Genomic DNA, 115,343 nt, shown 5'->3' with positions numbered 1-115,343 from the left:
CAGAGGTGCACGGCCGCAAGTATTGCCGCAGGGACTGACATCCGCACAGGCATTGACTGGATCTTGTTCGGATCATCGTGTCCGGATCACGGCGTCCGGATCACCCCGCCCCCCGACCCCCCGCCCGGGTCAGGCGAAGATCGCACACCACCCCTGCCCTTGAATACGCGATTCAGTGCGGTTCGGTTCCCTCCCGGGCCCACGAACTCCGCGCCGCCGAACTCAGCCGCTCCGGACCCCCGCGTCACTCTCGTAGTGCCCCCGCACGCGCGCGTGCACTCCGGTGGGCGCCCCCACCTGGTCGAGGCCGAGCAGCGCCGCGCCGAGCACGGGCCGGGCGGCGACCACCCGGGCCACCGCCTTGGGCGCCCGGCCGGCCAGCAACTCCCGGATGCGGTCGTCCAGTTGCGGATGGCGGGCGGCGAGGACGCTGCCGCCGAGCAGTACCGGGGCCTCCTCGTCGAGCAGGCCGAGGCGGTCGAGGGCCACGGTCGACATGGCGACGACCTCGTCGGCCATGCGGTCCACGAGCGAGCGTGCCACCGCGTCGCCCGCGGCCGCCGTGGCGAAGAGCACCGGCGTCAGCTCGTGCCGCCGGACGGGAGCGATGGCGCCCAGGTGCAGGGCCTCGATCAGCGCGTACATGGAGGGCAGGCCGAAGTGCGCGGGCAGTGCCTCGCGCAGCGCGGTCACCTCTCCGCGGCCGTCCTCGGCCCGCGCCGCGTGCCACAGCGCCTCCTCGGCCAGGCCGCCCCCGCCGCCCCAGTCGCCGGAGATCCGGCCGATGGCGGGGAAGCGGGCGGTGCGTCCGTCGGGCAGCATGCCCACGCAGTTGATGCCCGCGCCGCACACCACGGCCACGCCCCGCGGCTCGGCGTCCTCCAGGAGGCCGGCCCGCAGGATGGCGAAGGTGTCGTTGCGTACGTCGACCGAAGCACCCCACGCGCGTTTGCGCAGGGCCTGGGCCAACTCCCGTTCCTCGACCGGCAGATCGGCGTTGGCGAGGCAGGCGGACACATGCCCCACCGAGGCGGTGCCCGCCTCGGCCAGGGCCCGCGTCACCGCCTCTTCCAGGACGTCCACCGCGGCCTCCACGCCGACCTGGGGCGGCTGGAACCCGCCGCCGCGTGCCGCGCCGACGACGGTGCCGTCGGCCGCGATCACCGCGACGTCGGTCTTGCTGTTGCCCGCGTCGATCGCGAGCACGCTCGTGCTCACGCCCACGCCAGGTGCTCCCGGTTGTGCGCGACGAGGCGGTCGGTGAGCTGCTCCGCGTACGCGTACTGGCCGACCAGGGGGTGGGCGAGCAGCGCCTTGAAGACGCGGTCGCGACCGCCGTGCAGCGCGGCCCGGAGCGCCAAGTCCTCGTACGCGGTGACGTTGGCGATGAGCCCGGCGTACAGCGGGTCGAGCTTCGGCACCGCGAGGGGCTTGGCGCCCGTGCCGTCGACCGTGGCCTGCACCTCGATGACGGCGTCGTCCGGCAGGAACGGCAGTGTGCCGTTGTTGACGGTGTTCACCACCTGGTACGGGCTGCCCCCGTTGCCGAGCAGCGAGGCCGCCAGGTCCACGGCCGCCTCCGAGTAGAAGGCGCCGCCGCGCTTGGCGAGCAGCTCCGGCTTCTCGTCGAGCGTCGGATCGCCGTACATCTTCAGCAACTCGCGCTCCATCTCGGCCACTTCGGCGGCACGCGACGGCTTGGTCCGCAGCTCCTCCACCACGGCGTCGTGCTGGTAGAAGTAGCGCAGGTAGTACGAGGGCACGACGCCGAGCCGGTCGACGATCTCACGCGGCATGCGCAGGTCGGCCGCGACCGCGTCACCGTGCTCGGCGAGCAGCTTGGGGAGGATGTTTTCGCCGTCCGGGCCCCCGAGACGTACGCCCGTCTCCCACGTCAGGTGATTGAGCCCCACGTGATCGAGGTGCACCTCGCCCGGCGCGACGTCGAGCAGTTTCGCGAACTTCCGCTGGAAGCCGATCGCCACGTTGCACAGGCCGACCGCCTTGTGCCCGGCCTGGAGCAGCGCCCGCGTGACGATGCCGACCGGGTTGGTGAAGTCGATGATCCAGGCGTTCGGGTTCGTGCGCCGTACGCGCTCGGCGATGTCGAGGACGACGGGGACCGTGCGCAGGGCCTTCGCGAGGCCGCCCGCGCCGGTGGTCTCCTGGCCGACGCAGCCGCACTCCAGGGGCCACGTCTCGTCCTGGTTGCGGGCGGCCTGTCCGCCGACGCGCAACTGGAGCAGGACCGCGTCCGCGTCCGCGACGCCCGCGTCCACGTCGGACGTGGTGACGATGCGGCCGGGGTGCCCCTGCTTGGCGAAGATGCGGCGGGCGAGCCCGCCGACGAGTTCGAGACGGTCGGCGGCGGGGTCGACGAGGACGAGTTCCTCGATCGGCAGGGTGTCCCTCAACCGCGCGAATCCGTCGATGAGTTCGGGTGTGTAGGTCGACCCTCCGCCGACCACTGCGAGCTTCATATCGGTTCTCAGCCCTTTACTCCGGTGAGGGTGACGCCTTCGACGAAGGCCTTTTGTGCGAAGAAGAAAACGAGGATGACGGGCGCCATGACGAGCAGCGTCGCCGCCATCGTCATGTTCCAGTTGACGGCGTGGGCGCTCTTGAAGGATTCGAGTCCGTAACTCAGTGTCCAGGCACCGGGGTTCTGGGCCGCGTAGATCTGCGGTCCGAAGTAGTCGTTCCAGCAGTAGAAGAACTGGAAGAGCGCGATGGCGGAGATGCCGGGCTTGGCCATCGGCACGACGATCTTGATCATGGTGCGGAACTCGCCGCAGCCGTCGACCTTCGCCGACTCGATGTACTCCTTGGGGATCGTCAGGAGGAACTGCCGCAGCAGGAAGATCGAGTACGCGTCGCCGAACGCCATCGGGATGATCAGCGGCCACAGCGTGCCCGACAGGTGGAACTGCTGCGCCCACACCAGGTACATCGGGATCACGATGACCTGCGGCGGCAGCATCATCGTCGAGATGACCAGGAGCATCGCGGTGCGTCGGCCACGGAAGCGGAACTTGGCGAGCGCGTACGCGACGGGGATCGCCGAGCAGACGGTGAACAGGGTGCCCAGGCCCGCGTACAGGAGCGAGTTGCGCCACCAGTCCATGAAGCCCGGCGTCTCGAACACCGCCTTGTAGTTCTCCCAGTGCCAGGAGTCGGGCCACAGGTCGCCGCTCATGGCCTGCGAGTCGCTCATCACGGACGTCAGGAAGACGAAGACGAACGGCAGGACGAAGAGCAGCGCGACGGCTATCGCCACGCTGTGTACGGCGATCCAGTGCAGGATCCGCTTGCGGCGGGCGCGGGCGGCGGCGGGCCCCCGGAGCGGGGCGGTGCGTTCGGGCGCGGAAGTGGGCGCGCCGAGAGTCGTGGTAGTCATCGGAATCCTCAGTCCTCCGCCGCGAGCAGTCCGGAGCGCTTGCGCATCAGGAGCAGCGTGACGGCCATGGCGATGGCGAAGAGCACGAGCGAGAGCACGCACGCGGCACCGGTGTTGAAGTTCTGGAAGCCCATCGAGTAGACGAGCTGGGGGACCGTGAGGGTCGAGTGGTCCGGGTAGCCGGGCTGGATCACCGAGCCGGGGCCGATGTTGACGCCGGACGCGACCTTCCCCGCGACCAGGGCCTGCGTGTAGTACTGCATGGTCTGCACGACGCCCGTGACCACCGCGAACATCACGATCGGCGTGATCGCGGGCCAGGTCACGTAGCGGAACTTGGCCCACGCCCCCGCGCCGTCCAGGTCCGCGGCCTCGTACTGCTCCTTGGGCACATCGAGCAGCGACGCCATGAAGATCACCATCAGGTCGCCGATGCCCCACAGGGAGAGCAGCACGAGCGAGGGCTTGGCGGTGTCCGGGTCGTTGAACCAGTTGGGCCCGGAGATCCCGATCGAGCCGAGGATCTCGTTCACCGGGCCCGTGCCCGGGTTGAGCAGGAAGACGAAGGCGACGGTGGCGGCCACCGGCGGGGCGAGGTACGGGATGTAGAACGCGGTACGGAAGAAGCCGGCGCCCGTCTTGATCTTCGTGATGAGCAGCCCGAGCGAGAGCCCGAAGACCACCCGCACGGCCACCATGACCACGACCAGCCAGAGGGTGTTCCACAGGGCGGGGCCGAACAGCGGCATCTGCTCGAACACGTACTTCCAGTTCCGCAGGCCCACGAAGGTGGGCTCCTTGATCTGGTTGTAGTGCATGAACGAGAAGTAGACGGTGGCGATCAGCGGGTACGCGAAGAAGACGCTGAAGCCGACCAGCCAGGGGGAGAGGAATCCGAGCGTGCGCAGTCTGCGGCGCGCGGGGTTGGAGAGGGTCATTGCCATGCGGGGGTCCTCAGCTCTTCAGCTCTTCGGCTTTCAGCTCTTCGACTGGAGGGTGTCGGCGTCGATCTGCTCGTCGAGCTTCTTCAGGCGCCCGCGCAGATCACCCACGTGACCGGCCTCGACGGCGTACGCGAAGTCCTGCAGCGAGACGACATAGGCGCCGCCGTTGACGGAGGGCGGCAGGGCCTTGCTGTGCTTGTTCTGCAGGATGTCGAAGAAGGTCCGGAAGGTCGGATCGGCGTCCAGGTCGGGCGACTTGAGCGCCGCGAAGGTGGAGGGCACGTTGTGGATGGCGTTCGCGAAGTTCACGACCTGCTTGGTGTCGGCGGTCAGGAACCGCACCAGCTCCCACGCGGCGTTCTGGTGCTTGCTGCTGTGCGCGATCCCGGCGACGGTGCCGGTGATGAAGCCGCGCCCGTAGGTGTCGGCCTGGTCGTCGGGCACGGGCAGCGGGGCCACGCCCCAGTCGAACTTCGCCTTCGCCTCGTCCAGCATCAGGCCGCGCCACTCGCCGTCCAGGTGCATGGCGACCTTGCCGGTCAGGAAGGCGTTCTGGCTGGACATCTCGTCGCCGAAGGTCAGCCGGAACCGTTCCAGGTCATGGAAACCGCCCTGTGCGGCGGCGAGTTGACGTGCGGTCTTGAAGAACTTGTACGTGGAGGGGTCATCGGCGAGGCGTGAATCGCCCTCGGCGTCGAAGTACTTCGGGCCCCACTGCGCGAAGAGCCGGTCCGGACTGTTCTGGTAGAAGCGGAAGTTGGGCATGTACCCGACCTGCTTGTACGAGTTCTTGCCGCTGCGGATGGTGAGCTTCTTGGAGACTTCCGCGAACTCGGACATCGTGCGGGGCGGGTGCTCGATGCCCGCCTTCTTGTAGGCGTCCTTGTTGTAATACATCCCGAAGGCGTCGGCGAGGAGGGGAAGGGCGCACTGGTTGCCGCGGTAACGCGTGTAGTCCAGCAGGGTCTTGGGGAAGACCTTGTGCTTGTCGAGGCCGGTCTTCTTCATGAACGGATCGAGGTCCGCCCACATCCCGGAGTCGCAGTACTGGCCCACGTTGTTGGTGGTGAAGGACGACACCACGTCCGGGGCCTTGTCGCCGCCCGCCCGCAGGGCCTGGTTGACGGTCGCGTCGGAGACGTTCCCGGTGGCCTTCACCTTGATGTTCGGGTGCAGCTTCTCGAAGCGGTCGATGCTGTCGTCGACGGCCTTGACCTCGCCGGGCGTCGACCAGCCGTGCCAGAACTTCAGGGTGACCGGCTCGTTCGGGTCGTCGTTCGCGCTGCCGACGCTCGGGTTGGCGCAGCCGGAGAGCAAGAGGCCGGCTGCGGCGAGCGCCGCGGACGCGCAGGTGGGCATGCGCCATCGCGGCATGGCGGACTTCCTTTACGGGGGAGGGGAGTTGAGGGGGTCGAGGGGCCGGGGGCCGGGGGGAGGGGGCTGGTCCGGCCGTGCCGACGGCTCAGGCCGTGTCGAAGACCTGGTCGCGGGCCTGGGTGAGGGCCGAGCGGAGGGCGCCGGTGAGGATCGGGTCGCCGTCGAGTTCGCTGATGCGGATCTGCGGGCGAGGCAGTGCGAGGCCCGTCAGCTCCTCCTCGACCCTGACGCGCAGCTTGTCGCCGCCCGCCTGGGCCACCGAGCCGGAGAGCACGACGAGTTCGGGGTCGACGACGGCGACGACCGCGGCGATGCCGGTGGCGAGGCGGCGTGCGACCTCGGCGACGATCGTGTCGTCGCCGAGTGCCTGGGCCAACGTGGCGCCGCTGCCCGCGAGTTCACGGACCACGGGCGCGGACACCAGGCTCTGGAAGCCGCCGCCCCCGTCCGGGCCGCGCGTCGCCTCGGGGCCGCCGTGCGCCAACGGGGCGCCGGGCAGCGGCATGTACCCGATCTCACCGGCACCGCCGGTCGCGCCGCGCAGCAGGGTGCCGCCGAGCACGATGGCGGCGCCGACGCCGTCGTCGAGCCAGGTGAGCACGTAGTTGTCGTTGTCCTGGGCGGCGCCCTCGTACTGCTCGGCGACGGCGGCCAGGTTCACGTCGTTCTCGATGTCGACGGGGGTGCCGAGGACGGCGGCGAGGTCGTCGCGCAGCGTCCGCGAGTGCCAGCCCGGCAGGTGCGGGGCGTACCGCAGCTCACCCGTCCGGGGGTCGATGGCGCCGGGGGTGCCGATCACCGCCGCCCGCAGGTCGTCGTGGCCGAGGCCCGCCTGACGCAGCGCCCCGTCGACGGCCTCCGCCACCAGTTGTGCGGTGCGGTGCCGGACGTCCTCGGCCACGGCGTCCGCCTCGACGCGGGCCTGCCCGAGGACGGCACCGGTGATGTCGGCGACGAGCGCCGTGATCCCGGTGGGGTCGGCGGACAGCGCGGCGACATGTCCGGCGCCGGGGTCGATCTCGTACAGCAGGGCGTTGGGCCCCGGCCGGCCGCTGAGGCTGCCGGTGGTGTGCACCAGGCCGGCGGCCTCCAGGCGGCCGAGCAGCTGCGAGGTGGTGGGCTTGGAGAGCCCGGTCAGCTCGCCGATGCGGGTGCGGGTGAGCGGACCGTGCGCGACGAGCAGGTCGAGCACTGCCCTGTCGTTCATGGCGCGCAGGACGCTGGGCGTGCCCGGGGTCCCTGGAGTTCCCGGGGTTCCCAGGGGCCCCGGAGTGCTGCCTGCTGCCATGAAGACACCGCCCGTCCAGCAACTGTTAGGAAACTTTCCAATTCGTGAGGACCGTACGGCTGGCGTGAATGAGGCGTCAATAGACGACGCCCCCGCGGCAACCAAGTCGTTACCTGCGGGGGTTTGGTGTTGCACGGGGTGCAGTTGCCCTGCGGGTCGAAGCTGCCGCTTGGATACGTGAGTGGGGGGCGCCCGGAACCATCCGGCGCCCCCCACTCACCTACGGACCACTACTTCGCCAGGTTCGGCGGCGGCGCTATCGGGGAGGCCGCGATGGACTGCGGGGACGTCGCGGAGGCGTACGCCGATGGGGCCGCTACGCCTGCCGACGGGTCGGCGGCTGCCTCTTCCGTCGCCTGGAGCGGGAGGCCGCCCACGATGCGGATGCCCGCCTCGTCGAACGCCCGCTTGATGCGCCAGCGCAGCTCCCGCTCCACGCCCAGGGCGTTGCCCGGCATCGTCTTGGCCGATACCCGTACGACCATCTGGTCGAGGAGCACGCTGTCCAGGCCGAGGACCTCGACCGGGCCCCAGAGGCGCTCGTTCCACGGCTCGTCCTTCGCCATGGTCTCGCCGACCTCGAGCAGCTTCGCCTGGACCTTCTCCAGGTCCTCGTCCGGGCGGACCGTCACGTCGACGCCCGCCGTGGACCAGCCCTGGCTGAGGTTGCCGATGCGCTTGACCTCGCCGTTGCGGACGTACCAGATCTCGCCGTTGTCGCCGCGCAGCTTCGTCACGCGCAGGCCGACCTCGATCACCTCGCCCGACGCCACGCCCGCGTCGATCGAGTCGCCCACGCCGTACTGGTCCTCGAGGATCATGAAGACGCCGGAGAGGAAGTCCGTGACCAGGTTGCGGGCGCCGAAGCCGATCGCCACGCCTGCCACACCCGCCGAGGCGAGCAGTGGAGCGAGGTTGATCTGGAACGTGCCCAGGATCATCAGCGCGGCCGTGCCCAGGATCAGGAACGACGCCACCGAGCGCAGCACCGAACCGATGGCCTGCGAGCGCTGACGGCGGCGCTCCACGTTCACCAGGAGGCCGCCGAGCGCCGTTCCGTTCGCGGACTGGGCCGTGCGGTTCATGCGTTCTATGAGCTTGGTGATCGAGCGTCGGACGACCACGCGCAGGACGACGGCCACGGCGACGATCAGCAGGATGCGGAGCCCGATGCCCAGCCATGCCGACCAGTTCTGCTCGACCCAGCTCGCGGCGTTCGTCGCGTGCTCCTGGGCGTCTTCCAGGGTCGGGGGCTTCGGCGTCGACTTGTCGTCCGGGTCCGTTCCGGCTGCTGACAGGACGGACAGGAACACGGCAGGTACCTCCAGGCATAGCGGCCTGCCCAGGAGATGCACCGGGCAGAGTCACCACACTAACGGGGCATTGTGTGTGGATCGTTGTGATGTTCGAGGGAGAGACAGTGCTCACTTGGGGAAGATGAGGGTGTCGCGCATGTGTGGTCGAAAACACTCCGAGCCCGTTACCGGCACATGGTGGCGCTTGGACCAGGCATGAGGGGAGACTGGCTACAGATCGTCCCGGCGCGAGCCACGCGCCGCCGGCGTACAAGGAGGCATCCGTGCCGCACGTCCTGGTCCTCAATGCGTCGTACGAGCCTCTAGGCGTCGTACCGCTCCGCCGCGCGCTCGTCCTCGTACTGGAGAACAAGGCTCTCTGCCTCGAGGAATCCGGCGCCTTCATGCACAGCGCAACGCGCACTGTCCCCGCACCCAGCGTGGTCCGCCTCAAGCGGTTCGTCCGGGTCCCTTACAGGGGGCCCGTTCCTCTGACCAGGCGGGCGCTCTTCGCCCGCGACGGCGGTCGGTGCATGTACTGCGGTGGCGTCGCAACCAGCGTCGACCACGTCATTCCGAAGAGCCGTGGCGGCCCGCACGCCTGGGAGAACGTGGTGGCGTCATGCCGCCGCTGCAACCACGTCAAGGCGGACCGTCATCTCCTGGAGCTGGGGTGGCGCCTGCGTCACAAGCCCGCGCCGCCCTCGGGGCTCGCGTGGCGCATCATCGGGACCGGGCATAGGGATCCGCGCTGGCTGCCGTACTTGCAGCCGTTCGGCGCGGACGACGCGATGGCCCGGATCGATGGCATTTCTGCCTAGGAATCGATCCGGGCTCTGTTGTACGTACGGCCGTATGTGGCCGTGACTGCCGTCACTCGTCGGCGGTCGCGGCCACCGCGTACGCCTCCACGGACCAGAGCGAGTAGCCGAAGCGGGTGGCTCGCTCGTCGCCCTGCACGCGGATGTAACGAGTGTCACGGGCGTCCATGCGGACCGCCTCGCGCCCGCCCTTGCCGTCCTTCACCGTCGCCGCCGTGCGCCAGGTCCTGCCGTCGGCGGACGTCTGGACGCGGTAACCCGCCGCGTACGCGTCCTGCCAGCGCAGGACGACCTGGCCGAGCCTGACCGGCTCCTTCAGCTCCATCTGCCACCAGGCGCCGTCCTCGACCGGCGACGACCAGCGGGTGCCGGGGTCGCCGTCATTGGCGCCGGAGGCCGGGAAGTCCTTCGTCTCGTCGCCCGACGACGATGCCTTCGCGCCGCGTGCCAGGTCGGGTCCGTCGGTGCGCGGGTAGGCGCGGACCTCGACCTTCCTGGTCTGACCGTCGAAAGTGACAGGGATCTCGTACGTCCCCGCGCGCGTGCCCGCGGGGACGGTGACGTCCACGGGGACGTCCACCTGCGTGCCGCGCGGCAGCGTGGACTTCTCCGGGGTGCGTACCTCGATGCCCTTGGGCGCCTTCGCCGTGACCTTGCCGCGTACGTCGCCGGGGCGCAGGGACAGCAGCTTCGCCGTGACGCGCTGCGGGCCGCCGCCGATCTCCACGTCGGCCTCCGTGCGGGCCAGGGAGAAGCGGGCGGAGGGGGTGTCGGCGTACCAGGGCACCACGTGGCGGACCGTGCCCTCGGTGACCGTGACGCGGACGGCGTCGGCGCGAGGGGCGGTGTCCTTGGGGTCGGTGTCCTTGGGGTCGGTGTCCTTCGGCTTGGCGGGCTTGGCGGGCTCGGCCTCGGTGAAGCCCGTCTCGGACAGGGCGCCGATGCGACGCCAGCCCTCGCCCGGGACGTGGGCCTCGATGCTGCCCTTGGTGCCGGGGTCGGTCAGCGCCGTCACCGCCGTGAGGGGGCGGGCGCGGGGGACGCGGACCGTGGCGCGGTCCGACGCCTCCTCGCTGTCGAGCCCCGCCCACGTCCCGTACGCCTTCTGCGCCCGGGTGAGGAAGGGCGTCAGGACGCCCTTGCCGACGGTCACCCGTGCCGCCTTCAGGTCCTTCTGGAGCCCGGCCAGGGTGCGCGAGGCGCGCCAGGCTGCCGCTCCGTCCCCGGTGGACTGCGCGCGCAGCATGTCGACCGACGTCTCGCCGGCTTCCCCGTAGCGCGCCAACTGCTCGACCCAGGGCCGCACTTCCGTGCTGAGCTCGGTGTCGGCGAGCCGCCCCGGCGCCTCCTTCATGACGGTGAAGGCGTCCCGCAGGGCCTGTCCGGACTTCTCGATACGGGCGGTGTCCGTCGTCATGCGGGCCCGCCAGAAGTCGTCCATGAGCGGGCGCAGATACGCCGATTCGTCGGCGCCGAGCACGGACGAGGCGTCATTGCCCGCCAGGGCCCGCAGGGCGCCCCGCGCCGGCGCGTCGCCGCCCGAGAGGTCGTCGATGGCGGCGAGCCAGGACTCGTGCGGGCGGTAGGCGCGGGGGTTCCAGGCGTAGTCGGCGGCCGTGAAGAGGGGGATGCGGGACGCCGACGGCTGCTCCATCGCGTTGCCGAGCAGCGCCGCCGAGCCGGTGGCCACGGCGGGCTCACGGCCGGTGTAGGGGCCGAGGAAAATGCGGTCCTGCGCGAAGTCGTTGACGGGGTAGTTGTCCATCGTCACGAGCGGATGCGCGCCGAACGCCTTGCGGACGCCCGCGAGTTCACGCCCGGTGATGGTCTTGGGGACCACGCCGACGCCGGTCCACGCCACCTCGACACCGCTGTCGAGGAGATCCGCGATGGCGTCGCGGTACTCGGTGGAGCCGTCCTGGAAGTACTCCGTGGGCATCAGCGAGAGCGGCTGCGCGCCGGGGTGGCGCTCGGCCAGGTGCGCGGAGACGGCGTTGGCGACGCGGGCCTGCGCCTTCGCGGCGGCATCGGGCCCCGAGCCGAAGGCTTCGGCGTCCGCGTCGCAGTGCCACTCGCTGTAGCTGACGTCCTGGAACTGCAGCTGGAACGCGCGTACGCCCAGGGCCCACATCGCGTCGATCTTGCGGTTCAGGGCCTTGACGTCCTTGTCGGACGACATGCACATGGCCTGGCCGGGGGCGACGGCCCAGGCGAGCGTCACGTGGTTCCGCTCGGCACGCTCGGCCAGGGCGCGGAAGTCGGCGCGCTGACCGGCGGGGTAGGGCTCGCGCCAGCGCGCCTGGCGGTAGAGGTCGTCGCCGGGGGCGTAGAGGTAGCGGTTCTGCTTCGTACGGCCCATGAAGTCCAGCTGGTCAAGCCGCTGTTCGCGGGTCCACGGGGTGCCGTAGAAGCCCTCGGTCATGCCGCGGACCGCGGTGCCGGGCCAGTCGCGGATCTGGACCCCGGGGACGCTGCCGCGCGCGTTGCCGGTGTTCTCGGCGACCAGCTGGCGCAGGGTCTGTACGCCGTGGAAGAGGCCGTCCTTGCCCACGCCCGCGAGAGCGATGGTGTCCCGGCCGCCGATCCGGCCCACCGCCAGGCGGTAGCCGCCGGAGGGCAGGTCGCCCCTGGCACGCGCACCGAGGGTGCGCAGGGCCTGGTCGGCACCTGCGCCCTCGGCTCGGACGAGGAGGTTCCCGCCGCCCGCGGGCAGCTGTTCGCCCTCCTTCACCTCGGTGATCCTGCGGGCGCCCGCGTCGCGAAGCAGGGCGTGCAGGGCGTCCACGGCGTACGGGTCCGGGTCCTTGCCGGTGGCCAGGACGACCTCGTCGGTGACGGTGACCGTGGTCCCCGCCGAGGTCATCGACTGGGGGCGGGGCCAGACCGGGGGGAGGGTGCCGTCGCTCTCCCGGTCGTCGTCCGGGGACGTGGCGGGGGTGCCGGGCTTTCCTGGGAGACCGGGGGCGGCGACGGCGCCGGGGGCGCCGGTGAGGGCGCCTGCGATGACGGCGACGGCGATGGCCACCGCGCCCTTCCTGCGCCGCAGTTGCACGGCACTCTCCTCGTTGTCCCTCGTCCTGGTGATCACGATTGGTGCGTCAGTTGTCTCAGGGTGTCACTGAGCCCACCACTCGCGTGGCGGGGGTGTCAACGGGCGTGGGTGTTGTGGGGGTTTTCTTCCCTGTGACATTGGGCGGGGCTTGGAATGACCGCCCCGGATCGGGGCAGGGACGGAAGCGGGGAGAAGGAAGATCTTGCGTCCGGACCCCCACTCAGGGAAACGAATGTGAGTGCGCGCACGTTCATACAACGGATATGTCTGCGATCCCGCGCACTGGGTAGGCCTGCCGAAGACCTGCCCCCTGACAATGGAGCCTTACGTGCCCGCTTCCGCGAACCTCCTCCTCTCCGCTCTCTCCAAACAGGTGTCCGGTCCCGACTCGGGACTCGACGGATCCTGCTCCTGCGGCTGCCTCGAGCCGCCCCTGACCAGCGAGCCCCCGCTGGCCGACGCCGCGCCCCTGACCAGCGAGCCTCCGCTCGCCGACGCCGCTCCGCTGACCAGCGAGCCCACCTCCACCGGCACCGCGTCGGGCCTGGCCTACATGGGGGTCTAGATGGCCCCACCCGGAGCGACCGGAGCCACCACCGGCCCCACCGGCCCCACCGGACTTTCCCGCCTTGCCGCCCTGCACGGCGTGGCGACCTCTTACTCCCCGTCCCCGGACCGCACGGTTCCGGCCACCGACGCCGCGGTCGTCGCGGCCCTGGCCGCCCTCGACGTGGACGCGAGCACCCCCGAGGCGGTGCGGCGCGCCCTCACGGCCCGCGAGACGGAGCTGGCCACCCGGCTGCTGCCGCCGACGCTGGTGGCGTGGCAGGGAGGCGCCCGCGCTGCCCCGCCCTGGGCCGGACTGCCGCCGGGCACGAGGGTGTGCGTGGAGACGGAGTGCGGGGAGCGGCTGGAGTGGGAGATCCCGGAGGCGGACGCGTCGGCCCCGGATCGACCTGGCGCGGATTTCGCTGACGCGGGTTCCCTGGACGCGGGCCCCTCGGATATCGCACCGCCGGGGGATCGACTGGGCGGGCGGGAGACGTCGCCGCTGGGCGGGCCGAAGACATCTCCGCGAAGCGGCGAAAGAGCCGAGCCGCGGGGAGCGCCGGCCCTGCCCCTGGGCGTCCACAGACTCAGGGCCAAGACCCCGGACGACGCAACAGCCACCGTCCACCTCATCGTCGCCCCGCACCGCCTGCCGCCCCCGCGCGAGAACGCGTACGGAGTGCTCGTCCAGCTCTACTCCCTCCTCTCGAGCCGCTCCTGGGGCATGGGCGACCTCGGGGACCTCGCCGAGCTCGCCGCCTGGTCCGGGCGGGCCCTGGGCGCGGGATTCGTGCAGGTCAACCCCTTGCACGCGGCGGTGCCGAAGCCTTCGGACGGGGCATCCGACCCTTCCCCGTACCGCCCTTCCTCGCGCCGCTTCCCCGACCCCGTCCACCTCCGGGTCGAGGACGTCCCCGAGTACGCCCACCTGGACGGCGAGGCCCGCGACCTGGCCGCGCATCTCACCCGCCGGGCCGCCACGCTGCGCGAATCCGTCCTCCAGCAGGGCCAGTTGATCGACCGTGACGCGGTCTGGACGCTCAAGCTCAAGGCCCTGGAGCTGATCCGCGAGGTCCCCCTCGGCCCCGGACGGCGCGCCGCCTACAACGACTTCCTCGCCGAGCACGGCGAAGCCCTGGAGGACCACGCCACTTGGTACGCCATCGCCGAGCGGTACGGATCCGACTGGCATGCCTGGCCGGAGCCCCTGCGCGACCCCGCGTCGCCCCAGACCGCCCGCGCGCGCGGCGAGTTGATGGACCGCGTGGACTTCCACTGCCGTCTCGCCTGGCTCACCGACGCCCAGCTCGGCGCCGCACAGCGCTCCGCGCGTGACGCGGGCATGGGGATCGGCCTCGTGCACGACCTCGCGGTCGGTGTGCATCCGGGCGGGGCCGACGCCTGGGCGCAGCAGCGGCACTTCGCCGCGGGCATGTCGGCGGGCGCCCCGCCGGACGCGTTCAACGCGCGAGGCCAGGACTGGGGCCTGCCGCCCTGGCGCCCCGACCGCCTCGCCGAGTCCGGGTACGCCCCCTACCGCGCCCTCCTGCGCGGACTGCTCCGGCACGCGGGCGCGATCCGCATCGACCACGTGATGGGGCTCTTCCGGCTCTGGTGGGTACCGGAGGGCCGCGCGCCCACCGAGGGAACGTATGTCCAGTACGACGCCGAGGCGATGCTCGCCGTCCTCACCCTGGAGGCGCACCGCGCGGGCGCCCTCGTCATCGGCGAGGACCTCGGCACCGTGGAGCCCGGCGTCCGCGAGACCCTGCAGGAGCACGGCGTGCTGGGCACCTCCGTGCTCTGGTTCGAGCGGGACTGGGCAGGCACGGGGCGGCCGCTGCCGCCCGAGCGGTGGCGCGCGGACTGCCTGGCCACCGCCACCACCCACGACCTGCCGTCCACCGCGGCCCGCATCACCGGCGAGCACGTCCAACTCCGCGACCGCCTCGGCCTGCTGACCCGCCCCGCGGCCGTCGAGCAGGCGGAGGCGACGGCCGACGTGTCGGAGTGGCTCGCGCTGCTCTCCCGCCTCGGGATGCTGCCGGGCGGCGGCGGACACGAGCAGGAGGAGATCCGCGCCGTCCACCGCTTCCTGCTCGCCACCCCGGCCCGCATGGTCGGCGTATGGCTGCCTGACGCGGTCGGCGACCGACGCCCGCAGAACCTCCCCGGCACCTGGGACCAGTACCCCAACTGGCGGCTGCCGATCGCCGACGCCGAAGGCCGCCCCGTCACCTTGGAGGAACTGGCCGCGTCACCGCGCGTACACGCGTTCATGGACGTGTTCCGCTCGCGCGAACGACCCCGTACGGCACCCCCGGGCGCGCGGCCCGTTTAGCAGTTCGCTACGTTGGCACCGTGGACAAGAAGAACGCCCTGCGCGCCGGCGCCCTGGCTTCCGGTACGACGCTGATGATGCTGCTCATGTCGTCCCCCGCGCTCGCGCTCACGCGCGACGACGGCGACGACCCGGGTCCAGGCCTGAGCGTGGTCGAGACGCTCGGCCTCTATGTCGTGGCGCCCATCGTGCTGTTCCTGGTGATCGCGGGCCTCGTCATGGTCGGTGACAAGCCCCGCAAGCAGGAGAAGCAGGTCTGACGCCACTTCGCTTCCAGAGTTCTCCGTAGGGGCTCTTCGTCGACGTACGCATGTGTACGCCGACGAAGAGCCCCTACGTATGTCCGGCCATGTGCGTCAGGACGTGCGTCACGGTGTACGTCACGGCCGCTCGGCCGTGAGATACCGCTGGACCGTCGGCCCGACCCAGTCCGTGAGCTCCTCGCGGGAGAGCGCGACCGCCGGCGGGAACTTCAGTACGTAGCGGGTCAGCGCCATGCCGAGGATCTGGGACGCGCAGAGCCCTGCCCGCGCCGGGGCGTCGGCGGGGTCGGGGCAGACGCGGCGCGCGACCGGCAGCAGCTGGTCCCTGAAGATGCCCTGCATGCGCTCGGCGCCCGCCGTGTTCGTGATGCCGACGCGGAGCATCGCGGTCAGTACTCCGTCGGTCTCCCAGACGTCGAGGAAGTGGTTCACCAGGACGCGCCCGACGTCCTCGCGCGGCGTCGCGCCGATGTCCGGCAGACGCAGGTCGATGGAGACGGCCGCGGCGAACAGGCCCTCCTTGTTGCCGTAGTAGCGCATCACCATCGACGGGTCGATCCGCGCTTCCTTGGCGATGGCGCGGATCGTGGCCTTCTCGTAGCCGTCGGCGGCGAATCGTGCGCGGGCGGCGGTGAGGATCGTGGCGCGGGTCGCGTCGGAGCGGCGGGGCGGGGCGGCGGCTGGATCAGGTGCGCTTGCGGTCATGCCAACAAGCGTAGGCCAACATGTGTTGACAGTCCACGGCGGCGGCTCTACGTTTGCCAACAAGCGTTGACCAACAGCTGTTGGCACAAGGAGGCCGCCATGAACGGAACCCGGAGCACGACCGGTACGACTGGTACGACCGGCGCGAACGGCACCGATGGCCCCGCAGTGATCGTCGTCGGCTCCGGCCCCACCGGGCTGCTGCTCGCCGGTGACCTGGCCGCCGCCGGCGTCCCCGTCGCCCTGCTCGAGAAGCGCCCGCACGGGATCAGCAACCTCTCGCGCGCCCTGGTGCTGCACGCCCGCACCCTCGAACAGCTCGACGCGCGCGGCCTCGCCGACGAACTGGAGGCCATGGGCAAGCCCCTCGACCGCCTGCGTCTCTTCGCCCACCTCGAAGTGCCCCTCGACAAGCTGCCCTCGCGCTACAACCACCTCCTGGTCCTGCCGCAGTACGAGGTGGAGCGGGTCCTGGAGCGGCGCGCGATCGCGGCCGGTGTCGACTTCCGGTACGAGAGCGAGGTCACCGGACTCACTCAGGACGCGGACGGCGTGACCGTCCAAGTCCGGGGCCCCGGCGGGGGGTCGAGCACGCTGCGGGCCGCGTACGCCGTCGGCGCCGACGGGCTGCACAGCCCCGTCCGCAAGGCCATCGGCCTGCCCTTCCCCGGGAAGTCCGCCATCCGCTCGCTGGTCCTCGCCGACGTGAAGCTCGCGGAGAAGCCCGATTCGGTCCTCACCGTGAACGCGGCCGGTGACGCCTTCGCCTTCATCGCGCCGTTCGCCGACGGCTATTACCGCGTCATCGGCTGGAACCGCGCCCGCAACGTCCCCGACAGCCATCCGCTCGACCTCGAAGAGGTCAAGGAGATCACCCGGCTCGCGCTCGGCCGCGACTACGGCATGCACGACGCCCGTTGGATGTCCCGCTTCCACAGCGACGAGCGCCAGGCGCCCGCGTACCGGGTCGGCCGGGTCTTCCTCGCCGGGGACGCCGCGCACGTCCACACCCCGGCGGGCGCGCAGGGGATGAACACCGGCCTCCAGGATGCCGTGAACCTGAGCTGGAAGCTGGTGGCGGCGGTCAACGGCCGTGCTGCGGAAGGCCTGTTGGACACCTACCAGTCCGAGCGGCACCCCATCGGCAAGGCGGTCCTGCGCAGCAGCGGCGGGATCGTGCGGCTCGCCATGGTCAAGCGCCCGTGGTCGCGCGCGGCCCGCGCCGTCCTCGCGTCCTTCATCGGGGCCGTGACCCCGATCCGCGACAAGGCGATCGGCCGGATCACCGGCATCGGCTACACCTACCCCGCCCCGAAGGGCGCCCACCGCATGGCCGGACACCGCGCTCCGGACGTCGGGCTCAAGGAGGGGCGGCTCTACGAGGCCCTGCGCGAGGGCAAGTTCGTGCTGATCGCCCCGCAGGGCGTGGAGTACGGCGACGCGGGGAGTGCTGTGGTGGCGCACTGGGCGAGCGACCGGCGTACGACCGTCCTCGTCCGGCCCGACGGGTACGTGGCGTGGGCGGCAGAGGGCGAGGCGGGCGCGGGGGCAGATGCAGTGGCGGACGCGGGGGCGGTGCGGGCGGCGCTCGCGCAGTTTATTCAGTAGAACTTAAAGTAAGGCTCGAAAAGATTCGATGGACCTGATGGGTGTGGGAGTGCGACGGTAGTCCCGCAACCAACCAAGAGATCGATCAGCCAGAGATCCCCGCCGGGTGGTGCCCACCCTGGCGGGGCTCGTGTTTTCCCGGGCCCATCGGGAGAGAGACAAGGGATATCAGTGACTGTCCTGGACCGGACGACCCCCCTCCACACCGCGACGACCGCGACCGCGACCGCGACGACCGCGACGACTGCGGCGACGGCGGCCGGCAGGGAGCTGCGGGTCGCGGGCCCCATCGGCGTCGGCCTCGCCCTCGCGGCGCTCGCCACGGTCGTCTGGTCGGGCAGCTTCGTCACCTCGCGCGCCCTGGCCGACAGCGTGCCGCCCATCCAGCACGCGTTCTGGCGGTGGATCATCGCGATCGCGGCGGTGGCGCCGTTCGCGGCACGCCAGACCTGGCGGCAGCGGGCCCTGCTCCGCAAGCACTTCGGCTTCGTGCTGCTCGCATCGCTCCTCGGCGTCACGATCTACAACACCCTGGTCAACCAGGCGGGTGTGACCACCACCGCGGGCAACATGGGCATGATCATGGCGGCGTCGCCGGTCCTGATGGCGGTGTACGAACGCCTCGGCGGCGCGAAGCTCGGGGCGCGGCGCGTGGCGGGCATGCTGATCGCCTGCGCGGGCGTCCTGGTCCTCGTCTCCGGCGGATCGCTCTCCATGGACTTCGCGGTCGGTGACCTGTGGGTCATCGCCGGGGCGGTCGCCTTCGGCTCGTACAGCGCACTGCTCAAGCGCAAGCCGGCGGAGATCGGCGGACTGCCGTTCCTCTTCGCGACGTTCACGCTCGGCGCGCTGATGCTGCTGCCGGTGTTCGTGGCCAGCTACCTGCTCCAGGGCGGCTTCGAGCCCACGGTAGGCACGGTCTCCCCGCTCCTGTACGTCGGCGTCGTGTCGTCCGCGATCGCCTTCTTCGCCTGGAACAAGGCGATCTCGATCATCGGCGCCGCCCGCGCCGGAGTCATCTACTACCTCCAGCCGGTGTGTGTCGCCCTGCTCTCCTTCGCGGTGCTCGGCGAGGCGATGGGATGGCTGCAGGTGTTGTGCATGGGGCTGATCCTGGGCGGGGTCGTGCTCGGCGCGGCGCGCGCGAAGTAGGGGGCGCGTCCGGTGGGATCGCCTCTCCTGACCAGTCGGTACGTTGACTCCATGAGCGAGTGGGACATCAAGAAACTGCAGATCCTGCGTACGTTGAGCGACCGGGGCACGGTGACCGCGACGGCGCAGGCGCTGCGGATGACGCCGTCGGCGGTGTCGCAGCAGCTGTCCAACCTCGCCAAGCAGCTGGGGGTGCCGCTCCTTGAGGCGCACGGCCGGCGGGTGCGCCTGACGGACGCGGCGCATCTCGTCCTGCGGCACGCGGAGGCGGTCTTCGCCCAACTGGAGCAGGCGGACGCGGAGTTGGCGGCGTACGCGCAGGGTGAGGCGGGGGAGGTGCGGGTCGGGGCCTTCTCCACGGCGGTGCCCGCGCTCGTGGTCCCTGCGGTGCGGGAGCTGCGGGCGGCGGCGCCGGGGATCTCGGTGCGGGTACGTGAGGTGGAGGCGGCTCAGGCGTACGAGCTGCTGGCCGGGGGCGAGGTGGACGTGGCGCTCTCCCTGGCGGTGACGGCTCCCGCGTCACCGGACGCGGACACCCGCTTCACCCGGGAGTCGCTCCTGGCGGACCCACTGGACGTGGCACTGCCGGGGGAGCACCCGCTGGCGGCGGTGGAGGGGCTGCGGCTGGCTGATCTGGCCGGGGAGCCCTGGATCTTCGGGGGCAGCGGTATCTGGTCGGAGATCACGCGGGCGGCGTGCGAGGGGGCGGGCTTCACACCGGAGCAGGCACATTCCGCCTCCGGCTGGACGGCGATCCTGGCGATGGTGGAGGCGGGGATGGGGGTCGCCCTGGTCCCGCGGATGGCGGCGGTTCGCCGTGACGGGGTGGTGATGCGGGCCCTGTCCGCCGACCGCCCTCGCCGCCACGTGGTGGCGGCGGTTCGCCGGGGGGCGGCGGGGGGAGCGGGGGTCAGCAGGGTCTTGTCGGCACTCCGGGACGTGGTCCCTGCGCGGGGGGCGGAGGCGGGGTAGGGGGCGGCCCTTCCGCCGCGCCGGCTCTCCGTCCGAGCACCGCAACCACCTCCCTGCGCGGATCTTTCCCACCCGCCGGCTCGATTGCCCCGCGGTAGCCGGGTTTTGTCCGCGGACCGTGGCCACCCTTCCCGCGCTTCGCGCGGCTGTTTCCCCGCCCACCCGCCCGATTGCCCCGCGGTAGCCGGGTCTTTGTCCGCGGACCGTGGCCACCTTTCCCGCGCTTCGCGCGGATGCTCCCCACCCGTCCACCCGCCCACCCGGTGGCTACGGGGCAAACGGGTGGGCGGGCGGGATAGATCCGCGCGAAGCGCGGGAAGGACGGATACAGCCGGTAGACGAAGTGTCGGCCACCACAAAAGGGCGCGGGCAGCGGCCCGTCCCCGCCGGGAGGATCCGCGCGAAGCGCGGCAAGGTCCAACGACCCGGCGGCTGCGGGGTGCTCGGGTGGGTGGGCGGGGGACATCCGCCGCGGAGCGGCGGCCTTGTCGCCCCAGGCGCAGCGGCGGGCCCGTCGACCTACGCGGGGGCGGCGGACCCGTCGACCTAGGCGGGGCGGAGGCAACACGTGCCCCCGCCCGGTAGGGCTACGCGTCCGCTGCCTGGGCCCGCAGAGCCCTTTCCACCCCCGCTCGGGACTCCGTGATCAGGCGGCGCAGGGCCGCTGACGGGGATGCCGAGGCGAGCCACGCGTCCGTTGCGTCCAGGGTGGACCGAGAGACCTGGAGCGACGGGTACAGGCCCACGGCGATCTGCTGCGCCATCTCGTGCGAGCGCGAGTCCCACGCGTCCTTGACCGCCGCGAAGAACTTCTCCGTGTACGGCGCGAGGAGTTCACGCTGGTCCGTCTGGACGAAGCCGCCGATCACGGACTCCTGGATCGCGTTCGGGAGCTTGTCGGACTCGACGACCGAGGCCCAGGCCTCCGCCTTCGCCTCCGGCGTGGGCCGCGCCGCCCGCGCCGCGGCGGCGTGCCGCTCGCCCGCCGCCGTCTTGTCGCGGTCGAGCTCCGCCGCGATCCCGGCCTCGTCGAGCCGCCCCGTCGCCGCGAGCCGGTGCACGAACGCCCAGCGCAGCTCCGTGTCCACCGCGAGTCCGGGCACCGACTGCTTGCCCGACACCAGCTCCTCGAGCAGAGTCAGCTGCTCCTCCGTACGCGCCGTCGCCGCGAACGCCCGCGCCCACGCCAGCTGGTGGTCGCCGCCCGGCTCCGCCGAGCGCAGGTGCGAGAGCGTCGCCTCGGTCCAGCGGGCGAGCGCCTCCTCGCGCCCCGAAGGCGCCGCGTACAGGTCGAGCGCCAGCTTCACCTGGCGGTGCAGGGACTGGACGACCCCGATGTCCGACTCCTTGCCGATGCCGGACAGGACGAGGGACAGATACTCCCGCGTCGGCAGCTCCGCGTCCCGCGTCATGTCCCACGCCGACGCCCACGACAGCGCCCGCGGCAGCGACGCCTCGAAGTCCCCGATGTGCTCCGTCACGAAGGCGAGGGACTCCGCGTCCAGGCGGACCTTCGCGTACGAGAGGTCGTCGTCGTTCAGGAGGATCACCGTGGGCCGCATCCGACCCACCAGTGCGTCCACCGCCGTCAGTTCGCCGTCCACGTCCAGTTCCACGCGGTCCGTGCGCAGCAGCTTGCCGGACTCGTCGTCCAAGTCGTACAGGCCGATCGCGATCCGGTGCGGGCGGAGGGTCGGCTCACCCTTCGCGCCCGCGGGCAGCGCCGGAGCCTCCTGCTTCACCGCGAACGACGTGATCCGGCCGGATGTGTCCACGTCCACCACCGGACGCAGGACATTGATACCGGCGGTCTCCAGCCACTTCTTCGACCACGTCTTCAGGTCGCGCCCGCTGGTCTCCTCCAGTGCGCCGAGCAGGTCGGACAGGCGCGTGTTGCCGAACGCGTGCGCCTTGAAGTACGCCTGCACGCCCCGGAAGAACTCGTCCATGCCGACGTAGGCGACCAGCTGCTTCAGGACGCTCGCGCCCTTGGCGTACGTGATGCCGTCGAAGTTGACCAGGACGTCGTCGAGGTCACGGATGTCCGCCATGATCGGGTGCGTGGACGGCAGCTGGTCCTGGCGGTACGCCCACGTCTTCATGGAGTTGGCGAACGTCGTCCACGAGTGCGGCCAGCGCGAGTTCTCCGCGTACGCCTGGCAGGCGATGGACGTGTACGTGGCGAACGACTCGTTCAGCCAGAGGTCGTTCCACCACTCCATCGTCACCAGGTCGCCGAACCACATGTGGGCAAGCTCGTGGAGGATGGTCTCCGCGCGCGTCTCGTACGCCGCGTCCGTCACCTTCGAACGGAACACGTACTGGTCGCGGATGGTCACCGCGCCCGCGTTCTCCATCGCGCCCGCGTTGAACTCCGGCACGAAGAGCTGGTCGTACTTGGCGAACGGGTACGCGTAGTCGAACTTCTCCTGGAACCACTCGAAGCCCTGCCGCGTGACCTCGAAGATCGCGTCCGAGTCGAGGAACTCGGCCAGCGATGGTCGGCAGTAGATGCCGAGCGGAACCGACTGGCCGCCAGGACCCTCGTACGAACTGTGGACCGAGTGATACCGACCGACGATGAGCGCCGTGATGTACGTCGACATGCGCGGCGTCGGCTCGAAGACCCAGACGTCACCGCTCGGCTCGGGAGTCGGCGAATTGGAGATCACCGTCCAGCCCGTCGGCGCCTTGACGGTGAACTGGAACGTCGCCTTGAGATCGGGCTGCTCGAACGACGCGAAGACGCGACGCGCGTCCGGGACCTCGAACTGCGTGTAGAGGTAGGCCTGTTCGTCGACGGGGTCGACGAAACGGTGCAGGCCCTCACCCGTGTTGGTGTAGTCGCAGTCGGCGACCACCTTCAGCTCGTTCGGCCCCGCCTCCAAGTGCTTCAGCGCGATGCGCGAGTCACGGAAGACGGCGGCGACGTCCAGCGAGTGGCCGTTCAGGACGACCTCGTGGACCGCAGGGGCGACCAGGTCGATGAACGTCTCGGCGTTCGCCTCCGCGGAGTCGAAGCGCACGGTGGTCACCGAGCGGTACGTGCCGCCCTCTTGCGCGCCGGAGAGGTCGAGATCGATCTCGTACGAGTCAACGGTGAGCAGCTTCGCCCGCTGCTGCGCCTCTTCGCGGGTCAGATTGGTGCCGGGCACGCGGTCATCTCCTCAGGTACGTCAGGTACGACTTGTGGCGTTTCCGGCCATCCTTCCACGTGGCTCCGCGCATGTGACGGGGCATTGTCCGACGGCCGCCGTGCGGCATTGTTCGCGGGCTGCCGTGCCGCTAACATCCGCGCGTCGACTCACGCCCCGGGGGTAGCGTTCATGGGACTCCGACGGTCATCGCGATTACCACGATTACGCGGCACGGGGTGCGCCCCGTGATCGACGTACTCGTCGCGGGAGCCGGGATCGGCGGGCTCACCACCGCGCTCAGCCTGCACGCGGCGGGCATCGGCGTGCGCGTCATCGACGCGGTGGACGCGCTGCGGCCCGTCGGGGTCGGCATCAATCTCCTCCCGCATGCCGTACGGGAGTTGACGGAGCTCGGCCTCGGCGCCGAGCTCGCCGCCACGGCCGTGCCCACCGCCGAGACGGTCCACTTCGACCGGCACGGCAACCACATCTGGGGCGAGCCGCTCGGTCTCGCCCGCGGCCACCACTGGCCGCAGTACTCCCTGCACCGGGGCGCGCTGCAGCTGATCCTCCTCGACGCGGTCCGTGACCGCCTCGGTGACAACGCTGTCCAGACCGGTACGGCCTTCGTGCGGTACGCCGAGTCGGAGGGCTCGGGGGCGCTGCGGGTGACCCTGCGGGACATGGGACGCGGGCGGGAGTTCGCGGTGCCGGTGCGGGCCCTGGTCGGTGCCGACGGCCTGTACTCGGCGGTCCGGGCCAGGCTGCACCCCGGCGAGGGACCGCCGCTGTGGAACGGCATCCGGATGTGGCGTGGCGTCACCGAGTGGGACCCGGTGCTCGGCGGCCGGACGATGGCGATCGCGGGCAGCAACGCGACCGCGAAGCTCGTCGTCTACCCGATCTCGCGGGAGGCGGAGGCGCGGGGGCGCGCGCTGCTCAACTGGGTCGCGGAGGTGCGCTTCCCGAGGCACCACCACGGGGCGCCGGGCCCGGTGGACTGGAACCGCTCGGGCCGCCTCTCCGATGTCCTGCCGTACTTCTCCGGATGGCGGATCGGGGACCTGGACGTCCCGGCGCTGCTCGCCGCGACGGGTTCGACGGGCCGGATCCTGGAGTACCCGATGGTGGACCGTGACCCCCTGCCGTGGTGGGGCCGCGGCCCCGTGACGCTCCTGGGCGACGCGGCGCACCCGATGTACCCGGTCGGGTCGAGCGGGGGCTCGGAGGCGGTCCTTGACGCGCGGGTGCTCGCGCAGTGCGTGGCCCTTGCCGGGGCGGACCGGGTGAGTGGACTGCGGGCCTACGAGGCGCAGAGGTGGGGCCCCGCCAACGCCGTGGCCCTGGCCAACCGGGCCATGCCGGTGGATGAGGTGCTGAGGGCTGTCGCTGAGCGGGCGCCGGAGGGGTTCGTGCGGGTGGAGGATGTCTTGACGGAGGAGGAGCTGGGGGGTTTGGGGGAGGGGTATCGGCGTATGCGGGGTTGTTGGTAGGCGGGTCTGTCCCCGACCCCGCCCCTACCCGGTGCATCGATGTGCGGCCCCGCCGCGGGCCGCTCAGCGCGGGGCCTTGGGGGGGGCTTTGGTCGCCGTCATCACCGGCTCTGCCGAGTTCGTCCTCAAACGGCGGGCGGGCTGGAAATCCAGCCCGCCACGGAAGGCTACGGAAGGCTTACGGGCGCGGTGCCCTGTCGGACGTCGTCGAGTCCGGTCGGGAAAGCACACGCACCGCCCGCGCGAACGCCCGCACCCGCTCCGTCTCCGCGTCCCGCCGCCACACCACCCCGAGCACCGAGTCCGGCACCCCCTCCACCGGCACGAACACCACGTCACGTCGCCCGTGGTACTCCGCTGTGGGACGGCACAGCAGCATCGCCCCGCGCTCGGCCGCGACCAGCGTCAGGCCCTCCTGGAGGGTGCGCACCTCCGGTGCCGACACGGAAGAGGGGGCCTGGGCCGTACGCCAGTACGCGGGTGCCGGCGCCGTCGCCGAGATCAGCGGCATCCCCGCCAACTCCTCCGCCCGCAGCGACCCTCGGCCCGCGAAAGGGTGACGTACCGACACCGCGACCGTCTGCTGCTGGCGGGAGAAGAGCGGGCCGAGCACCAGGTCCGGCTCCTCCACGGGCAGCAGCACGATCGCCGTGTCCACGTCCCCGTGCCGCACCGCCCCGAAGGGGTCCGCGAACGGCACCTCCACGATCTCCGTCACGCACCCCGGATGCCGCTCCTGGAAGTCGGCGATCGCCCCCATCAGCCGCGCGTCCGCCGTCCCCTGGAAACCGATCCGCAGCCGCCCCGTGACACCCCGCGCCGACTCCCGCGCCGCGTCCACCGTGGCGCTCAACGCCTCGTACGCCGGGCGCAGTTCGGACAAGAAGCGCTCGCCCGCCGGAGTCAGTCGTACCCGCCGGCTCGAACGCTCCACGAGCCGTGTCCCGATCCGCCGCTCCAGGTCGCGAAGGAGCTGGCTGACGCGGCTCTGCGAGACGTAGAGCCGCTCGCCCGCGCGGCCGAAGTGCAGCTCGTCGGCGAGCGCGATGAAGCACTCGAGCTCCCGTATCTCAAGCCCGCCCACCACGAACCGCCCCGCCTCTCATCCATGAGCCTCGCTCATTCAAGGATGAGATCTTCGCCGTTGTTCCCGGCAGGGCGTCCGACGAAGGCTTGATCCCATGAAATCCACCCATGCCGCCGTCATCGAACCGACCCGGCAGCAGAGCCGCTTGCCCCTGTCCGTCCTCGCCGTCGCCGCCACCACCTTCTCCGTCGTCACCACGGAGATGCTGCCGGTCGGCCTCCTCACCTCCCTCTCCTCCGGGCTCGGCGTGTCCGACGGGACCGCGGGCCTGACCGTCACGCTGCCCGGGGTGGTCGCGGCGCTCGCCGCCCTCCTGCTTCCCGTCGCCGTGCGGCGGGCCGACCGGCGGACGGTGCTGTGTGCGCTGATGGCCCTGCTAGCCGCCGCCAACCTCCTCTCCGCGCTCGCACCCGCCTTCGGCGTGCTGCTCGCCGCGCGGGTCCTCGTGGGGGTCTGCATCGGGGGCGTGTGGGCGATCGCGGCCGGGCTCGGCGTGCGGCTCGTGCGCGAGGAGTCGGCGGGGCGGGCCACCACGGTCATCTTCAGCGGGATCGCGGTGGCGTCCGTTCTCGGCGTCCCCGCCGGTACGTTCCTCGGCGAACTGGCGGGCTGGCGCTGGGCGTTCGCGGTGATGGGAGCGTTCGCGCTCGCGGTCGCCGGACTGCTCGCCGCGGTGCTCGTGCCGCTGCCCGCGTCGGCGGCGGTACGCCTCGGCACGTTCCCCGGGCTCCTGCGGAACGCGCGGCTGCGGGCGGGACTCCTGGTGGTGCTCCTCCTGGTGACCGGGCACTTCGCCGCGTACACCTACGTACGCCCCGTCCTGGAGCGGGTGCCCGACCTAGGCGCCGGGCTGATCAGCGGCCTTCTCCTCGTGTACGGGATCGCGGGCATCGTCGGCAACTTCGCGGGCGGCACGCTCGCGGCCCGCGACCCGCGCAGGGCGCTGCTCGCGATCTCCGCCGGTCTCGCCGCCGCGGTCCTGCTCCTCGGTCCCGCGGGCGGCTCCCTCCTCGCGTCCGTGGCGCTCCTCGTCGCGTGGGGCCTGGCCTACGGCGGGGTCTCCGTCTCCACCCAGCAGGGGGTCCTCGCCGCCGCGCCCCGCGCCCGTGAGGCCGCGTCGGCGCTCTTCGCCGCGGTGTTCAACGCGGCGATCGCCCTGGGCGCGCTGACCGGCGGCCTGGTCGCGGACGGCGTCGGGACGACGGCCGTGCTGTGGCTCGGGGGCGGCCTCGCGGCACTGGCGCTGCTCGTGGTGCTCGGCGCGGGGTACGCGAAGGGGGCGGGCACCGAGTAGAAATCGGTGCCCGCCCCCATCGGCGTAGGCGTACGCAGGGCGAGGGAGGACCTCAGCCCTTGAGCTCGGCCGCCACCAGCTCCGCGATCTGCACCGCGTTCAGCGCGGCACCCTTGCGGAGGTTGTCGTCGGAGATGAAGAAGGCCAGGCCGTTCTCCACCGTCTCGTCGCCCCGGATACGGCCCACGAAGGCGTCGTCCTTGCCCGCGGCGACCAGCGGGGTCGGGACGTCCGTGAGGACGACGCCCTCGGCCGACGCGAGGATCTCGGTGGCGCGCTCGGCGCTCAGCGGACGCTCGAAGCGGGCGTTGACCTGGAGGGAGTGGCCGGTGAAGACCGGCACGCGGACGCAGGTGCCGGAGACCTTGAGGGCCGGGATCTCCAGGATCTTGCGCGATTCGTTGCGGAGCTTCTGCTCCTCGTCGGTCTCGTTCAGGCCGTCGTCCACGATGGAGCCCGCCAGCGGCAGGACGTTGTACGCGATCGGTGCGACGTACTTGTTCGGGGCCGGGAACTCCGTGGCCGAACCGTCGTGCGTGAGCTTCGGGGCTTCCTCGCCGACCTTCTTGACCTGCTCGAACAGCTCGTCGACACCGGCGAGGCCCGAGCCGGACACGGCCTGGTAGGTCGCCACGACGAGCGCGGTGAGCCCGGCCTCCTTGTGCAGCGGCTTCAGGACCGGCATGGCGGCCATCGTCGTGCAGTTCGGGTTGGCGATGATGCCCTTGGGCCGGTCCGCGATCGCGTGCGGGTTGACCTCGGAGACGACGAGGGGGACCTCGGGGTCCATCCGCCAGGCGGAGGAGTTGTCGATCACGACGGGGCCCTGCGACGCGACCTTCTCGGCCAGCGCCTTCGAGGTGGCGCCGCCCGCCGAGAACAGGACGATGTCGAGGCCGCTGTAGTCGGCCGTGGAGGCGTCCTCGACCGTGACACCGTCGAGGACCGAGCCGGCCGAGCGGGCCGATGCGAACAGGCGCAGCTCGTCCACCGGGAAGTTCCGCTCGACGAGGATCTTGCGCATGACCGTGCCGACCTGACCGGTGGCTCCGACGATTCCGACCTTCACAGGTACATCCTCCGTATGTGCATGGGCACAGGCTTTGGCCTGCGCCGGTTCCATGATGCGTCTGTCCACGGGCGCCTTGTCCAATCCATTGTCCGAAGTTCGGGATGTCACATTCCCGGCGAGAAACCCTTCGACATTCCGACCGTCTGGCCGAACGTTTTGGGCCGTCCCCGCGTCCTAGGGGAAACGCGGGGACGGGAGGGGTGTCTTGCTGCGCGGAAGATCGCGACGGGACAGGCGAGAGAGGGCGGATCCGCTCGACGCGGCTCAGGAGGACCGGGTGCGGGCGGTGCTCGCGCTCGGCGGGGTGCCGCACGCCGACCTGCCCGACGGTGTCCAGCAGGTCAGGCTCAAGCTCCTGGAGCGGGCGGCGGACGGGCGCGAGGCGCCACGTGACGTGTCGGCGTGGGCGGCGGTCGTCGCCTCCAACCTCGCCATGGACTGGCACCGGGCACGACGCAGGCAGGAGCGCCTCGGGGAGCGGCTCGCCGTGCTGTGGCGGGAGGCGACCGACGAGGACGGGGCGGAGTCACGGGCCCTGTCGATGGCCGTGACCCAGGGCCTCGACGCGCTGCCCGACACTCAGCGGCAGGTCGTCGTCCTACGCTTCTACGCCGATCTTCCGGTCCGGGCGATAGCCGATGAACTGGGCATTCCGGAGGGCACGGTCAAGAGCAGGCTGCATACGGCGGTACGGGTGCTGCGGACGCGGCTGCACGAGGGCGAGGTGGTGTGACGGTGGCCAAGGACGAGTTCGAGTTCGACCCCGACCGTGACGCGCTGATGCTCGCCCTCACGGGGGAGCCGCTGCCCGAGGGCTCCACCGGGCGGGATCCGGCGCTGGTGGCGGAGCACGCCGCGGCTGTGGCGGATGTCGCACTGCTGCGGGAGCACATCGGGGTGGTGGGCCGCGCGCTTGCGGCTCCTGCTCCTGCTCTTGCTCCGGAGCGGGAGCGGGAGCCGGAGCGGGAGCCGGAGCCGCCGCAGGCGGCCGTCGCCGTACGCCCGGCCGGTGTCCGGCGGCGGCGCGTGACGATGGCGCTGGGGGTGGCCGCGGCCACCGCGGCGGCCTCGCTGGTGGGCGGGCTGGCCTGGCTCGCGCTGGAGAGCGGGGGCGCGATCACCGAGAGGAGCTCCGACTCCGACGCGGCGAAGGGCGAGGCGCCGGACGCGGGCGACGAGAAGGCCGGGGGTGCGGCAGACCAGTCGTACGAGGGGTACGTGGCGTGTGCGCGGCTCATCGTGGAGGGCACGGTCAGGCGGGTCGAACCGATCCCCGGCGCCGCGCAGGACCGGATCGTCCTGGACGTCTCCCGCTACTACAAGCCGAGCCGGGGCGAGAAGCAGATCACGTTCGTGATGAACGTGGACGTGGACCCGCGGCTCCGCCCCGGCGACCGGACCCTGATCGGCATCGCGAAGGGCGAGGCGACGCCGGACATCTGGTCCACGGGCGCGAAGGACATCGCCAAGGACCGGGCGTGGATCGAGCGGGCGTTGCCGCGGGCGGAGGGGATGCGGTGCTGAACGCGCGAATGATGTACTGGATGTAAGGGTCTCAGTGCACCTATGGTTGCTACATGACGACCCAAGTGCCCGCGGCCGAACCTGACTTCACCCCACTGGACGACGTCTTCGTCAGGAAGCACCTGGGCGTGCCGGACATCGACGTCGAGGACTGGACCCTGGTGGTGGAAGGCCTCGTCGAGCGTCCGCTGCGCCTGGACATGGACGCGGTCCTCGCGCTCGGGACGGAGCGGCTGCCCGCCGTCCACGAATGCTTCGGCAGTCCGTTCGCGCCGGACGTGCCGACGCGGGCGGTGGCGCAGGTGGAGTGGGCGGGGGTGCCGCTCGCCGCGCTCCTGGACCGGGCGGCGCCGGGGGCGGCTGCGCGGCACGTGTGGTTCGAGGGCGCGGACACGGGGTCCTTCCAGGGGCGGGACGGCCTCACGTACGTCAAGGACCTCCCCCTGTCGGTGGCCCGCAGGGATGTCTTCCTCGCGCACGGGATGAATGGCGAGCCGCTCCGCCCCCAGCACGGGTTTCCGTTGCGGGCCGTGGTGCCGCGGATGTTCGGCACGAATTCGGTGAAGTGGCTGACGCGGATCGTCCTGGCGGACCGCCGGGTGGAGGGCATGTTCGCCACGGAGCTCTACAACCGGGTCCTGCCGGGGGAGTCGTCGCCGAGTCCCGTACGGGAGGTTGATGTCAGCAGCAAGCTGTTCGTGCCGGGGGAGGGGGCGGAACTCCCTGCTGGGCGTGTCGAGTTGTCTGGGCGCGCATGGAGTACGACGGAGATCGTGGGCGTCGATATCTCGGTCGACGGGGGTGCGTGGGAGGCGGCCGCTGTGGCTCCGCCGGGCCCCGGCCCGACGTGGCAACGCTTTGCCGTTACTCGGGAGTTGGCTCCTGGGGCGCACCGAATCCGTTGCCGGGCCACTGATCGGTCCGGGCGCGTGCAGCCGCTCGCGGGGGCGCGTAATGCGGTGCACGAGGTGGGGGTCGAGGTCGGGGAGTGAATTTCCCCGACCCCGCCCCCTCCCGATGGCCTCAAACGCCGGCCGGGCTGGAACCATCCAGCCCGGCCGGAACGCTTTGGCAAGGAAAAGGGGGGACCTCTAGGAGGTGACCTTCTCGATGATCACACTGCCGGTACCGGCAACCGTGCCCCGCCCGTTCAGGAGAGACACCTCACCGAACAGCTGACGTCCCTCCGCCGCAGCCGCGTCAGCCGCGACCTCGGCGGAGACGTCCGCGGAAGCCCCGTTCGCCAGCTTCACCGGCGCCGACTCGTCCACCTTCACCGAGCCGAGCGCGGCCGAGAAGAAGACGTCCCGGTAGTCGTACGCCGTGGTGCCGGCCGGGATCGAGTAGCCCGCCACCTCGATCTCGTACGTACCCGCCGCGGGCTTCTTGAGGCTGACCGACTCCTCCGAGTCGCCGTCCGCCGAAGAGCCCACGACCGCCCCGTCCTTCGAGACCGACAGGTCGAGGTCCGCGGCGGCGTCAGCCGTCGAGCCGATGGCGACGTCGAGCCGCTCCGCGCCCTCGGGCACGACCACGGTCGTCGTCTGCGTCTCGCCCTGCTTGATCGAGGGCTTCGCCGCCTTCGCCGAGCCGAGCGGGCCGCCCTTCAACTTGCCGTCCACCGCGGCGAAGTTGTTCGTCACCTTCCAGGAGACGGGAGCCGGAGTACCGACCTTCGCCTCGGGGATCGTCTGCACGGCGGGGTCGAAGGCGACGCCCAGCGCGGAGACGTCCAGCTTGTAGGGGTTGTCCAGGAGCGGGGACGTCCTGCGCGACTCGACCTCGATCTCCCACACGCCCGGCTGCGGCTCGGGGTACGAACGCAGGTCGGGGCGGCAGGTGTTGGCCGGGTTGTCGTAGTTCGCGTAGCAGGTGAGCGACGACGTCGAGTCGACCGGCACGCCGTACGGGTGCACCGCGATGAACCGCGTCTGGCTCTTGCCCTTCAGGCCGCCCAGCGCCACCTCAAGGGACTTGGCGCCCTTGGGGACCGTCACGAAGTACGACTTGGTGCTGTTGCGCTGCACCGAACCGTCCGCCGAGCGCGTGAACGCGGGCTTCGCCAGCGGCGACGAGACGACGACCGTCGACATGATCTGCTGGTCGATGCCCTCGCTGCGCTCGTCGTCGACCGTCAGGATCGCGCTGTGCAGACCGGCCGACTCGGCCTTCGCCTGCACCTTCACCGTGACCGGCTGGTTCAGCGGCAGCGTCACCGCGCCCTTGCCCAGCAGCCTGAAGGTGCCCTCGTGGTTGTTGACCATGTCCAGCTCGTGGCGGATGCCGCGGTCCGGGCCCGAGGTGCGGGTGATCGTCACGTCGTACGTCCGCTTCTGGCCGGTCTTCAGGCCGCCCTCACGGTCGTAGATGCCGGTGCCGGGCTTCTTCAGCTCCTGCTCCAGGGCGGTGTCGACCGGGGCCTTCACCGTGTACGTGTGCGCCTTCGCGTCGTCCTCGATGGCGTTCCAGGCGTCGACCACGTTGATCAGGCCGGTGCCCTGCGCGTACGCCTGCTCGCCGCGGATGCGGTCCGCGGTGGAGGTGAGGGCGGTGCGCAGCTTCGCCGGGGTGAGGTCGACCTTCTCCCGCTTCGCGGCGGAGAGCAGCAGCGCCGACGCGCCCGCGGCCTGCGGGGACGCCATCGACGTACCCTGCAACATCGAGTATCCGGCCGGCAGTCGGTAGCCCGCCTCGGCGACCGGGGAGCCCGGCAGCCAGGTCTGCGTGGTGTTGATGGCCGAGCCCGGCGCGGAGATGATCGGCGCGAAGCCGCCGTCCTCACGCGGGCCGCGCGAGGAGAAGGGCATCATCGCGTACTTCTTCTCCACGGCGGAGCCGTAGTTGGCGGCCCAGGTCTCCTTGGAGATGGAGGCGCCGACGGAGATGACCTTGTCGGCCAGGCTGGGGTCGCCGATGGTGTTCGCGCCGGGGCCCGAGTTGCCCGCGGAGATCACCAGCTGGACGCCGTACTCGTCGATGAGGCGCTTGTAGAGCTCGGCGCGCGCGTTGTTGCCGTCGTTCAGGGCCGGGAGGCCGCCGATCGACATGTTCACGATGTCGACACCGCGCTTCGTCACGAGGTCGATCATGCCCTCGGTGAGCGCGACGTTCGTGCAGCCGCCGCTCCAGGTGCAGGCGCGGGACGAGACCAGCTTGGCGCCGGGCGCGGCGCCGTTCATCTTGCCGCCGAACAGGCCGTTGGCCGCGGTGATGCCCGCGACGTGCGTGCCGTGCTCGGACTCGATGACGCCGATGTTGACGAAGTCGGCCTTCTTGCCGACCCAGTCGCCGCCGTACGGGTCGGTCGGCACGTCCTTGCGGATCTCGACGACGAAGGGGACGCGCTCGACGACGTCGGTCGCCGGGTCGTCCTTGCCGAAGTAGGCGACCTGGTGGCCGTCCTTGTACGGCTTCATCGTCTCGTCGTCGGTGAAGTCGTTGTTGTCGTTCAGGTCGACGCGGACCGTCCCGGCGGCCGGGTCGTAGAGCACGCCCCAGCTGTCGGTGGTGTCGCCGTCGCGGTTCATGTCGCCCTTGGCGTCGCCGCCGGTGGTGGCCGACTCGCGGAAGCGGTTGACCTGGAAGGAGCCCGCGGGGGCCTTCCACGTCTCGCTGTCCCAGGTGAAGACGGGGCCGGTGACGGGGTTGGTCATCCGCCGCCAGGTGCCGTCCGCGTCCACGATCGGGTCGGTCGCCGTCACCCAGTCGGTGATCTTGCGCTCGCCCGTGGTGGTCTTCCGGAGCGCGGGGTGGCCCAGGTCGACGCCGGAGTCGAGGATGCCGATGGTGGTGCCGCGGCCGTCCGCCTTCGGGTGCTTCTTCACGAAGTCGACGGCACCCGTCTCGAAGGACGGGTTGTACGGGTTCTTCGCCGGGGTGTTCTTGCCGGGACCGGCGTACGTGTCCTCGGCGCCCTCGGCCGCCTTCTTCGCGCCCTTGGCCCGGTCGGCTGCGGGCGTCGGGTCGTCGAGCTCGATCTCGTGCCGCAGGTCGATGCCGTGCACCGACGACAGCTTCCCGGCGGACTCGATGGCGGCATCGGCCTTCGCCGTGGGCACGGTGGCGCGTACGTAGCCGAGTTTGTCGTACGTCAGGCCGACCGAACCGCCCTTGACGGCGTCGAGCTGGTCGGCGACCTGCTCGGTGGCGCCGGGTGCGGTGGCGACCATCATCGTGACGGTCTTCTCGCCGTCCGCCTTCGCGTCCGCGAGGAGATCGGCGTCGGCCGAACCGAGCTTCTTCTCGGCGGACTTGGCGGGCTCGGGGGCGGTCTGGCCCCCAGCGGCCCCGGGGTCCCCATCGGCCGCGAAGGCCATGGGTATGGGCCCGGCGGCGGAGAGCGCGGCGGTCAGACCGACGGCTATCGCGAGACGGGTCGTGCGTCTAGCACTGGATCTGTGCATCAGCATCCCTGTACGTAAAGGTCGAAAAGGTCCGGAATCCGGAACCGGATGACCGCTCAGCCTTACGCAAGTGACCGCTGTTTGGGGAGAGTTGTCCGGAGACGATCGGGGTGTGGCGTAATCCCGCCATGCGTCAGCCGAGACATCGGCGACATAGCGGATGGTTCGGGTGAGGGTGGGAGGGGAGCGCCCTGGCCGGGAGTCCGGGCCGGGAGTTCTGGCCGGGAGTTCTGGCCGGGAGTCCGGGCCGGGAGTTCTGGCCGGGAGTTCTGGCCCCTATGTCTCGTATGTCTCGCGCGCCCGCGCGTAGTGCCGCGAGGCCTTGGCCCGATTCCCGCACGCAGCCATGGAGCACCAACGCCGGGTGCCGTTCCGTGAGGTGTCGAAGAAGTGCAGGACGCACGCCTCGTGCGCACAGGGGCGGATCCGGTCCGGCGCGGTGGCGAGGAGCGTCAGATAGTCCCGCGCCGCAAGCCACGCCGCACCCCACGTCACGTCCTTGAATTCGGGCTGCTCGCCCGGCCCTTGGGCGGTCAGGGTGGCGCGGATGCGTCCGTGCCCGAGGATCGTGTCGACGCGGGCGATGGCGGCGGGGTCGCCGGGGCTGTCCACGGCGGAGGCGAGCGCGTCGCGCGCCCGCAGGGTGTGGTTCAGCGTCGCTCGGTCCGCCTCGAAGCGGTCGTCGAGCCCATGGGTGGCCAGCCAGATGGCGAGCCCGTCGACATCTGTCAGCAGATCCTGGGGTGCGCCGTCCACCATCCACCGGGTGTTGAGCAGATCGAGGGAGAGCGGCTCGCCGACGAGCGGGCGGGGGTCGCGGGGTGCGGCGGGCATGGGGGCTCCCTTCGAGGCTAACCAGTAAAGGTTACGTGACTGGTTGACGCTCGCTGATTCTAACCCTTAAAGTTGCAATGAAAGGTTAGCTCGCTTGAGGTCAAGCGGGCGACCGCTGACGTGCTGACAAGGGGAGAGCCATGACCGTGACCCGCACACTCCGCAGGGGCCACATCGGCCTGAACGTCACCGACATCGAGCGCTCGCTCGCCTTCTACCGCGACGTCATCGGCTACGGCGTGATCAGCGAGGGCAAGGAAGAGGGCCGCAGGTTCGCCTTCCTGGGGGAGGGGGAGGACGGAACCCCCGCGCTCACGCTCTGGCAGCAGGCGGACGCGGCGTACGCGGCCTCGAACGCGGGCCTGCACCACCTGGCGTTCGAGGTGGACACCATCGAGGAGGTCCGCGCGTACGAGAGCGCTCTGCGGGCGTACGGGGTGGAGTTCGCCTACGAGGGAGTCGTCCCGCACGGCGAGGGCGCGGCGTCCGGGGGAATCTTCTTCCACGACCCGGACGGAACACGCCTGGAGATCTATGCGGGGTCTGGCGTGGGCGCCTCGGACGGTGCTCCGGTGGCGGCTGCGCCCACCTGCGGCTTCTTCTGACCCCTTGAACCGCCGTTCCGCGGCGGAATTTCCCCACCCACTCACCCGTCCATCCGGCGGCGTCCATCCGGCAGCGTCCATCCGGCAGGGAGCGACATGACCATCCCGCACACCCCGTACCACCACGGCTCCCGCGCCGTTCAGGACCTCGTCGGTGTGCGGGAGCCGGCCGACCACGTGGGGCGGTCCATCGGTGACGGCATCCGCCCCGTCGCCGCCGCCTTCCTCGAACTACAGCCCATGCTGGTGATCGGCGGCGCGGACCAGGCGGGCGCCGTCTGGGCCTCGCTGCTCACCGGTGAACCCGGGTTCGTACGGGCCACGGGGCCGCGCCAGGCATCGATCGCGGGCGGCCCGCACCGGGCCGACCCCCTCGCGCAGGCCCTCACCCAGGAGGGCACCCCCGTGGGCACCATCGCCCTCGACCCCCGCACCCGGCGCCGCATGCGCCTGAACGGACGGGCCCGCCCGACCCCCCGCGGCCTGGCGATCGAGGCCGACCAGGTCTTCTCGAACTGCCCCAAGTACCTCCAGAAGCGCGAACTGTCGCTGGACGCCGCACCGGGCCGCCCGGCCGCACCCCGCCACGGAGTGAAACTCACCGGCGACCAGCGCGCGTTCATCGCCGACGCGGACACCTTCTTCCTCGCCACCGTCCACGCGGAGGGCGCCGACGCCAGCCACCGAGGCGGCAATCCCGGCTTCGTCCAGGTCCACTCCCCCTACGAACTCACCTGGCGCGACTACCCCGGCAACTCCATGTTCCTGTCCCTCGGCAACCTCGCCACCGACGCCCGCGCCGGGCTCCTCTTCCTCGACTGGACGACCGGCACCACGCTCCAGCTCACCGGCACGGCCCGCACCGAATACGGCGACGACGGCTCCCGCACGGTCCGCTTCACCCTCACCGAGGCGGTCCAGACCCTCGGCGCGAGCCCCTGGAGCTGGACCGCTCCGGAGTACTCCCCTGCCAATCCGGCCGAGGAGGACTAGCGTCGCACTGTCAACTTCTCGGCCGTGAACGACCGAGCTTGTGCGGCTCTGGTCATTCACGCTTCGTCGCGCGCACGCCGTGATGTGGCCGTCCCGCTGAGGAAGATCGCAAGAGGCCGGTACTGTCGTTTCCTTGGACATGCGCGTTCCAACTCGGTGATCGTATGTCGGTTCGAGGCCTCACTGATCGGCATCCGGCTCTAACGTTTGAACGTGAACCGGGAGCTTCGGGTGGCGGCCTACGCCGTATGCGTGCAGGACGGGCAGCTGTTGCTCGCCCGCTGGGTGGCGGGCGACGGCAGTAAGCGCTGGACGCTGCCCGGCGGCGGGATGGACCACGGGGAGGATCCGTACGACACGGTGATCCGCGAGGCCGACGAGGAGACCGGGTATCTCATCGAGCCCGTCGGGCTGCTCGGCATCGACTCCCTCCGTCGCCGCTATCCCCGCAAGCTCGGCGCCGTCGCCGACTTTCACGGCCTGCGGATCGTCTACGAGGCGCGGGTCACCGGCGGCTCGCTGCGGCACGAGCGGGACGGCTCCACCGATCTCGCGGCCTGGCACGCGCTGGGCGCCGTCCCCGATCTCGAACGTGTCGGGCTCGTCGACATCGGGATCGACCTGTGGCGGACCCGGCCCGACGACGGACACCTCGCGGCGCCCTCCTGAGCCCCTGTGGGGCCTTCCCTTCCCCGGAAGATGAACGTGGAGTGACCGCCTCCTCTCCGGCCGGAGAGAGGTGCATGACCGCGCAGGGTGCCCGATGATCCACGTACGGTGATCGGCGTTGCCCGTTGCGGTCTCGTTAACGTGCAGGTCACCCCGGATGTCAACGATCCAGTACGAGCGGGAATTTCGCCCACTGCGGCGCTGCCCGCGACCACTGCCGACGCGTTCGCAATCGGGGAGACCGCGCCATGTCGCGCATACGCTCTGTCGCCACCGCCGCCCAGTCCACCGCCCACACCGCCCTGTCCGCCGTGGACCGCCGGGCCTTCCTCGCGACCACCGGAGCGGTCTCCCTCTCCGCGGGCATCGGCTACGCCCTGCGCCCCGGCACCAGCCACGCCGCCCCCAGCGGGCCCGCCCCCGTCGCGCTCTCCCGGCAGGCACCCGCCGCGCCCCTGATGCCCTACCGGGGCGGCACCACGCTGCGTACGGTCGCCGCACCGCGCGGCACGTCCGGCTACCGGCGGCTCGGGGACGGGCCCGCCTGGGACCGGGTGGTCCGCGGCGATCTGGCCGATGCCAAGAGCGGCCGCGAGGGGCGGCGCACCCCGCTCGCCGCGTTCGTCCAGTTCACCGACCTGCACCTGGTCGACGTGCAGCATCCGCTGCGGTACGAGTACCTGCGCGCCCAGACCGCGAGCGCCTGGCGCCCGCAGGAGGCCCTCTCGGTGGCCGGCGCGGTCGCGCTCGTCGAGCGGGTCAACGGACTGCGCGGTGCGCCCGCCACCGGTTCGCCGCTGCACTGTGTAGTGACGACCGGCGACAACACGGACAACAACTCCCGCTCCGAGCTCGACTGGTTCCTCAAGACCATGAGCGGCGGGCGCATCAACCCCAACACCGGAGACCCGCGCCGCTACGAAGGCGTGCAGGACAGCGGCCTGAAGCTGTACTGGCACCCGGACGACGACCTCCGCGACTCCGACAAGGCCCTCGGCTTCCCACGGGTCGACGGCTTCCTGGAGGCGGCCCTGCGCGAGGTCAACAGCCCCGGGCTCGGGCTCCCTTGGTTCTCGACCGTCGGCAATCACGACGCGCTGCCCGGCGGCTGCTGGGGGCCCGGAGACTCGTACTTCTCCGAATTCGCCGTCGGTGGACGGAAGTTGATGTCCCTGGACGAGTCGCGCGGTGCCGCCCTGTGGAAGGCCGTGAAGAAGGGGCGCGACCCCAAGGGCGCGCAGTTCAAGGAACTCCTGAAGAGCGAGGCGCGGCGGATGCGTTCGGTCACCCCGGACGAGAGCCGCGCGCCCTTCACCCCCGCCGAGTACGTCGAGGCGCACCTCGACCCGGCGTACAAGGGGCACGGGCCCGCAGGTCACGGCTACACGCAGGAGAACCTCGACGCGGGCACCCAGTACTACTCCTTCCGCATCAGCGACGACGTGCTCGGCATCAGCCTGGACTCGACGGACCCCGGCGGCCACTACGAAGGCTCGCTCGGCACGGCCCAAATGGTTTGGCTGGAGCGGGAGTTGAAAGCGATCGAGGAGAAGGACGGCGGCGGGTCGCATGTCATCGTCTTCAGTCACCACACCAGCAGGACCATGCGGAATCTGCGCCAGGACCCGGACCGCCCGCGCGAGGGCAGGCACGGGGGCGACGAGATCGTCGCTCTCCTGGGCCGTCACCCTTCGGTCCTGGCCTGGGTCAACGGTCACAGCCACAAGAACAGGATCACCCCGCATCAGACCCCGCGCGGCTCCTTCTGGGAGGTCTCCACGGCCTCGCACATCGACTTCCCGCAGCTGGCCCGCGTGGTGGAGCTGAGTGACAACCACGACGGCACGATCTCCCTGTTCACCACCCTCATCGAGTCGTCGGCCCCGCACCGTACGGACTACGCCGATCTCTCGCAGACGGGCCTCGCCGCGCTCTACCGCGAACTGTCCTTCAACGCCCCTGGCGCCAAGCCGGCCCTCGGCGGCGAGCCGGGCGACCGGAACACTGAGCTGATCCTCAAGAAGGGCTGAATACCGCTCAACCCGCGCAGGCCGGTCAACCCCCGTGCCGGGCCCGCGAGTCCCCCGAGTCGACCATGTTCGATGGCGGAGGGACAGGGGATGTCGATGCGTACGGGGATCACGGGGGTGGCGGCAGCGACGGCCGTGGCGGTGGCGGCGGGTGCGTTCGCGTCGCCCGCGCTCGCGTCGTCGCCGGGGCACGGGGACCGGCACCGGGCGACGCAGAGGGCGATGGAGGCCGCCATGCACTCGCGCTCGGCTTGAACGCCCCGGACGACGACGCGCCCGCGATCGTCGACGCGGAGTTCTGCGGGAAGTGACGTGGACCGGTGCGGGGCCCACCGCCGTGCGGGCCCCGTCCCGGTTCCGCTACCTGGGCAGTACGACCACATACGCCGCCGGATCGCGGTCGGCCGACGCCATCAGGGCGGTCCGTACGACGGCCGCCTGCTGTTCGAGCGAATCGCGCAGCTTCTTGGGCGTCAGATGCACGACGGTGATGCCGAGCCGCTCCAAGTGCTCGCGCTTGCGGGCGTATTCGGACCACAGCGCGTCGTCCTCCTGTCGCAGGCCCTGCCGGGGCGCCCGGGTGTCGAGCTCGACGGCGACGGCCAGGTCGGGCCAGTAGGCGTCGACGCCCCCGAGGTGCGGGCCGCCGGGCAATCGAAGGTCCACGTTCCACAGCGGATCGGGCAGGTCGTGCTCGGCGACCATCTGGTAGATCCGGTCCTCGGCGATGGCCCGCCCCTCCGCGAGCAGCGAGTCGACGGCGTCCACCACATGCGGGCGGGTGAGCAGCCGCGCCTGGTTCAACTCCCGGACGATGGCTGCCGGTTCGCAGTGCCCGCCGCGCACCGCCTCGGTCAGCAGCCTGCGCACCGCGCCCGCCTCGGTGAGCCCCGCCACGGCGTCGGCGAGCGCGCGCGGCACCGGGACCACCGGAACTCCGGTGATCTGTACGGCGGTCGGCAGTGCCTGGGCCCGCACGAGCCGGATGAACCCGGTGGAGCGCAGCCGCCGGGTGCGCGGAACGAGGACGTCGATACGGTCCAGGGAGAGCAGTGGGGGAGCCGACGAGAAGCGGTGCAGGGCGAGCGCCGCGAGTCCCGTGATCAGGGCGTCGGCGTAAGGGGCGTGGGACTCGCCCGCGCGGGGCTGTGCGGGCACGGTCTTCGCGGCCTTGGCCGGTGGCCGCCCCGCGAACAACAGGGCGCCGTGCAGGCGCTCTTCGCTGGTCGGCGGCCCCGGGTGCAGCAGGAAGACTCCCGGCAGCAGTTGCTGCCAGGGTCCTTCGGGCCGGCAGTGTGCGGAGACGTCGGCGGCGGAGATGCCGTGGGCGCGCAGCTGGGCGGTGCTCATGACGCGGCGCTGGACGTCGGCGAGGTGGCGGAGGGGGCGGGGGGAGAGCGGGGTGTTGTGGTTCATGACCGGGCCATTCCCGCTCCCGCTCCGCCCCCTAACCGCTGTTACAGGCTCGTCGACATAACCGGACAACCCCGCACTAAAGTGCAGACGTTCGACTGCCGAAAAGGTCCGGTTGGGCGCGGTACGTTCCGGCAGTCGATGCCTTCGGGCCGTGGACCTACGAGGCAGCGGCGTCGCAAGCCTGCGCCCGCAGCGACCGCGCGAGGTCGTCCCGGCCCTCAAGTACCAGTCGCCGCAGGGCAGGAGCCGCGTCCGGGTGCGAGGCGAGCCATAGGTCCGCCGCGTCCAGGGTGCCCTGATCGTCCTGGAGGTGGGGGAAGAGACCCTTCACCACGTCCATCCCGATCTGGATGGACCGCTCGGCCCACACCCGCTCGATCGCGGCGAAGAACTTGGGCGCGTACGGAGCGATCAGCTCCCGCTGCGACGACTGCGCGAACCCTGAAATGGTCGCCCCCACCAACGCGTTGGACAGGGAGTCGGACTCCACCACTGCGGCCCACGCCTGCGCCTTGACCGCTTCGGAGGGCCGCGCGGCCAGGCACCGCACCTGGTGCCGCTTACCCGAAGCCGTGTCGTCCCGGGCCAGTTCGGCGGCGAGCATCTGCTCGTCGGCCGCGCCGTGCGCGGCCAGCGGTCCGAGGAAGGACCAGCGCAGCTCCTGGTCGACGTCCAGGCCGTCGACCTTCGCCGTGCCCTCCACCAGGGTCCGCAGCAGCTGCAGATCGGCCTCGGACGAGGCCACCGCGGCGAAGAACCGCGCCCACGTCAGCTGGTTCTGGCTGCCGGGGTCCGCGATCCGCAGCTCCCGCAGCGCGCCCTCGGCGAGCGCCCGCCCGCCCTCGTCGCGCCACTCGGGGGCCGCGTAGAAGGTGAGGGCGGAGTTCGCCCAGGTGTGCAGCGTCTGCAGCACCCCGATGTCGCTCTCGCGCCCCGCGAACCGCAGCACGAGGTCGATGAAGTCCCGCGCGGGCATGAGCGCGTCCCGGGTGAGGCTCCACAGCGCGGACCAGCACAGGGCGCGGGCGAGCGGATCGGTGATGTCGCCCAGGTGCGCCCGCAGCGTGTCCAGGGAGGTCTCGTCGAAGCGGATCTTGCAGTAAGTCAGGTCGTCGTCGTTGACCAGGACCAGCTCCGGAGCCGCCTCGCCGGCCAGCTCGGACACGATCGTGCGCGGCCCTTCGACGTCCACCTCCGCGCGTGCGTACCGCGTCAGCTCGCCCTCGGGCGTGCGGCGGTACAGGCCCACCGCCACGCGGTGCGGCCGCAGTTCGGGATGGGACTCGGCGGCTTCCTGGACCACGGAGAGTTCGGTGATCCGGCCCTCCGCGTTCAGGATGACCTGGGGCGTGAGCGAGTTGACGCCGGCAGTCTGCAGCCATGACCGGGACCAGGACGCCATGTCGCGCCCGGAGGTCTCCTCCAGGACCGAGAGCAGGTCACCGAGGCGTGTGTTCCCGTACGCGTGCCGCTTGAAGTAGCGCCGAGCGCCTTCGAGGAACGCGTCCCGCCCCGCGTAGGCGACGAGCTGCTTGAGGACCGAGGCGCCCTTCGCGTACGTGATCCCGTCGAAGTTGAGCTTGGCGTCCTCCAGGTCGCGGATGTCGGCCGTGACCGGGTGCGTGGAGGGCAGTTGGTCGGCGCGGTAGGCCCACGCCTTGCGGTTGTTGGCGAAGGTGATCCAGCCGTTGGTGAAGCGCGTCGCCTCGACCATCGAGAAGGCGCCCATGAAGTCGGCGAAGGACTCCTTGAGCCACAGGTCGTCCCACCAGCGCATCGTGACGAGGTCGCCGAACCACATGTGCGCCATCTCGTGCAGGATGACGTTGGCCCGGCGCTCGTACGACGCCTGGGTCACCTTGCCGCGGAAGATGTACTCCTCGCGGAAGGTCACACAGCCGGGGTTCTCCATCGCGCCCAGGTTGTACTCCGGGACGAACGCCTGGTCGTACTTCCCGAAGGGGTAGGGATAGTCGAAGTTGTCGTGGAAGAAGTCGAGGCCCTGCTTGGTGACCAGGAAGACGTCGTCCGCGTCGAAGTGCTTGGCGAGGCCCTTCCTGCACAGGGCGCCGAGCGGGATCTCCAGGGTCGTGCCGTCGTCGAAGGTGCGGCTGTAGGAGTCCTCCACGTAGTGATACGGGCCCGCGACGACAACCGTGATGTACGTCGCGATCGGCTTCGTCTCGGCGAATTTCCATACGCCGTCGACCAGTTCACCCGCGCCGTTCGACCACGTGGTCCATCCCTCCGGCGCCTGCACCTCGAAGCGGAAGGGTGCCTTCAGGTCGGGCTGCTCGAAATTGGCGAAGACGCGCCGGGAGTCCGCGGGCTCGTACTGCGTGTAGAGATAGACCTCGCCGTCCTCCGGGTCGACGAAGCGGTGCATGCCCTCGCCGGTGCGGCTGTAGGCGCACTGGGCGTCCACCACCAGTTCGTTCTCCGCGGCCAGGTCCTCCAGCGTGATCCGGGTGCCGTCGAACACCTCGGAGGGGTCCAGGTCCTTGCCGTTCAGGGAGAGTGCCGTGACGCTCGGGGCGATCAGGTCGGCGAAGCTCGCGGCGCCCGGTTCGGCGGAGCGGAAGCGGATGGTGGTGACGGAGCGGAACGTGCGCGGCTCCTGGTCGCTCTCGCCGATCGCGGAGCGCAGGTCGAGAAAGACCTCGTACCCGTCGACGGACAACAGCGCGGCCCTCTCCTGGGCCTCGTCGCGGGAAAGATTCTCACCGGGCACGGGCGGTACTCCCTTGTACTCGCAGACGGAAGTCGTGGATCGCACGACCTGTACGAATGTCTACGATCCTCGCATGCGCCCTCAGCGCGCGGTATCCGGGAATGCCCGGGTAGATCACTGACGTTCCCCTGGCCAAGCGCGCACATATTCCCTAGGGAGAGACATGTCCGAGAACGGCAAGACCCCGGTTGACTTCTGGTTCGACCCGCTGTGCCCGTGGGCCTGGATGACCTCGCGCTGGATGCTCGAGGTGGAGAAGGTCCGCGACGTAGAGGTCCGCTGGCATGTCATGAGCCTCGCCGTGCTGAACGAGGACCGGCTCGACGAGCTGCCCGAGGAGTACCGCGACATGCTGGAGACGAAGGCGTGGGGCCCGGTCCGCGTGGTCATCGCCGCCCAGCAGAAGCACGGCGACGAGTACACCGGCCGCCTTTACACCGCACTCGGCACCCGCTTCCACAACCAGGGCGAGGGCCCGACCCGCGAGGCGGTCGCCGCCGCGCTCAAGGACGTCGGGCTGCCCGAGGACCTCGCGGAGTACGCGGACTCGGACGAGTACGACACCCAGCTGCGCGCCTCCCACCAGGAGGGCATCGACAAGGTCGGCCAGGACGTGGGCACCCCCGTCATCGCCGTCCCCGGCGCGGACGGCGAGCAGGTCGCCTTCTTCGGCCCCGTCGTGACGCCGGCCCCGAAGGGCGAGGCGGCGGCGAAGCTGTGGGACGGCACGCTCCTGGTGGCGTCCACGCCGGGCTTCTACGAGATCAAGCGGACGCGGACGCAGGGCCCGATCTTCGACTAGAGGAACGGACGTCACCGTCCCCCGGAACCCGGCATACCGAAAGGCCCCCGTGAGTCATGTCCTCACGGGGGCCTTTCGTCTATCCGCCTGCCTCGGCGAAGGTTGAGAAGACGATCACGAGGCAGGACGTTTCACGGGGCCAGCGCCTCACGGGGCGAGCAGCAGGCTGTTCACGCGCTGCTTGGCCGCGTCGTAACGCTTGGCCACGTCCTGCCAGTTGACGACGGCCCACATGGCGTCGATGAAGTCGACCTTCTGGTTCTTGTACTGCAGGTAGAAGGCGTGCTCCCAGGCGTCGAAGACCAGGATCGGCGTCGAGCCCTGGCCGACGTTGCCCTGGTGGTCGTAGACCTGCTCGACGATGAGGCGGTTGCTCAGCGGCTCATAGGCGAGCACGCCCCAGCCCGAACCCTGCGTGGTCGCCGAGGCCTTGGTCAGCTGGGCCTTGAACTTGGCGAAGGAGCCGAAGGACTCGGTGATCGCGTCCGCGAGGTCGCCGACACCGTCCGCGGCCAGCGGCTCACCGCCGCCACCGTCCTTCGGGCTGTTCATGTTGTGCCAGTAGATGCTGTGCAGGATGTGCCCGGAGAGGTGGAAGGCCAGGTTCTTCTCCAGGCCGTTGATGGCGCCCCACGTCTCCTTGTCGCGCGCCTCCTCCAACTGCTCAAGGGTGTCGTTCGCGCCCTTCACGTACGCCGCGTGGTGCTTGTCGTGGTGCAGCTCGACGATCTGGGGGTTGATGACCGGCTCGAGCGCCGCGTAGTCGTACGGAAGTTCAGGAAGCGTGTAAATGGCCATGTCCGAGCCCTCCGACTGCTGCTCTGCTGTAGTGCAACGCTTATTGCAACCTATATGCAAGTGCAGGCTAGCAGCAGGAGTAGCGCGGAGTTGATCAGCCCTTCGTCCTAGGACCGCGGGCCCGCACAGCACGACGGCCCGTCCACGAGAAGTGGACGGGCCGTCGTGCTGTGCGTGTTCGGTCAGACGGAGCTGTCGGTGGAGCCGGGGCTCCAGGCCGCCGTACCCGTTCCCGCCGACCCCTTCCCCGCCGTCTTCTGCCGCACGAACCCGATCACGGCCAGGATCAGCGTCAGCGTGCCCGTCGCCAGGAGCTGCTTGCGCGTGTCCGGCTGTTCCGTCATCAGGTAGAAGATGTACGCCATCGCGGCGAGGGCGACCCAGGTCAGGAACGGGTAGGCCCACATCTTCACGACCAGCTTCTCGGGCTCATCGCGCTCCGTCCTGCGCCGCAGGATCAGCTGCGAGGCGGCGATGAAGATCCAGACGACCAGGATCATCGCGCCGATCATGTTCAGGAGCCAGGGGAAGACGTCGTCGGGGCGCCAGTAGCTGAGCAGGACGCAGACGAAGCCGAAGACCGAGGAGGCGAGGACCGCGAGGCGCGGGACGCCGCTGTAGACACGGCCGAGCACCTTGGGACCCTGGCCGCGCGCGATCAGCGAGTACGACATGCGCGAGGCGCCGTAGATGTTGGCGTTCATCGCGGAGAGCAGGGCGATCAGGACGATGACGTTCATGATCTGGCCTGCGCCGGGGATGCCCAGGTGGTCGAGGGTGGCGACGTACGGGCCCTTCGCCACGACCTCCTTGTTGTCCCACGGCAGCAGCGTGACGACGACGAGCATCGAGCCGACGTAGAAGAGGGCGATGCGCCACATCGCCGTGCGTACGGCCTTGGCGACGCTCTTGACCGGGTTCTCGGACTCCGCGGCCGCGATCGTGACGGTCTCCAGACCGCCGTACGCGAACACGGACGCGAGGAGGCCGATGATCAGGCCGTCCGTGCCGTTCGGCATGAACCCGCCCTCACCGGTGAGGTTGGCCGTGCCGGGGGCCGGGGCGTCCGAGCCGGGGAGCAGGCCGAGGATGGCCAGGACGCCGATGCCCAGGAAGAGCGCGATCGCGCCGACCTTGAGCGCGGCGAACCAGAACTCGAACTCGCCGAAGTTCTTCACGGCCGTCAGGTTGGCCCCGCAGAACACCAGCATGAAGAGCGCGACCCAGGCCCACTCGGGGCTGTCGGGGAACCAGCCCACCATGATCTTCGCGGCGCCGATGCCTTCGAGGCCGACGGCGACGCAGAGCAGGAACCAGAAGCCCCAGCCCGCGGTGAAGCCCGCCCAGGGGCCGATCGCCCGCTCGGCGTGGACCGAGAAGGAGCCGGACGCCGGGTTCGCCGCCGACATCTCCCCGAGCATGCGCATCACGAGCATGACGAGCGCGCCGGATATCGCGTAGGCGAGGACGATCGAGGGACCGGCCGCGGCGATGCCCGCTCCGGAGCCCACGAAGAGGCCGGCACCGATGACGCCGCCGAGGGCGATCATCGAGAGGTGCCGCTGCTTGAGTCCGTGGACGAGCGGCGAATCAACCGCGGGGGCGGCGTCGGGTGACGCGTCCTTGGGGGTGTCCTGGGGAGTGGACAACCGAGACATGGGCGTGCCCTGTTCAGTAGCTGAGACGGGGGAGCGAGCGGCCCACAGTCTGAAGTCCGGCACCGCTGACAGGGAACACCTGACCGCTATACGGACACCACGCTCACACTTTGTGAAGGCGTGGGCACGAGTTGTTCACGCCTGTTTCATGTGCGCCGCGCGCCACTCCCGCAGCCCCGCGACCGCCAGGACGAGCCCTGTCGCACCCGCCGACCACAGCAGCTGCGGCCGGGCCCCGTCATCGGTCAGCATCAGTCCGAGCACGGCCGCCATCGCCGCGAGCGCCGCCCACGTCAGATACGGGAACGCCCACATCCGCAGCACGAGCCGCTCCGGCGCATCGCGCTCGATGCGCCGCCGCAGCCGCAGCTGCGAGACCGCGATCAGCGCCCACACGAAGAGCAGCACCGCACCGACGGAGTTGAGCATGTAGAGGAAGACCGAGTCGGGCCACTTCAGATTCAGTACGACGGACACGAACCCGAAGGCCACCGACGCCAGGACCGCCCGGCGCGGGACCCCGCCGCCCGACACCTTCAGGAGGGCCTTGGGGGCCTCGCCGCGCTCGGCCAGCGAGAAGACCATCCGGGACGAGCCGTAGAGGTTGGCGTTCAGCGCCGAGAGCAGCGCCACGAACACCACGATGTTCATGATCGTGCCCGCGGACGGCACCCCGATCGAGTCCAGGACCGTCACATACGGGCTGACGCCGGCCTTCTCCGCCGTCCACGGCAGCACGGTCACGATGACCAGCATCGAGCCGACGTAGAAGAAGAGGATGCGGTAGACGGCGCTGCGCACGGCGCGGGCGACCGAGCGCACCGGGTCGTCGGACTCGGCCGCCGCGATCGTCACGACCTCCAGGCCCCCGAAGGCGAAGACGACGGCGAGCACGCCGGAGATGACGCCCTCCCAGCCGTTGGGCAGGAAACCGCCGTGCCCGGAGAGGTTGGTGAGGCCCACGGGATCTGTGTCCGGCAGGACCCCGAAGATCGCGAGCAGCCCGAGCACCAGGAACGCGACGATCGCGAAGACCTTCAGGGCGGCGAACCAGAACTCGAACTCGCCGAAGTTCTTCACGGCGGCGAGGTTGGCCGCCGTGAACACCATCATGAAGATCAGCACCCAGGCCCACTGCGGTACGCCCGGTGCCCAGCCATGGGCGATCTGCGCGGCACCGGTCGCCTCCACGGCGAGCACGACGACGAGCAGGAACCAGTAGAGCCACCCGACGCTGAACCCCGCCCAGCGGCCGAGGGCGCGCTCGGCGTGCACGGAGAAGGACCCGGACGCGGGCATCGCGGCCGACATCTCGCCGAGCATCCGCATCACGCACATCGCCAGCGCACCGGCGATGAGGTACGAGACGACGATGCCGGGCCCGGCCACGGCGATCCCGGCCCCGGACCCGACGAAGAGTCCGGCCCCGATGACACCACCGAGCCCGAGCATGGTGAGATGCCGCTGCTTGAGGCCCCCGCCGAGCGGCTCGGGTTCCAGATCTGTTGCCGCCGTCGTGGCCGGGGGTGCGTCGTGCATGCGTGCTCAGGGCTGCTCTCGGGATCACAGAAACTTGGCGGGAACCTACAGTCTCCCCGGGCGGTATCCCCGTACGCAAAACGGGCCCCTGACACCGCCCACCTCAGTGACGAGCATCACGCCCCCGCAGGGGTATCCGCCGCACGTTGTGCAGAACCCACCACCGGGCCACCCGGCACCTTGTCGCCCACCGCCGGTGATCCGCGCCCACGCCTGAGATAGCGTCGCGGGGTCCCATCTGCCCGTCCCAGAACCCGCGGAGTCCCGATGAGCATCGCCGCCGTCTCTTCCCGTCCCGGCCAGGTCCTCGCGGACCTGATTCCCGCGTCCCGCGCGAAGGACGCGGTCTTCGTCCTCGGCGGCGCCGCCCTCACCGGGATCGCGGCCCAGATCGCCGTGCCCGTCCCGGGATCGCCCGTACCGGTGACGGGGCAGACCTTCGCCGCCCTCCTCGTCGGCACCACCCTCGGCGCCCGCCGCGGTTTCCTCTCCCTCGCCGTGTACGCCCTCGTCGGCATGGCCGGCATGCCGTGGTTCGCGGAGGCCGGCTCCGGCGTCGCCGCGCCGTCCCTCGGCTACGTCCTCGGCATGCTCCTCGCCGCCACCGTGGTCGGCGCACTCGCCCGCCGAGGCGGCGACCGCTCCGTCCTGCGCACCGCGGGCACGATGGTGCTCGGCTCCGCGATCATCTACGCGGTCGGTGTCCCGTACCTGGCCGCCGCGACCGGCATGTCGCTGACCCAGGCCGTCGCCGCCGGGCTCACGCCCTTCCTGATCGGCGACGCCCTGAAGGCCGCGCTCGCGATGGGCGCGCTGCCCACCGCGTGGAAGCTGCTCGACCGCTAGCTCAACCGGCGTTCCCCACGCCGTAGTTCCGCCTGAAGAGGTTCGCCGGGTCGTACATGGCCTTCAGCCCGGCGAGCCTCTTCTGCGTACCGGGGTCGTACAGACCGGCGCCCCGATCCCCGGCGGCGAAGGCGAAGTTGAGCAGCCGCCCCACCGTCCCGGGTGCGAAGAGCCCGAACGCCCGGTCCTGCACGGCCCGTACCGCGTCGAGGCCGGACTCGTCCAGCGGCGAGAGCACCCGCACCAGCCACCCCGCGTCCCGGTAGGGCACCGCGTTCCCCGCGGGCTTCGCGAGCGCCCCGCCCAGCTGGTTGATCTGGACGACGTGCATCGAATCGGCGGCCGGACCGGTCAGCGCGAACAGCTCGCAGGCCGCCGCGACGTCCAGCTCACGCACCACCACGCTGTCCCCGTAGTAGGAGTGCGCGAACTCCGGGTCGCTGTGAATCGTGTGGCTCTCGGTGTACGGCATCTCCCGCAGCGAGTCCGACTCGACGGGCCCGATCTCCCGCAGCGGCGCCACCAGACGCTCGCCCGCCGCCTCGGAGCCCGTGTAGGCGACCCGGACCGTCACCAGGTACCGGCCCCGCAGATGGGGCGGCATCTGTGGAATGTCCGGATAGACGAGCGCCGCCACCGACGACGTCAGCTCGTCGGGCACCGTCCGCGTCCACGCCTCGTACGCGCGCAGCACTTCCGCCGGATCGACTCGCCTCCCGTCGAACTCGATCGCCCCGCCGTACACCCGCTCCACCGCCACCAGGCCGATCTCCAGGGCCGTCACCACCCCCAGGTTCGCGCCCCCGCCGAGCAGCCCCCAGAAGAGCTCGGGCTCGGAATCCGCCGTGACGTGCCGCAGCCTGCCGTCCGCCGTGACGACGTCCAGCCACCGGACGTGGTCGGCCGCGTACCCGAACTCCCGGGCCAGGAGGCCGAGGCCGCCGCCCAGCGTGTACGAGACGGCGCCCACGCCCGGCGCGGAACCGTTCAGCGGGGCGAGCCCGTGCGCCGCCGCTGCCTCCACGACCTGGCCCCAGCGGACGCCCGCGCCCACGGTGACCGTGCGCGCCTCCACGTCGATCCGTACGGAGTCCATCCGCCGGGTGCTGATCAGTACGCCGTCCTCCGATGCCCCCGGAAGCCCGTGCCCGGTGGCCTGCGCTCCGATGGGCAGCCTCGCCTGCGCGGCGTACGACACGGCGGCGACGACGTCATCGGCACTCTCGGCCCCGAACACGATCGCGGGCCGCTGCGTGAAACCGGTCTGGTAGCCGGCGATCTCCTCGTCGTACCCGTCGTCGCCGGGCCGGAACACGAGTCGCTGAGCGGTGAAATCCACGGTGATCCTCCAAGAAGTGCCGGTTGACGCGGCAGAGCTTCCCCGGAAAACCTGACATCCACCGTCAAGTTTTCCCGGCGGGCGAAGGCGCTCTCGGGAATCCACCCGAACTGTGCTGTCATGAAAGGAGGTTGGGGGTGAACGCCCATGCCGGAGCCGCGCGTGGTCGCGGGCCGCTACCGCCTGCTCGACGTCATCGGGCAGGGCGGCATGGGCCGCGTGTGGCGCGCGGCCGACGTACTCCTGGACCGCCGTGTCGCGGTGAAGGAGATGCGGATCGACGGACCCTTCGGGGGTCCCGACACGGAGGACGGCCGCGTCCGCAGAGAACGCGCACTGCGCGAGGCGCGGGCCAGCGCGCGGATCGATCACCCCGGTGTCGTCCGCGTCTACGACGTCGCCGAGGAGGACGGCCGCCTCTGGATCGTCATGGAACTGATCGAGGCCCGCTCTCTCGCCCGGTACCTCGACGACGAGGGCCCGCTGGACGAGCACGGGGCGGCGCGCGTCGGCCTCGCCCTGGTGGCGGCGCTGCGGCGGGTGCACGCGGCGGGCGTCCTGCACCGTGACATCAAGCCGGGGAACGTCCTGCTCGGCCCGTCAGGACCTGCCGACCGGGTGGTCCTCACCGACTTCGGGATCGCCGCGCTCCAGGACACGGGCCGTCTCACGCAGGCGGGGCAGCTGGTGGGCTCTCCGGAGTACATGGCGCCGGAGCGGGTCTCCGGGGCGGAGCAGGGCCCGCCGTCCGACCTCTGGTCCCTGGGGGCGACGCTCTGCACGGCGCTGCGCGGCAGCTCGCCGTTCGCGCGCGAATCGGCGCTGAACACGCTGGTCGCCGTCCTGCACGAGGCACCTGAACTGCCGCCGGAACCGAGCGGGTTACGTCCCGTGCTCGCGGCGCTCCTGACCAAGGAGCCGGAGCGGCGGCCGGGTCTCGACGAGACGGAGGCGGCCCTGCGGGCGGTGCTCGCGACTCCACGGAGGCCGCGGGAGTCACCCGGAGATCAGGCCGGAGCCACCGACTGGCGGTCCCGCGTCCTGACCGCCCTGGTCCTGCTTGTCGCGGCCGCCGTGGCGGCCGTCATGTTCTTCACCGCGCGCGATCCGGGTGGCGGGGAGCCACCCGGACCTGGCACGCGTCCGCCGACGGTGGCGGGTACGTCGACCACGCCACCGTCGGACGGTACCGGCTAGGCGTCGACGCGGGCGTCGACCGGGTCGGCGTCGGGGTCGGCGTCAGGGTCGGTGCCGGCGTCACCGGTCTCGACGCGGGGCCGCACCTTCTCCCGTATGAGGGAGAACGCCACCACGAACGCCGCGGCGAGCAGCGAGAGCAGCACCTGCTTGCGCCCGGCCTCGTCGGTCAGCATGTAGACGAGCACGAACGAGATCATCGCGATCGTGACCCACGTCAGGTACGGGAAGAGCCACATCTTCACGACCAGCTTCTCCGGCTGCTCGCGCAGGATGATGCCGCGCATCCGCAGCTGCGTGAACGCGATCATCAGCCAGACGAAGAGGGCCACCGCGCCCGACGAGTTCAGCAGGAAGTCGAAGACGGTGTCCTTCCACTGGTAGTTGAACCAGACGGCGACGAAGCCGAAGACGACGGAACCGAGGATCGCGGTCTGCGGCACACCGCGCGCGTTGGTGCGCGCGAAGGACTTCGGCGCGTCACCGCGCTGGCCGAGCGAGAAGGCCATGCGGGAAGCGGTGTAGAGCCCGGAGTTGAGACAGGAGAGGACGGCGGTCAGGACGATGACGTTCATGACCTGACCGGCGTGCGGAATGCCGATCGAGTTCAGCGCGGCGACGTACGAACCGTCCTTGACGATCGACTTGTCGTTCCACGGCAGCAGCGTGATGACGACGAAGATCGAGCCCAGGTAGAAGACACCGATGCGCCAGATGACGCTGTTCGTCGCCTTGGTGACGGCGCGCTGCGGGTCCTCGGACTCGCCTGCGGCGAGCGTGACGATCTCGGACCCCATGAACGAGAAGACGACCATGAGCACACCCGTGAGGATGGCGCCCGCACCCTGGGGCATGAATCCGCCCGCGTCGGTGAGGTGCGCGAATCCGGCGCCGGGGTTGTCCGAGCCGGGCAGCACACCGAAGACGGCGAGCAGACCGATGACCACGAAGCCGCCGATGGCGACGACCTTGATCCCGGCGAACCAGAACTCGAACTCACCGTAGGAGCCGACCGAGACGAGGTTCGTCAGGGTGAGCACCACCATCACGATGAGCGCCCAGCCCCACTGCGGGACGGAGGGTATCCACCCGTTGAGGATGACGGCACCGGCGGTGGCCTCGACCGCGAGCACCACGACCCAGAAGAACCAGTAGAGCCAGCCGATGGAGAATCCGGCCCAGCGGCCGAGGGCCTGGTCCGCGTAGGTGGAGAAGGAGCCCGAGGTGGGCCGTGCGGCGGCCATCTCGCCGAGCATCCGCATCACGAGAACGACCATCGTGCCGACGAGGGCGTACGAGACGAGGATGGCGGGACCGGCGGCTGCGATTCCGGAGCTGGAGCCGACGAAGAGTCCCGCTCCGATGACGCCTCCGATGGCGATCATGGAGAGATGGCGGTTCTTCAGCCCGGCCTTGAGGCCGTCACCGGTGTCTCCAGACTGCGGATCCCCAGGTTCGTTGGGGTTGCGGTCTGCCTTCGCAAGGGAGGGTTGCGAGGTCATGGACGAATCCTTAAGTTCTCGGGTCACGAGCCCCCGCATTCAAACTCAGGGGTGTACGTGACGGAAGTCCTGACTCCGGATCGTGATATTCCGGCCCGATGGCCCAGACCTGGGTGACCAAGGTCCTGGCCCCGGTCGCGGCTACCCGCCCCGTGACGTGCCACACTCAGTCGCATGCGCGTGTACCTCGGCTCGGATCATGCCGGCTACGAATTGAAGAACCACCTGGTCGAGTGGCTCAAGAGCCACGGCCACGAGCCCGTCGACTGCGGGCCCCACATCTATGACGCCCAGGACGACTACCCCCCCTTCTGCCTCCGCGCCGCGGAGGGCACGGCAGGGGACCCGGGGTCGCTCGGCATCGTGATCGGGGGCTCCGGCAACGGAGAGCAGATCGCCGCGAACAAGGTGAAGGGGGTGCGGGCCGCCCTCGCCTGGAGCGAGCAGACGGCCGCGCTCGGGCGTGAGCACAACGACGCGAACGTGGTGTCGATCGGCGGCCGGATGCACACGCGGGAAGAGGCGACGAAGTTCGTCGAGATCTTCCTGACGACGCCGTACTCGGGCGAGGAGCGCCACACCCGCCGCATCGACATGCTGTCGCGCTACGAGGAGACGGGCGAGCTGCCCGCGATCCCGGCGCACCACCCGCAGCAGTAGCGAGGCCCCGGGGCTCCGCCCCGGACCCCGCTCCTCGAACGCCGGAGGGGCTGATCTTCAGGCCCTCCGGCGTTCGAGGACGAACTCGGCGGAGCCGGTGATCGACGGCCACTCCGACCGACCCGCACCCCCCTGGGAGGACCCGTGCCGGAGGGGCACACCATTCACCGCCTGGCGGAGGACCACCGCGCCCGCTTCGAGGGCCGAGGCCCCCTCCGCGTCACCAGCCCCCAGGGCAAGTTCTCCGACAGCGCGGCCCTCCTGAACGGCCAGGAGATGGACACCGCCGAGGCCCACGGCAAGCACCTCTTCCTAGGCTTCGCCGAAACCGGCTGGGTCCACATCCATCTCGGCCTCTTCGGCAAGGTCACCTTCGGCGGCACGGCCACCGCGAACCCGCCCACGGACACCGTCCGCCTCCGCCTGGCCACCACGGACGCGTACGTGGACCTGCGGGGCCCCACGACCTGCGCCCTCATCACCGACGGGGAGAAGCAGGCGATACACGGGCGGCTCGGCCCGGACCCCCTGCGCCCGCAGGACGACCCTGCCCCCGCCTACGCCCGCGTGTCCCGCAGCCGCACCACCATCGCCGCGCTCCTCATGGACCAGAAGGTCATCGCGGGCGTCGGCAACGTCTACCGCGCCGAGGTCCTCTTCCGGCACGGCATCGACCCGTACACACCGGGCAAGGACATCCGCCCCGCCCAGTGGAAGGCGATCTGGGACGACCTGGTCGTCCTGATGCGCGAGGGCGTGCGCCTCAACCGCATCGACACCGTCAGGCCCGAGCACACGCCGGAGGCGATGGGCCGCCCGCCGCGCGTGGACGATCACGGCGGCGAGGTGTACGTGTACCGCAGGGCCACGATGCCCTGCCTCATCTGTGGCGGCGAGATCCGCACCGCCGATCTCGCCGCCCGCAATCTCTTCTGGTGCCCCAAGTGCCAGCGGCCCCGCCGCTCCCGCCGAAAGGTCGGTTGAAAATGTTCGGCAGCATCGGCGTACTGGCCGCCACCGTGCTCACGCTGCTCGCTCTGGTGGTCTATCTCCTGCCGTCCCTCATCGCCTTCAACCGGGGTGCCGAACGCCGTTGGCTGGTCCTCGTCATCAACCTCGTCTTCGGCGCCTCGGTCATCGGCTGGCTGATCGCCCTGTATCTGGCCACCCGCAAGGCCAAGTCGGCGCTGCCGGGACCGTCCGAAGCCCCCGCCTAGAACCCGTGCGGCAGCCACGGCGCGACATCCGACCCGAAGGCAAGCGCCGCCTCGGCCAGCGCGCCCGGACGCAGCTCGCCCACCCGGCCCGCGGCCGCCAGTGACGTCAGGGACACGCCGCCGAGGTAGGCCGAGCCCAAGTCCCGTACGGACAGGGTGAGATCGGCGTCGTCGTCGGTGCGCTCGCAGGTCGCGCCCTTCAGGTCTCCCTTGAGCCGCCAACGGCCCGCGTTCCAGGGGCAGAAGGCGTCGTCGACGTCCAACACCAGGTTCACCGGCGCCCGGTACGTACGCGCTTCGAGTGCCGCGCCCACGTCCACCAGACGCACATGGAGCGCGTCCTTCACCTGGAGCCGGCAGCGCCGCACGTCCGAGACGAGCTGGAGCACCGCGTCGTCCGTCGGGCGGCTGTGCGCGTCGATCGTCGACGTCAGGTCGATGCCGAAGAGGAACTGCCACAGCGCCGCGTTCGCCGCCGGGTCGGCGGCCTCCAGGTCGCGCAGCTTGACCGTGCCCTTGGGGCCCGCCGCGTCCCAGTCGGGCTTCACGTGGAAGTGCGTGTACCCGACGAGATCCCCGTCGCGCTCGGCGACCACGCACTGCAGCGGTGACGCGCCGTGCCGCTCGCTCTCCGGGTCGAGCAGGCCGAGCCGCTCCCAGCCGGGCTGCCTGGCCAGCATTCCCGGACGCTCGCTCACCCGTCGTGCGTACAGCGCCTCACACGCCTCGTGGACGGCGGCCGGCCTCGCGTACCGAAGGCGTACGTCATCCGTACCGGCCGGCACCGACAGGCGCACGCGTGTGGTGTCGATCTCGGCCTTCAGCTGATGCGTCGCCGCGCCGTACCCGAACCGTCCGTAGATGGCGGGCTCGGAGGCCGTGAGCACGGCCAGGGGCTCGCCCTTCGCACGGACGTCGTCGAGCTGGCGCCGCATCATCGACGTCAGGATCCCGCGCCGCCGGTGCGTCGCCGCGACGCTGACCATCGTCACACCGGCCGCGTCCACCAAGGAGCCGCCCGGCACACAGAGGCGGAAGCTGAACGCTCCCGTCGTGCCGACGCACGTCTCGCCCTCCCAAGTGCCGAAGAAGCGGTCGTACTCGGTCAGCGCGTTCCAGAGCTCGTGCTCCTCCCGCGCCTCGGCGACGCCACCGAAGGCGAGCTCGAGCGTGCCGTAGTACTCGTCCCAGTCTTCCTGGCGCAACTCCCGCAATTCCGTCGTCATATGCCATGCCTACCAGGATGAAGCGGGTGGAGCGACAGGATTTACGCGTGCTGACAGCATGCCCCTGACGGGGGACAACGGGCACCTCCCGTGCGAAGTGCCAGGGCCGGTGGATAGGGTCCGGGAGCAATGGCAGGCAGGCGAGCGGAAGCCGAGACGTTCACAGCCCGGATGAAGAAGCGGATCCACCGGGCTCGCATAGGGCTGCGCAAATCCGGGGTCGACTACTTCAGAGGCGACGGCTCGGACTGGATCGCGCTCGCGGGGCTGCTCGTCACCATCCCGGTGATCACCTTCTGCACCATCGTCAACAACGTCTGGTGCTCGCCCTCCGCGCTCGTCCTGCCCATCGTGGCCGGCGGCCTGCTGCTCCGCCCCTCCAGCCTGCTCGGCCTGTACGCGACGGCCGCCGCCGCGCTCATCGTGGAGTCCGTCCAGCTCGGCCCGTACACGGAAGGGCCCTCACGGGTCACGCCCGGAGTGGTGCTGGTGGTCGCGGCCTGCGGATTCTTCGGGCTGGTCATCGCGCAGTTCCGCAGCCGGGTCGGCGTGCCGTGGCGTGGCGGCGGAACGATGCTGTTCGACCTGCGCGAACGTATCCGCGTACAGAGCAAGTTGCCGAAGCTGCCCCGCGGCTGGCACCGCGAGATGGCCCTGCGGCCCGCGGGCGGCCAGTCCTTCTCCGGCGACTTCGTGGTCGCGGCCCGCACGAACGGCGGCCGCACCCTGGAGGTCGTCCTCACGGACGTCTCCGGCAAGGGGATGGACGCGGGCTCCCGCGCCCTGCTCCTCTCGGGTGCCTTCGGCGGTCTGCTCGGCTCGCTTCCGCCACACGCGTTCCTGACCGCCGCCAACGGCTACCTCCTGCGCCAGGACTGGGACGAGGGCTTCGCGACCTCCACCCACCTGGTCCTCGACCTGGAGACCGGCGACTACGAACTCTTCACGGCGGGCCACCCGCCGGGCCTCCAACTCAGCGCGGGCAACGGCCGCTGGGAGGAGAAGGCCGCGGAGGGCCCTCTCCTGGGGGTCTACGACGGGGCGCAGTTCGACCCGGTGAAGGGCTCCCTGCAGGCCGGCGACGTCCTGATGCTGTTCACCGACGGCATCGTCGAGACGTCCGACCGCGACATCAGCGAAGGCATCGACCGCCTCACCGGGGAAGCCGACCGCTATGTGGCGGGCGGCTTCCACGGTGCGGCGTGGCATTTGATCGAGGCGGTCGCGAAGGACGTCAACGACGACCGCGCGCTGCTCCTGATCTGCCGGGAGCCGTCAGCGGGCGCCTGACAGCTCCGGCTCCGGCTCGGACGCCTGTTGACGCCCGCCCGGCAGGATCCGGGCCAGCCAATGGGACCGTCCCGCGGCCAGCGGGCCGAGCACCGCGAGCAGCAGCACGTACCCCGCGATGAAGGGGGAGAGCCGCTCGTCGAGTCCGGCGGTGGCCGCCATCGTCGCCAGGATCAGGGCGAACTCGCCGCGGGCGAGCAGCGTGGTGGAGATGTTCGCCGCGGGTCCCGCGCCGAATCCGTAGATACGCGCCGCACCGAGCCCGGCCAGGACGTTCATGAGGAGCGTCACGGCCACGGCGGCGAGCACCGGCCACAGGACCACGGGCAGGTCGCCCGGGTCGATCGAGAGCCCGAAGGCGAAGAAGAAGATCGCCCCGAACGCGTCCCGCAAGGGGTGCACGAGCTTGCGGATGCGCTCGCCGGACGTCGTACTGCCCAGCATCAGACCGACCATGAACGCGCCGATCGCGTCCGCGACCCCGAACCACTCCGAGACCCCGGCCACGAAGACCGCGGCTCCGAGGAAGGAGATGACGAGCAGTTCGTCGTCACGGGTGTCCATGAGCCGCCCGACGACCTTCGTGCCGAAGCGCGCCACGAGGGCGAGCAGCAGCAGGAAGCCGAAGGCCTTGCCACCGTCCATGACCGCCGCGGCGAGGCTGTCGGCACCGGAAAGGACGGGCTGCAGCGCCGCCAGATACAGCGCCAGGAAGATGTCCTCGACGACGATGATGCCGAGGATCGGCTTCGTCTCCGGATTGCCGAGCCGTCCGGTGTCGACGAGCACCTTGGTGACGATCGCCGACGAGGAGATGCCGAGCACCCCGGCGAGGACCAGCGCTTCGGAGGTACCCCAGCCGAGGGCGAATCCGAAGCCCAGGCCCGCGCCGACGTTCAGCGCGAGATACGTCCCTCCGGCGAGGGCCATCTTGCGGCCACCCGTCTTGAGGTCGTCCATGTGGAACTCGAGGCCCAGGTAGAAGAGCAGCAGGACCAGGCCGAGCGCCGAGAGCATCTCCAGGTCGTGGGGGTCGGAGAGCAGGACCACGCCGGGAGTGTGCGGGCCGAGAAGGATCCCGGCCAGGATGAAGAGCGGGATGGTGGGGAGCCCGATGCGGCCGCCCACGCGGGCGAGAAATGCGGCGGCGAGAAAGGCGCCGCCCATGGCTATCAGGGTGTCTGCGTGTCCGATGGGCCCGTTCCTCCTGGTAGTCGGCGACGCACCCACCGCACACGAATGGCAAAGGGAGCGTCAAGAACGCGTCAATAGTTAGCTTACCAAACGATTTACCAGGCAACTCTGTAGGGCGTACATCCGCCCGCTGCGGGGGCTATCCCCACCCCCGATTCGCCGGAGGACCTCATGGTCCACACAGCCCCCGAATCCGTACGTTCGAGGCGTCACCTACGGAAGGCGGAGAGGGCCATGGGGCTGCGTCGCAAGAAGGAAGCAATCGGAGGACCGGTGCCCCCGATGCACGGCGAGGCACCCCGCGGCGCCGACTGGGCCGTCGAACTGCACGGCGTACGCCGCAAGTACGGCAAGGGCTCAGGCGCCGTGCACGCGCTCAGCGGCATCGACCTCGCCCTGGAGCGCGGCAGCTTCACCGCCGTCATGGGTCCCTCGGGCTCCGGCAAGTCCACCTTCCTGCAGTGCGCGGCCGGGCTCGACCGGCCCAGCCAGGGCACGGTGCGCCTGGGTGGCACGGAGATCACGTCCATGAGCGAGAACAAGCTGACCGCGCTGCGCCGCACCCGCCTCGGCTTCGTCTTCCAGGCCTTCAACCTGCTGCCGTCGCTGACCGTCGAGCAGAACGTCGTCCTGCCCATGCGCCTCGCGGGACGCCGCCCCGACCGCCGCAGGGCCGCCGACCTCCTCGCCCGCGTCGGCCTCGGCGCCGACAAGCACAAGCGCCGCCCCGGCGAGCTCTCCGGAGGTCAGCAGCAGCGCGTGGCGATCGCCCGCGCCCTGGTCACGAACCCGGACGTGATCTTCGCGGATGAGCCGACCGGCGCCCTGGACACCACCACGGCCGCCGAGATCCTCACCCTGCTCCGGTCGGCCGTCGACGGCATGGGCGCCACGGTGGTGATGGTCACCCACGACCCGGCCGCGGCGGCCTACGCGGACCGGGTCCTGTTCCTCGCCGACGGCGCGATCGTGGACCGCCTCGAACGTGCGTCGGCCGGGCAGATCGCGGCGCGGATGACGGCGCTGACGGCACCGGCGTACGCGACGACGGCGGCGTATCACAGCGGCTCCGCACCGTCACCTCGTCAACTCCGCCGAACCCAGGAGCAGTTCATGCCGAACGGCCTCGCCCGCGCCGCCATCCGCTTCAAACCCGCCGCCTTCGCGGGTACGTTCGTCGCGCTGATGATGGCCGCGCTGATCGTGTCCGCCTGCGGCATCCTCCTGGAGTCGGGGGCGCGTGCGTCGGTGCCGCCCGCCCGATACGCCGGAGCCCCCGTGGTGGCGGCCGCCGACCAGCGGGCCCGCTTCGTCACGGGCAGCGGAGAGAGCCGGTCCGAGTCGAACACACCGCTGCCCGACCGGGCCCGGATCGACGACTCCGTTGTCACGAAGGCGAGTTCGGTGCCGGGCGCGCGCACCGCCGTCCCGGACGTCACCTTCCCGGTGCAGTCCGGCGGCAGGAGCGTCACCGCGCACGGCTGGGGCTCCACGGTCTTCACCGGCGAGAAGCTGACCGCGGGCAGGGCCCCGCGCCCCGGCGAGGTCGTCCTGGCCGCGCCCGGCGCGTCCGTGGGCGAGCGCACCACACTCACCACGCCGGACGGCGAGCGCACCTTCCGCGTCTCGGGCACCGCCAAGGCCCGACAGGGCGAGCCCACCGCCTGGTTCACCGACTCCGACGCCGTACGCCTCTCCGGCCGCCCCCACCGCATCGACGCCGTCGCCGTCCTGCCCAAGGACGGAGTGACGGCCGACGCCCTCAAGTCCCAGGTGGCGCACGCCATCGGCGGCAAGGCGGACGTCCACACCGGCGACGACCGCAGCGAGGCCGAGGGCTCCGAGCTGGCCTACGCACAGGAGATGCTCACCGGGCTCGGCGGCTCCTTCGGAGGCATCGCCACCCTGGTCGCCATGTTCACCGCGGCAGGCACCGTGGCGCTCTCCGTCGGCCAGCGGGCCCGGGAGTACGCGCTCCTGCGCGCCATCGGTACGACTCCCCGCCAGATCCGCCGCACCATCGCCACGGAGGCCCTGCTCGTCGCACCCCTCGCGGGAGCGGTCGGCGTACTGCCCGGAATCGCCCTGGCGAGCTGGTGGTTCGGCCAGCTGAAGGACAGGGGCGCGGTTCCGCAGGCACTCGACCTCTCGATCTCGTTCATCCCGCTCGTCGCGGCCGTCGGCATCGCCGTGGTCACCGCACTGGTCTCCGGCTACCTGGCGGCCCGTCGCCCCTCCCGCATCAGGCCGGGCCAGGCCCTGGCCGAGTCCTCGGTGGAACGCCTGCGCCCCGGCTGGATCCGTACGCCGCTGGGGATCGCGGCGGCCGTCGGCGGCTGCGTCCTGGCCGGGGTCGCCTCCTCCCTGACGGGCGACGACGCGGCCAACGTGGCGCTCGGCATCGTCATGCTGTTCATGCTCGCCGTGGCCCTGCTCGGCCCGCTGGTGGCCCGCGGCTGCGCGGCCCTCTTCGGACTCCCACTGCGCGGCGCGGGTGCCTCCGCCTCGCTGGCCGCGGCCAACTCCCGTACGAACGCCCGCCGTCTGGCCTCGGCGATCACGCCCATCGTCCTCGCGATGGCGTTCTCTTCGACCCTCGTCTTCATGCATACCAGCGAGGACCGGGTGGCGGCCGACCAGCAGCGGGAGGGCATCACGGCGGACCACATCGTGACGGCGTCGGGGGCGGGCGCGACCCCGGCCGGGGTCACGAAGGCCGCGGAGGCCCCTGGAGTCACCTCGGCCGTGGGCCTCATCAAGACCTCCGTCCTGGTGCCGGTGGGCTCGGGCGGCGACCGCTGGCTGGAATCGGCGTCGACGCAGGGCGTCACCGGCTCCTCCCGTGACCTGGCCAAGGTCCAGAACCTGGGCGTCAGGACGGGCACGATGGCCTCGCTCGGCAAGGGCGAGATCGCCGTCGACGCGAAGCTCGCGGACTCCGCGAACGTGAAGACGGGCGAGCGCCTGGCGCTGCGCATGCCGGACGGTACGAAGGCCTCGCCGAGGGTGGTGGCCACGTACGGCCGAGGCATGGGCCTCTCCCAAGTCACCGTCCCCGCTTCGGACTTGATCCCCCACGTGACGTCGCCCTTCGCCTCGGAGGTCTGGACGAAGGGTGAGAGTGCTGAGGCCCTCACTGCCCTCGGCGCTCTCCAGGACCGCGACAGCTACGCCACCGCGCAGTCCACGGACCGGGCGGTCAACGCCTGGGCGAACGGGGTGATGGCGGCCGTACTGGGCGGTTTCGCGGCGATCGCCGCGGTCAACACCCTCGTGATGACGGTCCTTGACCGCCGCCGCGAACTCGGCACGCTGCGCCTGATCGGTTCCACCCGGCGCCAGGTGATGCGGATGGTGCGCTGGGAGGCACTCCTGGTCGCGAGCGCGGGCATCGCGATCGGCTCGGCCATCGCACTGGCGACGCTGATCCCCATGATGAACGGCCTGACGGGGGAGCCCCCGTACATCCCACCGCTGCTGTACGGGTCCTTCGTGGCGGCGACGTTGGCCTTGGGCCTGGCGGCTACGGCGCTGCCGGCGAGGGCGGCGTTGAAGGCAAGGTCCTAGAACGGGGAAAATCTCCGCATGAATCCCAGCCCTTTGCTGTCCCTCCCCGAGGTAGAAGCCCTCGCCCGCCGGGCCCACGCCACCCAGAAGGACAAAGCGGGCCGCCCCTACACAGAGCACCTGCAAGCCGTGGCAGAGGGAACCGCGGCCCGAGGCGGCTCGCCGGAACAGATCGCCGCGGCCTGGCTCCACGACGCCATCGAGGACAACGCCCTCACCGAGGAATGGCTGCGGGACGCGCCCCTCACAGCACGTACGAAGGACATCGTGCGAGCCCTCACCAAGAGGGCGGGTGAACCCCCCGAGGCCTACGCCACCCGGATCCTCGAAACCCCCGGCGCCCGCCTGGTCAAGGAGGCGGACCTGGCCCACAACGCGAATCCGGCCCGCCTAGCAGAGCTAGACGGGCCGACCCGCGATCGCCTCACGGAGAAATACGCGAACATGCGCGCCCTGCTGGGTGTCCGTTCGCAGGGCTAGGCAGAGGACTTGGCCCGCTCCCGGGCCAACGCGGCAGCGTCCCGCTTGAACGCCCACTCCATCTTCGGCTCCATGGCGAAGCGGAACATCCGCTGCACCGGAGGCGTACAGAGGAGCGTCACCACCGCCGCGGCCACGAGCGACACGATCACCTGACCGACAGGCGTGTGCATCCACTCGTAGTCGTCGAACCAGCCCCAGAAGCGCGAGCCCTTGGCGAGGAAGCCGTGCAGCAGGTAGCCGTACAGCGTGCCCGCGCCGAGCACCGTGAACCACATCTTCCGGCGCGGAACCCACGCGAAGAAGCAGGCGGTCAGGATGGCGGAGCAGCCGAACAGCGCCAGCGTCATGACGACACCGGCCCACCACGGCGCACCCAACTCCTGCGCGCTGTCCCGACGGTAGAACCATGCCGAGGTCATCCGCGGCCCGGCCCAGTACGCGAGCAGCAGCGCGCTCGCGAAGATCGGGATGGAGAGCAGTCGTACCTCGCGGCGCCGCACCAGCTGGAAGTACTCGGGCTTCATGAACAGGCCGAGCACGAAGAAGGGCAGGAACTGCAGCACGCGCTGCAGATCGAGATCGTCACCGATGTCCGGCGAGATCGTGGCGAGCACCGCGATGGCGAGCGCGAGCGGAATCGGCCAGCGGACCAGCTTCCACAGCGGGGTCGTCAGACGCCAGACGAAGAGCGCGACCAGGAACCAGGTGAGGTACCAGGGGTCGAGCAGACTGATCGGCTGCGTCGGATCGTCGTCCGCGTAGCGCTTGAAGAAGGTGTACGCGACTTCGAAGATGACGTACGGCACGGCGATGCCGGTCACCAGGCGCTTGAGGCGGTCGGACCGCATGTCGAAGCTGCGTGAGAAGTAGCCGGAGATGAGGATGAACGCCGGCATGTGGAACGTGTAGACGGTCATGTACAGCGCCTCTGCGGCGCGGCTGCCGTCCGTCAACGGCTCCCAGGCGTGCGCCATCGCGACCAGGACGATCGCCAGGTACTTGGCGTTGTCGAAGAAGGAGTCGCGCTGCTTGGCGGGTTGACCCGTGGAGACGGGTTTGCCCGAGGAGCCTGCGTGGTCCGTGGAGCCTGAGTGGCCCGGGGAGCCGGGTCGAGCGGTGGCGCCGGCCGGGGCGTGGGGAACGGTCGCGGCCATGGTGGACTGGGGGGCGCGGGGGCCTGGTACTCCGTCCGCCGGCACATGTGCCGGGGGGAGCGGCGCCCGGTGGCGGCCGTGCGGGTGAACCGAGTTCGTCACAGGCCCTCCCACCAAGAGCTCGGTGAGACGATCCGGGACCGCACTGCGCTTGCGGGGATGGTGGCAGCGTGGAACATCTGAGGCACCCTAGCGTCGCTTGCGCGTATTCGTAAAACCCTCAACTCGGCTGTCGTGTCAATCACAGACCGTTCTGGGCTATTGCGGTCCGAGTGCGCGGGAATCATCGGAGTCGACATGGAGATTCACCTCCTCTCACCCTCGATTCACCGGACGGATCGCGGGGTTGTCTGTCCAGTACGTCACAACTCATCCCCCTTAAACGCCGCATAACGCCCGCAGGCGACTCTGGTGGAATGTCCGATTGATCGGCCCTTTGTGAAGTCGGGGTGTGTGCGGTGGTGTGCGCCCGGCAACAATTCGAATTTCCGGCGAACGAGTTGTGTGGCGATGGAAACGATCAAGCCGAATTAGGGGTCGTGCGCGGCCTTCGAATTGCCGTACGGGCGTGCGGCGTTCAGACGCCCCAAGGGCGCACCCGCGCGCGAGGCCCGCGCCGACCACCCGCGGCCTTGGCCGACGATGTGTCACCGGCCGCATACAGGGGGCGTGTTGGTGGCACGATGGTCCTGGCGGGGGTGTGCGGGGTCGTACCCCCCGGGCCGGGGAGAGACCGACCTAGGGTGTGATCAGTGTGGCCATTTCGCTGTCAGTGGTGTTGCTGTTGGCGATCATCCTTGTGGTGCTGATCCGCGGGGGATCGATCAAAGCGGGGCCCGCGGTCGTCGCGGTGCTCTTCGGGTTCTTCCTCGCCTCAACCGGAATGGCCCCCTCCATAAACCGCTTCCTCAACGAAGTGGCGGAGACCATCAACTCGATCAGCTTCTGACGCCGTCCGGGCGGCGTAGGTGAGTCGCGGAACGCGAAAGGCCTCCGGCCCGGTTCCGAGGAACCGGGCCGGAGGCCTACAGAGCGGGTGACGGGAATCGAACCCGCGTAGCTAGTTTGGAAGACTAGGGCTCTACCATTGAGCTACACCCGCACAGCTCGCGCCGCCAGGCCATCGAAGGCATCGAGGACACTGCTGGTCAGCGACCGCGGCACGGCAAGCATCGTAGCGGGTCGGACGCCCGGTCCGCACACCCCGTACGTACTCGCGATTAAGCGGGCGCCGCACTGCCTGCGGGCATGTACCCTACGTGTCGCACCGACGGGGTGTGGCGCAGCTTGGTAGCGCGTCCGCTTTGGGAGCGGAAGGCCGTGGGTTCAAATCCCGCCACCCCGACCAGCAGGATCTCTTCCAGGATCTCCCTCACAAGATCGCATTGTGGGTCGGCTCCCGCTTGCCGTTACTATGCAAGCTGTGTGCCCGTGTGTCTCTGAGCCGGGCAAAATCCCAAGAAGTCAGCCCCAAGGAGACCGAACCGTGAAGAGCGCCGTGGAGACCCTGAACCCGACCCGGGTTCGGCTCACTGTTGAGGTGCCCTTCGAGGAGCTCAAGGACAGCCTCGACGCGGCCTACAAGAAGATCAACCAGCAGGTCACGGTGAAGGGCTTCCGCAAGGGCAAGATCCCGGCCCGAGTCATCGACCAGCGGTTCGGCCGCGGCGCCGTCCTCGAAGAGGCCGTCAACGACGCGCTCCCGAAGTTCTACACCGAGGCCGTGAACGAGGCCGAGCTCAACGTCCTGGGCCAGCCCGAGGTGGACATCACCGAGCTGAAGGACAACGAGACCCTCAACTTCACCGCTGAGGTCGACATCCGTCCCGCGATCGAGATCCCGGACTACTCCGGCATCGAGGTCGAGGTCGACGCGGTCGAGGTCAGCGACGAGGACATCGAGAAGGCCGTCGAGGAGCTCCGTGAGCGCTTCGCGTCCACCTCGCCGGTCGAGCGTGCCGCCGAGGACGGCGACGTCGTGACGATCGACCTGGAGGCCAAGGTCGAGGGCGAGGTCCTGGAGGACGGCGTCGCGTCCGGCGTCTCCTACACGATCGGCTCCGGCGAGCTCCTCGAGGGCATCGACGAGGCCGTCAAGGGCCTGGAGGCCGGTGGCGAGGCCACCTTCACCTCCGAGCTCAAGGGCGGCTCCGCCGCGGGCAAGGAGTCCGAGGTGACCGTCAAGGTCACCCAGGTCGCCGCCCGTGAACTGCCCGCCCTGGACGACGACTTCGCGCAGCTCGCGTCGGAGTTCGACACCCTGGACGAGGTCAAGGCGGACAGCCGCAAGCGCCTCGAGAACATGAAGCAGTACGACCAGGCGACCCAGGCCCAGGAGCGCGTCCTGGAGAAGCTGCTCGAGCTGGTCGAGGTCCCCGTCCCCGAGAAGCTCCTCGCGGACGAGATCGAGACCCGCAAGCACAACCTGGTGAACCACCAGCTCGGCCAGATGGGCCTCGACCTCGCGAAGTACCTGGAGATCCAGGGCCAGACCGAGGAAGAGTTCGACGCCCAGACCAAGGAGCAGGCCGAGAAGGGCATCAAGACGCAGTTCGTCCTGGACGAGCTCGTCAACAAGGAGAAGCTGAACGTGAACCAGGAGGAGCTCACCGAGCACCTCATGCGTCGCGCGCAGTCCTCCGGCATGAGCCCCGACCAGTTCGCCCAGGCGGTCGTCGAAGGCGGCCAGGTCCCGATGCTGGTCGGCGAGGTCGCCCGCGGCAAGGCCCTCGCGGTCGTCGTGGAGGCCGCGACGGTCAAGGACACGAACGGCGAGGTCGTGGACCTCGACGACGAGGACGAGACCGCCGAGACGGTCGAAGCCACGGAGTCGGCTGAGACCGCCGAGGAGAAGACCGAGGCCTGAGCAGCCTCGCTTCACTGAACGCACGCCGGGCCCCGGGGACGCATGTCCCCGGGGCCCGGCGCTTTAGGGGCGCGGGGAACTGCGCGAGCAACCACGTGCGAGCCGCACCCGCCGTCGGGCGGCACGCGGCAGACGCTCCTGCGACTGCGTGGGGGCGGGCCGCGCAGTTCCCCGCGCCCCTGACGGGGCGCCCCTCACCCGGCGGTGTGCTACCTGCGCTCACAGCGAACAGCGGCCTCTGCGGGATTCCCCGGACGGGGCTGAGCGTTAGGGTCCATGAATACGAGGGCAGGGGAGTCCCCGAAGCCGCCCCGGAGCGGTGAGCACACGGGGTCCCTAGCCTCAGAAGAAGACGTGAGACGGCCCGGCGCCGTCGTAAGACGAGCAGGTGGATACGTGACGAATCTGATGCCCTCCGCCGCCGGCGACCCCTCCATCGGTGGTGGCCTCGGCGACCAGGTCTACAACCGGCTGCTCAACGAGCGGATCATCTTCCTCGGCCAGGCCGTGGACGACGACATCGCCAACAAGATCACCGCGCAGCTGCTGCTTCTCGCCGCAGAGCCGGACAAGGACATCTTCCTTTACATCAACAGCCCTGGTGGATCCATCACGGCCGGCATGGCGATCTACGACACCATGCAGTACATCCAGAACGACGTGGTGACGATCGCGATGGGCATGGCGGCCTCGATGGGCCAGTTCCTGCTCAGCGCCGGTACGCCCGGCAAGCGCTTCGCGCTGCCGAACGCCGAGATCCTGATCCACCAGCCCTCCGCCGGACTCGCGGGCTCCGCGTCGGACATCAAGATCCACGCCGAGCGTCTCCTTCTCACGAAGAAGAAGATGGCCGATCTCACCGCGTTCCACACGGGCCAGACCGTCGAGCAGGTCACCCGCGACTCGGACCGCGACCGCTGGTTCGACCCGCAGGAGGCCAAGGAGTACGGCCTCATCGACGACATCATGCCCAACGCGGCCAGCATGCCGGGTGGCGGCGGTACCGGAGCCTGAGCCCACCGCTCAGCCCTTCCGAAGCCGACCCAGCCCACGCTCCTCAGGAGACCTACAGAGATGAAGAACTTCCCCGGCAGCGGCCTCTATGAGCCCACCCAGGCCGAGTACACCGGCCCGACCGCCGAATCCCGCTACGTGATCCCGCGCTTCGTCGAGCGCACCTCGCAGGGCGTGCGCGAGTACGACCCGTACGCGAAGCTCTTCGAGGAGCGCGTGATCTTCCTCGGCGTGCAGATCGACGACGCGTCCGCCAACGACGTCATGGCGCAGCTCCTGTGCCTGGAGTCGATGGACCCGGACCGTGACATCTCGATCTACATCAACAGCCCCGGCGGCTCCTTCACGGCGCTCACGGCCATCTACGACACGATGCAGTTCGTGAAGCCCGACGTGTCGACGGTCTGCATGGGCCAGGCCGCCTCCGCCGCCGCCGTGCTCCTCGCGGCGGGTACGCCGGGCAAGCGCATGGCGCTCCCGAACGCACGCGTCCTGATCCACCAGCCCTACAGCGAGACGGGCCGTGGTCAGGTCTCCGACCTGGAGATCGCCGCGAACGAGATCCTCCGGATGCGCGCGCAGCTGGAGGAGATGCTGGCCAAGCACTCCACGACGCCGATCGAGAAGATCCGCGACGACATCGAGCGCGACAAGATCCTCACTGCCGAGGACGCGCTGGCGTACGGCCTGGTCGACCAGATCATCTCCACCCGGAAGATGAACAACGCCTCGGTCGTCTGACGCACCGCTGTAGCATCTGCCGTTCCTTGGCACGGTTCACGTCAAAGCGAACCGTGCCAAGGGGGGCCCGAACGGGGGGCCGGGCAAGGTACCGTCAGATAGAGGCACCAGGAGTCGCTGAACGTGGCGTCTCCCAGGCGAAGGGGAAGCACCTCGTGGCACGCATCGGTGACGGCGGCGATCTGCTCAAGTGCTCGTTCTGCGGGAAGAGTCAGAAGCAGGTCAAGAAGCTCATCGCAGGTCCCGGTGTGTACATCTGCGATGAGTGCATCGACCTCTGCAACGAGATCATCGAGGAAGAGCTCGCGGAGACGAGCGAGGTGCGCTGGGAGGAACTCCCCAAGCCTCGCGAGATCTACGAATTCCTCGAGGGCTATGTCGTGGGCCAGGAGCCCGCGAAGAAAGCCCTCTCGGTAGCGGTCTACAACCACTACAAGCGGGTCCAGGCCGGGGAGACCGGCGGCGCGCAGGGCCGTGACGACGCGATCGAACTCGCCAAGTCCAACATCCTGCTGCTCGGCCCGACCGGCTCCGGCAAGACGCTGCTCGCACAGACGCTCGCGCGCATGCTGAACGTCCCGTTCGCCATCGCGGACGCGACGGCCCTCACGGAGGCGGGCTATGTCGGCGAGGACGTCGAGAACATCCTCCTGAAGCTCATCCAGGCCGCTGACTACGACGTCAAGAAGGCCGAGACGGGCATCATCTACATCGACGAGATCGACAAGGTGGCCCGCAAGAGCGAGAACCCCTCGATCACGCGGGATGTCTCGGGCGAGGGCGTCCAGCAGGCCCTGCTCAAGATCCTGGAGGGCACGACGGCCTCGGTGCCCCCGCAGGGCGGCCGCAAGCATCCGCACCAGGAGTTCATCCAGATCGACACGACGAACGTGCTCTTCATCGTGGGCGGCGCCTTCGCCGGCCTCGAGAAGATCATCGAGTCGCGGGCGGGCGCGAAGGGCATCGGCTTCGGCGCCACGATCCACTCCAAGCGCGAGCTGCAGGAGAAGGACCGGTTCGAGGACATCATGCCGGAGGACCTGGTGAAGTTCGGGATGATCCCGGAGTTCATCGGCCGCCTCCCCGTGATCACCTCGGTCCACAACCTGGACCGCGAGGCCCTGCTCCAGATCCTGGTGGAGCCGCGCAACGCACTCGTGAAGCAGTACCAGCGACTGTTCGAACTCGACGGCGTGGAGCTGGAGTTCGAGCGCGAGGCGCTCGAGGCGATCGCGGACCAGGCGATCCTGCGCCAGACCGGCGCGCGCGGCCTGCGCGCCATCATGGAGGAGGTCCTCCAGTCGGTGATGTACGAGGTCCCGTCCCGCAAGGACGTGGCCCGCGTCGTCATCACGGCGGACGTCGTCCACTCGAACGTCAACCCGACCCTTGTGCCGCGCGATGCGCGGGGGCCGGGGTCCGGGGGCGAGCAGAAGTCCGCGTAGTTTCCAGGCGTACGTGAGAGGGGCGCCCGGCGATTCGATCGCCGGGCGCCCCTCTGCGTTGAACGGCGTTACTCCACCGCCTACTTGACCACGACGCGCACGTCGTCGCGCAGCTTCGTCGTCAGGTCGGCGACGCCCGCCAGCGGGATGTCCTTGCCGCTCGCGGTGGCGGAGGCGTCCGAGTGCACGGTGTACCCGACGGTGCTGTGGTCACCCCACACGCACATCGGCGTCTTGAAGCTGTTGGGGACGCCCATGTCGTCCTCGCCGGTCTCGCCCATCTTGACCTCGGCTTCCTGGCACTTCATGACGCCGTTCTCGAAGCCGTCCGGGGTGAACTCCTCGGGGCTGCCGAGAAGCTTCATGCCGGTGCCCGAGTCCTTCACGGCCTTCTTCTCCATCTCGGCGAACATGGCGTCGACGACCTTCTCCGGGTCGTCGATCTCGCCGTACACGCCGGAGAAGTTGAGGCTCTTCATGGTCGTCCCCTCGCCGGAGTTGTACGCGGCATGGACGTCCTTGGGGTTGCTGACGCCTTCCTTCTCCAGGTCCTTGAGCTCGCTGGGCGACATGCCGCCGCCCGAGCCGCCGGACGTGTCCTGCTTGTACTCGCCGCCGAGGACGGTCGCGGGCGCCGTCAGCTTGTACGTCTTGCCGTCGTCGGCGACGGACCCGCTGTCCTTCCCGGCGGTGAACCACCAGACACCGGCGCCTATCGCGGCAACCGCGACGACGACCCCGACGATGACGCCGCCCTTCTTGCCGCCGCCCCCACTGGGCGGAACCTGCCCGTACGGAGCGTGGGGCTGCTGCCCGTACGGGCCCTGGGGCTGCTGCGGGTAGCCGTAACCGGGCTGCGGGGCGGGCGGCTGCTGAGGCCCACCGTAGGGCGCCTGCTGCCCGTAAGGCCCCGGCTGCTGCGGCTGCTGCCCGCCGTACGGGCCAGGCTGGTTGTAGCTCATTACGTGGGTTCCCCTCCGCGTACTTGATGTGGCCCCGACATCCTTACCGATAGGGGCGGTACGCGGAGGGGCGGGGGAGCGTCGGTCGTCAGAGCTTGACGCGGACTTCCTTGCGGAACTTGGCCGTCTTCCCGGCGGCCTCGTCGAGGTCGGCGCTCTTGCCGGCCATCGCGTTCGCCACGTCCGTGGTGATCACGATGCCGAGCGTGCTCTTGTCACCCCAGATGCAGGTGGCCATCGACATCTTGCTCGGACCCGAGGTGCTGCCGGTCCCCGACGAGCCGAAGTCGAGCTTCATCTCCTGGCACTTCAGCACCGCTCCGTCGAGCCCTGCGGGGCTGTACGACTTCGGGCTGCCGACCAGCGTCATCTTCTCGCCGCTGCTGCCGCTGCCGCCCTCCTGGGCGTTCTTCTCCGCCTCGCCGAACATCGCGTCGACGACCTTCTCGGGGTCCGCGATCTCGCCGTAGACGCCGTTGAACTGCAGGATCTTCTGCGACAGCGGGTTGTCCTCGGTGCCCGACTGGTACTGGCCCGCGACGTCCTTGGCGTTCTTGACGCCGTGCTCCTCGGCTTTCTCGACGTCACTGGAGGTCATGCCGCTCTCGCTGCCGGCCTCCTTGTTCAGCTTGTACTCGGTGAGGGCCGTCGGCGGCGTGATCAGCTTGTGCGGTCCGTCGTCCTTGATGCCGGTCTCGCCTCCGCCGCCCGCGACGTTCGAGGAGCCGCCGCCCTTGCCCTTGTCGTCGTCACCGCCCGCGAAGGCGAAGTAGCCACCGACGGCCGCCGCCACGACCGCGACCACGGCGGCGATGATGATCCCGGCCTTCTTGCCGCCGCCCTGCGGCGGCGGAGGCGGCGGGACCTGCCCGTAGGGGGCCTGCGGCTGCTGGCCGTACGGGCCCGGCTGTTGGGGCTGGCCGTACGGGGGCTGTTGCGGGGGGACTCCCTGCGGTGCCTGCTGGGGGTAGCCGTAGCCGGGCTGTGGTGCCTGCGGCGGCTGGCCGTAGGGGCCTGGCTGCTGCGGCTGCTGGCCGCCGTACGGGCCTGGCTGGTTGTAGCTCATGAGTGGGTTCCCCCTGTGTGCGCTTATGTGATGCCGACATCCTGACGGAAGCGGCCCCGGCCGAAGCGACCGGGGCTGCTGAGCGAGCGGTACCGCGAGGGCGTCAGGACTTGACGCGGACTTCCTTGCGGAGCTTCACCGTCGTGTCCGCGGCGTCCTGCAGGGAGGCGCTCTTGCCGGTCATGGCGCTCGCCATGTCGACCGGGATCGTCACGGCGACGGTGCTCTTGTCGCCCCAGATGCAGACCGGCATGCGGATCGACTTGGGGCCGGAGCTTCCGCCCTTGATCTCCGTCTCCTGGCACTTGAGGACCGCGCCGTCCCCGTCGAAGCTCTTCGGGCTGCCGATGAGCTTGCCCGTGTCGGTCGACTCGTTCACGGACTCCTTCTTCATCTTGTCGAACATCCCGTCGACCACCTTGGACGGGTCCTCGATCTCGCCGTAGACGCCCATGAACTTGATCATCTTCTGCGCCAGCGGGTTGCTCTTGTCGCCCGCCTGGTACTCGCCGTCGACGGGCTTGCCGTTCTTGACGCCGTCCTTCTCGGCTTCCTTCATGTCCTCGTCGTCGAAGCCGTCGCCGGACGAGGCCTGCTTCTTGTACTCGGAGAGCACCGTCTCGGGCGTCACCAGCTTGTGCGCGCCGTCGTCCGCCACCGCCGAGTTGCCCGCCGACGACGAGCTGTCGTCCTTGCCCGCCGTGAACCACCAGACGCCGCCGCCGATGGCGATGAGCGCCACGACCGCGCCGATGATGATCCCGGTCTTCTTGCCGCCGCCACCTGCGGGCGGGGGCGGCGGGACCTGCCCGTACGGGCCCTGCTGGCCCTGGCCGTGGTCGTACGGACCCGGCTGCTGCGGCTGGCTGTAGCCGCCCTGCTGCGGGGGAACGCCCTGCGGTGCCTGCTGCGGGTAGCCGTAGCCGGGCTGCGGTGCCTGCGGCTGCTGGCCGTAGGGGCCAGGCTGACCCGGCTGCTGCCCGTAAGGACCGGGCTGCTGGGGCTGCTGCCCGCCGTACGGGCCAGGCTGGTTGTAGCTCATCGCGTGGGTTCCCCTCCGAACGCTTATGTGATGCCGACATCCTGACCGACGTCGACGCCCCATGGGGCGTCGGGCCGCAACCGTTACTGAAGAATCCGGTTTCGGGACGGGTCTGTGACACCTCTAAACTGGCCCGGTGACCGAGAACACTCAGCAGCAGAATCCAGCGCCCATCACCGAACTGCCGACCCAGTACGCGCCGGCCGAGGTAGAGGGGACGCTGTACGAGCGCTGGGTAGAACGCGGCTACTTCTCCGCCGACGCGGCGAGCGAGAAGCCCCCGTACACCGTCGTCATCCCGCCGCCGAACGTCACCGGCTCCCTGCACCTCGGGCACGCCTTCGAGCACACGCTCATCGATGCCCTCACCCGCCGCAAGCGCATGCAGGGCTTCGAGACGCTGTGGCAGCCGGGCATGGACCACGCCGGCATCGCCACGCAGAACGTCGTGGAGCGCGAGCTCGCCAAGGAGGGCAAGTCCCGCCACGACCTGGGGCGCGAGGAGTTCATCGAGCGCGTCTGGAAGTGGAAGGGCGAGTCCGGCGGGCAGATCTCCGGGCAGATGCGCCGCCTCGGCGACGGCGTCGACTGGTCGCGCGAGCGGTTCACGATGGACGAGGGGCTCTCGCAGTCCGTCCAGACCATCTTCAAGAAGCTCTACGACGACGAGCTGATCTACCGCGCCGAGCGCATCATCAACTGGTGCCCGCGCTGTCTGACGGCGATCTCGGACATCGAGGTCGAGTACCAGGACGACGACGGTGAACTCGTCTCCCTGAAGTACGGCGACGGGGACGAGACCGTCGTCGTCGCCACCACCCGCGCCGAGACGATGCTCGGTGACACCGCCATCGCCGTCCACCCGGACGACGAGCGGTACAAGCACCTCGTCGGCAAGCTGATCAAGCTGCCGCTGACCGACCGCTCGATCCCGGTCGTCGCGGACGAGCACGTCGACCCCGAGTTCGGCACCGGCTGCGTCAAGGTGACCCCGGCGCACGACCCGAACGACTTCGAGATCGGCCAGCGCCACGACCTGCCGAACATCGCGGTCATGGACGAGCACGCCGTGATCACCGTCCCCGGCCCCTTCCAGGGCCTGGACCGGCTCGAAGCCCGCTCCGCCATCGTCGGCGCCCTGCGCGCCGAGGGCCGCATCGTCGCCGAGAAGCGCCCGTACTCGCACTCCGTCGGCCACTGCTCGCGCTGCAAGACCACCATCGAGCCGCGCCTGTCGATGCAGTGGTGGGTCAAGGTCGGCCCGCTCGCGAAGGCCGCCGGTGACGCGGTCCGCGACGGCAAGGTCGCCATCCACCCGCAGGAGATGGAGAAGCGCTACTTCGACTGGGTCGACAACCTCCACGACTGGTGCATCTCGCGCCAGCTCTGGTGGGGCCACCGGATCCCGGTCTGGTACGGCCCCAGTGGCGAGGTCGTCTGCGTCGGACCCGACGACGAGGTGCCCACGGGCGAGGGCTGGACGCAGGACAGCGACGTCCTCGACACGTGGTTCTCGTCCGGCCTGTGGCCGTTCTCCACGCTCGGCTGGCCCGAGGAGACCGACAGCCTGGCGAAGTTCTATCCGAACTCCGTCCTGGTCACCGGCTACGACATCCTCTTCTTCTGGGTCGCCCGGATGATGATGTTCGGCCTGTACGCGATGGACGGCACCCCGCCGTTCCACACGATCGTGCTGCACGGCATGGTCCGCGACCAGTTCGGCAAGAAGATGTCGAAGTCCTTCGGCAACGCGGTCAACCCGCTCGACTGGATGGACAAGTACGGCTCGGACGCCGTCCGCTTCACCCTCGCCCGCGGCGCCAACCCCGGCACGGACGTGCCGATCGGCGAGGACTGGGTCCAGGGCTCGCGGAACTTCGCCAACAAGATCTGGAACGCCACGCGCTTCGCGCTGATGAACGGCGCCACGATCGAGGGCGAACTGCCGCCCGTGGAGCAGCAGTCGGCGACGGACCGCTGGATCTTGTCCCGTCTTAACGCGACGGTCGCCGAGGTCGACGCGCTCTACGACGACTACCAATTCGCCAAGCTGTCGGACGCCCTCTTCCACTTCGCGTGGGACGAGGTCTTCGACTGGTACGTCGAGCTGTCCAAGACGACGTTCATGGGCGGCGGAGACGCGGCGCAGGTCTCGGGCCGTGTCCTGGGCGAGGTCCTGGACGTGACGCTGCGCCTGCTGCACCCGATCGTCCCGTTCGTGACGGAGACGCTCTGGACGACGCTCACCGGCCGCGAGTCCCTCGTGATCGCCGAGTGGCCCTCCGACAGCGGCTTCCGCGACCGCGGCGCCGAGCAGGAGATCGAGACCCTCCAGCAGGTCATCACCGAGGTCCGCCGGTTCCGCGCCGACCAGGGGCTTCAGCCGGGCCAGAAGGTCCCCGCCCGCCTGACCCTGGACGGCACGGCGCTCGCCCCGCACGAGGGGGCCATCCGTCAGCTCCTGCGCCTCCAGCCGGAGGGCGAGGGCTTCACGGCCACCGCCACGCTGCCGGTCTCCGGCGCCACGGTGGCGCTCGACCTGTCCGGCACGATCGACGTCGCGGCGGAGCGCAAGCGCCTCGCCAAGGACCTCGCGGCGGCGGAGAAGGAGAAGGCGCAGGCCACGGCGAAGCTCGGCAACGAGGCGTTCCTGGCGAAGGCGCCGGACAACGTGGTCGACAAGATCCGTGGCCGCCTCACCAAGGCGGACGCCGACATCAGCAGGCTGCAGGCCCAGCTGGACGGCCTGCCGCAGGCCTAGTCAGGCGGTGGAGACAGGGCCCATGGAACCTCGGGGTTCCATGGGCCCTGTCTCGTTTTCGGGTCCCGTCTCCTGCTCGGGGATGTACGGCTGCTCGGCGATCCGGAGCCCCAGGCGCACGAGCTCCGCCCCGGCGAGCGCGTCGATGATGTCGGGGTCGCCGCCGCGCCAGCCCTCGGCGAGGCTGCCCGCGGTCGCGTCGGGGAGTTCGTACGCGGTCCGCGCGACCTCGTCCAGGGGCCGCAGCAGCGCACGCAGCGCGAGCAGCTCGCGTCCGTCGGCGCTCGCGGACAGCTCGTGGGCGGCCGCCGCCTGCCGGATCCAGCGCAGGCGGCGGGGGAGCCAGCTGCTGAGCAGGAGGCCGACGGGTACGAGGAAGACGACGACGGCCCCCACGATCACCGCCGCGCGGACGGTCACCGGGTCCCCGGCTCCGGCGACGTCGGCGGCGGCCCGTAGCGCGGAGTCGACGCGGTCACCGACCAGGGGCAGGCGGGAGGGGTCGCCGAGGGGCGGGGCCGGTGTCTCGGGGGCGGGGCGGGTGAGAAGACAGGCCAGCCGGTAGGCGACGACGGCGGCGGCGGTCCACAGCGCGGTCCAGAGCAGGACCGCGCCGTCGCCGAGGAGCTGGCGGGTCCGTCGGCCGGGGTTCTGGGCATACCACATGGTCTGATTTGACCCCCGCAGACGGCCTTTCCAGGGCCGCCACGCCGACGTGTCACACTTCACGAAATAAAGGTCATAAGTCTGATGATTCGGGCAGAAAGACCTTGGATGATGGAGGGCATGCACGACCTGCCCGCCGCCGAGGCGCTCCGCCGGGCGACGGCCGCGGGCCGCCGCCTTGCCGGGCGCTGGGCGCACGCGCCCCGCGTGCAGGACGTTCTCACCGCGCTCAGCTGTCTGGCCCTGATGAGCCTGGACATCCCCGGCCTCGCCGAGGCGGACAACTCCCTCAACGGGCCCCTCGCGGCCCTCGTCCTCGTCGGCGGTGCCGCGTCCCTGCTGCTGCGCCGCCGCGCTCCCTGGGTGGCGTACGCGGTGGCCCTCGCGCTCATCGGCTGGCTGCACGAGCTGACGCTCGCTCAGTTCGCGCTGTACTCCCTGGGGCGGTACCGGGGCCGTCTCGCCGGCACGCTCGGTGTGGTCGGCTATGTGGCTTTCGCGTACGTGATGTTCACCCTCCCCGGCTGGCCGGTGCACCGCGGTGAGTCCCTGAGCTCCTTCCTCGGCCTGGTCGTGCCGATCGGTGTGCTCGCCGCGGGGGTCGGGGTGGCGGCCAACCGCCAGGACCTGGTCCGGGCGCTGCAGGCCCAGCGGGCCGAGACGTCCACGCTGCACGCGGTCCAGCAGGAGCGGTCCCGTATCGCACGGGACGTGCACGACTTCGTGGGGCGTGAGTTGACGCTGCTGAGCGTGCGCTCGCAGGTGCTTGCGCGGCGTGCGACGGGCGGGGCGTTCGAGGAGGGCTTCGAGGAACTGTCGGAGACGGCGCGCTCGGCGCATCGCATGCTGAACGAGATCATCGTGCGGCGCGGTGTGGACGGCGCCCCGACGCCGGGCCTCGACGCTCTCCCCGAACTGGCGGAACGCAGTGAGCGGGCGGGCACGCCGGTCGACCTCCTGATCGATGGGCCGGCCTACCGCCTGTCGCCGATCCGGCAGGCGGCGGTACATCGGGTGGTGCAGGAGTGTCTGACGAACGCGGCGAAGCATGCGCCCGGGGGGCGGGTGGACGTACGGGTGCAGGTGGCGGGCGGCCACCTGCACCTGGACGTCCGCAACGCCCTGCCCGGGGCCGGCCCGGCCCCGTCGCCGGTATCCGCGGGAACCGGCACCGCGGGTATGTCCGAACGCATCCACACGCTCGGCGGCAGTTTCTCGGCGGGGCCGCGGGACGGTTCCTACGTGGTCCTCGCATCGCTCCCGGCAGGCGACTTGGCCTGAGAGCCGGGACGCCTGCCCCGCAGCGCCTCTGTCCGAACAAGCTCTCCCGACCGCCCACCCGATTGCCCCGCAGCGCCATCGCCCCCTACGCCGCCGACATCACCCGCTCAAGCCCGTCGAAGTCCTCCACGCACTTGCCGCACCCCATCGCCACACTGTCCAGCGGATCATCCGCCGCGAACACCGGGATCCCCGTGGCCGACGCCATCCGCAGATCGAGCCCCGGCAGCAGCGCGCCCCCGCCCGTCAACACGATCCCGTGCTCCATGACGTCGCCCGAGAGCTCCGGCGGGCACTCCTCCAGTGTCGTCCGCACCGCGGCGATGATCGCCTCCACCGGCTCATCCAGCGCCGCCCGCACCTCACGCACCGTCAGCTCCACCGTCTTCGGAAGCCCCCGCACCTTCTCCCGCCCCCGCACGGTGAACGTCCGCGACTCCAGCGCCTCGTCCCCCGGCACCGGCCACGCCGAGCCGATGCCGACCTTGACGTCCTCCGCGGTCCGCTCGCCGATGAGCAGCCCGTGCTCCTTGCGCACGAAGTTCGTGATCGCCTCGTCCAGGCGGTCCCCGCCCACCCGCAGCGACTGCGCCGTGACGATCCCCCCGAGGGAGATGACCGCGACCTCGGTCGTCCCTCCGCCGATGTCGACCACCATCGAACCCTGCGGCTCCGACACCGGAAGCCCCGCACCGATCGCCGCCGCCATCGGCTCCTCCACCAGATGCACCGCCCGCGCCCCCGCCCGCTGCGCCGCGTGCACGATGGCCCGGCGCTCGACCTGCGTGACACCGCTCGGCACGCAGATCACCATCCGCGTACGGGGACGGCGCCCCGGCACCGCCTTGCGCACGAAGTGCCGGATCATCTCCTCGGCGGCTTCGTAGTCGCTGATCACGCCGTCCCGCAGGGGGCGGATCGCGGTGATGGAACCCGGCGTACGGCCGATCGTCTCCTTGGCCTCCGTACCGACGGCGAGAGCCGTCCGGGCGCCCTCCTTGACGGCGACCACGGACGGCTCGTTGAGCACGATCCCCTGACCGCGGACGTACAGAAGGGTGTTCGCTGTGCCGAGGTCGATACCTATGTCCATGATCGCCAAGTTTGCCCGGCGGATTCCCGGATCGGCGGGACCAAAGCCCCAAATCGACTGTGACCAAAGTCCCGACAGTGCCCCGACAGGTCCCGACGGCGACTGTCACCCCCCGTCCGTAGACTGGCGTACGTGAGTGACCTCCCCCCGCCTGACAGCGAGCACCCCGACCGCGACGACCACGACGCGAGCGACGACCGTTTCGCCGAGATCGTCGAAGCCGAGACCGACCGCGACCCCGACCTCGCCGTGATCGAGGCGGGCAGCCGCACCCTGCGCACCCAGGCGGGACCGCCCCAGAGCGACATCCCCTCCCGCCCCACCGACCCGGAGGTGGACAAGGCGCTGCGCGAGGTCGAGACAGAGCTCGCGAGCCGCTGGGGAGAGACGAAGCTCGAACCGTCCGTCAGCCGGATCTCCGCGCTGATGGACGTCCTGGGCGAGCCCCAGCGCGCGTACCCCTCGATCCACATCACGGGCACGAACGGCAAGACGTCCACGGCCCGCATGATCGAGGCACTCTTCAGCGCCTTCGAACTGCGCACGGGTCGGTACACCTCGCCGCACGTCCAGTCGATCACCGAGCGGATCAGCCTGGACGGCGCCCCCATCGAGGCCGAGCGCTTCGTGGAGACGTACAACGACATCAAGCCGTACGTGGAGATGGTCGACGCCCAGCAGGATTACCGGCTCTCCTTCTTCGAGGTGCTCACGGGCATGGCGTACGCGGCCTTCGCGGACGCCCCCGTGGACGTCGCCGTCGTCGAGGTCGGCATGGGCGGCAGCTGGGACGCCACGAACGTGATCGACGGCTCCGTCGCGGTCGTCACTCCCATCGACCTGGACCACACCGACCGCCTGGGCGGCACGCCGGGCGAGATCGCCACGGAGAAGGCCGGCATCATCAAGCCGGACGCGACGGTGATCCTCGCCCAGCAGCCCGTGGACGCGGCGCAGGTGCTCCTGAAGAAGGCCGTCGAGGTCGACGCGACGGTGGCCCGCGAGGGCCTGGAGTTCGGCATCGTCTCCCGCACGGTGGCGGTCGGCGGCCAGCTCCTGACCCTGCGCGGCCTCGGCGGGGAGTACGAGGAGGTCTTCCTGCCCCTGCACGGCGCGTACCAGGCGCACAACGCCGCCGTCGCGCTCGCCGCGGTGGAGGCCTTCTTCGGCATCGGCTCGCAGCACGCGCGCGTGCTCGACATCGACACCATCCGCAAGGCCTTCGCCTCGGTCTCCTCGCCGGGCCGCCTGGAGGTCGTGCGCACCTCGCCGACCGTCGTCCTGGACGCCGCGCACAACCCGGCGGGCGCTCGCGCCACCGCCGAGGCGATCAGCGAGGTCTTCGACTTCAGCCGGCTGATCGGCGTGGTCGCGGCGAGCGACGGCAAGGACATGAAGGGGCTGCTCGAAGCCTTCGAGCCGATCTTCGCAGAGGTCGTCATCACGCAGAACTCCAGCCACCGCGCGATGGACGCGGACACGCTCGCCGGTCTTGCCGTCGAGGTGTTCGGCGACGACCGCGTCCAGGTCGAGCCGCGCCTGCCGGACGCGCTGGAGGCCGCGATCACCCTCGCCGAGGAAGAGGGCGAGTACGCGGGCGGTGGCGTCGTGGTCACCGGCTCGATCATCACCGTCGGCGAGGCCCGACTGCTCCTGGGGAGGGGCTGACTCCTGTGCGTACGCTCTGTGCTTCGACGCTGATCGGCGAGTTCTTCGTCATCGGCTTCGCCGGTCTGGTCGCCATGAAGGACCCGGACCTGTCGATGAACACGGTCTGGACGGTCAGCGGCATCGCGATGCTGTTCTGCGTCCTGCTGTGCGGAATGATCACCCGGCCCGGTGGCGTGCAGTTGGGCTGGGCGCTGCAGATCGCACTGATCGCGAGCGGGTTCGTCGTGCCGATCATGTTCTTCATGGGGGCGGTGTTCGCCGTGCTGTGGTGGGCCTCGCTGCACTTCGGCCAGAAGATCGACGAGGCGAAGGCCAGGTTCGCGGCGCAGGCCGAAGCGGAGGCCGGGGCCGAGGCCTAGGCCCCGCCAGGGCGGGCTCCCCGGGGTCGGCAGTAACGCGGTGTAGTGGGTGCCGGTATCCTGCCGGGCAACCCACAACTCGTAGAAAAAATGCTTGGAGCCGCACATGACCCAGCGCACTCTCGTCCTGCTCAAGCCCGACACCGTCCGTCGTGGCCTGATCGGCGAGATCATCGGCCGCATCGAGCGCAAGGCGGGCTGGACGATCTCCGCCCTCGAACTGCGTTCGCTCGACCAGGAGACGCTGGAGCAGCACTACGGCGAGCACAAGGGCAAGCCCTTCTACGAGCCGCTGGTGGACTTCATGTCCTCCGGTCCGGTCGTGGCGCTCGTCGTCGAGGGTGAGCGCGTCATCGAGGGCGTGCGCGCCCTTGCGGGTCCGACCGACCCGATCGCCGCCGCGCCCGGCTCCATCCGCGGCGACTTCGGCACCATCGTCCGGGAGAACCTGATCCACGCCTCGGACTCCGAGGAGTCCGCCGAGCGCGAGCTGAAGATCTTCTTCCCGGGTGTCGTCTGACGGCGCGTAGGTAAAGAGTTCCGTAAAGACTTCTGACGCCCAGTCAGCAGGGCGCCGGTCCTGACCAGGGGTGGCCGAGAAAACCGGCCGCCCCTTGGCATATGCGCCCCAATTGGGGGAACCCGTGCCTCCGATGGCACGTCTCCAAGAGCGAGGCGGCGCATCATCTGCTGACAATGGCGAAGACCCTAGCGCCGTGTTCGTGCAGGCGAGACTACGATGGAAGCCTCCACGCCACACAGCACCCACTCGCCTACCTAAAAAGCCATCAAACGCTCCAGGGAAGGCCAGACGCATCCTCATGGGGAACAACATGTCGTTCATCGGCCGTGACATGGCTGTCGACCTCGGGACCGCCAACACGCTGGTGTACGTCAGGGGTCGGGGGATCGTTCTCAACGAACCGTCCGTCGTCGCGATCAACACCAACACCGGTGGCATTCTCGCTGTCGGCGCCGAAGCCAAGAAGATGATCGGTCGCACGCCGGGCAACATCGTTGCCGTGCGTCCACTGAAGGACGGCGTCATCGCCGACTTCGAGATCACCGAGCGGATGCTCCGCTACTTCATCCTGAAGATCCACAAGCGACGTTATCTCGCACGCCCGCGTGTGGTCGTCTGTGTGCCCTCCGGCATCACCGGAGTCGAGCGCCGCGCCGTCATCGAGGCCTCCTCGCAGGCCGGCGCCCGCCAGGTGCACATCATCGAGGAGCCCATGGCCGCGGCCATCGGCTCCGGCCTGCCGGTCCACGAGGCCACGGGCAACATGGTGGTCGACATCGGCGGTGGCACCACCGAGGTCGCCGTCATCTCGCTGGGCGGAATCGTCACGGCACAGTCGATCCGCGTCGCGGGCGACGAGCTGGACAACGCGATCATCCAGCACATCAAGAAGGAGTACTCCCTCCTTCTCGGTGAGCGCACGGCCGAGCAGATCAAGATCACCATCGGCTCCGCGTACGACATGGACGCCGACGAGCACACCGAGATCCGGGGCCGGGACCTGGTCTCCGGTCTGCCCAAGACCGTCGTCATCTCCGCCGCCGAGGTCCGCAAGGCCATCGAGGAGCCGGTCAACGCGATCGTGGACGCGGTGAAGACGACCCTCGACAAGTGCCCGCCGGAGCTCTCCGGTGACGTGATGGACCGCGGCATCGTTCTCACAGGAGGCGGCGCCCTGCTGCGCGGCCTCGACGAGCGACTCCGCCGCGAGACGGGCATGCCGATCCACATCGCCGAGGACCCGCTGGACAGCGTGGCGCTCGGTTCCGGCAAGTGCGTCGAGGAGTTCGAGGCGCTGCAGCAGGTCCTGGACGCGTCGCCGCGCCGCTGAGGGTGGCGCGATCCCGCTGAAAGGGTGTCCGCCGTACGAGTGCTCGTCACCTCGTACGGCGGATCATTGATATAGAGGCAAGACACAACAAGGCAAGGCATAACAATTCCGCGGCGCCCGCAGACGCCGCGGAATCGGATTGCTTACATTTGCCCAGACAAAACGCACAGTTGCTCAGAATTCCAAGGATTTCCAACTGAGGAAGGCACGGCCGCCGCACGTGAGGGACACACGAGAGAGCCGGCTGCTCCTGGTGCTGCTGATCGCCATCGCGTTCGCCTTGATCACGGTGGACATCCGTGGTGGCGAGGACTCGCCGGTCGACGGTGCCCGCCAGGCCGCAGCGACGGTCTTCGGCCCGGTCGAGAACGGCGTGTCGTCCGCCGTCGACCCGATCGGCAACGCCGTCGGCGCTGTCCGGGACTCCGGGGACCGGCACGACCGGATCGCCGAACTCGAGCGCCAGAACGCCGCGTTGAAGGCGAAGCTCGGCAGCGACGACCGCAACCGCAGCCGGGTCAGACAGCTCGACAGCATGCTCAAGACGGCCGGTGCCGGTCAGTACGGCATCAAGGGCGCCGAAGTCATCGGCATAGGAGCGGCCCAGGGCTTCTCCTGGACCGTCACCATCGACGCGGGCGCGAACGACGGACTCAAGCGCGACATGACCGTCCTGAACGGCGACGGCCTGGTCGGCCGCGTCACCACGGTCGGCCCCAGCACCGCGACCGTCCTGCTCGCCAACGACCCCGACTTCACCGTCGGCACCCGCATGGAGAAGACCGACGAGCTCGGCTTCGCCACCGGACAGGGCGACCGCCCGCTCTCGGTGCAGATGCTCAACGGCAAGGCCAAGATCAAGAAGGGCGACCGCCTGGTCACCTTCGGATCGCAGAAGGACAAGCCGTTCGTGCCCGGCGTACCGGTCGGCGAGGTCGTCCGCGTCGACCCCTCGGGCGGTGACCTGACGCGCAACATCTTCATCAAGCCGTACGTCGGCTTCACCAAGCTGGACGTCGTCGGCGTCGTCGTCGAGGCGCCCCGCGAGGACCCGCGCGACACGGTGCTGCCGACGAAGCCCGCCAAGCCGAAGCCCACCCCGACAGTGACCGTCACGGCCACCCCGTCAGGGCAGCCCCCGGCCGACGGCGTCGACAACGGCAACGAGCAGTAGGAGACCGGACCCATGCGCTTCAACCGAATCCTGCTCTCCACCACCCTGATCGTCGTCGCCCTGGTCATCCAGGTCAGCGTCCTCGCCCGGCTCCAACTGCCGGGCGCGGTCCCCGACCTGGTGCTGCTCACGGTGCTCGGCCTCGCCCTGGTCTACGGCCACGTGGGCGGCGCCCTCATCGGCTTCGGCGCCGGACTCCTCGCCGACCTGGCCCCACCGGCCGACCACGCGGCCGGGCGGTACGCCCTGGTCCTGTGCGTCGTCGGCTACCTCGCGGGCCTGGCCAAGCCGGAGACCGGACGGCTCAGGTCGGCCACCGCGCCGCTCGTCGTGGTCGTGGGGGCCGCCATCGGATCGACCCTCCTGTACGCGGGCGTGGGCGCCCTCGTGGGGGACACCGCGGCCCGCCACGTGGGCCTGAGCTCGCTCCTCTTCACGGCCGCCCTGTACGACCTGCTGCTCGCGCCCTTCACGGTGCCGCTGATCATCGCGCTCGCCAGAAAAGCCGAGAACGACCCGCTGGGGGAGAGCTCTCCCGCCAACAAGGCCACGGACGTCTCGTCCGGCTGGCTCTCCTCGGGCACCGGCCTGCGCATCGGCAACCAGCGCGGCGGCCTGCGGATGAAGGCGGCCAAGGCCCGCGTCGCGCGTGCCGGACGCATCAAGGGGGTCAAGCGCCTGTGACGGCACGGAACTTCAGGCCAGGTTTCAGCCTCAGGGGAGGGGAGAAGTGACCAACATCCCGGAGACCGGACGGACCCCCCGGGTTCAGATCCGTCTCATCGTCATCCAGATCCTCGTGCTCTCCCTCCTCCTCACCCTCGGCGGTCGCCTCTGGTACCTCCAGATCCGCAACGGTGAGGAGTACGCGGAGGAGGCCTCGGGCAACCACGTCCAGCAGGTCGTCCAGCCCGCCGTGCGCGGCTCGATCCTCGACGCCCGCGGGGTGCCGATCGCCGACAACCAGACGCGTCTGGTCGTCTCCGCGTCCCGCACGGAGCTCATGAAGATGAAGGACGACGGCAAGGCGGCCCTCGCCAAGCTCGCCGACGTCCTGGGCATGACCGCCAAAGAGGTCTCCGAGAAGGTCCGCCTCTGCGACTCCAAGACCCCCCAGCCCTGCTGGAACGGCTCGCCCTACCAGCCGATCCCGATCACGGACGAGGCCTCGCCCCGGCAGGCCCTCCAGATCCGCGAGCGCGCCGAGGACTTCCCCGGCATCACCGCCGAGCCCACCGCCGTACGCCGCTATCCCGCGCCCGGCAAGTCCAACACCGCGCAGGTCCTCGGCTATCTCTCGCCCGTCACGGACGAGGAGATCACCAAGGCGGAGAACACCGACTCGCCGTTCCTGCGCTCGGACATGGTCGGCCGCTCCGGCCTGGAGCGGACCTACGACGCGCAGCTGCGCGGCAAGGCCGGCGTCACCCGCTACGAGGTCGACAAGCTCGGCCGCGTCATCGGCAAGGCCAAGGACGACCCGGCCCAGCCCGGCGCGAACGTCGTCACCAGCATCGACGCGCGCGTGCAGGCCCTGTCGGAGTACTGGCTGAACGACGCGATGAAGAAGGCCCGCCAGGAGTTCGACAAGAACACCAACGAAAACTACAAGGCGGACGCGGGCGCCGTCGTCGTCATGGAGAACAAGACCGGACGCATCGTCTCCATGGCGTCCAACCCGAACTACGACCCGAACGCCTGGGTCGGCGGCATCTCCGGCAAGGACTACACGAAGCTCACCGGCAAGGACTCCAACTACCCGCTCCTGAACCGCGCCATCCAGGGCCAGGCGGCCCCCGGCTCGATCTTCAAGGTCATCCCGACGACCGCGGCGGTCAACGCGGGCTACGACTTCGACGGGCGCTACCCCTGCCCCAGCTCGTACTCCATCGGCGGCCAGACCTTCAAGAACTTCGAGTCCCAGGGCCACGGCTCCATCACCCTCGGCCAGGCCCTCGAGGTCTCGTGCGACACCGTCTTCTACAAGCTCTCGCACGACCAGTGGGCCAAGGACGGCGGCAACAAGCCGAAGAAGGACGCCAAGGACTGGTTCTACAAGACGGCCCACCAGTTCGGCCTCGGCAAGGAGACCGGCATCGACCTGCCGAATGAGGTCTCCGGCCGCGTCCCGGACCGCCAGTGGAAGAAGGACTACTGGAAGGCCAACAAGGACGGCTGGTGCAAGCAGGGCAAGAAGGGCGGTGACTACGTGGAGCAGATCGCGTACGAGAACTGCCTCGAAGGCATGAAGATGCGCGCCGGTGACTCCGTCAACTACTCCATCGGCCAGGGCGACACCCTCGTCACCCCGATCCAGATGGCCACGATCTACTCCGCGATCGCCAACGGCGGCACCATGTACGACCCCACCGTCGGCAAGGCGATCGTCAGCGCCGACGGCAAGCAGGTCCAGGAGATCAAGCCGAAGTCGCACGGCAAGCTGCCCATGAACGAGAAGACCCGCAGCGACATAGACGGTGCCCTCGCCGACGTGGCGACCCAGGGAACCGCCGCCTGGCGGTTCGGCGGCTGGCCGCAGGACAAGATCCCGATGCACGCCAAGACGGGCACGGCCGAGGTCTACGGCAAGCAGACCACCTCGTGGTTCGCGACGTACACCAAGGACTACTCGATCGTGATGACGATCGCCCAGGGTGGTACGGGCTCCGGCGCATCGGGACCCGCCGTCCGCAAGATCTACGACGGCATCTACGGCCTGGACGAGAACGGCAAGCAGGACCTCAAGAAGGCCCTGCTGCCCGAGCCGCAGAAGAACCTGCCGAAGATCGAGACCGACGGCTCCATCGACTCCCCGAAGATCAAGCCGTTCAAGCCGGAGGCCCCCAAGCCCCCGCAGGAGCAGCAGGAACTCGCGGGCGCGCCCGCGAACGGGAGGCGTGACTAGTGGCCGGCAACAATGGCTTCTCCGTCTCCGGTTACGGGCCCGAGCGCTCGTCGATCTCGGCACGCCTGTTCGCCCGCGACTCGCTGGTGCGCAGACTGGACTGGCCGATACTGCTCTCGGCGCTCGCGCTCTCCGCGATCGGCTCCGCGCTCGTCTACTCGGCGACGCGCAACCGCACCGAACTGGTCGGCGACGACCCGTACGCCTACCTGCTCAAGCACGTCCTGAACACCGGCATCGGCATCGCCCTGATGGCGGGCACGGTGTGGCTCGGCCACCGGACGCTGCGCACGGCGGTGCCGATCCTCTACGGCATCTCCGTCTTCCTCGTCCTGCTCGTCCTCACCCCGCTCGGCGCGACGATCAACGGCGCGCACGCGTGGATCGTGCTCGGCGGCGGCTTCTCGCTGCAGCCGTCCGAGTTCGTGAAGATCACGATCATCCTCGGCATGGCGATGCTGCTCGCGGCTCGGGTGGACGCGGGCGACCGGGACCACCCCGACCACCGCACGGTCCTGCAGGCCCTCGGCCTGGCCGCCGTACCGATACTGATCGTGCTCCTCATGCCCGACCTCGGGTCGGTCATGGTGATGGCGATGATCGTGCTCGGCGTGCTGCTCGCGTCGGGCGCCTCCAACCGCTGGGTCTTCGGACTCCTCGGCACGGGCGCGGCGGGCGCGATCGCCGTCTGGCAGCTCGGCGTCCTCGACGACTACCAGATCGCCCGCTTCGCGGCCTTCGCCAACCCCGCGCTCGACCCGGCGGGCGTCGGCTACAACACCAACCAGGCGCGCATCGCGATCGGCTCCGGCGGCCTGTCGGGCACCGGCCTCTTCAAGGGCTCGCAGACCACGGGACAGTTCGTGCCCGAGCAGCAGACGGACTTCGTGTTCACCGTCGCGGGCGAGGAGCTCGGCTTCGCGGGCGCGGGGCTCATCCTGGTCCTGCTCGGGGTCCTGCTCTGGCGGGCCTGCCGCATCGCGCGCGAGACGACCGAGCTGTACGGCACGATCGTCGCCGCCGGGATCATCGCCTGGTTCGCCTTCCAGTCCTTCGAGAACATCGGGATGACGCTCGGCATCATGCCGGTGGCCGGTCTGCCGCTGCCGTTCGTCTCGTACGGAGGATCATCGATGTTCGCCGTCTGGGTGGCCGTCGGCCTGCTCCAGTCGATCAAGGTGCAGCGTCCGATGTCGGCCTAGCTCCGCCCCGGGGCGCCTGGGGGACTGCCCAGCGCCCCGGATCCCGTCTAGATTCGGTTCATGGCGGAGACAAAGCGGGAGATCGAGCGGAAGTACGACGTCGGGGCGGACGCGGAGCTGCCGGACCTGACCGGTGTCGCCGGGGTCGCGGACGTCGTCGACAAGGGCGTCGTCGAACTGGACGCCGTCTATCACGACACCGCCGACCAACTCCTGCTCGCCGACTCGATCACGCTGCGCCGCCGCACGGGCGGCGACGACGAGGGCTGGCACCTGAAGCTGCCGGTGTCCCTCGCGCAGGGAGTGCGGGACGAGATCCAGGCCCCGCTCTCGGACGTGGTGCCGCCCGAGCTGTCCGGACTCCTGCGGTCCCGGGTGCGTGATGCCGAACTCGTGCCCGTCATGCGCTTGTTGACCGCGCGGGATCTGCGACACCTCCTCGACGGCAAGGGCGAACTCCTGGCCGAGCTGAGCGTCGACCGGGTCATGGCGGAGCGGCTCACTGCGGGCGGCGGCACCGTCGAATGGGCCGAGATCGAGGTCGAGCTCGCGGACGGCGCGGACCCCGCGCTCCTCGACCGGATCGAGAAGAAGCTGAAGAAGCTGGGGGTCGAGCGGTCGACGGCCGCTTCGAAACTGGCCAAGGCCCAGGCTGGTACGGCGCTGAGCGCGACCCGGCAGCGGCTCCCGAAGGGCGGCGAGCTGAAGCCTGCCGAGGTCAAGAAGGGGAAGAAGGGCGAGCGGTACGCCGTCATCCGTCTGAAGGACCCCGCCGCGCAACCCGCCCCTTTCACCGCTGCCGACCACGTCCTCGCCTACATCCGCACCCAGCGCGACGCTCTCGTCGCCCTCGACCCCGACGTCCGCCGTGACGTGCCGGACTCCGTGCACCAGATGCGGGTCGCCACGCGGCGCATGCGCAGCGCGTTCCGCTCGTACCGCAAGCTGCTCGACCGCACCGTCACCGACCCGATCGGCGACGAACTCAAGTGGCTCGCGGGTGAGCTCGGTGTCGACCGCGACCAGGAGGTCCTCGCCGAACGGCTCACGGGCCGCGTCGACGCCGTGCCGGGGACGCTGCTCCTCGGCCCGGTCCAGGCCCGTCTGCGGATCTGGACCGTCGCGGGCGCCGGAGACGCCCGGGGCAGGACCGTCGCCGCCCTCGACGCGCGGAGGTACCTGCAGCTCCTGAACTCCGTGGACGCGCTGCTCGCCGACCCCCCGCTGCGCAAGAACGCCGCCGCGTCCCCCGGCAAGGCCCTCCCCAAGGCCGTCCGGAAGGACTACGCCCGCCTCGCCGACCGCATCGAGCACGCCCTCGCGCTCGCGCCGGGGGAGGAGCGGGACGTGGCGATGCACGGCGCCCGCAAGGCCGCGAAGCGTGCCCGGTACGCGGGCGAGGCGGCAAGGCCCGCGCTCGGCAAGCCCGCCAAGCGGTTCGCGAAGCGGATGAAGGCCGTCCAGAAGGTCCTCGGCGACCACCAGGACAGCGTCGTCGCCCGCGACGCATTGCGGAACCTGGCGATCCAGGCCCACGCGGCGGGCGAGACCGCCTTCACCTGGGGAATCCTGTACGGCCAGGAGGAGGCCGCCGCAGCGGACCGCGAACGAGAGCTGCCGGGGGTCTGGGCCAAGGCATCCAAGGCGAAACTGAGGTCGTCATTGGGCGGGTGAGCGGCGGGGTACGCTGGATGGTCCCCCTGCCAGCTCATGAGAGACGCCGAGATGCCTGTCGAGTCCGTCTTCCCACGCCTGGAAGCGCTTCTCCCGCACGTCCAGAAGCCCATCCAGTACGTCGGCGGAGAGCTCAACTCCACCGTCAAGGACTGGGACGCATGTGACGTCCGCTGGGCGCTCATGTACCCCGACGCGTACGAGGTCGGGCTGCCCAACCAGGGCGTCATGATCCTTTACGAGGTGCTCAACGAGCGCGATGGCGTCCTCGCCGAGCGCACGTACAGCGTCTGGCCGGACCTCGAAGAGCTGATGCGGGAGCACGAGGTCCCGCAGTTCACCGTGGACAGCCACCGCCCCGTCGGCGCCTTCGACGTGTTCGGCCTCAGCTTCTCCACGGAGCTCGGCTACACGAACATGCTCACGGCCCTCGACCTGGCCGGGATTCCCCTGGAGTCCAAGGACCGCACGGTCGACGACCCGATCGTCCTCGCCGGAGGCCACGCGGCCTTCAACCCCGAGCCGATCGCGGAGTTCATCGACTGCGCGGTCATCGGCGACGGCGAGCAGGCCGTGCTCGACATGACGGCGATCATCCGCGAGTGGAAGGCCGAGGGCCGCCCCGGCGGCCGCGAGGAGGTCCTGTTCCGCCTCGCGAGGACCGGCAACGTCTACGTCCCCGGGTTCTACGACGTCGAGTACCTCCCGGACGGGCGCATCGGCCGCGTCGTACCGAACAAGTCCGGTGTCCCGTGGCGCGTGTCCAAGCACACCGTCATGGACCTGGACGAGTGGCCCTACCCCAAGCAGCCCCTCGTGCCGCTCGCGGAGACCGTCCACGAGCGCATGTCCGTGGAGATCTTCCGCGGCTGCACCCGCGGCTGCCGCTTCTGCCAGGCCGGCATGATCACGCGCCCCGTGCGGGAGCGAAGCATCACCGGCATCGGCGACATGGTGGAGAAGGGCCTCAAGGCGACCGGCTTCGAAGAGGTCGGACTGCTCTCCCTGTCCTCCGCGGACCACACCGAGATCGCGGACGTCGCCAAGGGCCTCGCGGACCGGTACGAGGAAGACAAGATCGGCCTCTCCCTGCCCTCGACCCGCGTCGACGCCTTCAACATCGACCTGGCGAACGAGCTGACGCGGAACGGCCGTCGGTCGGGTCTGACGTTCGCCCCCGAGGGCGGCAGCGAGCGGATGCGGAAGGTCATCAACAAGATGGTCTCCGAGGAGGACCTGATCCGCACCGTCGCGACGGCGTACGGCAACGGCTGGCGCCAGGTCAAGCTGTACTTCATGCTCGGCCTGCCCACCGAGACCGACGAGGACGTCCTGCAGATCGCGGACATGGCGGCGAACGTCATCGCCAAGGGCCGCGAGGTCGCGGGCAACGACATCCGCTGCACGGTCTCCATCGGCGGCTTCGTGCCCAAGCCGCACACGCCCTTCCAGTGGGCCCCGCAGCTGTCGTCCGAGGAGACGGACGCCCGTCTCGCGAAGCTGCGCGACAAGATCCGCGGCGACAAGAAGTACGGCCGCTCCATCGGCTTCCGCTACCACGACGGCAAGCCCGGCATCGTCGAGGGCCTGCTCTCGCGCGGTGACCGCCGCATCGGCTCCGTCATCCGCGCGGTGTACGAGGACGGCGGCCGCTTCGACGGCTGGCGCGAGCACTTCAGCTACGACCGCTGGATGGCCTGCGCCGAGAAGACGCTTCCCGACTTCGGCGTGGACGTCGACTGGTACACGACGCGTGAGCGCACGTACGAGGAGGTCCTGCCCTGGGACCACCTGGACTCCGGTCTCGACAAGGACTGGCTCTGGGACGACTGGCAGGACTCGCTCGACGAGACCGAGGTCGAGGACTGCCGCTGGACCCCGTGCTTCGACTGCGGCGTCTGCCCGCAGATGCAGACGGAGATCCAGATCGGCCCGACCGGCAAGAAGCTCCTTCCGCTGTCGGTAGTGAAGTAAGTGACGCCGCACGGGCCGGCGGACGGCGCGGGCGCTCCTCGACTCGCCCCGCCCTCCGGCCTCGTGCATCTGTCCTTCATCGCCGCGATGGAGGAGTTCCGCGCCGAGGGGCGCGGCGGCGTCGACGACGACACGACGCTCGGCCGCACCCTGCGCGACTACGGCGACAAGTGGCACGACCCGGTGGTCTTCGAGCGCTACGTCGACGAGGTCCGCGACGCCACCCACCCGGCCGAGCCGTTCTCCGTCCCGGTGACGACCCTCTGGTACGCGGACGGCGCCGACTACTTCGGCCGCCTGGCCATCCGGCACAACGTCAACACGCGCTTCCTGCGCGAGTACGGCGGCCACATCGGCTACGACGTACGCCCCACCGCCCGCCGCAAGGGCCACGCCACGGCGATGCTGATCGACTCGCTGCCCTGCGCCCGTGAGCTGGGCCTCGCGTCGGTCCTTGTCACCTGCGACACCGACAACACCGGTTCGCGCAAGGTGATCGAGGCCGCGGGTGGCGCCTTCGAGGGCGAACGCGGCGGAAAGCTGCGCTACTGGATCCCGACGGGCGCCTGACCGAACCAGCACCCGCTACTGACGCGTCTAGGACGGCATGGACCTGGAAAAGCGGCCTTCGCTGCACAAGCGCGAGCCGCAGCAGCCGCCCACCCCTTCGCAACCGCAGGCCGAGGGCTGTCTCGCCGTCGCGATCCGCGTTCCGGTGCGGATCGTGGTGCTCGTGCTCGTCGTGCCGGTGCGCCTGGTGTGGGACGCCCTCGCCGTGTGCGGCCGCTTCCTGTACTTCAGGGGTCTGCGGCCGGTGGGGCGCGCGTTCTCCTGGCTGGGGCGGACGTTGATCGTGACGCCGCTCGAGTGGCTGAACGCGTACGTCGTCACGCCGGTCGCGCGGGGCATCGCCGTCGCCGCGGTGTGGCTGCTCAAGGCGGTGTTCGTGTGGCCGTGGGTGGGGCTGTGGCGGTATGTGGTGGTGCCCGTGGGCAGGGGGCTCGCGTGGCTGGGGCGGGTGCTCGTCGTGGTGCCCGCGGTGTGGTTGTACGCGTCTGTCCTCACGCCGATCGGTCACGGCATCGCCTGGCTGTGCAGGGGAGTTGGGCTCGGCGTCGGCCGGCTGGGGCGGGTGCTCGTCGTGATCCCCGCCGGGTGGCTGTACGCGTCCGTGCTGACGCCGATCGGGCACGCGATCACCTGGCTCGCGCGGGGCATCGCGGCGGGCGCGTCGATGGCCGGACGCGGCATCGGGGTCGGTCTGGTGTGGCTGCTCAAGGCGGTGTTCGTGTGGCCGTGGGTGGGGCTGTGGCGGTATGTGGTGGTGCCCGTCGGGATGGGGCTCGCGTGGCTGGGGCGGGTGCTCGTCGCGATCCCCGCCGGGTGGCTGTACGCGTCCGTACTCACGCCCATCGGGCACGCAATCGCCTGGCTGGCCAAGGGAGTTGGGGCGGGCATCGCCTGGACGGCGTGGGGGATCGGGGCCGGGGCCAGCTGGTTGCTGCGGGGGATCGGGACGGTGCTCGGGGCCCTGGGACGCTGGATCTTCGTCGTGCCCGCCGTCGCCCTGTGGCGCTGGGTGCTCGCGCCCATCGGGCGGGGGATCGCAGTCGTCGTACGCGAGATCGGTGCGGCGCTCGGACACGCCTGGCGTGTCGCCGGGTATGTGTCGCTTGCCGTGGGCCGCTTCCTCGGCCGGCTGCTGCGGTGGCTCTTCGTCGACCCGGTGCGCTGGGTATACCGCGCGGTGCTCACTCCGGTGGGTCACGTGCTGCGCGACGGGGTCTGGCGGCCCACCGCCCGTGCGGTCAAGGACGCGGGCCGCGCCACCCGGCAGGCCCTGGCCGCCGCCCGCCAGAGCGTGCGCGAGGCCCGCGCCGACGTGCGGCGCACGCTGTTCGGGGCACCGAAGGAACGGGTCCCGGTGGGGGCCGTCCCGATGGAGCCCGCGCCGGTGCCCGTGGCCCGGAGGGAACCGGACACGGCCGGGGCACGTACTCTAGGTAGCAGTACGACCGCACTCACGAAGGACTAGAACACTGGGCAAGCGACAGCCCGAAGGCCCGCCGCCCGCTCCCGCGGTGCAGCGCATCCGACTGCGCTACACCAAGCGCGGCCGCCTCCGGTTCACCAGCCACCGCGACTTCCAGCGCGCCTTCGAGCGGGCGCTGCGCCGCGCCGAGGTGCCCATGGCGTACTCGGCGGGGTTCACCCCGCACCCGAAGGTGTCGTACGCCAATGCCGCACCCACCGGCACGGGCAGCGAGGCCGAGTACCTGGAGATCGCGCTCACCGAGCCGCGCGACCCCGACAAGCTGCGGGAGCTGCTCGACGAGTCGATGCCGAGCGGGCTCGACATCGTGGACGCCGTCGAGTCCCGCACCTCGGGACTCGCGGACCGCCTCACCGCGTCCATCTGGGAGCTGCGCCTCGACGGCGTGGAGCCCGCGGACGCGGAGCGTGCAGCCGAGGCCTTCCGGGCCGCGGAGGCCGTCGAGGTCCAGCGCCGCACGAAGAACGGCATGCGGACGTTCGATGCCCGCGAGGCCGTCGTGAGCCTGGAGGCGATCTCCGCCCACGAGGCGCTCCGTCACGACGCTGATAGGCCGACCGACCAGCCCTGTGCGATACTGCGGCTGGTTGTTCGGCACGTGACACCTGCCGTACGACCTGACGACGTCCTGTCCGGTCTTCGAGCTGTGGCCGACCTGGCGCCGCCGGTCGCCGCAGCGGTGACCAGGCTGGCGCAGGGGCTTCTTGACGACGAGACCGGCACGGTGACCGACCCGCTCGCGCCCGACCGCGAGGCAGCCACGACCCCGCTTGTGAACCAAGGGGCCGCCGCAGCCGCCGCGAAGGTGCCGGCGACGGAAGGTCCCGCGTAGGGACGAGCGTCGAAGCGCAGCCCTCGTACTCGGGAGCCACCTGGGTCGGGCAGCGCACTGACCGAGACTTTCGCCAGGCCGTCCGCATTTGGGCGTACGGAACCGGCGAGACAGACACATAGAGCTCCCGTGCGGCGCCCACGCCCCCGGATGGCGGCCCCGCGTAGGTGAGCGAGGGCCGCGGACATCACCGGACCAGGCGCGGCGCCCGGGAGCGTGACGGGAGAACCGCCCGCATGCTTGAGCCGAACGAACCCACTGAGGGCTCGGACAACAACACCCCCAGCGACACCTTGCCGCCGCGCCGCAGGCGCCGCGCCGCGTCGCGGCCCGCGGGACCGCCCGCGGGCGCCACCGAAGCCGCGGCCCCGGCCATACCGGCCACCCCCGCCGCCGAAGCGCCCGCCGAGGCCGCTGCTCCTCAGCCCGAACCGGCCGAGGAAGCCGCTCCCGCTCCGCGCCGCCGCCGTGCCACCCGCCGCGCCTCGGCTCCCGCCGGTGCGCCGCAGGGCGCGGAGACGGCCGCCGAGACGCCGGCCGCCGAGCCCGTGACCGCCGAGGTCACGGCCGATGCCGAGCCCGCCGAGGAGGCCGCTCCGGCTCCGCGCCGCCGCCGTGCCACCCGCCGCGCCTCCGCTCCCGCTGGTGCGCCGCAGGGTGCCGAGGCCGCCGCCGAAGCGCCTGTGGCCGCCGAGGCCGCCGCCGAGGAGCCCGCCGCCGAGGCCGCGCCCGAGGCGCAGCCGGAATCCGGCGACGCCGCCCCGCGCCGTGCCCGCCGCCGTGCGACCCGCGGCTCGTCCGCGCCCGCAGCCGAGGCCGCCGCCCCTGAGACCGCTGAGGCGCCCAAGGCCGCCGAGCCCGTGGAGGCCCCCGAGGCGGAAGCCGCCGAGGACGACGCGCCCCGTGGACGCCGGCCCCGCCGCGCCACCCGTAAGGCCGCCGCCGGATTCTCGGCGCCCGCCCCGGCCCGTGCCCGCAAGACCCGTGCCGGTGACTCCGACGAGGACTCCGGGCGCAAGCCCGCGCGGCCCGCCGTAGCCGTCTTCCAGGCCCCGGTCTTCGCCGAGCCGATGTTCCAGACCCCCGAGAGCGCCGCTGCCGCCGCTGCGGCCGCCGCAGCCGAGGCTGCCGACGAGCCCGCCGAAGAGGTCGAGGCCGAGCCCGTCGCCGCCGAGCCGGTGGTGCAGGAGGAGACCGGGGGGCGCCGTCGCCGTCGCCGCAAGGCCGCCGACGAGCAGCCCGCCGCCGAGCGCGAGCCGGCCAAGGCCGCCCCGCAGCCCGCCGAGGTCCCCGAGGCCGAAGAAGCCGAAGAGGCCGAGGACACGGCCGCGGAGAGCGACACCGACAACGACGAGTCCGACGACTCCGGTGAGCGTCACGGCCGCCGTCGCCGTCGTGGTGGCCGTCGCCGCCGCCGCGGTGAGTCCGCCGACGACTCCGGTGACCAGCAGGACTCGGACGCCGATTCCGACACGGACGCGGCCGCCGAGCAGGAAGCGGAGGACACGGCCGAGCAGGCCGAGGACGACTCCGACGACAACGGCTCGGGCGCCGGCTCCAGCAGCAGCCGTCGCCGCCGTCGCCGTCGCCGCCGCGCCGGTGACTCCGGCGAGTCCGAGAGCACCGCGGACGGCGACCCGGAGCGTACGGTCGTCAAGGTCCGTGAGCCGAGGGAACGGCGTGGGAAGGACGCGGAGCGCGAGCCCGGCACCGGCGCCGACGAGGTCCAGTCCATCAAGGGCTCGACCCGCCTGGAGGCCAAGAAGCAGCGCCGCCGCGAAGGCCGCGAGCAGGGCCGCCGCCGCGTCCCGATCATCACCGAGGCCGAGTTCCTGGCCCGTCGCGAGGCCGTCGAGCGCGTGATGGTCGTCCGCCAGAACGGCGAGCGCACCCAGATCGGCGTCCTCGAGGACAACGTGCTCGTCGAGCACTACGTCAACAAGGAGCAGGCCACCTCGTACGTCGGCAACGTCTACCTGGGCAAGGTCCAGAACGTGCTGCCGTCCATGGAGGCCGCCTTCATCGACATCGGCAAGGGCCGCAACGCCGTGCTCTACGCCGGTGAGGTCAACTTCGAGGCGCTCGGGATGGCCAACGGCCCCCGTCGCATCGAGTCGGCCCTCAAGTCGGGCCAGTCGGTCCTCGTGCAGGTCACGAAGGACCCGATCGGCCACAAGGGCGCCCGCCTCACCAGCCAGGTCTCGCTGCCGGGCCGCTACCTGGTCTACGTGCCCGAGGGCTCGATGACCGGCATCAGCCGCAAGCTGCCCGACACCGAGCGCGCGCGTCTGAAGACCATCCTCAAGAAGATCGTTCCCGAGGACGCGGGCGTCATCGTGCGCACCGCCGCCGAGGGCGCGAGCGAGGACGAGCTGCGCCGTGACGTCGAGCGTCTGCAGCAGCAGTGGGAAGAGATCCAGAAGAAGGCGAAGAACGGCGGCGCCGCGCCGACGCTGCTGTACGGCGAGCCGGACATGACCGTCCGTGTCGTCCGCGACATCTTCAACGAGGACTTCTCGAAGGTCATCGTCAGCGGTGACGACGCCTGGGAGACCATCCACGGATACGTCTCCCACGTCGCCCCGGACCTGGCCGACCGCCTGCAGCGCTGGACCTCCGAGGTCGACGTCTTCGCGACGTACCGCATCGACGAGCAGCTGATGAAGGCGCTCGACCGCAAGGTCTGGCTGCCCAGCGGCGGCTCGCTGGTGATCGACAAGACCGAGGCGATGATCGTCGTCGACGTCAACACCGGCAAGTTCACCGGTCAGGGCGGCAACCTCGAAGAGACCGTGACGAAGAACAACCTCGAGGCGGCCGAGGAGATCGTGCGCCAGCTGCGCCTGCGTGACCTCGGTGGCATCGTCGTCATCGACTTCATCGACATGGTGCTCGAGAACAACCGGGACCTGGTCCTGCGTCGCCTGCTCGAATGCCTGGGCCGTGACCGTACGAAACACCAGGTGGCCGAGGTCACCTCGCTGGGTCTCGTCCAGATGACCCGTAAGCGCGTCGGCCAGGGCCTCCTGGAGTCCTTCTCCGAGACCTGCGTGCACTGCAACGGCCGCGGCGTGATCGTGCACATGGAGCAGCCGACCTCCGCCGGTGGCGGCGGTGGCAAGCGCAAGAAGCGCGGGCGCGGTGGCTCGGAGCAGGGTCAGGAGCACACGCACGACCACGAGCACGAGGGCACGGACGAGGTCGAGACCGAGTCCGATGCCGAGGTCGCGGCCGAAGTGGCTGCCCCGGTGGCGCTTCCCGAGCCGGAGTTCGTGCCGGACGAGGAGCTCTACAGCAGCGCCTCCGAGGCCGAGGCAGCCGCCTCCCGTGGTGGCCGTTCGCGCCGCAGGGCCACCCGTCGGGCCTCGGCTCCGGCCGGCGCCCCGAAGGCGGACACCGCGCCCAAGGCGGAGAAGCGCTCCAGGTCCCGGAAGGCCGCCACGGCCGAGGACGAGGCTCCGGTGGTCGAGGCCCCCGTGGTCGAGACTCCGGCCGCCGCCGAGGACCCGGTCGTCGAGGTGGCCCACGAGGCACCGGCGGATGACGCCGCTCCCAAGGGGCGTACGCGCCGCCGTGCGACCCGCAAGGCGACGGCGCCCGCCGGTTCGCCGAAGACGGAGAGCACGGAGCGGGAGGCCGCCGAGGTGATCGTCGCCGAGGCGCCCAAGGCGGAGCCCGTCGCCGAGCCGGTCGCCGCCGAGCCGGTGGCCGAGGCCCCCGCCGACGCCGCCCCGGCCCGTCCGCGCCGCCGTGCGGTCCGCAAGGCCACCGCGCCGACGGCGTCCGAGGAGGCGGCCGTCCTGGTCGTCCCGTCGGCGGAGAAGGCCACGGAGGCCCCGGAGAAGGCCACGGAGAAGCCCGAGGCGGACGCCGAGGAAGCAGCTCCGGCCAAGAAGACGGCGCGTAAGACCGCCGCCAAGAAGACGGCCACGAAGAAGGCGGCCACCAAGAAGACCGCGGCCAAGAAGACGGCCGCCAAGAAGACGACGGCCAAGAAGGCGTCGAAGACGACGAAGAAGACCGCCGCGGCGGAGCAGGCGCCGGCCGGCGTCAAGGCCTCCGCGGCCGACGAGGCCTGACCCCCTCCTTCGTAGTCCGTCTGTACGACCGGGGTGCCCCCGACATGGTGATCTGGCCATGCCGGGGGCACCTCGCTGTTGGAACACGACGAAGTACCTGTAAAACTCATGCGGTTGGTGAAGGAGTACGCGGGCGTGGTGTCTGGGGAGACGCTCCGTTCGTGTCAGGGGAGGGGATGGACGATGGCGAACGGTCGCCTGAGAGGCACGGGACGTCACCGTGCCGCGAAGCAGGTCAAGGGCGCACGCCAGGCCGTGGCGCTGGCCACGGTCCTGTCGGCGGCGGGCATCCAGAGCGTCGGCGCCGTGGGGACGGCGGCGGCGGACGCGGAGCCGCCCCTGGTCGAGGCGCCGATCTTCAACGATCCGCTGGGCACCACCGAGCAGCAGTACGCGATCCGCACCCGCCTGATCGACCTGACGAACGCCGCGGTGCCAGGCTCGACGATCAAGGTCGCCGTCTACCACGTGTGGGAGGCCTCGGTCGTGAACGCGCTCGTGGCGGCCAAGGACCGCGGCGTGCGCGTCCAGATGGTGCTCGACGAGTCCAGCAGGAGCGACCGCCCCACGAACACCTCGTACAGCACGCTCGCGGCGGCGCTGGGCACGGACAAGACGAAGTCGTCCTTCGTGACGCTCTGCCCGGCGAACAAGTCGTGCCTGGGCGACCCCAAGTACGGCAAGTCGATCATGCACAACAAGTTCTGGTTGTTCTCACAGGTCGAGGGCGCCAGGGACGTCGTCGTACAGACCACGTCGAACTCGACGCCCTCCGCGCACACGAAGTTCTTCAACGACGCGCTGCAGCTCCCGAACAACCCGACGATGTACGACGCGTACGCCGACTACTTCACCGACATGATCCGCAAGGACTGGCGGAACTGGGACTACCGCACGGTCAGCGACGGCGTCTACAAGGCGTACTTCTTCCCGCGCTCCGGCACGGTCAACGAGACCGACACGATGTACTCGGTCCTGAACAACGTGACGTGCAACTACAAGGACGCGGCCGGGGTGGCCCGGCACACCAACGTCCGCGCCTCGATCTTCAAGATCACCCGGAAGCAGATCGCCGACAAGCTCGTCTCGCTCAAGAAGGCGGGCTGCACGGTCAGCATCGTCTACGCCGAGACCGACAGCGCCAAGAGCCAGGGCGGCACCCCCGGCACCTGGGAGGCGCTGCACAAGGCGGGCGGGCCGACCATGCGCTGTTTCAACGACGACCGGGACCCGCTGCGCCCCGGCACGAAGCTCGTGACGCCCTACATCATCCACTCGAAGTACCTGCTCATCGACGGGAAGTACGACGGCAAGGTGAACAAGCTCTCCTTCACCGGCTCGCAGAACTACACGGCGCCTGCGCTGCGCGAGAACGACGAGGCGATCGTGAAGATCGACGACGACTCCGTGCACGACGCGTACCGCGGACACTTCGACCGGGTACGGACCGTGGCCTGGCCCGGGAAGGCCGACAGCACCGATCTGTGCAAGGGCGTCAAGCCGCTGCCGCAGGACGGCGAGAAGCCGGTTTGACCCGTCCGGCCCAGCCCCGTAATCTTGACCGTCGGCGTGTTACTAGACACGTCCTACCCCTGTAAACCTGATTTTCCTTCCGGCGCCTGGCGTCCGGGAGAGGTCGACCGCGTATGCGGGCGGCTGGACTGCGGGGGTCCCGTTCCGAGCGAGAGAGAGATCCGTGTACGCCATCGTGCGCAGCGGTGGTCGCCAGCACAAGGTTGCTGTCGACGACATCGTTGAGGTTGACAAGCTTCCCACCGCCAAGGTTGGCGACACCGTAGAGCTCTCTACGCTGCTCGTTGTCGACGGCGACGCCGTGACGAGTGACCCGTGGGTGCTTGCCGGTATCAAGGTCACGGCCGAGGTCGTGGACCACCACAAGGGCGCGAAGATCGACATCCTTCGCTACAAGAACAAGACCGGCTACCGCCGTCGCCAGGGTCACCGCCAGCAGTACACGGCGATCAAGGTCACCGGTATCCCCACGGCTGCGAAGTAAGGGACTGAGAACACATGGCACACAAGAAGGGCGCATCGTCCACTCGGAACGGGCGCGATTCCAATGCTCAGCGGCTCGGCGTGAAGCGCTTCGGCGGTCAGACCGTCAACGCCGGTGAGATCCTGGTCCGCCAGCGTGGCACCCACTTCCACCCCGGCTCGAGCGTCGGCCGTGGCAAGGACGACACGCTGTTCGCGCTGGCCGCCGGTGCGGTCGAGTTCGGCACGCACCGTGGCCGCAAGGTCGTGAACATCGTTCCGGTCGCCTGAATCAGGCTTCCGTAGAACAGGTTCTTCGCGAGGGCGGACCTCACTTCCCTGTCGGGAAGCGGGTCCGCCCTTCGCGTGTTACATCTAGGGGCATTTCGTCCCTGACATTCGCATGTTTCTGGAGGCACATCCCATGACCACCTTCGTGGACCGCGTCGAGCTGCACGTCGCCGCGGGTAGCGGGGGCCACGGCTGTGCCTCCGTCCACCGTGAGAAGTTCAAGCCGCTCGGCGGCCCGGACGGTGGCAACGGCGGCCGTGGCGGTGACGTGATCCTGGTCGTCGACCAGTCGGTCACGACCCTGCTCGACTACCACCACTCCCCGCACCGCAAGGCCACCAATGGCGCCCCCGGCGCCGGTGACAACTGCTCCGGCAAGGACGGCCAGGACCTCGTCCTGCCCGTGCCGGACGGCACCGTCATCCTCGACAAGGACGGCAACGTCCTCGCCGACCTGGTCGGCCAGGGCACGACGTACGTCGCGTCGCAGGGCGGCCGCGGCGGCCTGGGCAACAAGGCACTCGCCTCGGCCCGCCGCAAGGCGCCCGGCTTCGCGCTCCTCGGTGAGCCGGGTGACGCGGGCGACGTCATCCTGGAGCTCAAGACGGTCGCGGACGTCGCGCTCGTGGGCTACCCGAGCGCGGGCAAGTCCTCGCTGATCTCGGTCCTGAGCGCCGCCAAGCCGAAGATCGCGGACTACCCGTTCACGACGCTCGTCCCCAACCTCGGTGTGGTGACGGCCGGTTCGACCGTCTACACGATCGCCGACGTGCCGGGTCTGATCCCGGGCGCCAGCCAGGGCAAGGGCCTCGGCCTCGAATTCCTGCGGCACGTCGAGCGGTGCAGCGTCCTGGTGCACGTCCTGGACACGGCGACCCTCGAGTCCGACCGCGACCCCGTCTCCGACCTCGACATCATCGAGGCCGAGCTGCGGGAGTACGGCGCCGGCCTGGAGAACCGGCCGCGTGTCGTCGTCCTGAACAAGATCGACGTACCGGACGGCCAGGACCTCGCCGACCTGGTCCGGCCCGACCTGGAGGCGCGCGGCTACCGCGTCTTCGAGGTGTCGGCCGTGGCGCACAAGGGGCTCAAGGAGCTGTCCTTCGCGCTCGCCGAGGTCGTGGCCGCGGCGCGTGCCGCGAAGCCGAAGGAGGAGGCGACCCGTATCGTCATCCGGCCCAAGGCCGTGGACGACGCGGGCTTCACCGTCAAGCTCGGCGACGACGGCATCTACCGCGTGCGCGGCGAGAAGCCCGAGCGCTGGGTGCGGCAGACTGACTTCAACAACGACGAGGCCGTCGGCTACCTCGCGGACCGCCTCAACCGCCTCGGCGTCGAGGAAGAGCTGATGAAGGCGGGCGCCCGCACGGGCGACGGCGTCGCCATCGGCCCGGAGGAGAACGCGGTCGTCTTCGACTGGGAGCCCTCGGTGATGGCCGGTGCGGAGATGCTGGGCCGGCGTGGCGAGGACCACCGGCTCGAGGCGCCGAGGCCTGCGGCGCAGCGGCGGCGGGACCGGGACAGCGAGCGGGACGATGCGGAGAAGGCGTACGACGACTTCGAGCCGTTCTAGGCTTTTGCCTTGGTGGGGGCGCCCTGGACAGTGAGAGGGGCCCCCGGAGCTTCGGCTCCGGGGGCCCTTCTGTTGTTCGTACACCGTGCGGGTGCGTTGTGGTTGATCGCGCAGTTCCGAGCGCCCCTTGTGGGGCGCTCCGCTTACGCCGTGACCGTGTCTTCTGCGCCGTTTGATTCCGTTGGGTCGGACTCGGCTTCCTCTGCCGCGTCCTCCGCTGCCCGCTGGCCGGGGATCTCCGCGTCGATGCGGGTCGCCATGCGGATGCGGCGCTCGTCGGCCTTGGCCGAGAGCGTGAGGGCCGCCTGGTTGAAGCGGACCAGCGAGGGCGGGTCCGAGGGGCCCAGGAGGTGCTCCTTGAGGGCCAGGCGGGCGTCGGCGTGCGTGTCCTTCTCCGGGGACCGGACGGCCTCCAGGAGCGCCGGGATGTCCTCGGCGGTCGGGGAGAGGATCGCCGCCGCGCTCACCGTCGGGAAGCCCGCGCGGAAGTCCGCCTCGGACATGCCGGACGTGTTGGCGACGGCGTACGGCTTCTCGCTCGTCAGCCAGTCGGAGACGACCGAGGAGACATCACTGATCAGCAGGTCCGCCTGGTTGAAGCACGAGAAGATCGCCGGGCGCGCGGTGGTGATGATCTGGTGCTCCCACTCGGGGAACGACGCCCAGTACGCCGTCTCCCACGCCGCCGTCGCCTCGGCGACGGCCGCCTGCTGGTCGCCGTCCGGCGTGCCCTGGAGCATCATCCGCTCCATCTCGTCCACGCTCTTACGGAACGCGGTCGAGGTCAGACGGTCCAACTCGGCGGTGCGCAACGACAGTTCGGCCAACGCCTCCTGGCCGGGACGCTCGCCCGAACGCTTGGCGGCGGCCTCGCGGATCATCGCCTTGATGCGCTCGTTCGCCGCGCCCGCGCGGGGGTCCTGCGAGCCGGTCATCGGGTGCGGCTTGTAGATGAGCCGTACGCCGGGGTCGGCCAGCAGGTGCCGGACGATGTTCTCGCCCGCGAGGGTCACCGAGGTGTTGCCGGGGTTGCCGTCCCAGCCCTCCCAGGTGGGGGCGTACAGAACGGTCGTGAACGGGCCCGTGGGGGCGCCCGTCGAGCGCAGGATCGGGGACAGCTGGGGGCGGCCGACCTCGACCACGTCCTTGTCGTCGACGCCGACGTCGGCGGCCTGGTAGCGGTCGCGCGCGGCCGGGCCCGCCACCCACACCTCGTCGTACGCCTTCGCGTACGGGTTGCAGGAGGACAGCTTGTCACTCTCGCCGTGGTTGATGAAGGCGTGCTTGATCGTGGGGATGCGCAGGACCTGCGAGGTCTTCGCGGCGTTCGCCGGGTGCAGCATCATCTTCAGCGTCGAGGTCTCCAGGGAGAACATCGTCGCGACCTTCGGGAAGCAGATGATCGGGACGTCCGTCGCGTCGATCTTCTGCACCATGAACCGCTCACGCAGCACGATCAGCGGCTTGCCGTCGAGCTTGCCGAGTGTGGAGAGCCACATGTTCGCCTGGTACGCCGACGTGGAGCCGCCCGAGAAGTACATCGCGACGGACGGCTGGTACTCGGCCAGCCAGTTGTCCAGCCACTCCATGACCTTCTCGTCGTTCTTCGCGCGCTTCTTGGGGAGCAGCCACGTGGCGAGGTAGAGGGCGCCGAGGCCCATCAGGGCGATGGAGATGCCGACGCCGATGCCGCCCCAGTACGCGTCCGTGGTGCCCGCGGTGACCACCATGCCGGCCGTGGCGGGGATCGAGAACGTGAGCAGGCGGTGGGCCTGGCGGCGCGAGAGGATCCGCGGCGGGGCCGCGGTCAGGTGCAGCGCCGACGTGTCGATGTTGCGCGTGACGATCGGCAGCTGGCGCCTGCGGCGCACCAGTATGGCGGTGGCCTGGCAGCCGAAGTGCAGGAAGTAGAAGGCGAGCAGCGAGATCGTCAGCGGCGACTGCTCGGCCAGCGGCTCGATGCCGTCGATGCGCAGCAGGCCGACCAGGATCAGCATGTCGCGCAGGAGCTGCCTGACGGTGACATCGAACCGGATCTTGCCAAGGAGGGAGAGGAGCCCCGGCTGCTTGTACTGCAGATAGACGTCGAGCGCGAGGTTCGCCGCCGACGCGGCGATGAACACCGGTACATACGGGACCAGCGCGCTGACGAGCTGGGCCGTGAAGAGCGCGAACATCGCGAACAGCGCGGAGAGCTGCACGATGCGGCGGGATGCGAGTCCGGCAGAGGGCACGGGCTTGGGCTCCTGGCGGGGGATCGGATGGGGCACCGGTGGGGGACCGGATGGGGGGAAGTCGACCACTGACCGTATGACGTGCGGTGGCTCTCTAGCAATCTTCCGTGAGGACAATCACCGGATTAAGGGGCAAAGGTACTGAACCTCGGGGGTGGGAATCGCCTCGGAGGGCTCGTGGGTCCGCCCCTCGAAATGCGCGGGCACCGCACCCCCTCACTCGCGTAGATTGCTGGTCCGGCAGGGAATGGGATCTTCGGGATCATTGGGGAAGTGCGTGGCTGGGGCAAGTCAGGATGCAGGGTGGGCCCGAAGGGCCTCGGTTGAGGGCGGTGGTGGGAGACGGGCGGGCGTCGCAGGGGCCCACAGGGTTGTCGTCAAGGTCGGGTCCTCGTCCCTGACCACCGCGTCGGGGGGCCTGGACGCCGATCGCGTTGACGCCCTCGTTGACGTGCTCGCCAAGAGCCGCAGCGGCGGCGAGCGCGAGATCGTGCTCGTCTCGTCCGGTGCCATCGCCGCCGGTCTCTCGCCGCTGGGCCTGCGCAGGCGCCCCAAGGACCTCGCGAGGCAGCAGGCGGCCGCCAGCGTCGGCCAAGGGCTTCTCGTGGCCCGCTACACCGCTTCCTTCGCCCGGTACGGCGTACGCGTCGGGCAGGTGCTCCTCACCTCCGACGACATGGCACGGCGTGCCCACCACCGCAACGCGTCCCGCACCCTCGACCAGCTCCTCGCGATGGGCGCGCTGCCCGTCGTGAACGAGAACGACACCGTGGCCACGGACGAGATCCGCTTCGGCGACAACGACCGGCTCGCCGCCCTCGTCGCTCACCTCGTCCACGCCGACCTCCTCGTCCTGCTCTCGGACGTGGACGGCCTCTACGACGGTGACCCGTCCAAGCCCGGCAGCTCCAGGATCACCGAGGTCACGGGCCCCGCCGACATAGCGCACGTCCAGATCGGCAGCGCGGGCAAGGCGGGCGTCGGCACCGGCGGCATGGTCACCAAGGTCGAGGCGGCGCGGATCGCCGCGGCCGCCGGGATCCCGGTCGTGCTCACCTCCGCGACCCACGCCGCCGACGCCCTCGCGGGCCGCGACACCGGGACGTACTTCCACCGCACGGGCCGCCGCACCGGCGACCGGCTCCTGTGGCTCCAGCACGCGTCGGAGCCGCAAGGCGCGCTCACGCTCGACGACGGCGCGGTGCGCGCGATCGTCGAGGGGCGCAAATCGCTGCTGCCGGCAGGGATCGCGGCGGTCGAGGGAGACTTCGCCGCGGGCGATCCCGTCGAGCTGCGGGACACCTCGGGACGTGCCGTGGCGCGCGGGCTGGTGAACTTCGACGCCAAGGAGCTCCCGCAGCTCCTCGGCCGTTCCACGCGGGAGCTCGCGCGGGAGCTCGGACCGGCGTACGAGCGGGAAGTGGTGCACCGCGACGACCTCGCGCTGCTGCACGACTAGCGGTCACAGCCCCGCGCAGCCCCCGCGGACAGTGGTGTCTGTCGTCCCAGGAGTCACAGCCGCCCCAGTGGTGACCCGGCCGAAAACAGGCGCGAACGCCGTGCGCCGACCGGCCCCTGCGAGGTGAAACTCCCCAAAACGGCCCCGCGGGGGCGCTTGGCCTGCTCAACTTTGTTCCAGACACTTCCGCACGACCATTGCGTATCCGCACCCCCATTGCGTAGAGGAGGCCGTCGTGAGACGAGTGCGCCCGGGAGCGTCGTCCCGCGCGTCCGCTGAGCGGTCCCTGACCAGCGTCGCCGCGGGGGCGACGTACACCGAGACGCGAGCGGCGGCCGAGACCGACGAGAGGCAGGAGGGCGAGACGGTGGAGGCGCCCCGTCTGTGGCACGTCACCCTGAGCGTCTCGGGGGCGAAAGCCCCGCTGAAGGAGGTCAGGCGAGGCCTCGAGCAGCTCGCCCACGACCACCCCTTTCTGCTGACCAGCAGGTACGCCCCCGACCACGCGGAGATCCGGTACTGGGAAGAGGCCCGCGACCTGCACGACGCGGCCGCGGTGGCGCTCCGGCTCTGGGGCGAGCACCGGCAGAGCGCGCAGCTGCCGCCGTGGGAGATCGTGGGGCTCGAAGTGATCGACCGCGACACGTACCACCAGCGGATCGCGGAGGGGTACGGTCCGCTGCCGGCGACCCCGGTGGGCGTGCACCCTTTTTGAGCCGTCCTGCTTTTCGAGCCGTCGTGAGCACCGTGGTCTCGGCTGCTGAAACAGCGGGTGGACCGTGGCCGCTCCCCATTACGCTGCGGGCATGACGTCCCTCCCTCCCTTGTTCTCGGGCTTGCCGTACGACAACCTCTCGCCCGTCGCCCAGGCCGCCTACCGCGCCCGCGGCGCCGCCGCGACGCTCGCGCCGCTGCCGCGCGCCGCCAAGGACGACGCGCTCCTGGCGATCGCCGACGCCCTGGAGGTCCGCACCGCCGAGATCATCGAGGCGAACGGCAAGGACACCGCCCGTGCCCGTGAGGCCGGGACCAGCGAGTCGATCGTCGACCGCCTGACGCTCACCCCGGAGCGGGTCCGCGCCATCGCCGCCGACGTGCGCGACGTGGCGGCGCTGCCGGACCCCGTCGGCGAGGTCGTCCGCGGCTCGACGCTGCCGAACGGCATCGACCTGCGCCAGGTCCGCGTCCCGCTCGGCGTCGTCGGGATCATCTACGAGGCCCGCCCGAACGTCACCGTGGACGCCGCCGCCCTCTGCCTGAAGTCCGGCAACGCGGTGCTCCTGCGGGGCTCGTCATCGGCGTACGAATCGAACACCGCGCTCGTCCGCGTGCTGCGCGACGCCGTCCACGGAGCGGGCCTGCCCGCCGACGCCGTCCAGCTCGTGCCGGGCGAGAACCGTGACTCCGTGCGCGAGCTGATGCGCGCCCGCGGCCTCGTCGACGTCCTCATCCCGCGCGGCGGCGCCTCCCTGATCAAGACCGTCGTCGAGGAGTCCACCGTCCCGGTCATCGAGACCGGCACCGGCAACTGCCACGTCTACGTGGACGCGAAGGCCGACATCGACATGGCCGTCGACATCCTCATCAACTCCAAGGCGCAGCGCCCCAGCGTCTGCAATGCCGCCGAGACCCTCCTGGTGCACGCGGACATCGCCGACGCCTTCCTGCCGCGCGCCCTGGACGCCCTGGCCGAGGCCGGGGTCACCGTGCACGCCGACGAGCGGGCCATCGCGTACGCCGACGCCTCGAAGGCCACCGTCGTGCCCGCGACCACGGAGGACTGGGAGACCGAGTACCTCTCGTACGACATCGCGGCGGGCATCGTCGACTCCCTGGAGCAGGCCGTCGAGCACATCCGCCTGTGGACCTCCGGGCACACCGAGGCGATCGTCACCACCTCGCAGCAGGCCGCGCGCCGCTTCACGCAGCTCGTGGACTCCACGACGGTCGCCGTGAACGCCTCCACGCGTTTCACGGACGGCGGCCAGTTCGGCTTCGGCGCCGAGATCGGCATCTCCACGCAGAAGCTGCACGCCCGGGGCCCGATGGGGCTTCCCGAGCTGACGTCGACGAAGTACATCGTCACCGGGGACGGCCACACCCGCTGAATTCCCGCACGAGCCCAATTCCCGTACCGTCTGCCCAGATTGCCCCTTCCGGGTCTACGCTGGAAGGGTGCCGGAGGACGTGGGGGGCACGCCGTCGTTTCCTGACGGCTGGGAGCCCGACGACGACCGCGACCACGGGGGTGCGGACGAAGAGTTCGCCTCCGTGGTCTTCGACGAGGACTTCGTCAAGGCCGCCGAAGTCCATGAACCCACCGCGGTGGAGCGGCTGTTGGCTGCCGCCCAGGCGCGCGCCGAGGCCTCCGAGGCCGAGAACCGCCGCGCCCGTACCCGGGGTTCGGGCCGCGAGTCGCCCGAGGACGACCTGTACGACGAGGGCTTCGGCCAGGACGACGGCGGCGAGTTCGGCCACGACCCGGACCTCGACGACGTGTACGAACGGGAGTTCACGGACGACGGGTACGGCCGGCCGGGTGTCTATGGAGGCCACAACCGCTGGCACCGACCCGTCGCCTGGATGCTCGCCCTCCTGATGGGCATCGGCATGGTCGCGCTCGCCTTCACGGCGGTCTACCGCGGCGCGTCGACGGGCCGCCAGGACCGGATCCCGCCCCCCGTCTCCACGGAGCCCTCCGCCTCCGCGGAGTACGGCCCACCGCCCGTGTCCGCGACGCCGCGCATCCCGTGAGAAGTTGACAGGATTTCTCGTGTACCAGGGCGTTTACCTGACCGCGCTGAGACCTACCCTGAAGGTATGGGCGGGCCAGGAGAACCACCCGAGGGGACCCCCGAGGGCGCTCCCGCCGGTGGTGAGGACGAGTACCGATCCGTCGTCTTCGACGAGTCGTTCGTCCGCGCCGCACGGCTCCAGGAGTACTCCGCGCAGGAGCGCATGGGCGATCACACGCACGCGGTGCGCCGCCGTCCGGCGCAACACCGACACCTCTCCAAACAGGCCGTGATCCTCGTCCTGCTGATCGCCGTCGCCTTCGGCACCGCGATCTACATGGGCGTACGCCACCCGTACGAAGCCCCGGTCGCCCAGCGCCCCGAGCCGCTGCGGATGACGGTCATACCGCTCGCCCCGCCGGGCCCCGTGCCCGGCGCCGAGAAGCCGGCCGATCTGTACGAGCACAGCCCGGCCGCGCAGTTCCGCACGGGCGCTTCGGGCATCAACCTCCCTGCGGCGCGGCGCACCCCGCACTTCTCGGACAGCCAGGTGATGGCCGCGCTGACCACCGCCAAGGACTATCTGGTCGAGTCCTCGCTCGACCCGGACGTCCTCACCGGCGGCGCCGTGCGCTCCGCGCGCATCCTGCTGGACCCGCAGCAGCTCGACCAGTTCGACGAGAGCTTCGCGCACCCGGCGGCGGACGGACGGCACGCGCCCACCGGCTGGCTGGTGCGGTTCGACCCGACGAAGACGGCCCTCGCCTCGCCCGGCATCCGGGTCCACGGCACGCTGCACGCCACCGAGACGGACAAGAACACCCTCGAGGTGACCTCGGACCACACCTTCGTGTACGCGCTGCGGCCGGCCGGCAAGGGCGAGCACGCCAAGGCCTCGCTCTTCACCGTCCGCCGCGAGCTGCAGTTCCGCTTCGACCGCGACGACCTGCGCATGCGCCAGGCCGAGCTGCTCGTGTCGTACATGCAGGCAGGGCCGCTCGCCTGCTCCGCCGACGTCGCCAACCAGCTGCGGCCGCTGCTCGCCGGGCAGAAGGCGAAGGCGGGCGGCCCCGCGGGCACCGACCCGTACGCGACGGGTGACGCCACGGCGCTGTGCGGCTCGCTCTCCGCTACCGCCCAGCCTTCGGTGTGAGGGTTCTGAGGGTTACTTGTCCTCGGTGTCGGTGGGGCCCTGTCCGCCCTGCCCGCCCTGTCCGCCCTGTCCGGTGAACTTGCCGCGCAGCTTGCCGCCCAGGTCGCCCGCGCCGCCCGCGATGTCGTTGACCAGCTTCATCAGCGGGTCCTTGCTGTGGCGCACGTCGTCCGCGTAGCTGGAAGCCGACTGACGGAAGGAGTCCGACACCGAGGTGTCCTTGTCCTCGTCGCGGCGCGGGTAGTGGCCGTCCATGATCCGCTGGTAGTCGCGGGTCTCGGCCCACTTCTTCAGCTCGGCGGCGCGCACGGTGGTGAAGGGGTGCGTACGCGGCAGGACGTTAAGGATCTTCAGGACCGAGTCCCGCAGGTCGCCCCCCGCCTCGTACTCCTTGGCCTGCTCCAGGAACGCGTCCACGTTCATCTCGTGCAGGTGGTTGCCGCCCGCGATCTTCATCAGGCCCCGCATCGACGCCTTCAGGTCCTGGCCCACCAGGAGCCCCGCACGGTCCGCCGACAGCTCGGACTTGCGGAACCACTCGCGCAGGGCGGTCACGATCGCCATGATCGCGACATTGCCGAGCGGGATCCAGGCGACCTTGAGCGCGAGGTTCGTGAGGAAGAGCAGTATCGTCCGGTACACCGAGTGGCCCGAGAGTGCGTGGCCCACCTCGTGGCCGACGACCGCGCGCATCTCCTCCTCGTCGAGCAGCTCGACGAGACCCGTGGTCACCACGATGATCGGCTCGTCCAGGCCGATGCACATCGCGTTCGGGTTCGGGTCCTGGTTCACGTACATCGGCGGGACCTTCTCCAGGTCCAGGATGTAGCAGGCGTCCCGCAGCATGGTGTTCAGGTGCGCGAACTGCGCGTCGGAGACCCGTACGGAGTCGGAGAGGAACAGGAGCCGCAGGCTCCGCTCCGGGAGCAGCGCGCTGAGCGCCTTGAAGACGGTGTCGAAGCCGGTGAGCTTGCGCAGGGCCACCAGGGCCGAACGGTCCGCCGGGTGTTCGTACGCCCGTGACGAGATGCCGGGGAAGCGCCTGCGCTGCCTGCTCGGCACGTTCTCGTGGCCGTTCTCGTGGCCACCGTCCTGCTGGCCGTGGTCGTTGTCGTCGGTCATGCCCCATCCCCCATGCTCGTCCAGTCATGCCCCCGAGGTGGGACCCAGCCTAGGCGGAGATACCGTGACAGGGCAGCACAGCGAATGGAGTCGCCCGTCATGGCCGTCATGGAGCACAGCGCCGCAGCCCACCACTGGGTCACGGAGGCGGCCGGCCTGGCCGCCAAGGAGCAGGGTGCGGGCAATCTGCTGCGCGTCGTGCTCATCGTCATGGTCGTCGGCTGCGTGCTCATGGCGTGGTTCCTGCTGCGGGGCTACAAGCAGGGTGCCGACGCCGAGCGCTCGGGCGGTGACGCCGAGCACCGGAGCGACGAGGCCGAGCACCGGAGCGGTGACGCCGAGCACCGGAGCGGTGACGCCGAGCGCGGCGAAGACCTTCCCGGCGGGGGCGACCAGGGCGACCGCGCGGACCGCAACGGCTGAGTCGGCGTGAGCTCGGCCGGTGCTCCCGCATACGATGGCCCCCAAGTCTTTGTCCCGCCCACCTCCGGATAGGTCCTGCCGACGATGAGCCTCCACAGCACCGCCTCCCAGCTGGTCACTCTCGCCTCCGAGGGCAAGCACGTCGACGAGCACGCAAGCATCAGTCCTCTGATCACCGGCGGTGGCGCGTTCGTCGCGCTGATGCTGCTCCTGTGGATCACCACGCGCTTCAACCGGGACCGCTGACCGAACCGCTGACCGAACCGCTGAGCGGTCTCACGGACCGGACGGCTGAAACAGAGCCCGTCGACCGGGCCGGTAGGGTCTGCACGCATGGGAGAGCAGGACATGCCTACCGGTCTCGGTACCGGCCCGGCCAGCAAGGGCAAGCGCCGCCTGGGCGTCATGGGCGGAACGTTTGACCCGATCCACCACGGACACCTGGTGGCGGCCCAGGAGGTCGCCGCGCAGTTCCACCTCGACGAGGTGGTGTTCGTGCCGACCGGGCAGCCGTGGCAGAAGAGCGACAAGGCGGTGTCCCCGGCCGAGGACCGTTATCTGATGACGGTCATCGCGACGGCCGAGAACCCACAGTTCTCGGTGAGCCGCATCGACATCGACCGCGGCGGACCGACCTACACGACGGACACGCTGCGCGATCTGCGCACGCTCAACCCCGACACGGACCTCTTCTTCATCACGGGCGCCGACGCCCTCGGTCAGATCCTCACCTGGCGCTACACCGAAGAGCTGTTCTCCCTGGCGCACTTCATCGGGGTCACCCGGCCCGGCCATACGCTGGCCGACCCGGGCCTGCCGGCGGGCGGTGTCTCGCTGGTCGAGGTCCCGGCGCTCGCCATCTCGTCCACGGACTGCCGTGCGCGGGTCGCCAAGGGAGACCCCGTCTGGTACCTGGTGCCGGACGGTGTGGTGCGTTATATCGACAAGCGCGAGCTGTACCGCGGCGATTGAGCCGAGAGGGGCACCGGTGAACGACCGACAGTACGACCCGTATGCGGGCGGCGACCCGTACGCGGGCGAGTACGCGGCTGATCAGTACCAGGTCGTCGGGTACGACGAGTATGGGCAGCCGGTGTACCAGCAGGTGCCTCATGTTGCGCAGCAGCAGCAGCCGCAGCCGCCGCAACAACAACAGCCGCAACAGCAGCCGCAGGGTTACGGGTACGACCCGTACGCGACCGGGCAGCAGGCTCCCGTGCCTCCGTACGACTCTTCGTACGACTCCGGTTCGTACGGCACGTACGACCAGCAGCAGGCGTACCAGCAGCCCCCGCAGCAGGCCGCCCAGCAGACGCAGGCCGGCTGGATTCCGCAGCAGTCGCGCCAGCCGGAGCCGGAGCCTGAGCCGGAACCGGTGCCCGAAGCCGAGCCCCGGCGTGCGCCGGAGCGCGATCCCGCCTACGAGACGCAGCAGTTCTCCTTCATCGAGGAGCCGGACGAAGAGTCCGAAGACGTCATCGACTGGCTGAAGTTCACCGAGAGCCGCACCGAGCGGCGCGAAGAGGCCAAGCGGCGCGGGCGCTCCCGGGTCGTCGCGCTCGTCGTGGTGTTCGCGCTCGTGATCGCGGGCGGCGTCGGCTACCTCTGGTACGCGGGCAAACTGCCCGGCCTGTCGGACGACGCGTCCGGCGATGCCACCGCGGCGGCCGGACCGCAGAATCGCGACGTGATCGTCGTCCACCTGCACAACACCAAGGGGGGCGGCACCTCCACGGCGCTCCTGGTGAACAACACCACGGCCAAGCGCGGCACGACGGTCCTGCTGCCCAACTCCCTCTCCGTGACCGACGACGACGCCGCGGGAACGACGCTCGGCAAGTCGGTCGACGACGACGGTTCGACCGGCACCCGCGAGTCGATCGACGGTCTGCTCGGCACCCAGGTCGAGGGCACGTGGCGGCTCGACACCCCTTACCTGAACAACCTCGTCGAGCTGGTCGGCAACATCGACGTCGACACGGACGCGAACGTTCCGGACCCCAAGGCCAAGAAGGGCCAGGCGCCCCTCGTGAAGAAGGGCGAGCAGCAGACCCTGAGCGGCCCGATGGCCGTCGCGTACGCCACCTACCGCGCGTCCGGCGAGTCCGAGACCGCGCAGCTCAAGCGGTTCGGCCAGGTCATGCAGGGCGTCCTGCGGAAGCTGTCGTCCGACCCGCAGGCCGCGACGACGACCGTCCAGTCGCTGGCGCAGATCCTGGACCCCTCGCTCAAGGAGAAGGACCTCGGCGCCTTCCTCGCCAAGCTCGCCGACCGCGCGAAGGGCGGCGACTACTCCACGGAGCTGCTCCCGGTGCAGCAGGACGGGACGCTCTCGCAAGCGGCGAGCACGAACGTGGTCAAGGAGGTCCTCGGCGGCGCGGTCAAGAGCCCGGAGAAGGGCGCGGCCCTACGGGTCGGGGTCAAGAACGCCTCCGGGAGCAAGGGCGCCGGGCAGGACGCGCGGATCTCGCTGGTCAACGGCGGCTACACCTTCGTCGACAGCGGCGCGGGATCCACGGCCCAGGCGGCTTCGCAGGTCACGTACGCCGACGCGGGCAAGAAGACGCAGGCCGCCGAGGTCGCCAAGACCCTGGGGCTGCCGGACAGCGCGGTCCGCAAGGGCAAGACCGCACCGAACGCGGATGTGTCGGTGGTCCTCGGCCAGGACTACGACGCGGGATGACCGGCGCGGACCCGGGCCGGGAGACGACTCCCGGCCCGGGTGACGCAGCAGACTGGGTGATCGAGCGATCGCCGGGAGTGCTGTCGGCGGTCCGTGAGACCCTTGGTGTGTCTTGACCACCTGAAGGAAAGCTCACTAGTGACCGCCACGGACCGCTCCATCGAGCTCATCAAGGTCGCCGCACAGTCGGCCGCCGACAAGCTCGCCCACGACATCATCGCGTACGACGTCAGCGACGTGCTGTCGATCACGGACGCGTTCCTGCTCGCATCCGCGCCCAACGACCGCCAGGTCAAGTCGATCGTCGACGAGATCGAGGAGCGGCTCAGCAAGGAGCTCGGCGTCAAGCCGGTGCGCCGCGAGGGCGACCGCGAAGCCCGCTGGGTCCTCCTGGACTACGTGGACATCGTGGTGCACGTCCAGCACAGCGAGGAGCGTGTCTTCTACGCCCTCGAGCGCCTCTGGAAGGACTGCCCCGAGATCGAGCTCCCCTCGGACGCCGTCGCGACCCGCGGCAAGGCCGCCGAGCACGCCGAGCAGCGCGCCGCGGAGGAGGCCGCCGACCTGGACGGTGAGCTGCGGTGACCAACCGCGGCAGCCGGATCGTCCTGTGGCGGCATGGCCAGACGGCCTGGAACCTGGAGCGTCGCTTCCAGGGCTCCACGGACATCGATCTGACCGATACAGGTGTCTCGCAGGCCAAGCGCGCCGCCCGGCTGCTCGCCTCGCTGAAGCCGGACGCCATCGTGGCGTCCGACCTCAAGCGGGCGGCGGCCACCGCGAGTGAGCTCGCTGCCCTCACCGGCCTGGAGGTCACGCACGAGCAGGGCCTCCAGGAGACGTACGCCGGTGAATGGCAGGGCCTGACGCACGACGAGATCATCACGCGCTTCGGCGACCAGTACGACGCGTGGAAGCGCGGCGAATCGGTGCGCCGCGGCGGCGGCGAGCTCGAGACCGAGGTCGCCGACCGGGCCGCGCCGATCGTGCTGCGCCATGCCGAGAAGCTGCCGGAGGACGGCACGCTCGTGGTGGTCAGCCACGGCGGCACGATCCGCACCACCATCGGCCGCCTGCTCGGCCTTGAGTCCCACCACTGGGAGGGCCTCGGCGGGCTCTCCAACTGCTGCTGGTCGGTGCTCGGCCAGGGCGCGCGGGGCTGGCGCCTGCTCGAGCACAACGCCGGCACGCTGCCGGAGCCGGTGCTCGGCGACGACGATTAGCCCTGAGCCGGGCCGGTGCGAGTGCGGGTGCCTGAGCCGCTGGTCACAGGGCCCGGGAGGGCCCGTCACCCGGATTTCACATTCCGGCTCGTCGCAGGCTAAAGTTCTTCTTGTTCGCCCGCCGAGCGGGAGGAACGCAAGGGGCTATAGCTCAGTTGGTAGAGCGCCTGCATGGCATGCAGGAGGTCAGGAGTTCAATTCTCCTTAGCTCCACA

The 115,343-nt window shown here is 70.3% G+C and carries 93 protein-coding genes, 3 tRNA genes and 1 pseudogene; 65 read left to right on the top strand and 32 right to left on the bottom strand.

Translation table 11 applies throughout. The annotated features are described in order from the left end of the window. Positions 1-222 precede the first annotated feature (222 nt). The 7 genes from AC5P1C_RS23715 to AC5P1C_RS23685 all read right to left on the bottom strand — a co-directional run bounded on the left by AC5P1C_RS23715 (position 223) and on the right by AC5P1C_RS23685 (position 8,319). Positions 223-1,224, bottom strand: a complete 1,002-nt coding sequence (locus AC5P1C_RS23715) for an N-acetylglucosamine kinase (RefSeq protein ID WP_493867916.1) — start codon at positions 1,222-1,224, stop codon at positions 223-225. After that, complete coding sequence (locus tag AC5P1C_RS23710) at positions 1,215-2,480, bottom strand: 6-phospho-beta-glucosidase (RefSeq protein ID WP_493867915.1); 1,266 nt, start codon at positions 2,478-2,480, stop codon at positions 1,215-1,217. Before AC5P1C_RS23710 ends, AC5P1C_RS23715 begins: the two co-directional genes overlap by 10 nt. Positions 2,481-2,488: 8 nt before the next feature. Continuing rightward, a complete protein-coding gene (locus AC5P1C_RS23705; RefSeq protein WP_493867914.1) occupies positions 2,489-3,397 on the bottom strand; it encodes a carbohydrate ABC transporter permease in 909 nt (302 codons plus the stop codon). Between the two features lie 8 nt (positions 3,398-3,405). Continuing rightward, a complete protein-coding gene (locus AC5P1C_RS23700; protein WP_493867913.1) occupies positions 3,406-4,341 on the bottom strand; it encodes a carbohydrate ABC transporter permease in 936 nt (311 codons plus the stop codon). Between the two features lie 33 nt (positions 4,342-4,374). Then, positions 4,375-5,715 (bottom strand): ABC transporter substrate-binding protein, encoded by a 1,341-nt coding sequence (locus AC5P1C_RS23695; protein WP_493867912.1) that lies wholly within the window; start codon positions 5,713-5,715, stop codon positions 4,375-4,377. Between the two features lie 88 nt (positions 5,716-5,803). Continuing rightward, on the bottom strand, positions 5,804-6,925 hold the full coding sequence (locus AC5P1C_RS23690) for an ROK family transcriptional regulator (protein WP_493867911.1): 1,122 nt from the start codon (positions 6,923-6,925) through the stop codon (positions 5,804-5,806). Positions 6,926-7,236: 311 nt separating this feature from the next. Further along, the gene (locus AC5P1C_RS23685; RefSeq protein WP_493867910.1) at positions 7,237-8,319 is read right to left on the bottom strand and encodes a mechanosensitive ion channel family protein; all 1,083 of its coding nucleotides are present in this window, start codon (positions 8,317-8,319) and stop codon (positions 7,237-7,239) included. A gap of 266 nt (positions 8,320-8,585) precedes the next feature. Here AC5P1C_RS23685 and AC5P1C_RS23680 point away from each other — a divergent pair, with 266 nt between their 5' ends. Beyond that, on the top strand, positions 8,586-9,122 hold the full coding sequence (locus tag AC5P1C_RS23680) for an HNH endonuclease (RefSeq protein ID WP_135331961.1): 537 nt from the start codon (positions 8,586-8,588) through the stop codon (positions 9,120-9,122). Positions 9,123-9,174: 52 nt separating this feature from the next. Here AC5P1C_RS23680 and AC5P1C_RS23675 read toward each other — a convergent pair whose 3' ends face one another. Beyond that, positions 9,175-12,174 (bottom strand): beta-N-acetylglucosaminidase domain-containing protein, encoded by a 3,000-nt coding sequence (locus AC5P1C_RS23675; protein WP_493867959.1) that lies wholly within the window; start codon positions 12,172-12,174, stop codon positions 9,175-9,177. A gap of 328 nt (positions 12,175-12,502) precedes the next feature. Here AC5P1C_RS23675 and AC5P1C_RS23670 point away from each other — a divergent pair, with 328 nt between their 5' ends. From AC5P1C_RS23670 to AC5P1C_RS23660, 3 genes are read left to right on the top strand one after another with little or no spacing between them, the layout of a single operon-like run. Then, positions 12,503-12,739 carry a hypothetical protein gene (locus AC5P1C_RS23670; protein WP_160505071.1) on the top strand — a complete coding sequence of 79 codons (237 nt, stop codon included), beginning with the start codon at positions 12,503-12,505 and terminating at the stop codon, positions 12,737-12,739. Continuing rightward, positions 12,740-15,064 carry a 4-alpha-glucanotransferase gene (gene malQ, locus AC5P1C_RS23665; protein ID WP_493867909.1) on the top strand — a complete coding sequence of 775 codons (2,325 nt, stop codon included), beginning with the start codon at positions 12,740-12,742 and terminating at the stop codon, positions 15,062-15,064. A gap of 20 nt (positions 15,065-15,084) precedes the next feature. Then, the gene (locus AC5P1C_RS23660; RefSeq protein ID WP_493867908.1) at positions 15,085-15,324 is read left to right on the top strand and encodes a hypothetical protein; all 240 of its coding nucleotides are present in this window, start codon (positions 15,085-15,087) and stop codon (positions 15,322-15,324) included. A 120-nt stretch (positions 15,325-15,444) separates the two neighbouring features. Here the strand turns inward: AC5P1C_RS23660 and AC5P1C_RS23655 are convergent, their stop codons facing one another. After that, positions 15,445-16,032: a TetR/AcrR family transcriptional regulator gene (locus tag AC5P1C_RS23655; protein ID WP_493867907.1), complete on the bottom strand. Its 588-nt coding sequence runs from the start codon at positions 16,030-16,032 to the stop codon at positions 15,445-15,447. 99 nt (positions 16,033-16,131) lie between these two features. On the opposite strand from AC5P1C_RS23655, the gene AC5P1C_RS23650 reads away from it, so the two are divergent. From AC5P1C_RS23650 to AC5P1C_RS23640, 3 genes are all read left to right on the top strand, one after another. After that, the gene (locus tag AC5P1C_RS23650; RefSeq protein WP_493867906.1) at positions 16,132-17,640 is read left to right on the top strand and encodes an FAD-dependent monooxygenase; all 1,509 of its coding nucleotides are present in this window, start codon (positions 16,132-16,134) and stop codon (positions 17,638-17,640) included. 171 nt (positions 17,641-17,811) lie between these two features. Continuing rightward, complete coding sequence (locus AC5P1C_RS23645) at positions 17,812-18,792, top strand: DMT family transporter (protein WP_493867905.1); 981 nt, start codon at positions 17,812-17,814, stop codon at positions 18,790-18,792. 51 nt (positions 18,793-18,843) lie between these two features. Beyond that, the gene (locus tag AC5P1C_RS23640) at positions 18,844-19,764 is read left to right on the top strand and encodes a LysR family transcriptional regulator (protein ID WP_493867904.1); all 921 of its coding nucleotides are present in this window, start codon (positions 18,844-18,846) and stop codon (positions 19,762-19,764) included. A 587-nt stretch (positions 19,765-20,351) separates the two neighbouring features. Here AC5P1C_RS23640 and pepN (AC5P1C_RS23635) read toward each other — a convergent pair. Continuing rightward, the gene (gene pepN, locus AC5P1C_RS23635) at positions 20,352-22,919 is read right to left on the bottom strand and encodes an aminopeptidase N (protein WP_493867903.1); all 2,568 of its coding nucleotides are present in this window, start codon (positions 22,917-22,919) and stop codon (positions 20,352-20,354) included. Between the two features lie 227 nt (positions 22,920-23,146). Between pepN (AC5P1C_RS23635) and AC5P1C_RS23630 the strand changes: the two genes are divergently transcribed. Next, positions 23,147-24,394 carry a flavin-dependent oxidoreductase gene (locus AC5P1C_RS23630; RefSeq protein ID WP_493867902.1) on the top strand — a complete coding sequence of 416 codons (1,248 nt, stop codon included), beginning with the start codon at positions 23,147-23,149 and terminating at the stop codon, positions 24,392-24,394. 178 nt (positions 24,395-24,572) lie between these two features. Here the strand turns inward: AC5P1C_RS23630 and AC5P1C_RS23625 are convergent, their stop codons facing one another. Further along, on the bottom strand, positions 24,573-25,478 hold the full coding sequence (locus AC5P1C_RS23625; protein ID WP_493867958.1) for a LysR family transcriptional regulator: 906 nt from the start codon (positions 25,476-25,478) through the stop codon (positions 24,573-24,575). Between the two features lie 97 nt (positions 25,479-25,575). Here AC5P1C_RS23625 and AC5P1C_RS23620 point away from each other — a divergent pair, with 97 nt between their 5' ends. Beyond that, entirely contained in the window at positions 25,576-26,775 is a 1,200-nt protein-coding gene (locus AC5P1C_RS23620; protein ID WP_493867901.1) for an MFS transporter, read from the top strand. Positions 26,776-26,827: 52 nt separating this feature from the next. Here the strand turns inward: AC5P1C_RS23620 and AC5P1C_RS23615 are convergent, their stop codons facing one another. Further along, entirely contained in the window at positions 26,828-27,844 is a 1,017-nt protein-coding gene (locus tag AC5P1C_RS23615; protein WP_493867900.1) for an aspartate-semialdehyde dehydrogenase, read from the bottom strand. Between the two features lie 208 nt (positions 27,845-28,052). On the opposite strand from AC5P1C_RS23615, the gene AC5P1C_RS23610 reads away from it, so the two are divergent. From AC5P1C_RS23610 to AC5P1C_RS23600, 3 genes are read left to right on the top strand one after another with little or no spacing between them, the layout of a single operon-like run. After that, entirely contained in the window at positions 28,053-28,580 is a 528-nt protein-coding gene (locus tag AC5P1C_RS23610) for a sigma-70 family RNA polymerase sigma factor (protein WP_493867899.1), read from the top strand. 2 nt (positions 28,581-28,582) lie between these two features. Continuing rightward, entirely contained in the window at positions 28,583-29,371 is a 789-nt protein-coding gene (locus AC5P1C_RS23605) for a hypothetical protein (protein WP_493867898.1), read from the top strand. Between the two features lie 53 nt (positions 29,372-29,424). Next, a complete protein-coding gene (locus tag AC5P1C_RS23600) occupies positions 29,425-30,363 on the top strand; it encodes a molybdopterin-dependent oxidoreductase (protein WP_493867897.1) in 939 nt (312 codons plus the stop codon). Between the two features lie 99 nt (positions 30,364-30,462). Here the strand turns inward: AC5P1C_RS23600 and AC5P1C_RS23595 are convergent, their stop codons facing one another. Next, entirely contained in the window at positions 30,463-33,780 is a 3,318-nt protein-coding gene (locus AC5P1C_RS23595) for a S8 family serine peptidase (RefSeq protein WP_493867896.1), read from the bottom strand. 270 nt (positions 33,781-34,050) lie between these two features. Beyond that, positions 34,051-34,608, bottom strand: coding sequence for a CGNR zinc finger domain-containing protein (locus tag AC5P1C_RS23590; protein ID WP_493867895.1), 558 nt, complete (start codon positions 34,606-34,608; stop codon positions 34,051-34,053). Between the two features lie 140 nt (positions 34,609-34,748). Here AC5P1C_RS23590 and AC5P1C_RS23585 point away from each other — a divergent pair, with 140 nt between their 5' ends. The 5 genes from AC5P1C_RS23585 (at position 34,749) to AC5P1C_RS23565 (ending at position 39,160) form a co-directional block, all read left to right on the top strand. Further along, complete coding sequence (locus AC5P1C_RS23585) at positions 34,749-35,213, top strand: VOC family protein (RefSeq protein ID WP_493867894.1); 465 nt, start codon at positions 34,749-34,751, stop codon at positions 35,211-35,213. 96 nt (positions 35,214-35,309) lie between these two features. Then, positions 35,310-36,206 carry a pyridoxamine 5'-phosphate oxidase family protein gene (locus AC5P1C_RS23580; RefSeq protein ID WP_493867893.1) on the top strand — a complete coding sequence of 299 codons (897 nt, stop codon included), beginning with the start codon at positions 35,310-35,312 and terminating at the stop codon, positions 36,204-36,206. 213 nt (positions 36,207-36,419) lie between these two features. Beyond that, positions 36,420-36,875, top strand: coding sequence for an NUDIX hydrolase (locus AC5P1C_RS23575; RefSeq protein WP_493867892.1), 456 nt, complete (start codon positions 36,420-36,422; stop codon positions 36,873-36,875). A 248-nt stretch (positions 36,876-37,123) separates the two neighbouring features. Continuing rightward, on the top strand, positions 37,124-38,905 hold the full coding sequence (locus AC5P1C_RS23570) for a TIGR03767 family metallophosphoesterase (protein WP_493867891.1): 1,782 nt from the start codon (positions 37,124-37,126) through the stop codon (positions 38,903-38,905). Between the two features lie 90 nt (positions 38,906-38,995). Continuing rightward, on the top strand, positions 38,996-39,160 hold the full coding sequence (locus AC5P1C_RS23565; protein WP_493867890.1) for a hypothetical protein: 165 nt from the start codon (positions 38,996-38,998) through the stop codon (positions 39,158-39,160). A gap of 105 nt (positions 39,161-39,265) precedes the next feature. Here AC5P1C_RS23565 and AC5P1C_RS23560 read toward each other — a convergent pair whose 3' ends face one another. Together AC5P1C_RS23560 and pepN (AC5P1C_RS23555) are read right to left on the bottom strand one after the other, a co-directional pair. Further along, positions 39,266-40,321, bottom strand: a complete 1,056-nt coding sequence (locus AC5P1C_RS23560; protein WP_493867889.1) for a hypothetical protein — start codon at positions 40,319-40,321, stop codon at positions 39,266-39,268. Positions 40,322-40,478: 157 nt separating this feature from the next. Continuing rightward, on the bottom strand, positions 40,479-43,052 hold the full coding sequence (pepN, locus tag AC5P1C_RS23555) for an aminopeptidase N (protein WP_493867888.1): 2,574 nt from the start codon (positions 43,050-43,052) through the stop codon (positions 40,479-40,481). Between the two features lie 163 nt (positions 43,053-43,215). Here pepN (AC5P1C_RS23555) and AC5P1C_RS23550 point away from each other — a divergent pair, with 163 nt between their 5' ends. After that, positions 43,216-43,854: a mycothiol-dependent nitroreductase Rv2466c family protein gene (locus AC5P1C_RS23550; RefSeq protein ID WP_493867887.1), complete on the top strand. Its 639-nt coding sequence runs from the start codon at positions 43,216-43,218 to the stop codon at positions 43,852-43,854. Positions 43,855-44,001: 147 nt separating this feature from the next. Here the strand turns inward: AC5P1C_RS23550 and AC5P1C_RS23545 are convergent, their stop codons facing one another. From AC5P1C_RS23545 to AC5P1C_RS23535, 3 genes are all read right to left on the bottom strand, one after another. After that, the gene (locus AC5P1C_RS23545; protein ID WP_344519972.1) at positions 44,002-44,652 is read right to left on the bottom strand and encodes a superoxide dismutase; all 651 of its coding nucleotides are present in this window, start codon (positions 44,650-44,652) and stop codon (positions 44,002-44,004) included. 182 nt (positions 44,653-44,834) lie between these two features. After that, positions 44,835-46,310, bottom strand: a complete 1,476-nt coding sequence (locus AC5P1C_RS23540) for an amino acid permease (protein ID WP_493867886.1) — start codon at positions 46,308-46,310, stop codon at positions 44,835-44,837. Positions 46,311-46,445: 135 nt separating this feature from the next. Then, entirely contained in the window at positions 46,446-47,849 is a 1,404-nt protein-coding gene (locus AC5P1C_RS23535; RefSeq protein ID WP_493867885.1) for an amino acid permease, read from the bottom strand. 267 nt (positions 47,850-48,116) lie between these two features. Here AC5P1C_RS23535 and AC5P1C_RS23530 point away from each other — a divergent pair, with 267 nt between their 5' ends. Beyond that, a complete protein-coding gene (locus tag AC5P1C_RS23530) occupies positions 48,117-48,695 on the top strand; it encodes a biotin transporter BioY (protein ID WP_493867884.1) in 579 nt (192 codons plus the stop codon). Position 48,696: 1 nt separating this feature from the next. Here AC5P1C_RS23530 and AC5P1C_RS23525 read toward each other — a convergent pair whose 3' ends face one another. Then, positions 48,697-50,034 carry an FAD-binding oxidoreductase gene (locus AC5P1C_RS23525; RefSeq protein ID WP_493867883.1) on the bottom strand — a complete coding sequence of 446 codons (1,338 nt, stop codon included), beginning with the start codon at positions 50,032-50,034 and terminating at the stop codon, positions 48,697-48,699. 147 nt (positions 50,035-50,181) lie between these two features. Between AC5P1C_RS23525 and AC5P1C_RS23520 the strand changes: the two genes are divergently transcribed. Next, on the top strand, positions 50,182-51,231 hold the full coding sequence (locus tag AC5P1C_RS23520; protein ID WP_493867882.1) for a serine/threonine-protein kinase: 1,050 nt from the start codon (positions 50,182-50,184) through the stop codon (positions 51,229-51,231). On the opposite strand, the gene AC5P1C_RS23515 is transcribed toward AC5P1C_RS23520, so the two are convergent. Next, positions 51,228-52,733, bottom strand: coding sequence for an amino acid permease (locus AC5P1C_RS23515; RefSeq protein ID WP_493867881.1), 1,506 nt, complete (start codon positions 52,731-52,733; stop codon positions 51,228-51,230). The two genes, AC5P1C_RS23520 and AC5P1C_RS23515, sit on opposite strands and share 4 nt — an antisense overlap. Before the next feature lie 174 nt (positions 52,734-52,907). On the opposite strand from AC5P1C_RS23515, the gene AC5P1C_RS23510 reads away from it, so the two are divergent. The 3 genes from AC5P1C_RS23510 (at position 52,908) to AC5P1C_RS23500 (ending at position 54,610) form a co-directional block, all read left to right on the top strand. Continuing rightward, a complete protein-coding gene (locus AC5P1C_RS23510; RefSeq protein WP_493867880.1) occupies positions 52,908-53,393 on the top strand; it encodes a ribose-5-phosphate isomerase in 486 nt (161 codons plus the stop codon). A 144-nt stretch (positions 53,394-53,537) separates the two neighbouring features. Then, positions 53,538-54,377, top strand: coding sequence for an Fpg/Nei family DNA glycosylase (locus AC5P1C_RS23505; RefSeq protein WP_493867879.1), 840 nt, complete (start codon positions 53,538-53,540; stop codon positions 54,375-54,377). 2 nt (positions 54,378-54,379) lie between these two features. Beyond that, a complete protein-coding gene (locus tag AC5P1C_RS23500) occupies positions 54,380-54,610 on the top strand; it encodes a superinfection immunity protein (protein WP_493867878.1) in 231 nt (76 codons plus the stop codon). Here AC5P1C_RS23500 and AC5P1C_RS23495 read toward each other — a convergent pair. Beyond that, positions 54,607-55,836: a GNAT family N-acetyltransferase gene (locus AC5P1C_RS23495; protein WP_493867877.1), complete on the bottom strand. Its 1,230-nt coding sequence runs from the start codon at positions 55,834-55,836 to the stop codon at positions 54,607-54,609. The two genes, AC5P1C_RS23500 and AC5P1C_RS23495, sit on opposite strands and share 4 nt — an antisense overlap. 129 nt (positions 55,837-55,965) lie before the next feature. Between AC5P1C_RS23495 and AC5P1C_RS23490 the strand changes: the two genes are divergently transcribed. Next, the gene (locus AC5P1C_RS23490) at positions 55,966-57,126 is read left to right on the top strand and encodes a PP2C family protein-serine/threonine phosphatase (RefSeq protein WP_493867876.1); all 1,161 of its coding nucleotides are present in this window, start codon (positions 55,966-55,968) and stop codon (positions 57,124-57,126) included. Here the strand turns inward: AC5P1C_RS23490 and AC5P1C_RS23485 are convergent. Beyond that, complete coding sequence (locus AC5P1C_RS23485) at positions 57,112-58,293, bottom strand: cation:proton antiporter (RefSeq protein ID WP_493867875.1); 1,182 nt, start codon at positions 58,291-58,293, stop codon at positions 57,112-57,114. The two genes, AC5P1C_RS23490 and AC5P1C_RS23485, sit on opposite strands and share 15 nt — an antisense overlap. A gap of 198 nt (positions 58,294-58,491) precedes the next feature. Between AC5P1C_RS23485 and AC5P1C_RS23480 the strand changes: the two are divergent. The 3 genes and pseudogenes from AC5P1C_RS23480 to AC5P1C_RS23470 all read left to right on the top strand — a co-directional run. Beyond that, positions 58,492-59,079: pseudogene (locus AC5P1C_RS23480) on the top strand (ABC transporter ATP-binding protein); the annotation flags it as partial. 354 nt (positions 59,080-59,433) lie between these two features. Beyond that, a complete protein-coding gene (locus AC5P1C_RS23475) occupies positions 59,434-61,887 on the top strand; it encodes an ABC transporter permease (protein WP_493867957.1) in 2,454 nt (817 codons plus the stop codon). A gap of 18 nt (positions 61,888-61,905) precedes the next feature. Then, positions 61,906-62,367, top strand: coding sequence for an HD domain-containing protein (locus AC5P1C_RS23470; protein ID WP_493867874.1), 462 nt, complete (start codon positions 61,906-61,908; stop codon positions 62,365-62,367). On the opposite strand, the gene AC5P1C_RS23465 is transcribed toward AC5P1C_RS23470, so the two are convergent. Beyond that, positions 62,364-63,626: an acyltransferase family protein gene (locus AC5P1C_RS23465; protein WP_493867873.1), complete on the bottom strand. Its 1,263-nt coding sequence runs from the start codon at positions 63,624-63,626 to the stop codon at positions 62,364-62,366. The genes AC5P1C_RS23470 and AC5P1C_RS23465 overlap by 4 nt on opposite strands. 652 nt (positions 63,627-64,278) lie before the next feature. Between AC5P1C_RS23465 and AC5P1C_RS23460 the strand changes: the two genes are divergently transcribed. Continuing rightward, positions 64,279-64,473, top strand: a complete 195-nt coding sequence (locus AC5P1C_RS23460) for a hypothetical protein (protein ID WP_493867872.1) — start codon at positions 64,279-64,281, stop codon at positions 64,471-64,473. 82 nt (positions 64,474-64,555) lie between these two features. Here the strand turns inward: AC5P1C_RS23460 and AC5P1C_RS23455 are convergent. Continuing rightward, positions 64,556-64,626: transfer RNA gene (locus tag AC5P1C_RS23455), tRNA-Gly, on the bottom strand. 169 nt (positions 64,627-64,795) lie between these two features. Here AC5P1C_RS23455 and AC5P1C_RS23450 point away from each other — a divergent pair. The 5 genes from AC5P1C_RS23450 (at position 64,796) to clpX (ending at position 69,590) form a co-directional block, all read left to right on the top strand. Next, positions 64,796-64,872, top strand: a tRNA-Pro gene (locus AC5P1C_RS23450). A 138-nt stretch (positions 64,873-65,010) separates the two neighbouring features. Next, positions 65,011-66,390: a trigger factor gene (tig, locus tag AC5P1C_RS23445; RefSeq protein ID WP_493867871.1), complete on the top strand. Its 1,380-nt coding sequence runs from the start codon at positions 65,011-65,013 to the stop codon at positions 66,388-66,390. Positions 66,391-66,798: 408 nt separating this feature from the next. Beyond that, positions 66,799-67,404 (top strand): ATP-dependent Clp protease proteolytic subunit, encoded by a 606-nt coding sequence (locus AC5P1C_RS23440; RefSeq protein WP_367049010.1) that lies wholly within the window; start codon positions 66,799-66,801, stop codon positions 67,402-67,404. Between the two features lie 60 nt (positions 67,405-67,464). Further along, positions 67,465-68,145 (top strand): ATP-dependent Clp protease proteolytic subunit, encoded by a 681-nt coding sequence (locus tag AC5P1C_RS23435; RefSeq protein ID WP_493867870.1) that lies wholly within the window; start codon positions 67,465-67,467, stop codon positions 68,143-68,145. A gap of 155 nt (positions 68,146-68,300) precedes the next feature. Next, positions 68,301-69,590 (top strand): ATP-dependent Clp protease ATP-binding subunit ClpX, encoded by a 1,290-nt coding sequence (gene clpX, locus AC5P1C_RS23430; protein WP_493867869.1) that lies wholly within the window; start codon positions 68,301-68,303, stop codon positions 69,588-69,590. An 80-nt stretch (positions 69,591-69,670) separates the two neighbouring features. On the opposite strand, the gene AC5P1C_RS23425 is transcribed toward clpX, so the two are convergent. From AC5P1C_RS23425 to AC5P1C_RS23415, 3 genes are all read right to left on the bottom strand, one after another. Further along, the gene (locus tag AC5P1C_RS23425) at positions 69,671-70,552 is read right to left on the bottom strand and encodes a hypothetical protein (RefSeq protein WP_493867868.1); all 882 of its coding nucleotides are present in this window, start codon (positions 70,550-70,552) and stop codon (positions 69,671-69,673) included. A gap of 88 nt (positions 70,553-70,640) precedes the next feature. Further along, positions 70,641-71,618 (bottom strand): hypothetical protein, encoded by a 978-nt coding sequence (locus tag AC5P1C_RS23420; protein WP_493867867.1) that lies wholly within the window; start codon positions 71,616-71,618, stop codon positions 70,641-70,643. Between the two features lie 103 nt (positions 71,619-71,721). After that, positions 71,722-72,660, bottom strand: a complete 939-nt coding sequence (locus tag AC5P1C_RS23415; protein WP_493867866.1) for a hypothetical protein — start codon at positions 72,658-72,660, stop codon at positions 71,722-71,724. Between the two features lie 136 nt (positions 72,661-72,796). Between AC5P1C_RS23415 and AC5P1C_RS23410 the strand changes: the two genes are divergently transcribed. Further along, positions 72,797-75,421, top strand: coding sequence for a valine--tRNA ligase (locus AC5P1C_RS23410; protein WP_493867865.1), 2,625 nt, complete (start codon positions 72,797-72,799; stop codon positions 75,419-75,421). Here AC5P1C_RS23410 and AC5P1C_RS23405 read toward each other — a convergent pair whose 3' ends face one another. Continuing rightward, the gene (locus tag AC5P1C_RS23405) at positions 75,422-76,087 is read right to left on the bottom strand and encodes a hypothetical protein (protein ID WP_493867864.1); all 666 of its coding nucleotides are present in this window, start codon (positions 76,085-76,087) and stop codon (positions 75,422-75,424) included. It abuts the gene before it with no gap. Positions 76,088-76,207: 120 nt separating this feature from the next. Here AC5P1C_RS23405 and AC5P1C_RS23400 point away from each other — a divergent pair, with 120 nt between their 5' ends. After that, positions 76,208-77,368, top strand: a complete 1,161-nt coding sequence (locus AC5P1C_RS23400) for a sensor histidine kinase (protein WP_493867863.1) — start codon at positions 76,208-76,210, stop codon at positions 77,366-77,368. Positions 77,369-77,453: 85 nt separating this feature from the next. On the opposite strand, the gene AC5P1C_RS23395 is transcribed toward AC5P1C_RS23400, so the two are convergent. Further along, the gene (locus AC5P1C_RS23395; RefSeq protein WP_493867862.1) at positions 77,454-78,461 is read right to left on the bottom strand and encodes a rod shape-determining protein; all 1,008 of its coding nucleotides are present in this window, start codon (positions 78,459-78,461) and stop codon (positions 77,454-77,456) included. A gap of 132 nt (positions 78,462-78,593) precedes the next feature. Here AC5P1C_RS23395 and folC point away from each other — a divergent pair, with 132 nt between their 5' ends. From folC to obgE, 18 genes are all read left to right on the top strand, one after another. Further along, positions 78,594-80,129 carry a bifunctional tetrahydrofolate synthase/dihydrofolate synthase gene (gene folC / locus AC5P1C_RS23390; protein ID WP_493867861.1) on the top strand — a complete coding sequence of 512 codons (1,536 nt, stop codon included), beginning with the start codon at positions 78,594-78,596 and terminating at the stop codon, positions 80,127-80,129. Between the two features lie 5 nt (positions 80,130-80,134). Beyond that, complete coding sequence (locus tag AC5P1C_RS23385) at positions 80,135-80,491, top strand: DUF4233 domain-containing protein (RefSeq protein ID WP_493867860.1); 357 nt, start codon at positions 80,135-80,137, stop codon at positions 80,489-80,491. A gap of 106 nt (positions 80,492-80,597) precedes the next feature. Next, positions 80,598-81,011 (top strand): nucleoside-diphosphate kinase, encoded by a 414-nt coding sequence (gene ndk / locus AC5P1C_RS23380; RefSeq protein ID WP_160505015.1) that lies wholly within the window; start codon positions 80,598-80,600, stop codon positions 81,009-81,011. A 313-nt stretch (positions 81,012-81,324) separates the two neighbouring features. Then, positions 81,325-82,344, top strand: coding sequence for a rod shape-determining protein (locus AC5P1C_RS23375; RefSeq protein WP_160505014.1), 1,020 nt, complete (start codon positions 81,325-81,327; stop codon positions 82,342-82,344). A gap of 220 nt (positions 82,345-82,564) precedes the next feature. Continuing rightward, entirely contained in the window at positions 82,565-83,518 is a 954-nt protein-coding gene (gene mreC / locus AC5P1C_RS23370; RefSeq protein WP_493867859.1) for a rod shape-determining protein MreC, read from the top strand. Between the two features lie 12 nt (positions 83,519-83,530). Beyond that, complete coding sequence (gene mreD / locus AC5P1C_RS23365) at positions 83,531-84,202, top strand: rod shape-determining protein MreD (RefSeq protein WP_493867858.1); 672 nt, start codon at positions 83,531-83,533, stop codon at positions 84,200-84,202. 46 nt (positions 84,203-84,248) lie between these two features. After that, positions 84,249-86,423: a penicillin-binding protein 2 gene (gene mrdA, locus AC5P1C_RS23360; protein ID WP_493867857.1), complete on the top strand. Its 2,175-nt coding sequence runs from the start codon at positions 84,249-84,251 to the stop codon at positions 86,421-86,423. Next, positions 86,423-87,625 (top strand): rod shape-determining protein RodA, encoded by a 1,203-nt coding sequence (gene rodA, locus AC5P1C_RS23355; protein WP_493867856.1) that lies wholly within the window; start codon positions 86,423-86,425, stop codon positions 87,623-87,625. Before mrdA ends, rodA begins: the two co-directional genes overlap by 1 nt. A 60-nt stretch (positions 87,626-87,685) precedes the next feature. Further along, the gene (locus AC5P1C_RS23350) at positions 87,686-89,299 is read left to right on the top strand and encodes a CYTH and CHAD domain-containing protein (RefSeq protein ID WP_493867855.1); all 1,614 of its coding nucleotides are present in this window, start codon (positions 87,686-87,688) and stop codon (positions 89,297-89,299) included. Positions 89,300-89,350: 51 nt separating this feature from the next. Then, complete coding sequence (locus AC5P1C_RS23345) at positions 89,351-91,273, top strand: TIGR03960 family B12-binding radical SAM protein (protein WP_493867854.1); 1,923 nt, start codon at positions 89,351-89,353, stop codon at positions 91,271-91,273. Next, positions 91,274-91,843, top strand: coding sequence for a GNAT family N-acetyltransferase (locus AC5P1C_RS23340; protein ID WP_493867853.1), 570 nt, complete (start codon positions 91,274-91,276; stop codon positions 91,841-91,843). Positions 91,844-91,880: 37 nt separating this feature from the next. Then, positions 91,881-93,308, top strand: coding sequence for a hypothetical protein (locus AC5P1C_RS23335; RefSeq protein WP_493867852.1), 1,428 nt, complete (start codon positions 91,881-91,883; stop codon positions 93,306-93,308). 46 nt (positions 93,309-93,354) lie between these two features. Next, positions 93,355-94,158, top strand: a complete 804-nt coding sequence (locus AC5P1C_RS23330) for a TIGR03936 family radical SAM-associated protein (RefSeq protein ID WP_493867851.1) — start codon at positions 93,355-93,357, stop codon at positions 94,156-94,158. A gap of 236 nt (positions 94,159-94,394) precedes the next feature. Continuing rightward, positions 94,395-98,237: an Rne/Rng family ribonuclease gene (locus AC5P1C_RS23325; protein WP_493867850.1), complete on the top strand. Its 3,843-nt coding sequence runs from the start codon at positions 94,395-94,397 to the stop codon at positions 98,235-98,237. 183 nt (positions 98,238-98,420) lie between these two features. After that, positions 98,421-99,770 carry a phospholipase D-like domain-containing protein gene (locus AC5P1C_RS23320; protein WP_493867849.1) on the top strand — a complete coding sequence of 450 codons (1,350 nt, stop codon included), beginning with the start codon at positions 98,421-98,423 and terminating at the stop codon, positions 99,768-99,770. Between the two features lie 163 nt (positions 99,771-99,933). Then, positions 99,934-100,254 carry a 50S ribosomal protein L21 gene (rplU, locus tag AC5P1C_RS23315; RefSeq protein ID WP_160505004.1) on the top strand — a complete coding sequence of 107 codons (321 nt, stop codon included), beginning with the start codon at positions 99,934-99,936 and terminating at the stop codon, positions 100,252-100,254. Between the two features lie 14 nt (positions 100,255-100,268). Continuing rightward, a complete protein-coding gene (gene rpmA / locus AC5P1C_RS23310) occupies positions 100,269-100,523 on the top strand; it encodes a 50S ribosomal protein L27 (RefSeq protein ID WP_160505003.1) in 255 nt (84 codons plus the stop codon). Positions 100,524-100,656: 133 nt separating this feature from the next. Further along, the gene (gene obgE / locus AC5P1C_RS23305; protein ID WP_493867848.1) at positions 100,657-102,096 is read left to right on the top strand and encodes a GTPase ObgE; all 1,440 of its coding nucleotides are present in this window, start codon (positions 100,657-100,659) and stop codon (positions 102,094-102,096) included. Positions 102,097-102,239: 143 nt separating this feature from the next. Here the strand turns inward: obgE and AC5P1C_RS23300 are convergent, their stop codons facing one another. Continuing rightward, positions 102,240-104,330, bottom strand: coding sequence for a hypothetical protein (locus AC5P1C_RS23300; protein WP_493867847.1), 2,091 nt, complete (start codon positions 104,328-104,330; stop codon positions 102,240-102,242). 247 nt (positions 104,331-104,577) lie between these two features. On the opposite strand from AC5P1C_RS23300, the gene proB reads away from it, so the two are divergent. From proB to AC5P1C_RS23275, 5 genes are all read left to right on the top strand, one after another. Beyond that, positions 104,578-105,789 (top strand): glutamate 5-kinase, encoded by a 1,212-nt coding sequence (proB, locus tag AC5P1C_RS23295; RefSeq protein ID WP_493867846.1) that lies wholly within the window; start codon positions 104,578-104,580, stop codon positions 105,787-105,789. Between the two features lie 235 nt (positions 105,790-106,024). Continuing rightward, entirely contained in the window at positions 106,025-106,504 is a 480-nt protein-coding gene (locus tag AC5P1C_RS23290; RefSeq protein WP_493867845.1) for a DUF8830 family protein, read from the top strand. A 91-nt stretch (positions 106,505-106,595) separates the two neighbouring features. Further along, complete coding sequence (locus AC5P1C_RS23285; protein ID WP_493867844.1) at positions 106,596-107,897, top strand: glutamate-5-semialdehyde dehydrogenase; 1,302 nt, start codon at positions 106,596-106,598, stop codon at positions 107,895-107,897. A gap of 67 nt (positions 107,898-107,964) precedes the next feature. Then, the gene (locus AC5P1C_RS23280; RefSeq protein ID WP_493867843.1) at positions 107,965-108,543 is read left to right on the top strand and encodes an SCO2584 family spore wall biosynthesis protein; all 579 of its coding nucleotides are present in this window, start codon (positions 107,965-107,967) and stop codon (positions 108,541-108,543) included. 66 nt (positions 108,544-108,609) lie between these two features. Further along, on the top strand, positions 108,610-109,677 hold the full coding sequence (locus tag AC5P1C_RS23275) for an SCO2583 family membrane protein (protein WP_493867842.1): 1,068 nt from the start codon (positions 108,610-108,612) through the stop codon (positions 109,675-109,677). Positions 109,678-109,689: 12 nt separating this feature from the next. Here AC5P1C_RS23275 and AC5P1C_RS23270 read toward each other — a convergent pair whose 3' ends face one another. Further along, entirely contained in the window at positions 109,690-110,799 is a 1,110-nt protein-coding gene (locus tag AC5P1C_RS23270) for a M48 family metallopeptidase (protein ID WP_493867841.1), read from the bottom strand. A gap of 99 nt (positions 110,800-110,898) precedes the next feature. On the opposite strand from AC5P1C_RS23270, the gene AC5P1C_RS23265 reads away from it, so the two are divergent. From AC5P1C_RS23265 to AC5P1C_RS23235, 7 genes are all read left to right on the top strand, one after another. After that, positions 110,899-111,222: a hypothetical protein gene (locus AC5P1C_RS23265; protein ID WP_493867962.1), complete on the top strand. Its 324-nt coding sequence runs from the start codon at positions 110,899-110,901 to the stop codon at positions 111,220-111,222. Between the two features lie 84 nt (positions 111,223-111,306). After that, a complete protein-coding gene (locus AC5P1C_RS23260) occupies positions 111,307-111,468 on the top strand; it encodes a hypothetical protein (RefSeq protein WP_344528407.1) in 162 nt (53 codons plus the stop codon). A gap of 87 nt (positions 111,469-111,555) precedes the next feature. Continuing rightward, entirely contained in the window at positions 111,556-112,194 is a 639-nt protein-coding gene (nadD, locus tag AC5P1C_RS23255) for a nicotinate-nucleotide adenylyltransferase (protein WP_493867840.1), read from the top strand. 16 nt (positions 112,195-112,210) lie between these two features. After that, positions 112,211-113,905, top strand: a complete 1,695-nt coding sequence (locus AC5P1C_RS23250) for an LCP family protein (protein WP_493867839.1) — start codon at positions 112,211-112,213, stop codon at positions 113,903-113,905. Between the two features lie 138 nt (positions 113,906-114,043). Further along, on the top strand, positions 114,044-114,490 hold the full coding sequence (rsfS, locus tag AC5P1C_RS23245) for a ribosome silencing factor (protein ID WP_453695302.1): 447 nt from the start codon (positions 114,044-114,046) through the stop codon (positions 114,488-114,490). After that, positions 114,487-115,128: a histidine phosphatase family protein gene (locus tag AC5P1C_RS23240; RefSeq protein ID WP_493867838.1), complete on the top strand. Its 642-nt coding sequence runs from the start codon at positions 114,487-114,489 to the stop codon at positions 115,126-115,128. Before rsfS ends, AC5P1C_RS23240 begins: the two co-directional genes overlap by 4 nt. 140 nt (positions 115,129-115,268) lie before the next feature. Then, positions 115,269-115,341: transfer RNA gene (locus AC5P1C_RS23235), tRNA-Ala, on the top strand. Positions 115,342-115,343: the final 2 nt, after the last annotated feature.

Source organism: Streptomyces sp. A18 (genome assembly GCF_059026065.1).
Note: the sequence above shows the minus strand (reverse complement) of the source record. Positions and strands in the feature narration are given on the sequence as shown.

Excerpts from the sequence above, each read along its gene's own strand:
- AC5P1C_RS23710 (WP_493867915.1), bottom strand. The coding sequence starts at position 2,480 with ATGAAGCTCGCAGTGGTCGGCGGAGGGTCGACCTACACACCCGAACTC.
- AC5P1C_RS23705 (WP_493867914.1), bottom strand. The coding sequence starts at position 3,397 with ATGACTACCACGACTCTCGGCGCGCCCACTTCCGCGCCCGAACGCACC.
- AC5P1C_RS23700 (WP_493867913.1), bottom strand. The coding sequence starts at position 4,341 with ATGGCAATGACCCTCTCCAACCCCGCGCGCCGCAGACTGCGCACGCTC.
- AC5P1C_RS23695 (WP_493867912.1), bottom strand. The coding sequence starts at position 5,715 with ATGCCGCGATGGCGCATGCCCACCTGCGCGTCCGCGGCGCTCGCCGCA.
- AC5P1C_RS23690 (WP_493867911.1), bottom strand. The coding sequence starts at position 6,925 with ATGAACGACAGGGCAGTGCTCGACCTGCTCGTCGCGCACGGTCCGCTC.
- malQ (WP_493867909.1), top strand. The coding sequence starts at position 12,740 with ATGGCCCCACCCGGAGCGACCGGAGCCACCACCGGCCCCACCGGCCCC.
- AC5P1C_RS23655 (WP_493867907.1), bottom strand. The coding sequence starts at position 16,032 with ATGACCGCAAGCGCACCTGATCCAGCCGCCGCCCCGCCCCGCCGCTCC.
- AC5P1C_RS23650 (WP_493867906.1), top strand. The coding sequence starts at position 16,132 with ATGAACGGAACCCGGAGCACGACCGGTACGACTGGTACGACCGGCGCG.
- AC5P1C_RS23640 (WP_493867904.1), top strand. The coding sequence starts at position 18,844 with ATGAGCGAGTGGGACATCAAGAAACTGCAGATCCTGCGTACGTTGAGC.
- AC5P1C_RS23620 (WP_493867901.1), top strand. The coding sequence starts at position 25,576 with ATGAAATCCACCCATGCCGCCGTCATCGAACCGACCCGGCAGCAGAGC.
- AC5P1C_RS23600 (WP_493867897.1), top strand. The coding sequence starts at position 29,425 with ATGACGACCCAAGTGCCCGCGGCCGAACCTGACTTCACCCCACTGGAC.
- AC5P1C_RS23595 (WP_493867896.1), bottom strand. The coding sequence starts at position 33,780 with ATGCTGATGCACAGATCCAGTGCTAGACGCACGACCCGTCTCGCGATA.
- AC5P1C_RS23590 (WP_493867895.1), bottom strand. The coding sequence starts at position 34,608 with ATGCCCGCCGCACCCCGCGACCCCCGCCCGCTCGTCGGCGAGCCGCTC.
- AC5P1C_RS23585 (WP_493867894.1), top strand. The coding sequence starts at position 34,749 with ATGACCGTGACCCGCACACTCCGCAGGGGCCACATCGGCCTGAACGTC.
- AC5P1C_RS23580 (WP_493867893.1), top strand. The coding sequence starts at position 35,310 with ATGACCATCCCGCACACCCCGTACCACCACGGCTCCCGCGCCGTTCAG.
- AC5P1C_RS23570 (WP_493867891.1), top strand. The coding sequence starts at position 37,124 with ATGTCGCGCATACGCTCTGTCGCCACCGCCGCCCAGTCCACCGCCCAC.
- AC5P1C_RS23565 (WP_493867890.1), top strand. The coding sequence starts at position 38,996 with ATGTCGATGCGTACGGGGATCACGGGGGTGGCGGCAGCGACGGCCGTG.
- AC5P1C_RS23560 (WP_493867889.1), bottom strand. The coding sequence starts at position 40,321 with ATGAACCACAACACCCCGCTCTCCCCCCGCCCCCTCCGCCACCTCGCC.
- AC5P1C_RS23550 (WP_493867887.1), top strand. The coding sequence starts at position 43,216 with ATGTCCGAGAACGGCAAGACCCCGGTTGACTTCTGGTTCGACCCGCTG.
- AC5P1C_RS23545 (WP_344519972.1), bottom strand. The coding sequence starts at position 44,652 with ATGGCCATTTACACGCTTCCTGAACTTCCGTACGACTACGCGGCGCTC.
- AC5P1C_RS23540 (WP_493867886.1), bottom strand. The coding sequence starts at position 46,310 with ATGTCTCGGTTGTCCACTCCCCAGGACACCCCCAAGGACGCGTCACCC.
- AC5P1C_RS23535 (WP_493867885.1), bottom strand. The coding sequence starts at position 47,849 with ATGCACGACGCACCCCCGGCCACGACGGCGGCAACAGATCTGGAACCC.
- AC5P1C_RS23530 (WP_493867884.1), top strand. The coding sequence starts at position 48,117 with ATGAGCATCGCCGCCGTCTCTTCCCGTCCCGGCCAGGTCCTCGCGGAC.
- AC5P1C_RS23520 (WP_493867882.1), top strand. The coding sequence starts at position 50,182 with ATGCCGGAGCCGCGCGTGGTCGCGGGCCGCTACCGCCTGCTCGACGTC.
- AC5P1C_RS23515 (WP_493867881.1), bottom strand. The coding sequence starts at position 52,733 with ATGACCTCGCAACCCTCCCTTGCGAAGGCAGACCGCAACCCCAACGAA.
- AC5P1C_RS23510 (WP_493867880.1), top strand. The coding sequence starts at position 52,908 with ATGCGCGTGTACCTCGGCTCGGATCATGCCGGCTACGAATTGAAGAAC.
- AC5P1C_RS23500 (WP_493867878.1), top strand. The coding sequence starts at position 54,380 with ATGTTCGGCAGCATCGGCGTACTGGCCGCCACCGTGCTCACGCTGCTC.
- AC5P1C_RS23495 (WP_493867877.1), bottom strand. The coding sequence starts at position 55,836 with ATGACGACGGAATTGCGGGAGTTGCGCCAGGAAGACTGGGACGAGTAC.
- AC5P1C_RS23490 (WP_493867876.1), top strand. The coding sequence starts at position 55,966 with ATGGCAGGCAGGCGAGCGGAAGCCGAGACGTTCACAGCCCGGATGAAG.
- AC5P1C_RS23485 (WP_493867875.1), bottom strand. The coding sequence starts at position 58,293 with ATGGGCGGCGCCTTTCTCGCCGCCGCATTTCTCGCCCGCGTGGGCGGC.
- AC5P1C_RS23475 (WP_493867957.1), top strand. The coding sequence starts at position 59,434 with ATGCCGAACGGCCTCGCCCGCGCCGCCATCCGCTTCAAACCCGCCGCC.
- AC5P1C_RS23470 (WP_493867874.1), top strand. The coding sequence starts at position 61,906 with ATGAATCCCAGCCCTTTGCTGTCCCTCCCCGAGGTAGAAGCCCTCGCC.
- AC5P1C_RS23440 (WP_367049010.1), top strand. The coding sequence starts at position 66,799 with ATGCCCTCCGCCGCCGGCGACCCCTCCATCGGTGGTGGCCTCGGCGAC.
- AC5P1C_RS23435 (WP_493867870.1), top strand. The coding sequence starts at position 67,465 with ATGAAGAACTTCCCCGGCAGCGGCCTCTATGAGCCCACCCAGGCCGAG.
- AC5P1C_RS23425 (WP_493867868.1), bottom strand. The coding sequence starts at position 70,552 with ATGAGCTACAACCAGCCTGGCCCGTACGGCGGGCAGCAGCCGCAGCAG.
- AC5P1C_RS23420 (WP_493867867.1), bottom strand. The coding sequence starts at position 71,618 with ATGAGCTACAACCAGCCAGGCCCGTACGGCGGCCAGCAGCCGCAGCAG.
- AC5P1C_RS23415 (WP_493867866.1), bottom strand. The coding sequence starts at position 72,660 with ATGAGCTACAACCAGCCTGGCCCGTACGGCGGGCAGCAGCCCCAGCAG.
- AC5P1C_RS23405 (WP_493867864.1), bottom strand. The coding sequence starts at position 76,087 with ATGTGGTATGCCCAGAACCCCGGCCGACGGACCCGCCAGCTCCTCGGC.
- AC5P1C_RS23400 (WP_493867863.1), top strand. The coding sequence starts at position 76,208 with ATGCACGACCTGCCCGCCGCCGAGGCGCTCCGCCGGGCGACGGCCGCG.
- AC5P1C_RS23395 (WP_493867862.1), bottom strand. The coding sequence starts at position 78,461 with ATGGACATAGGTATCGACCTCGGCACAGCGAACACCCTTCTGTACGTC.
- ndk (WP_160505015.1), top strand. The coding sequence starts at position 80,598 with ATGACCCAGCGCACTCTCGTCCTGCTCAAGCCCGACACCGTCCGTCGT.
- AC5P1C_RS23375 (WP_160505014.1), top strand. The coding sequence starts at position 81,325 with ATGTCGTTCATCGGCCGTGACATGGCTGTCGACCTCGGGACCGCCAAC.
- mreD (WP_493867858.1), top strand. The coding sequence starts at position 83,531 with ATGCGCTTCAACCGAATCCTGCTCTCCACCACCCTGATCGTCGTCGCC.
- AC5P1C_RS23350 (WP_493867855.1), top strand. The coding sequence starts at position 87,686 with ATGGCGGAGACAAAGCGGGAGATCGAGCGGAAGTACGACGTCGGGGCG.
- AC5P1C_RS23345 (WP_493867854.1), top strand. The coding sequence starts at position 89,351 with ATGCCTGTCGAGTCCGTCTTCCCACGCCTGGAAGCGCTTCTCCCGCAC.
- AC5P1C_RS23335 (WP_493867852.1), top strand. The coding sequence starts at position 91,881 with ATGGACCTGGAAAAGCGGCCTTCGCTGCACAAGCGCGAGCCGCAGCAG.
- AC5P1C_RS23325 (WP_493867850.1), top strand. The coding sequence starts at position 94,395 with ATGCTTGAGCCGAACGAACCCACTGAGGGCTCGGACAACAACACCCCC.
- AC5P1C_RS23320 (WP_493867849.1), top strand. The coding sequence starts at position 98,421 with ATGGCGAACGGTCGCCTGAGAGGCACGGGACGTCACCGTGCCGCGAAG.
- rpmA (WP_160505003.1), top strand. The coding sequence starts at position 100,269 with ATGGCACACAAGAAGGGCGCATCGTCCACTCGGAACGGGCGCGATTCC.
- obgE (WP_493867848.1), top strand. The coding sequence starts at position 100,657 with ATGACCACCTTCGTGGACCGCGTCGAGCTGCACGTCGCCGCGGGTAGC.
- proB (WP_493867846.1), top strand. The coding sequence starts at position 104,578 with ATGGGATCTTCGGGATCATTGGGGAAGTGCGTGGCTGGGGCAAGTCAG.
- AC5P1C_RS23285 (WP_493867844.1), top strand. The coding sequence starts at position 106,596 with ATGACGTCCCTCCCTCCCTTGTTCTCGGGCTTGCCGTACGACAACCTC.
- AC5P1C_RS23275 (WP_493867842.1), top strand. The coding sequence starts at position 108,610 with ATGGGCGGGCCAGGAGAACCACCCGAGGGGACCCCCGAGGGCGCTCCC.
- AC5P1C_RS23270 (WP_493867841.1), bottom strand. The coding sequence starts at position 110,799 with ATGACCGACGACAACGACCACGGCCAGCAGGACGGTGGCCACGAGAAC.
- AC5P1C_RS23265 (WP_493867962.1), top strand. The coding sequence starts at position 110,899 with ATGGCCGTCATGGAGCACAGCGCCGCAGCCCACCACTGGGTCACGGAG.
- AC5P1C_RS23260 (WP_344528407.1), top strand. The coding sequence starts at position 111,307 with ATGAGCCTCCACAGCACCGCCTCCCAGCTGGTCACTCTCGCCTCCGAG.
- nadD (WP_493867840.1), top strand. The coding sequence starts at position 111,556 with ATGGGAGAGCAGGACATGCCTACCGGTCTCGGTACCGGCCCGGCCAGC.